101 protein-coding genes and 2 pseudogenes (1 of these 103 cut by a window edge) are annotated in these 112,543 nt (G+C 63.8%); 67 read left to right on the top strand and 36 right to left on the bottom strand.

Annotated elements, in window-relative coordinates; genetic code table 11:
- Window positions 1-67 precede the first annotated feature (67 nt).
- The gene (locus tag APH34_RS05215; RefSeq protein ID WP_054900122.1) at window positions 68-1,561 is read right to left on the bottom strand and encodes a CoA-acylating methylmalonate-semialdehyde dehydrogenase; all 1,494 of its coding nucleotides are present in this window, start codon (window positions 1,559-1,561) and stop codon (window positions 68-70) included.
- A gap of 73 nt (window positions 1,562-1,634) precedes the next feature.
- A complete protein-coding gene (locus tag APH34_RS05220; protein WP_054900123.1) occupies window positions 1,635-2,981 on the bottom strand; it encodes an aspartate aminotransferase family protein in 1,347 nt (448 codons plus the stop codon).
- Window positions 2,982-3,099: 118 nt separating this feature from the next.
- Between APH34_RS05220 and APH34_RS05225 the strand changes: the two genes are divergently transcribed.
- The 5 genes from APH34_RS05225 (at window position 3,100) to APH34_RS05245 (ending at window position 7,467) form a co-directional block, all read left to right on the top strand.
- The gene (locus tag APH34_RS05225) at window positions 3,100-4,017 is read left to right on the top strand and encodes a LysR family transcriptional regulator (protein ID WP_054900124.1); all 918 of its coding nucleotides are present in this window, start codon (window positions 3,100-3,102) and stop codon (window positions 4,015-4,017) included.
- A 90-nt stretch (window positions 4,018-4,107) separates the two neighbouring features.
- Entirely contained in the window at window positions 4,108-4,770 is a 663-nt protein-coding gene (locus tag APH34_RS05230; protein ID WP_054900125.1) for a TetR/AcrR family transcriptional regulator, read from the top strand.
- Window positions 4,771-4,779: 9 nt separating this feature from the next.
- Window positions 4,780-5,364 carry a YigZ family protein gene (locus APH34_RS05235; protein ID WP_054900126.1) on the top strand — a complete coding sequence of 195 codons (585 nt, stop codon included), beginning with the start codon at window positions 4,780-4,782 and terminating at the stop codon, window positions 5,362-5,364.
- 363 nt (window positions 5,365-5,727) lie between these two features.
- The gene (locus APH34_RS05240; RefSeq protein ID WP_054900127.1) at window positions 5,728-6,414 is read left to right on the top strand and encodes an SDR family oxidoreductase; all 687 of its coding nucleotides are present in this window, start codon (window positions 5,728-5,730) and stop codon (window positions 6,412-6,414) included.
- Window positions 6,415-6,519: 105 nt separating this feature from the next.
- Entirely contained in the window at window positions 6,520-7,467 is a 948-nt protein-coding gene (locus APH34_RS05245) for an adenosine deaminase (protein ID WP_054900128.1), read from the top strand.
- Between the two features lie 19 nt (window positions 7,468-7,486).
- Here the strand turns inward: APH34_RS05245 and APH34_RS05250 are convergent, their stop codons facing one another.
- On the bottom strand, window positions 7,487-8,194 hold the full coding sequence (locus APH34_RS05250) for a helix-turn-helix transcriptional regulator (protein WP_054900129.1): 708 nt from the start codon (window positions 8,192-8,194) through the stop codon (window positions 7,487-7,489).
- Between the two features lie 517 nt (window positions 8,195-8,711).
- Here APH34_RS05250 and APH34_RS29880 point away from each other — a divergent pair.
- A complete protein-coding gene (locus APH34_RS29880) occupies window positions 8,712-8,909 on the top strand; it encodes a hypothetical protein (protein WP_082422727.1) in 198 nt (65 codons plus the stop codon).
- Here the strand turns inward: APH34_RS29880 and APH34_RS05255 are convergent.
- Together APH34_RS05255 and APH34_RS05260 are read right to left on the bottom strand one after the other, a co-directional pair.
- On the bottom strand, window positions 8,860-10,041 hold the full coding sequence (locus tag APH34_RS05255) for a multidrug effflux MFS transporter (protein WP_054900130.1): 1,182 nt from the start codon (window positions 10,039-10,041) through the stop codon (window positions 8,860-8,862). The two genes, APH34_RS29880 and APH34_RS05255, sit on opposite strands and share 50 nt — an antisense overlap.
- Before the next feature lie 131 nt (window positions 10,042-10,172).
- Entirely contained in the window at window positions 10,173-10,370 is a 198-nt protein-coding gene (locus tag APH34_RS05260; protein ID WP_054900131.1) for a heavy-metal-associated domain-containing protein, read from the bottom strand.
- A gap of 146 nt (window positions 10,371-10,516) precedes the next feature.
- Here APH34_RS05260 and APH34_RS05265 point away from each other — a divergent pair, with 146 nt between their 5' ends.
- From APH34_RS05265 to APH34_RS30265, 5 genes and pseudogenes are all read left to right on the top strand, one after another.
- Window positions 10,517-10,903, top strand: a complete 387-nt coding sequence (locus APH34_RS05265; protein WP_054900132.1) for a hypothetical protein — start codon at window positions 10,517-10,519, stop codon at window positions 10,901-10,903.
- Window positions 10,904-10,955: 52 nt separating this feature from the next.
- On the top strand, window positions 10,956-13,355 hold the full coding sequence (locus APH34_RS05270) for a heavy metal translocating P-type ATPase (protein WP_054900133.1): 2,400 nt from the start codon (window positions 10,956-10,958) through the stop codon (window positions 13,353-13,355).
- Entirely contained in the window at window positions 13,352-13,756 is a 405-nt protein-coding gene (gene cueR, locus APH34_RS05275; protein WP_054900134.1) for a Cu(I)-responsive transcriptional regulator, read from the top strand. The genes APH34_RS05270 and cueR overlap by 4 nt, the downstream gene beginning before the upstream one ends.
- A gap of 335 nt (window positions 13,757-14,091) precedes the next feature.
- Window positions 14,092-15,024, top strand: a pseudogene (locus APH34_RS30260) (cache domain-containing protein); the annotation flags it as partial.
- A 261-nt stretch (window positions 15,025-15,285) separates the two neighbouring features.
- Window positions 15,286-15,882, top strand: a pseudogene (locus tag APH34_RS30265) (methyl-accepting chemotaxis protein); the annotation flags it as partial.
- Window positions 15,883-15,962: 80 nt separating this feature from the next.
- Here APH34_RS30265 and APH34_RS05285 read toward each other — a convergent pair.
- Window positions 15,963-16,742: a helix-turn-helix transcriptional regulator gene (locus tag APH34_RS05285; RefSeq protein ID WP_054900136.1), complete on the bottom strand. Its 780-nt coding sequence runs from the start codon at window positions 16,740-16,742 to the stop codon at window positions 15,963-15,965.
- 72 nt (window positions 16,743-16,814) lie between these two features.
- Window positions 16,815-18,092, bottom strand: coding sequence for an acetyl-CoA C-acetyltransferase (locus tag APH34_RS05290; RefSeq protein ID WP_054900137.1), 1,278 nt, complete (start codon window positions 18,090-18,092; stop codon window positions 16,815-16,817).
- A 118-nt stretch (window positions 18,093-18,210) separates the two neighbouring features.
- On the opposite strand from APH34_RS05290, the gene APH34_RS05295 reads away from it, so the two are divergent.
- The 8 genes from APH34_RS05295 (at window position 18,211) to APH34_RS05330 (ending at window position 24,315) form a co-directional block, all read left to right on the top strand.
- On the top strand, window positions 18,211-19,563 hold the full coding sequence (locus tag APH34_RS05295) for a 3-oxoacyl-ACP reductase (protein WP_054900138.1): 1,353 nt from the start codon (window positions 18,211-18,213) through the stop codon (window positions 19,561-19,563).
- A gap of 2 nt (window positions 19,564-19,565) precedes the next feature.
- Window positions 19,566-20,417, top strand: a complete 852-nt coding sequence (locus APH34_RS05300) for a MaoC/PaaZ C-terminal domain-containing protein (protein WP_054900139.1) — start codon at window positions 19,566-19,568, stop codon at window positions 20,415-20,417.
- An 84-nt stretch (window positions 20,418-20,501) separates the two neighbouring features.
- Entirely contained in the window at window positions 20,502-20,807 is a 306-nt protein-coding gene (locus APH34_RS05305; RefSeq protein ID WP_054900140.1) for a MazG-like family protein, read from the top strand.
- Window positions 20,804-21,553, top strand: a complete 750-nt coding sequence (locus tag APH34_RS05310; protein ID WP_054900141.1) for a methyltransferase — start codon at window positions 20,804-20,806, stop codon at window positions 21,551-21,553. The genes APH34_RS05305 and APH34_RS05310 overlap by 4 nt, the downstream gene beginning before the upstream one ends.
- A 21-nt stretch (window positions 21,554-21,574) precedes the next feature.
- A complete protein-coding gene (locus tag APH34_RS05315; protein ID WP_054900142.1) occupies window positions 21,575-22,207 on the top strand; it encodes a DUF4136 domain-containing protein in 633 nt (210 codons plus the stop codon).
- Window positions 22,208-22,226: 19 nt separating this feature from the next.
- Window positions 22,227-22,796 carry a DUF4136 domain-containing protein gene (locus APH34_RS05320; RefSeq protein WP_054900143.1) on the top strand — a complete coding sequence of 190 codons (570 nt, stop codon included), beginning with the start codon at window positions 22,227-22,229 and terminating at the stop codon, window positions 22,794-22,796.
- Between the two features lie 154 nt (window positions 22,797-22,950).
- Entirely contained in the window at window positions 22,951-23,421 is a 471-nt protein-coding gene (locus APH34_RS05325; RefSeq protein ID WP_054900144.1) for an A24 family peptidase, read from the top strand.
- A 111-nt stretch (window positions 23,422-23,532) separates the two neighbouring features.
- Window positions 23,533-24,315, top strand: a complete 783-nt coding sequence (locus APH34_RS05330) for a response regulator transcription factor (protein WP_232964040.1) — start codon at window positions 23,533-23,535, stop codon at window positions 24,313-24,315.
- Between the two features lie 47 nt (window positions 24,316-24,362).
- Here the strand turns inward: APH34_RS05330 and APH34_RS05335 are convergent, their stop codons facing one another.
- Together APH34_RS05335 and pbpC are read right to left on the bottom strand one after the other, a co-directional pair.
- Window positions 24,363-26,021 (bottom strand): ShlB/FhaC/HecB family hemolysin secretion/activation protein, encoded by a 1,659-nt coding sequence (locus tag APH34_RS05335; RefSeq protein WP_054900145.1) that lies wholly within the window; start codon window positions 26,019-26,021, stop codon window positions 24,363-24,365.
- A 92-nt stretch (window positions 26,022-26,113) separates the two neighbouring features.
- Entirely contained in the window at window positions 26,114-28,468 is a 2,355-nt protein-coding gene (gene pbpC / locus APH34_RS05340) for a peptidoglycan glycosyltransferase PbpC (protein WP_054900146.1), read from the bottom strand.
- A gap of 77 nt (window positions 28,469-28,545) precedes the next feature.
- On the opposite strand from pbpC, the gene APH34_RS05345 reads away from it, so the two are divergent.
- Window positions 28,546-28,839: a hypothetical protein gene (locus APH34_RS05345; RefSeq protein ID WP_009685776.1), complete on the top strand. Its 294-nt coding sequence runs from the start codon at window positions 28,546-28,548 to the stop codon at window positions 28,837-28,839.
- Window positions 28,840-28,929: 90 nt separating this feature from the next.
- Here the strand turns inward: APH34_RS05345 and APH34_RS05350 are convergent, their stop codons facing one another.
- A complete protein-coding gene (locus tag APH34_RS05350) occupies window positions 28,930-33,831 on the bottom strand; it encodes an alpha-2-macroglobulin (protein WP_054900147.1) in 4,902 nt (1,633 codons plus the stop codon).
- 154 nt (window positions 33,832-33,985) lie between these two features.
- On the opposite strand from APH34_RS05350, the gene APH34_RS05355 reads away from it, so the two are divergent.
- Window positions 33,986-35,323 carry an MATE family efflux transporter gene (locus tag APH34_RS05355; protein WP_054900148.1) on the top strand — a complete coding sequence of 446 codons (1,338 nt, stop codon included), beginning with the start codon at window positions 33,986-33,988 and terminating at the stop codon, window positions 35,321-35,323.
- Between the two features lie 101 nt (window positions 35,324-35,424).
- Here APH34_RS05355 and speA read toward each other — a convergent pair whose 3' ends face one another.
- Together speA and APH34_RS05365 are read right to left on the bottom strand one after the other, a co-directional pair.
- The gene (speA, locus tag APH34_RS05360) at window positions 35,425-37,338 is read right to left on the bottom strand and encodes an arginine decarboxylase (RefSeq protein WP_054900149.1); all 1,914 of its coding nucleotides are present in this window, start codon (window positions 37,336-37,338) and stop codon (window positions 35,425-35,427) included.
- Window positions 37,339-37,488: 150 nt separating this feature from the next.
- Window positions 37,489-37,860 carry a translation initiation factor Sui1 gene (locus tag APH34_RS05365; RefSeq protein WP_054900150.1) on the bottom strand — a complete coding sequence of 124 codons (372 nt, stop codon included), beginning with the start codon at window positions 37,858-37,860 and terminating at the stop codon, window positions 37,489-37,491.
- Window positions 37,861-38,105: 245 nt separating this feature from the next.
- On the opposite strand from APH34_RS05365, the gene APH34_RS05370 reads away from it, so the two are divergent.
- Entirely contained in the window at window positions 38,106-38,717 is a 612-nt protein-coding gene (locus APH34_RS05370) for a transferase (RefSeq protein ID WP_054900151.1), read from the top strand.
- Here the strand turns inward: APH34_RS05370 and APH34_RS05375 are convergent.
- Together APH34_RS05375 and APH34_RS05380 are read right to left on the bottom strand one after the other, a co-directional pair.
- On the bottom strand, window positions 38,711-39,244 hold the full coding sequence (locus tag APH34_RS05375; protein ID WP_054900152.1) for an NUDIX hydrolase: 534 nt from the start codon (window positions 39,242-39,244) through the stop codon (window positions 38,711-38,713). The genes APH34_RS05370 and APH34_RS05375 overlap by 7 nt on opposite strands.
- Window positions 39,245-39,246: 2 nt before the next feature.
- Complete coding sequence (locus APH34_RS05380; RefSeq protein WP_054900153.1) at window positions 39,247-40,314, bottom strand: DUF2333 family protein; 1,068 nt, start codon at window positions 40,312-40,314, stop codon at window positions 39,247-39,249.
- A 247-nt stretch (window positions 40,315-40,561) separates the two neighbouring features.
- On the opposite strand from APH34_RS05380, the gene APH34_RS05385 reads away from it, so the two are divergent.
- From APH34_RS05385 to accC, 6 genes are all read left to right on the top strand, one after another.
- Complete coding sequence (locus APH34_RS05385) at window positions 40,562-41,941, top strand: diguanylate cyclase (RefSeq protein WP_054900154.1); 1,380 nt, start codon at window positions 40,562-40,564, stop codon at window positions 41,939-41,941.
- Window positions 41,942-42,300: 359 nt separating this feature from the next.
- Complete coding sequence (locus APH34_RS05390; RefSeq protein WP_371263295.1) at window positions 42,301-44,046, top strand: methyl-accepting chemotaxis protein; 1,746 nt, start codon at window positions 42,301-42,303, stop codon at window positions 44,044-44,046.
- Between the two features lie 137 nt (window positions 44,047-44,183).
- A complete protein-coding gene (locus APH34_RS05395) occupies window positions 44,184-45,965 on the top strand; it encodes a protein-disulfide reductase DsbD (protein ID WP_054900156.1) in 1,782 nt (593 codons plus the stop codon).
- Window positions 45,966-46,144: 179 nt separating this feature from the next.
- Window positions 46,145-46,597, top strand: coding sequence for a type II 3-dehydroquinate dehydratase (aroQ, locus tag APH34_RS05400; protein WP_008093086.1), 453 nt, complete (start codon window positions 46,145-46,147; stop codon window positions 46,595-46,597).
- Window positions 46,598-46,700: 103 nt separating this feature from the next.
- Window positions 46,701-47,162: an acetyl-CoA carboxylase biotin carboxyl carrier protein gene (gene accB, locus APH34_RS05405; protein ID WP_054900157.1), complete on the top strand. Its 462-nt coding sequence runs from the start codon at window positions 46,701-46,703 to the stop codon at window positions 47,160-47,162.
- 17 nt (window positions 47,163-47,179) lie between these two features.
- Complete coding sequence (accC, locus tag APH34_RS05410) at window positions 47,180-48,535, top strand: acetyl-CoA carboxylase biotin carboxylase subunit (RefSeq protein WP_054900158.1); 1,356 nt, start codon at window positions 47,180-47,182, stop codon at window positions 48,533-48,535.
- Between the two features lie 79 nt (window positions 48,536-48,614).
- Here accC and APH34_RS05415 read toward each other — a convergent pair whose 3' ends face one another.
- Complete coding sequence (locus APH34_RS05415; protein WP_054900159.1) at window positions 48,615-50,468, bottom strand: sigma-54-dependent Fis family transcriptional regulator; 1,854 nt, start codon at window positions 50,466-50,468, stop codon at window positions 48,615-48,617.
- Between the two features lie 279 nt (window positions 50,469-50,747).
- Between APH34_RS05415 and APH34_RS05420 the strand changes: the two genes are divergently transcribed.
- From APH34_RS05420 to APH34_RS05475, 12 genes are all read left to right on the top strand, one after another.
- Window positions 50,748-51,836 (top strand): ATP-NAD kinase family protein, encoded by a 1,089-nt coding sequence (locus APH34_RS05420; protein ID WP_054900160.1) that lies wholly within the window; start codon window positions 50,748-50,750, stop codon window positions 51,834-51,836.
- The gene (locus APH34_RS05425; RefSeq protein WP_054900161.1) at window positions 51,826-52,803 is read left to right on the top strand and encodes a thiamine pyrophosphate-dependent dehydrogenase E1 component subunit alpha; all 978 of its coding nucleotides are present in this window, start codon (window positions 51,826-51,828) and stop codon (window positions 52,801-52,803) included. Before APH34_RS05420 ends, APH34_RS05425 begins: the two co-directional genes overlap by 11 nt.
- 32 nt (window positions 52,804-52,835) lie before the next feature.
- The gene (locus APH34_RS05430; RefSeq protein WP_054900162.1) at window positions 52,836-53,858 is read left to right on the top strand and encodes an alpha-ketoacid dehydrogenase subunit beta; all 1,023 of its coding nucleotides are present in this window, start codon (window positions 52,836-52,838) and stop codon (window positions 53,856-53,858) included.
- Complete coding sequence (locus tag APH34_RS05435) at window positions 53,855-54,961, top strand: acetoin dehydrogenase dihydrolipoyllysine-residue acetyltransferase subunit (protein WP_054900163.1); 1,107 nt, start codon at window positions 53,855-53,857, stop codon at window positions 54,959-54,961. The genes APH34_RS05430 and APH34_RS05435 overlap by 4 nt, the downstream gene beginning before the upstream one ends.
- Before the next feature lie 118 nt (window positions 54,962-55,079).
- Window positions 55,080-55,958 (top strand): 50S ribosomal protein L11 methyltransferase, encoded by an 879-nt coding sequence (gene prmA, locus APH34_RS05440; protein ID WP_054900164.1) that lies wholly within the window; start codon window positions 55,080-55,082, stop codon window positions 55,956-55,958.
- Between the two features lie 42 nt (window positions 55,959-56,000).
- Window positions 56,001-57,329 carry a DUF3426 domain-containing protein gene (locus tag APH34_RS05445; RefSeq protein WP_054900165.1) on the top strand — a complete coding sequence of 443 codons (1,329 nt, stop codon included), beginning with the start codon at window positions 56,001-56,003 and terminating at the stop codon, window positions 57,327-57,329.
- A gap of 206 nt (window positions 57,330-57,535) precedes the next feature.
- Window positions 57,536-58,549, top strand: coding sequence for a tRNA dihydrouridine synthase DusB (dusB, locus tag APH34_RS05450; protein ID WP_054900166.1), 1,014 nt, complete (start codon window positions 57,536-57,538; stop codon window positions 58,547-58,549).
- The gene (fis, locus tag APH34_RS05455) at window positions 58,546-58,866 is read left to right on the top strand and encodes a DNA-binding transcriptional regulator Fis (RefSeq protein ID WP_008093076.1); all 321 of its coding nucleotides are present in this window, start codon (window positions 58,546-58,548) and stop codon (window positions 58,864-58,866) included. The genes dusB and fis overlap by 4 nt, the downstream gene beginning before the upstream one ends.
- A gap of 81 nt (window positions 58,867-58,947) precedes the next feature.
- A complete protein-coding gene (gene purH / locus APH34_RS05460) occupies window positions 58,948-60,555 on the top strand; it encodes a bifunctional phosphoribosylaminoimidazolecarboxamide formyltransferase/IMP cyclohydrolase (protein ID WP_054900167.1) in 1,608 nt (535 codons plus the stop codon).
- A gap of 99 nt (window positions 60,556-60,654) precedes the next feature.
- Window positions 60,655-61,950 carry a phosphoribosylamine--glycine ligase gene (gene purD, locus APH34_RS05465; RefSeq protein WP_054900168.1) on the top strand — a complete coding sequence of 432 codons (1,296 nt, stop codon included), beginning with the start codon at window positions 60,655-60,657 and terminating at the stop codon, window positions 61,948-61,950.
- A gap of 135 nt (window positions 61,951-62,085) precedes the next feature.
- Window positions 62,086-64,857, top strand: a complete 2,772-nt coding sequence (locus tag APH34_RS05470) for a hybrid sensor histidine kinase/response regulator (RefSeq protein ID WP_054900169.1) — start codon at window positions 62,086-62,088, stop codon at window positions 64,855-64,857.
- A 29-nt stretch (window positions 64,858-64,886) separates the two neighbouring features.
- Window positions 64,887-65,483: a MarC family protein gene (locus APH34_RS05475; protein ID WP_054900170.1), complete on the top strand. Its 597-nt coding sequence runs from the start codon at window positions 64,887-64,889 to the stop codon at window positions 65,481-65,483.
- On the opposite strand, the gene APH34_RS05480 is transcribed toward APH34_RS05475, so the two are convergent.
- The 7 genes from APH34_RS05480 to cobG form a co-directional block, all read right to left on the bottom strand.
- A complete protein-coding gene (locus APH34_RS05480) occupies window positions 65,480-66,103 on the bottom strand; it encodes a hypothetical protein (protein ID WP_054900171.1) in 624 nt (207 codons plus the stop codon). The two genes, APH34_RS05475 and APH34_RS05480, sit on opposite strands and share 4 nt — an antisense overlap.
- A complete protein-coding gene (locus APH34_RS05485) occupies window positions 66,096-66,788 on the bottom strand; it encodes a hypothetical protein (protein WP_054900172.1) in 693 nt (230 codons plus the stop codon). The genes APH34_RS05480 and APH34_RS05485 overlap by 8 nt, the downstream gene beginning before the upstream one ends.
- A gap of 59 nt (window positions 66,789-66,847) precedes the next feature.
- Entirely contained in the window at window positions 66,848-67,528 is a 681-nt protein-coding gene (locus APH34_RS05490) for a hypothetical protein (protein ID WP_054900173.1), read from the bottom strand.
- A gap of 87 nt (window positions 67,529-67,615) precedes the next feature.
- Window positions 67,616-69,313, bottom strand: a complete 1,698-nt coding sequence (cobJ, locus tag APH34_RS05495; protein ID WP_054900174.1) for a precorrin-3B C(17)-methyltransferase — start codon at window positions 69,311-69,313, stop codon at window positions 67,616-67,618.
- Window positions 69,314-69,315: 2 nt separating this feature from the next.
- On the bottom strand, window positions 69,316-70,047 hold the full coding sequence (locus APH34_RS05500) for a precorrin-2 C(20)-methyltransferase (protein ID WP_054900175.1): 732 nt from the start codon (window positions 70,045-70,047) through the stop codon (window positions 69,316-69,318).
- The gene (locus APH34_RS05505) at window positions 70,044-70,670 is read right to left on the bottom strand and encodes a precorrin-8X methylmutase (protein WP_054900176.1); all 627 of its coding nucleotides are present in this window, start codon (window positions 70,668-70,670) and stop codon (window positions 70,044-70,046) included. Before APH34_RS05505 ends, APH34_RS05500 begins: the two co-directional genes overlap by 4 nt.
- Window positions 70,663-71,994, bottom strand: coding sequence for a precorrin-3B synthase (gene cobG / locus APH34_RS05510; protein ID WP_082422730.1), 1,332 nt, complete (start codon window positions 71,992-71,994; stop codon window positions 70,663-70,665). The genes APH34_RS05505 and cobG overlap by 8 nt, the downstream gene beginning before the upstream one ends.
- Window positions 71,995-72,166: 172 nt before the next feature.
- Between cobG and APH34_RS05515 the strand changes: the two genes are divergently transcribed.
- The 17 genes from APH34_RS05515 to APH34_RS05595 all read left to right on the top strand — a co-directional run bounded on the left by APH34_RS05515 (window position 72,167) and on the right by APH34_RS05595 (window position 89,673).
- Window positions 72,167-73,378 (top strand): bifunctional cobalt-precorrin-7 (C(5))-methyltransferase/cobalt-precorrin-6B (C(15))-methyltransferase, encoded by a 1,212-nt coding sequence (locus APH34_RS05515; protein ID WP_054900178.1) that lies wholly within the window; start codon window positions 72,167-72,169, stop codon window positions 73,376-73,378.
- Window positions 73,371-74,465 (top strand): cobalt-precorrin-5B (C(1))-methyltransferase, encoded by a 1,095-nt coding sequence (locus tag APH34_RS05520; protein ID WP_054900179.1) that lies wholly within the window; start codon window positions 73,371-73,373, stop codon window positions 74,463-74,465. Before APH34_RS05515 ends, APH34_RS05520 begins: the two co-directional genes overlap by 8 nt.
- Window positions 74,462-75,181: a cobalt-precorrin-6A reductase gene (locus tag APH34_RS05525; RefSeq protein ID WP_054900180.1), complete on the top strand. Its 720-nt coding sequence runs from the start codon at window positions 74,462-74,464 to the stop codon at window positions 75,179-75,181. Before APH34_RS05520 ends, APH34_RS05525 begins: the two co-directional genes overlap by 4 nt.
- A gap of 142 nt (window positions 75,182-75,323) precedes the next feature.
- Complete coding sequence (locus tag APH34_RS05530; protein ID WP_054900181.1) at window positions 75,324-75,761, top strand: NfeD family protein; 438 nt, start codon at window positions 75,324-75,326, stop codon at window positions 75,759-75,761.
- 27 nt (window positions 75,762-75,788) lie between these two features.
- Window positions 75,789-76,643, top strand: a complete 855-nt coding sequence (locus APH34_RS05535; RefSeq protein ID WP_054900182.1) for an SPFH domain-containing protein — start codon at window positions 75,789-75,791, stop codon at window positions 76,641-76,643.
- 192 nt (window positions 76,644-76,835) lie between these two features.
- Window positions 76,836-77,225, top strand: a complete 390-nt coding sequence (locus APH34_RS05540) for a DUF2946 domain-containing protein (RefSeq protein ID WP_054900183.1) — start codon at window positions 76,836-76,838, stop codon at window positions 77,223-77,225.
- Between the two features lie 48 nt (window positions 77,226-77,273).
- Entirely contained in the window at window positions 77,274-77,759 is a 486-nt protein-coding gene (locus APH34_RS05545) for a copper chaperone PCu(A)C (RefSeq protein ID WP_054900184.1), read from the top strand.
- 26 nt (window positions 77,760-77,785) lie between these two features.
- On the top strand, window positions 77,786-78,214 hold the full coding sequence (locus APH34_RS05550; RefSeq protein WP_054900185.1) for a DUF2946 domain-containing protein: 429 nt from the start codon (window positions 77,786-77,788) through the stop codon (window positions 78,212-78,214).
- A 66-nt stretch (window positions 78,215-78,280) separates the two neighbouring features.
- Window positions 78,281-80,347, top strand: a complete 2,067-nt coding sequence (locus APH34_RS05555) for a TonB-dependent copper receptor (protein ID WP_054900186.1) — start codon at window positions 78,281-78,283, stop codon at window positions 80,345-80,347.
- 57 nt (window positions 80,348-80,404) lie between these two features.
- A complete protein-coding gene (locus tag APH34_RS05560; RefSeq protein WP_054900187.1) occupies window positions 80,405-81,769 on the top strand; it encodes a PepSY domain-containing protein in 1,365 nt (454 codons plus the stop codon).
- A gap of 167 nt (window positions 81,770-81,936) precedes the next feature.
- Window positions 81,937-83,343 carry a D-serine/D-alanine/glycine transporter gene (gene cycA / locus APH34_RS05565; RefSeq protein ID WP_054900188.1) on the top strand — a complete coding sequence of 469 codons (1,407 nt, stop codon included), beginning with the start codon at window positions 81,937-81,939 and terminating at the stop codon, window positions 83,341-83,343.
- Between the two features lie 223 nt (window positions 83,344-83,566).
- Window positions 83,567-84,832: an urea ABC transporter substrate-binding protein gene (gene urtA, locus APH34_RS05570; protein ID WP_054900189.1), complete on the top strand. Its 1,266-nt coding sequence runs from the start codon at window positions 83,567-83,569 to the stop codon at window positions 84,830-84,832.
- Window positions 84,833-84,910: 78 nt separating this feature from the next.
- Window positions 84,911-86,431, top strand: a complete 1,521-nt coding sequence (gene urtB / locus APH34_RS05575; protein ID WP_371263296.1) for an urea ABC transporter permease subunit UrtB — start codon at window positions 84,911-84,913, stop codon at window positions 86,429-86,431.
- Entirely contained in the window at window positions 86,431-87,510 is a 1,080-nt protein-coding gene (gene urtC / locus APH34_RS05580; protein ID WP_054900191.1) for an urea ABC transporter permease subunit UrtC, read from the top strand. The genes urtB and urtC overlap by 1 nt, the downstream gene beginning before the upstream one ends.
- A complete protein-coding gene (urtD, locus tag APH34_RS05585) occupies window positions 87,507-88,364 on the top strand; it encodes an urea ABC transporter ATP-binding protein UrtD (RefSeq protein ID WP_156358064.1) in 858 nt (285 codons plus the stop codon). Before urtC ends, urtD begins: the two co-directional genes overlap by 4 nt.
- Before the next feature lie 63 nt (window positions 88,365-88,427).
- Window positions 88,428-89,126 (top strand): urea ABC transporter ATP-binding subunit UrtE, encoded by a 699-nt coding sequence (urtE, locus tag APH34_RS05590; protein WP_054900192.1) that lies wholly within the window; start codon window positions 88,428-88,430, stop codon window positions 89,124-89,126.
- A gap of 31 nt (window positions 89,127-89,157) precedes the next feature.
- Window positions 89,158-89,673 carry a GNAT family N-acetyltransferase gene (locus tag APH34_RS05595; RefSeq protein WP_054900193.1) on the top strand — a complete coding sequence of 172 codons (516 nt, stop codon included), beginning with the start codon at window positions 89,158-89,160 and terminating at the stop codon, window positions 89,671-89,673.
- 84 nt (window positions 89,674-89,757) lie between these two features.
- On the opposite strand, the gene APH34_RS05600 is transcribed toward APH34_RS05595, so the two are convergent.
- Together APH34_RS05600 and cbpA are read right to left on the bottom strand one after the other, a co-directional pair.
- Window positions 89,758-90,063 (bottom strand): chaperone modulator CbpM, encoded by a 306-nt coding sequence (locus tag APH34_RS05600; RefSeq protein WP_054900194.1) that lies wholly within the window; start codon window positions 90,061-90,063, stop codon window positions 89,758-89,760.
- 2 nt (window positions 90,064-90,065) lie between these two features.
- A complete protein-coding gene (cbpA, locus tag APH34_RS05605) occupies window positions 90,066-91,016 on the bottom strand; it encodes a curved DNA-binding protein (RefSeq protein ID WP_054900195.1) in 951 nt (316 codons plus the stop codon).
- A gap of 163 nt (window positions 91,017-91,179) precedes the next feature.
- On the opposite strand from cbpA, the gene APH34_RS05610 reads away from it, so the two are divergent.
- On the top strand, window positions 91,180-92,451 hold the full coding sequence (locus APH34_RS05610) for an Hsp70 family protein (RefSeq protein ID WP_054900196.1): 1,272 nt from the start codon (window positions 91,180-91,182) through the stop codon (window positions 92,449-92,451).
- A gap of 98 nt (window positions 92,452-92,549) precedes the next feature.
- Here the strand turns inward: APH34_RS05610 and APH34_RS05615 are convergent, their stop codons facing one another.
- From APH34_RS05615 to APH34_RS05625, 3 genes are all read right to left on the bottom strand, one after another.
- Window positions 92,550-93,557, bottom strand: a complete 1,008-nt coding sequence (locus APH34_RS05615) for an AI-2E family transporter (RefSeq protein WP_054900197.1) — start codon at window positions 93,555-93,557, stop codon at window positions 92,550-92,552.
- A gap of 70 nt (window positions 93,558-93,627) precedes the next feature.
- Window positions 93,628-93,912, bottom strand: coding sequence for a PsiF family protein (locus APH34_RS05620; protein ID WP_054900198.1), 285 nt, complete (start codon window positions 93,910-93,912; stop codon window positions 93,628-93,630).
- Between the two features lie 62 nt (window positions 93,913-93,974).
- Window positions 93,975-94,763, bottom strand: a complete 789-nt coding sequence (locus tag APH34_RS05625) for a helix-turn-helix transcriptional regulator (RefSeq protein ID WP_054900199.1) — start codon at window positions 94,761-94,763, stop codon at window positions 93,975-93,977.
- Window positions 94,764-94,889: 126 nt separating this feature from the next.
- Here APH34_RS05625 and APH34_RS05630 point away from each other — a divergent pair, with 126 nt between their 5' ends.
- Window positions 94,890-95,783 carry a DMT family transporter gene (locus APH34_RS05630; RefSeq protein WP_054900200.1) on the top strand — a complete coding sequence of 298 codons (894 nt, stop codon included), beginning with the start codon at window positions 94,890-94,892 and terminating at the stop codon, window positions 95,781-95,783.
- On the opposite strand, the gene APH34_RS05635 is transcribed toward APH34_RS05630, so the two are convergent.
- On the bottom strand, window positions 95,764-96,654 hold the full coding sequence (locus tag APH34_RS05635) for a triacylglycerol lipase (RefSeq protein ID WP_054900201.1): 891 nt from the start codon (window positions 96,652-96,654) through the stop codon (window positions 95,764-95,766). The two genes, APH34_RS05630 and APH34_RS05635, sit on opposite strands and share 20 nt — an antisense overlap.
- Window positions 96,655-96,778: 124 nt before the next feature.
- Here APH34_RS05635 and osmE point away from each other — a divergent pair, with 124 nt between their 5' ends.
- Window positions 96,779-97,120, top strand: a complete 342-nt coding sequence (osmE, locus tag APH34_RS05640) for an osmotically-inducible lipoprotein OsmE (RefSeq protein WP_054900202.1) — start codon at window positions 96,779-96,781, stop codon at window positions 97,118-97,120.
- Window positions 97,121-97,168: 48 nt separating this feature from the next.
- Window positions 97,169-97,699, top strand: coding sequence for a bacterioferritin (locus APH34_RS05645; RefSeq protein ID WP_054900203.1), 531 nt, complete (start codon window positions 97,169-97,171; stop codon window positions 97,697-97,699).
- Window positions 97,700-97,827: 128 nt separating this feature from the next.
- Here APH34_RS05645 and APH34_RS05650 read toward each other — a convergent pair whose 3' ends face one another.
- Complete coding sequence (locus APH34_RS05650; protein WP_054900204.1) at window positions 97,828-99,894, bottom strand: AsmA family protein; 2,067 nt, start codon at window positions 99,892-99,894, stop codon at window positions 97,828-97,830.
- A gap of 342 nt (window positions 99,895-100,236) precedes the next feature.
- Here APH34_RS05650 and APH34_RS05655 point away from each other — a divergent pair, with 342 nt between their 5' ends.
- The 3 genes from APH34_RS05655 to APH34_RS05665 all read left to right on the top strand — a co-directional run bounded on the left by APH34_RS05655 (window position 100,237) and on the right by APH34_RS05665 (window position 102,559).
- The gene (locus tag APH34_RS05655) at window positions 100,237-100,599 is read left to right on the top strand and encodes a hypothetical protein (protein ID WP_054900205.1); all 363 of its coding nucleotides are present in this window, start codon (window positions 100,237-100,239) and stop codon (window positions 100,597-100,599) included.
- A gap of 122 nt (window positions 100,600-100,721) precedes the next feature.
- Window positions 100,722-101,354 (top strand): TetR family transcriptional regulator, encoded by a 633-nt coding sequence (locus APH34_RS05660; protein WP_054900206.1) that lies wholly within the window; start codon window positions 100,722-100,724, stop codon window positions 101,352-101,354.
- 107 nt (window positions 101,355-101,461) lie between these two features.
- Window positions 101,462-102,559, top strand: a complete 1,098-nt coding sequence (locus APH34_RS05665; RefSeq protein WP_054900207.1) for an AGE family epimerase/isomerase — start codon at window positions 101,462-101,464, stop codon at window positions 102,557-102,559.
- 36 nt (window positions 102,560-102,595) lie between these two features.
- Here APH34_RS05665 and APH34_RS05670 read toward each other — a convergent pair whose 3' ends face one another.
- The 6 genes from APH34_RS05670 to APH34_RS05695 form a co-directional block, all read right to left on the bottom strand.
- Window positions 102,596-103,363, bottom strand: coding sequence for an SDR family oxidoreductase (locus tag APH34_RS05670; protein WP_054900208.1), 768 nt, complete (start codon window positions 103,361-103,363; stop codon window positions 102,596-102,598).
- A gap of 607 nt (window positions 103,364-103,970) precedes the next feature.
- Window positions 103,971-104,687 (bottom strand): ABC transporter ATP-binding protein, encoded by a 717-nt coding sequence (locus tag APH34_RS05675; RefSeq protein WP_054900209.1) that lies wholly within the window; start codon window positions 104,685-104,687, stop codon window positions 103,971-103,973.
- Window positions 104,684-105,559 carry an ATP-binding cassette domain-containing protein gene (locus APH34_RS05680; RefSeq protein WP_054900210.1) on the bottom strand — a complete coding sequence of 292 codons (876 nt, stop codon included), beginning with the start codon at window positions 105,557-105,559 and terminating at the stop codon, window positions 104,684-104,686. The genes APH34_RS05675 and APH34_RS05680 overlap by 4 nt, the downstream gene beginning before the upstream one ends.
- On the bottom strand, window positions 105,556-106,857 hold the full coding sequence (gene livM, locus APH34_RS05685; RefSeq protein WP_054900211.1) for a high-affinity branched-chain amino acid ABC transporter permease LivM: 1,302 nt from the start codon (window positions 106,855-106,857) through the stop codon (window positions 105,556-105,558). Before livM ends, APH34_RS05680 begins: the two co-directional genes overlap by 4 nt.
- Window positions 106,858-106,859: 2 nt before the next feature.
- The gene (locus APH34_RS05690; protein WP_054900212.1) at window positions 106,860-107,774 is read right to left on the bottom strand and encodes a branched-chain amino acid ABC transporter permease; all 915 of its coding nucleotides are present in this window, start codon (window positions 107,772-107,774) and stop codon (window positions 106,860-106,862) included.
- Window positions 107,775-107,929: 155 nt separating this feature from the next.
- Window positions 107,930-109,066 carry a branched-chain amino acid ABC transporter substrate-binding protein gene (locus APH34_RS05695; RefSeq protein WP_054900213.1) on the bottom strand — a complete coding sequence of 379 codons (1,137 nt, stop codon included), beginning with the start codon at window positions 109,064-109,066 and terminating at the stop codon, window positions 107,930-107,932.
- Window positions 109,067-109,534: 468 nt separating this feature from the next.
- Here APH34_RS05695 and pncB point away from each other — a divergent pair, with 468 nt between their 5' ends.
- Together pncB and nadE are read left to right on the top strand one after the other, a co-directional pair.
- On the top strand, window positions 109,535-110,740 hold the full coding sequence (pncB, locus tag APH34_RS05700; RefSeq protein WP_054900214.1) for a nicotinate phosphoribosyltransferase: 1,206 nt from the start codon (window positions 109,535-109,537) through the stop codon (window positions 110,738-110,740).
- 3 nt (window positions 110,741-110,743) lie between these two features.
- The gene (gene nadE, locus APH34_RS05705) at window positions 110,744-111,571 is read left to right on the top strand and encodes an ammonia-dependent NAD(+) synthetase (RefSeq protein ID WP_054900215.1); all 828 of its coding nucleotides are present in this window, start codon (window positions 110,744-110,746) and stop codon (window positions 111,569-111,571) included.
- A 122-nt stretch (window positions 111,572-111,693) separates the two neighbouring features.
- On the opposite strand, the gene azu is transcribed toward nadE, so the two are convergent.
- Window positions 111,694-112,143, bottom strand: a complete 450-nt coding sequence (gene azu / locus APH34_RS05710; RefSeq protein WP_054900216.1) for an azurin — start codon at window positions 112,141-112,143, stop codon at window positions 111,694-111,696.
- A 348-nt stretch (window positions 112,144-112,491) separates the two neighbouring features.
- On the opposite strand from azu, the gene APH34_RS05715 reads away from it, so the two are divergent.
- Window positions 112,492-112,543, top strand: the 5' portion of a protein-coding gene (locus tag APH34_RS05715; RefSeq protein ID WP_054900217.1) for a TIGR00730 family Rossman fold protein. It continues 536 nt past the right edge of the window; 52 of the gene's 588 nt are visible here — the first part of the coding sequence; it begins with the start codon at window positions 112,492-112,494; its stop codon lies off the right edge, out of view.

The following is a 112,543-nucleotide window of genomic DNA, read 5'->3' on the forward strand; positions in this document are numbered from 1 at the left end:
TAAACCTTAATATTGCTGCAAAACAAAGCGGGGAGGCCTACCGGCCTCCCCGCTTTCGCCTCACGCCTTAAAGGCTAGGGAATGCAAACTGCGATGCCTCATGGCTCGCACGCTGCGGCCAGCGCTGCGTGATCGCCTTGCGACGGGTATAGAACCGCACCCCATCCGGGCCATACGCATGCAGGTCACCAAACAGCGAGCGCTTCCAACCACCAAAGCTGTGGTACGCCACCGGTACCGGCAGCGGTACGTTGACGCCTACCATGCCCACTTCGATTTCGTCACAGAACAGGCGGGCGGCCTCGCCATCGCGGGTGAAGATACAAGTGCCGTTGCCATACTCGTGATCGTTGATCAGTTGCATGGCCTGCTCCAGGCTATTCACGCGCACAATGCACAGAACAGGGCCGAAGATTTCTTCTTTATAGATGCGCATCTCAGGGGTCACCTTGTCGAACAAGGTGCCGCCCACGAAGTAACCATCTTCATTACCCGCGACACGGAAGCCGCGCCCATCCACCACCAGCTTCGCGCCCGCAGCAACACCGTCGTCGATATAACCGACGACCTTGTCCCGCGCAGCGGCAGTGACCAGCGGCCCCATGTCCAGGCCACAAGAGGTCCCGGCACCAATTTTCAGCGCCTTGATCTGCGGCTCCAGCTTGGCGATCAGTGCATCGGCGACCTGGTCACCCACACACACCGCCACCGAAATGGCCATGCAACGCTCACCGCACGAACCGTAGGCCGCGCCCATCAGTGCACTCACGGCATTGTCCAGGTCGGCGTCAGGCATCAGCACCGCATGGTTCTTCGCGCCGCCCAGGGCCTGCACACGCTTGCCGCGCTTGGTGCCCTCGGCATAGATGTACTCGGCAATCGGCGTCGAGCCGACGAAGCTCAACGCCTTCACCTCCGGCGCCTCGATCAGCGCGTCCACGGCTTCCTTGTCGCCGTGCACCACATTGAGGATACCCTTCGGCAGGCCGGCTTCGAGCAACAGCTGGGCGATGAACAATGTCGAGCTAGGGTCGCGCTCGGACGGTTTCAGGATAAAGGCGTTACCACAGGCAATGGCCAGCGGGTACATCCACAGAGGGACCATGGCCGGGAAGTTGAACGGAGTGATACCGGCCACCACGCCCAGCGGCTGGAAATCGGACCAGGCATCGATGTTCGGGCCAACGTTGCGGCTGTACTCACCTTTGAGCACTTCAGGCGCGGCACACGCGAACTCGACGTTCTCGATGCCACGCTTCAGTTCACCCGCGGCGTCTTCCAGGGTCTTGCCATGCTCCTCGCTGATCATCTGCGAGATACGCGCTTCGTTCTGTTCCAGCAGCTGCTTGAAACGGAACATCACCTGGGCGCGCTTGGCCGGTGGGGTGTTGCGCCAGGCCGGGAATGCAGCCTTGGCGGAATCGATCGCTTCCTGCACGGTGGCGCGGCTGGCCAGCTCGACCTTGCGTACCGCCTGGCCAGTGGACGGGTTGAAGACATCGGCGGTGCGCTCGCCCTTGGTAACCAGCTCACCGTGAATCAGGTGCTGAACAATGCTCATGCAAAACTCCAGATAAAGAAGGTAGATGCAGACGCGCGATCAGGTCACGCGCCTTACGTCAAAATCGCAAAGATCAGTCGATCTTGTTCAGCGCCTCACCCACCGCGTCGAACAGTCGGTCCAGTTCTTGCGGCGTGGTATTGAACGTTGGGCCGAACTGCAGGGTGTCGCCACCGAAGCGCACATAGAAGCCGGCTTGCCACAACTTCATCGCCGCCTCATACGGGCGAACGATGGCATCACCATCACGGGCTGCGATCTGGATCGCGCCAGCCAGGCCGTAGTTGCGGATATCGACAATGTTCTTGGTGCCTTTCACACCGTGCAGCAACTTCTCGAAGTGCGGCGCCAGTTCGGCAGCCGACTGCACCAGGTTTTCTTTCTGCAGCAGGTCCAGGGCCGCGATACCGGCAGCGCAGGCGACCGGGTGAGCCGAATAGGTATAGCCATGTGGGAATTCCACGGCGTACTCAGGCGTCGGCTGGTTCATGAAGGTCTGGTAGATCTCGCTGCTGGCGATCACCGCGCCCATCGGGATGGCCCCGTTGGTTACCTGCTTGGCGATGCACATCAGGTCCGGGGTCACGCCGAAGGCCTCGGCACCGGTCATGGCGCCCATGCGGCCGAAACCGGTGATCACTTCATCGAAGATCAGCAGGATGTTGTGCTGGGTGCAAATCTCGCGCAGGCGCTTGAGGTAGCCCTTGGGCGGAGGCAGTACACCTGCCGAGCCCGCCAGCGGCTCGACGATTACCGCAGCGATGTTCGAGGCATCATGCAGCTCGATCAGCTTGAGCATTTCGTCGGCCAGGGCGATACCGCCCTCCTCCGGCATGCCCTTGGAGTAGGCGTTGACCGGCAGCACGGTGTGAGGCAGGTGGTCGACATCCAGCAACTGGCCAAACATCTTGCGGTTGCCGTTTACGCCCCCCAGGCTGGTACCGGCGATGTTCACCCCGTGGTAGCCACGGGCGCGGCCGATGATCTTGGTCTTGGTGGCCTGCCCTTTCAGGCGCCAGTAAGCGCGGACCATCTTCAGCGCGGTGTCGGCGCACTCGGAACCGGAGTTGGTATAGAAGACATGGTTCAGGTCGCCAGGGGTCAGCTCGGCAATTTTCTCGGCCAGCTGGAACGACAGTGGATGGCCGAACTGGAACGCCGGGGAGTAGTCCAGGGTACCGACCTGGCGGGCGACCGCCTCGGTGATTTCCTTGCGGGTATGCCCGGCGCCGCAGGTCCACAGGCCAGACAGGGCGTCGAAGATCTTGCGCCCCTTGTCATCCACCAGGTAGTTGCCTTGCGCCGCCACGATCAGGCGCGGGTCGCGGTGGAAGTTGCGGTTGGCGGTATAAGGCATCCAGTGGGCATCCAGCTTGAGCTGGCTGGCAATACCGGAGGGAGCGGTTTCGGGCATGTTCATCGGCGGTTCCTCGGAAGACGATTAGGCAACGATGGATGTTGTTGCAGCTAAATTCGCACGGGGATAAAGTCTGAAAAAGCCTACATTTCTAATCTTCAGTTAGCGCAAGACTAAACATATGAGCCGACGCCCCGACCCCCTCGCACAAGTCAGCGATTTCGACATTCGCCTGCTGAAAATTTACCGCAGCGTAGTCGAATGCGGTGGCTTCTCCGCCGCTGAGAACGTGCTGGGTATTGGCCGCTCGGCCATCAGCCAGCAAATGAACGACCTTGAGCAACGCCTCGGCCTGCGCCTGTGCCAGCGGGGCCGCGCAGGTTTCTCGCTCACAGAGGAAGGGCGCGAGGTCTACCATTCGGCGCTGCAGCTGCTCAGTGCATTGGAAACCTTCCGTACCGAAGTCAACGGCCTGCACCAGCACCTTCGTGGCGAGCTGAACATCGGCCTTACCGATAACCTGGTGACCCTGCCGCACATGCGCATCACCCATGCCCTGGCCGAGCTCAAGGACCGCGGGCCGGATGTGCGCATCCAGATCCGCATGATCGCGCCAAGCCAGGTTGAGCAGGGCGTGCTCGACGGTAGCCTGCATGTCGGCGTGGTGCCCCAGACCAGCCCGCTCTCCGGCCTTGAATACCAGCCGTTGTACAGTGAACGTTCGCTGCTGTACTGCGCCGTCGGCCACCCACTGTTCTACGCAGACGACCAGCAGATCGACGATGTGCGCCTCAACGGCCAGGAAGCGATCGCCCCGACCTTCCGCTTGCCTGCCGATATCCAGGCCCATTACCAGGCGCTGAACTGCACCGCCAGCGCCTCCGACCGTGAAGGCATGGCGTTCTTGATCCTCACCGGCCGCTACATCGGCTACCTGCCCGACCACTACGCAACCTTCTGGGTCCAGCAGGGCCGCCTGCGCGCGCTCAAACCTGCGCAGCGCTTCTATGACCTGAGCCTGAGCTGGGTAACACGTAAAGGACGGCGGCCGAACCTGGTGCTGGAAAGTTTTCTCGAAAGCCTGGCAGCGACACGCTGATGCCTGCTTCTGACGCTAATGCTTGTCACTTGTGCACAGGAAGGTAATCTTGTCCGACATCCGTTGCCACAGACCTGTTCGGAATCGTCCATGACCCTAGAAGTCCCTGCGCATCGCCTTTCCGCCTCGGGCAAGCCCGCCGGCCGCATCCGCCAGAAGAACGAACAGGCCATCATCCAGGCCGCCGAGGACGAATTCGCTCGCCATGGGTTCAAGGGCACCAGCATGAACACCATCGCGCTGAAGGCCGGCTTGCCCAAGGCCAACCTGCATTACTACTTCACCAACAAACTCGGCCTGTATATCGCTGTACTGAGCAACATCATCGAGCTGTGGGATAGCACCTTCAACGCCTTGAGCGTCGAGGACGACCCGGCGGCGGCGCTGAGCCAGTACATCCGCACCAAAATGGAGTTCTCCCGCCGCAACCCACAGGCTTCACGGATCTTCGCGATGGAGGTGATCAGCGGCGGCAATTGCCTGACCGAATACTTCAGTGCCGACTATCGCGAGTGGTTCCGCGGCCGGGCTGCGGTGTTCCAGGCCTGGATCGAGGCGGGGAAGATGGACCCGGTCGACCCGGTACACCTGATCTTCCTGCTGTGGGGCAGCACCCAGCACTATGCCGACTTCGCCACCCAGATCTGCCAGGTCACAGGCCGCAGCCGCCTGACCAAGCAAGACATGGAAGACGCCAGCAGCAACCTTATCCACATCATTCTCAAGGGCTGCGGCATCACGCCGAGCGCCTGACTTTTCTATATGCCATCTACCCTGCTCGACCTCTGCGAGTTTCGCGAGGAAATCCGCAAGAGCCGTTTCATCACCCTCGCGGGCCCGATTTCCAGCGCCGCCGAGGCGATGAGTTTCATCGAGCGCCACAGCGACCTGGCCGCCACCCACAACTGCTGGGCCTGGAAGCTCGGTGCACAGTACCGCAGCAGCGATGACGGCGAACCCGGAGGCACGGCCGGTCGGCCGATCCTGGCGGCCATCGAGGCCCAGGACTGCGACCAGGTCGTGGTACTGGTGATCCGCTGGTATGGTGGTATTCAGTTGGGCACCGGTGGCCTGGCCCGCGCCTATGGCGGCGGCGCCAACAAATGCCTGCAACAGGCGCCGAAAAGGCTGTTGGTACAACGCAGCCAATTCACCTGCAGTTGTACGTTCAGCGAGCTGGCCTTGGTGAAATTGCGCCTGGCCGAGGCCGATGGTCTGGTGCTGGACGAGCAGTTCACCGCCAACGGTGTCGACCTGCAACTCGCAGTAGGCGATGCGCAGGTGCCCATGCTGCAACAGCAGCTGGCAGACCTTAGCCGCGGGCGGATCTTCCTCGAAACACGCTGATCTTTGCTCACAACAACTGTGGGCCTGCCTGTGGATAAGCTTGGGGCACTCTGCTGCAGCCCATAGGCATCAAGGCCCGCAGACCATTGAACATATTTTGATCAGTGTTTGATGACAGCCGCGGGCAGCGAAGTCCCTGACAGTTATCCCCAACCACCGTGCGTTCCTGTCCTGTTTCAGCGCTGCTTGCGCACATTTACTGTGGAACAGCCTGTGGATAACCCGTTAGCCAACAGCCGAAGCGCCCGGCCGCACAAGGCCTTGAGCAGGTGATCATTTTTTAACCACCCTTAACACGGGCGTACAAAGCGACTCTGCAGTATGCTCACTTCCTCTTCCCTGTCGCGTTAAAGGAATGTGGCTATGGCTACTTCGAGAACTGCCCTCATCATCGGTGCCTCCCGCGGCTTGGGCCTGGGCTTGGTGGAGCGTCTGCACGAAGACGGCTGGAACGTCACCGCCACCGTACGCGACCCCAGCAAACCCGGGGCACTCCACGCTGTGCCCGGCGTACGCATCGAACAGCTGGAGATGAACGACACCGCCCAGCTCGATGGCTTGAAACAGCGCCTGCACGGCGAGGTATTCGACCTGGTGTTCATCAATGCCGGTGTCATGGGCCCCCTGCCGCAGGACCTGGAAAGCGTAAAGCCCAGCGAAGTGGCTGACCTGTTCATGACCAACGCCGTAGCGCCCATCCGCGTCGCTCGCCGCCTGGTCGGCCAAGTACGTGAGGGCAGCGGCGTGCTGGCATTCATGAGCTCGATCCTAGGCAGCGTAACCATTCCCGACGGTGGCGAAATCTGCCTGTACAAAGCCAGCAAAGCAGCCTTGAACTCGATGATCAACAGCTTCGTGGTCGACCTGCAACGCCCTGACCTGTGCGTACTGGCACTGCACCCTGGCTGGGTGAAGACCGACATGGGCGGTGAAAATGCAGAAATCGATGTAGCCACCAGCACCCATGGCATGCTCGAGCAGATCAAGGCACAGAGCGGCAAAGGCGGCCTGCGCTTCATCAACTACAAAGGCGACGCTCTGATCTGGTGAGTGAATCCGATCACTGGTGGGGGCAATGCAGGGCCAGGCCGGACGCAATGCCAGGTCATGCCCTGTAGAATGCCGCCAACCGTACCTGATTTGAGAACATCCCTTATGTATGAATGGTTGAACGCCCTGCCCAAGGCTGAACTGCACCTGCACCTCGAAGGCTCGCTTGAGCCCGAGCTGTTGTTCGCCCTGGCCGAGCGCAACAAGATCGCCCTGCCCTGGAACGACGTGGAAACCCTGCGCAGCGCCTATGCCTTCAACAACCTTCAAGAGTTCCTCGACCTCTATTACCAGGGCGCGGACGTGCTGCGCACCGAGCAGGACTTCTACGACCTGACCTGGGCCTATCTGCAACGCTGCAAGGCCCAGAATGTGATTCATACCGAACCGTTCTTCGATCCGCAGACCCACACCGATCGCGGCATCCCGTTCGAAGTGGTGCTCAACGGTATCGACCAGGCGCTCAAGGATGGTCGCGAGCAACTGGGTATCAGCAGCGGCCTGATCCTGAGCTTCCTGCGTCACCTGAGCGAAGACGAAGCGCATAAAACCCTCGACCAGGCCCTGCCTTTCCGTGAAGCGTTCATTGCCGTGGGCCTGGACAGCTCCGAGCAAGGCCACCCGCCGAGCAAGTTCCAGCGCGTCTTCGACCGCGCCCGCAGCGAAGGCTTCGTAGCGGTGGCCCATGCCGGTGAAGAAGGCCCGCCCGAGTACATCTGGGAAGCGCTCGACCTGTTGAAGATCAAGCGCATCGACCATGGGGTACGCGCCATCGAAGACGAACGCCTGATGCAGCGCATCATCGACGAGCAGATCCCCCTCACGGTCTGCCCGCTGTCGAACACCAAGCTGTGTGTGTTCGATCACATGAGCCAGCACAACATTCTCGAGATGCTCGAGCGCGGCGTGAAGGTGACGGTGAACTCGGACGACCCGGCCTACTTCGGCGGTTACGTCACAGAGAACTTCCATGCCTTGCACACCCACCTGGGCATGACCGAAGACCAGGCTCGCCGGCTGGCACAGAACAGCCTGGACGCACGCTTGGTCTGACCGTTACACAGCGTTGCAGTCACCCGACCTGCAACGCTTCGACGCGGGCGATGCGGTTGATCTGCTGAACGCCTTCGGCCGATATCTGCAGCGCTCGCGTCCCTTCCGACTCGCGTATCCACCCCGACTGCAGGAACAGTTTGAGCAATGCCTGCCCGAGGCTACCGCCAAGGTGCGGCCCTTGATCACTCCACTCGCTGCAATGGCAGATCACGCAGCCCCGCTGTTGCTGTGGTGCCAACGCATCGATGTAGACGCCTATGCTCGCCAACTGTCTACGGCCCTGTTCAGTGACCATCAACCGGCCCTCGTAGCCCTCGAGCCACCCCGCCGCCACCAGGCGATGATAAAGCTCACTGGCCAGCTCGCCGCCCAGGTGTTCGCCACAACGACGGGCCCTGCGCATGGACATCGGCATCTGTAATGGCGCCGGCCGCTGTATTGCATCACTGCCAAGCTGCACGCTGGCCAGGGCTTCGACGGCCGCACCGACTTGGGGGGTGGCCAACCTGAAGTAGCGCTTGCGCCCGCGTGCCTCGAGCCTGAGCAGGCCTGCCGAGGACAGCAGTGACAAGTGGGCGCAGGCAGAAGATGAGGTCAAGCCGGTTATCATCGCCAATTCATCGGTAGGCCGCGGCGTGCCATCGATCAGGGCCCACAACATCGCACTGCGCTTGGGGTCGGCCATCAGGCCGGCAATCTGACTGATACTGCTGACTGCATTCATGTCCCTCTAACTCCCTGCAAGATCACATCTGATTTCCAATAGCCAACCTTGGCAACACCGATCACCACCCAGCCGCTGCCGGCCCGCGACAAGCAACCGCCTTGGAACCGCTGACACCTGGGCCAGTATAAGCCGCGCACGCGCGCTGTTCGGTACCTCTGCTCACCGCATAAAAAGGCCAAGGGGCTGGGTAGGGTGACCCTTGCGCGAATTATTCGGGTCGGTAACGCGCACTCTGCCTGGCGGGATTTACACAAGGCCGCAGCCCAGAGGGGAAGCAACAGCGCAGGAGGAAAGATGGCCCAACAAGGCGAGAGACTCTGCTGACAGACACGTTCCCCAAATAGCGCAAACTAAAGCGAAGCTTCGACATGCGTGGCGTGTGCATCTGGAAACTTCCGACCGGTCGCACGGCGTTGTCCTGACCGCCAGTCAGGCGACTCATACGGACCATGGCGTTGGGTGGCTATAGCGCTACACTTGATCCGCTCTCACCCGTAATCGGAGGCATGCCGCGATGAAGATTGTCGTCAGTACGTCCGACCGCAACCCTAACTGCCCCTGGCAGGTAAGGCTCGATCAGCATGTGGTGAGTTTCCGCAGCGAGGCCGAAGCGCGTGCCTTCGTCGCCACCCTGGAAACTCGCCTGCAAGCCCCTCACCCGCTCATGCCGGACGCGTGGCCTGCAGACGCCGGGTCAGCAGTGCGACACTGACGACCAGTGTGCCGCACAGGCTGATCACCAGCGTCATGGGCACCGCGCTGCCATCGTGCAGCAAGCCGACCAAGGCTGCCGCACCGGCGGCGACGCTGAACTGCAGGCAGCCCATCAATGCCGATGCACTGCCCGCCCGTGCGCCCTGGCCACTCATGGCGCAGGCCGCAGCATTGGGGATGATGCAACCCAGGCTGGCGATGCAGACGAACAGCGGTACCAGCAGTGGCCACAACTGCGTCGGCCGTAGTGCCGCGACCCCCAGCAATACCAACCCCGCCGCCAGGTAGAGCCAGACCGCCCGCACCAGCAGGAACGCCGGGCCGCGCTTGGCCAGCAGCCGCGCATTGATCTGCGCCACCAGAATGAAGCCCGCCGCATTGGTACCGAACAGCCAGCCATAGTGTTCCGCAGGTACGCCATAGAGCTTGATAAACACGAAAGGCGAACCGGCGATGTAGGCAAACATCCCCGCGATAGCGATGCCGCCTGTCAGCGCATGGCCGACGAATACCCGATCGGCAAACAGCCGCAGGTATTGGCGCAGAGCCCCCGACAACGGTGGCCGTGGCATGTGCGCGGGCAGGCTCTCGGGCAACCCCAGGCCAACAGCCAGCAGGCACGCCGCACTGAACAGGCTCAGCGCGAGGAAAATCGACTGCCACCCGGCCAGGTTCACCAGCACACCGCCGAGCATTGGTGCAAGGATCGGCGCCAACCCCATCACCAGCATCAGTTGCGAGAACACTTTGGCCGACGCCACCGGGTCGCATTTATCGCTGACGATGGCCCGCGACAGCACCATGCCCGCACAGCCGCCCAATGCCTGAACAAAGCGCGCCAGGATCAGCGTGTCGAGGTTAGGCGCATAGGCGCATGCCAATGACGCCAGGGTGAACAGCGCCACCCCGAACAGCAGCGGTTTACGCCGGCCGAAGCGGTCCGCCATTGGCCCGTATGCCAACTGCCCCAGCGAGAGGCCCAGAAAGTAGGCGGCCAAGGTGGCCTGGACATGTTTTTCATCGGTGGCGAATGCCTGCGCCATGGCCGGGAAGGCGGGCAGGTAAAAGTCAATCGCCAGCGGCCCGAACGCACTCAATGCGCCCAGGATCAGCACCATTCGCAGGTTCATCAGGAATCCATAGCAGGCTAAGCAAGTGCGTAAGTCTACCTGCAGTGGACGCCATCAGCATGAAAACCTTTGCAACAAAACAGCCGCATCATGGCTGCGCGAGTGGGCCGCAAGGGCGGCCCGTGCCTGCGTCAGGCAACCTCGGCCTGGTAACCTTCCTCACGGAGGGCAGCCAGTACCTGCTCCACCGCCAGGCTGCTCTGTACGCGCACCTGCCTGGCAGCCAGGTCGACGTCCACCTGCGCCTGCGCATCCTGCTCATGCAACGCGCGGGTTACAGCCTTCACGCAATGGCCACAGGTCATGCCCTGTACGTTGAACACTTGCATCGCTATTGCCTCCTTTGGGGTTTTGCGCAGTTTCAAGCTTGCCATCGGGGCAAGGTCAAGTTCTGTCTGAAACGGCCGGGGTGGAAATCCGCGCGGACCTCGGCCAAGCTGCGCCTTTGACGATTTGTGCAAGCAGGAGATTCTTCATGTTCAGGGCAGCAGTGAGCGTTGTCGGGCTGTTGGGCACACTGGCCGCAGTGCCACCGGCCAGCGCCGAGGGCAACTCGGACTACAGCGTGCTGATCATTTCACGTGAACGCCTGGAAGTGGCCACCAGCTGTGAAATCGGCGTCTACCTCAACGACCAGCTTTCCGGGCGCGTGTTCCAGGAACAGTCGACCTCCTTCAACCTGCCACCCGGCCCGGTAGACGTTCGCCTGCGCTTGCTGCCGGGGCAGATGCCCGGCTGTGCCGCCGGCATCGAGGACCAACGCAGCACGCGCTTGACCTTGCAGGCGGGCCAGATCAACAAATACCGCATTGCCATGGGCCACAATGGGCTTGAGTTGAAGCGAGCCGGCCTGGGCTATTGACCTTGCCTTCGTGGCAAGGTTGATGCTGGAGGCCAGTCCAAGGAGGAGCGCCATGCCCGCATCTACCACTTTCGACCTGCCGATTTCCGGCATGACCTGCGCCAGCTGTGCTGGCCGGGTCGAGCGCGCCCTGCGCAAGGTCACCGGCGCTGAACAGGTCAGCGTCAACCTGGCCACCGAACAGGCCCGGGTCCAGGCCCCGGCCGACAGCCTGCCCGCGTTGGTCGACGCCGTGCGCGGCGCCGGGTATGGCGTGCCGACCCGCACCGTGGAACTGCAGATCGGTGGCATGACTTGCGCCAGCTGCGCAGGTCGCATCGAACGTGCCTTGGGTAAATTGCCCGGGGTCGAGCAGGTCAGCGTCAACCTGGCCAGCGAACGCGCCCACCTCGAGGTGCTCCTGGCCCTAGATGACAACGTGCTGATCGACGCAGTCGAGCGGGCCGGTTACAGCGCCAGCCTGCCGCAGTCGGCCAAGGACGATCAGCAGGCCGCCCAGCGCCGACTGCGCAACGAACGCCTGGCCGTCGGCGCCGCCCTGCTGCTGGCCTTGCCCCTGGTATTGCCGATGCTGGTGCAACCGTTCGGCGTGCACTGGATGCTGCCGGCCTGGGCACAGTTCCTGCTGGCCACGCCGGTGCAGTTCATCTTGGGCGCACGCTTCTACGTGGCGGCCTACAAAGCCGTGCGCGCCGGCACTGGCAACATGGACCTGCTGGTAGCGCTCGGCACCAGTGCCGGCTATGGCCTGAGCCTGTACCAGTGGGCGCAGGCGCCGGCGGGCATGGCGCCACACCTGTACTTCGAGGCCTCGGCAGTGGTCATCGCCCTGGTGCTGTTGGGCAAATACCTGGAAAGCCGGGCCAAGCGCCAAACCGCCAGCGCCATCCGCGCCCTTGAAGCACTGCGCCCTGAGCGTGCGGTGAGGGTGGTCGAGGGGCGCGAGGAAGAGGTTGCGATCGCCCAACTGCGCCTCGGTGATCGGGTACTGGTAAAGCCCGGCGAACGCTTCCCGGTCGACGGCGAAGTAGAAGAAGGCAGCAGCCACGCCGACGAAGCCCTGATCAGCGGCGAGAGCCTGCCCGTCCCCAAACAGCCCGGTGACAGTGTCACCGGTGGCGCCATCAACGGCGAAGGCCGACTGCTGGTACGCACCCAGGCACTGGGCACTGAAACCGTGCTGGCCCGTATCATCCGCCTTGTCGAAGACGCCCAGGCGGCCAAGGCCCCCATCCAGAAACTGGTCGACCGGGTCAGCCAGGTGTTCGTGCCTGCCGTGCTGGTGCTGGCCTTGCTCACCCTGGTGGGTTGGTGGCTGGCTGGGGCACCGCTGGAGACAGCGCTGATCAACGCCGTCGCCGTGCTGGTGATCGCCTGCCCCTGCGCCTTAGGCCTGGCCACGCCAGCAGCGATCATGGCCGGTACCGGCGTCGCTGCCCGCCATGGCATCCTGATCAAGGACGCCGAGGCCCTGGAACGAGCCCATGCGGTCAACCGCGTGGTGTTCGACAAGACCGGTACGCTCACCTCCGGGAGCCCTCGGGTGGTCCACAGCGACACCTTGGTGGGTGACACTGCCGAGCTGCATCGCCTGGCCGGCGCATTGCAACGGGGCAGTGAGCATCCCTTGGCCAAGGCGGTGCTGGATGCTTGCGCCGAGCAAGGCCTGGATGTCCCCACCGTGGTCGACAGCCAGTCCCTTACCGGCCGTGGCATCGCCGGGCGGGTAGAAGGCCGTGAGCTGGCACTGGGCAACCGCCGCCTGCTCGAAGAAAGCAATCTGCAACCGGGTGGTTTGGCCACCCAGGCACAGGCCTGGGAAGCCGAAGGCCGCACCCTGTCGTGGCTCATCGAGCGTGGCCCGCAGCCCCAGGTGCTTGGCCTGTTCGCTTTCGGCGACAGCCTCAAGCCCGGGGCTGAGCAGGCCATCACCGCCTTGCACGGGCAGCACATCAGCTGCCACCTGCTGACCGGCGACAACCGGGGCAGCGCCAACGTCGTTGCCACTGCCCTGGGCATCGACGATGTGCATGCCGAAGTGCTGCCGGCCGACAAGGCAGCCACCGTCGCGGCACTGAAGAAGAACGGCGTGGTGGCGATGGTCGGTGACGGCATCAACGATGCGCCAGCGCTGGCCGCCGCCGATATCGGCATCGCCATGGGCGGCGGTACGGATGTGGCCATGCAAGCGGCCGGCATCACGCTCATGCGTGGCGACCCGCGGCTCGTACCGGCCGCCCTGGAAATCAGCCGCAAGACCTATGCGAAGATCCGCCAGAACCTGTTCTGGGCCTTCATCTACAACCTGGTCGGCATCCCCCTTGCCGCGCTGGGCTACCTCAACCCCGTCCTGGCCGGCGCCGCCATGGCGTTGTCCAGCGTCAGCGTGGTGAGCAATGCCCTGTGGCTGAAAACCTGGAAACCCGGCAGCACCCCTGAGGAGGCCCAATGAACATCGGTCAGGCCGCCCGCCGCAGCGGGCTCAGCACCAAGATGATCCGCTATTACGAGTCCATCGGCCTGCTCAAGCCGGCCACCCGCAGCGACAGCGGCTACCGCCTGTACCAGCCGCAAGACCTGCACAGCCTGGCGTTCATCAAGCGCTCGCGCGACCTGGGCTTTTCCCTGGAAGAAGTGGGCAAGCTTTTGACCCTGTGGCAGGACCGGCAACGCGCCAGTGCCGACGTCAAGGCCCTGGCCACGCAACACATCGATGCGCTGAACCAGCGCATCGACGAGTTGGTCAGCCTGCGTGACACCTTAAGTGAGCTGGTTGCCCACTGCCAGGGCAATGACCGCCCGGACTGCCCCATTCTCAAGGACCTGGCAAATGGCGGGGACTGCTGCCATTGACGGAGTTGGCCAACCCGACAGCTAATTGGTATGCCATATTAGCCTAACGCCGACCGAATAGTCGCCCAATGCGCCTTCGCCCAATAAATACGGGCATTTGCGCTCAAAAAATCCCGGACGCTGCCGATGCAGTCACTGCCTGCCTCGCGTGTGTAAAAAAATAAATTCCGGGAGCGTCGATGAACATCAAACAGAAACTGACCTGGGCATTCGCGGTGATTGCCGCCTTGCCCATCGTCCTCGTGGCCACCCTGGTGGTCATCAACCTGCGCGGCGAAGCCCGCGACGAATTCCTCGACAGCAGCAGCCGGGAAATTCGCCAGGTCAGCAATGCCATGAACCTGTTCTTCCAGGGCATCACGCAGAACGTCGACTACCTGGCCAGCCTGCCGCAAGTCACCGGTGCTGACGACAAGATCAAGAAACACATCAGCGCCTATGCTGCGCAAATCGCTCCAGGCGACCAGGACAAGGCGCTGTTCGAACTGTTCACGCGGCTGGCCAACAGCCACCCCGATTACGCCTATGTGTCCTACGGCCTGAAGGACGGCGGCTACGCCTTCTGGCCAGGCGACCCGAACATGAGCAACTACGACCCACGTACCCGCCCCTGGTACCAGGCGGCCATGGCCAACCCTGGCAAGACCCTGCGCACCGCACCTTACTACTGGGCAGGCGACGATGCCGTGCTGGTCAGCACCGTACGCGCCGTGGCCAACCAGCTCGGCAACCCGGGTGGCGTGGTCAACATCGACGTGTCGCTCAAGGGCCTGACCGAAATCGTCCAACAGATAAAACTGGGCGAAAGCGGCTACCTGATCCTCATGGAAAACAACGGCAACGTGATGGTCGACCCACGTGACGCCAGCCACAACTTCAAACAGCTGGCCAGCTTCGGTGACGGTTACGCCGAGTTGGCCAAGGCAGGCAAAGGCCTGGTCGAGGTCGACCTGGGTGGCGTGCGCTACATGGCAAACATTTACCCTGACGAGAAGCTCGGCTGGACCTTCATCGGCCTGATTCAGCAAGGCGAAGTGATGCAGACCACCATGCGCCTGACCTGGTTGATCGGCACCATCGCACTGGCCCTCGCCGCCTTGTTCGCGGTTGTCGGCGCGACCTTCGCCAAGCTCATCGTTCGCCCGATCAACAGCGTGACCAACGGCCTGGAAGACATCGCCCAGGGCGAAGGTGACCTGACCCGCAACCTGGAGGTACGCGGCCACGACGAAACCGCGCAACTGGCCAGTTGGTTCAACCAGTTCCTCGGCGCTATCCGCAGCCTGATCCAGCACATCGGCTCGGCCGCCAGCAAGATCCTCAGCACCTCCAGCAGCTCGACGCGGGTGTCCAGTGACATGGCCGAGGCCGCCGGGCGCCAGCGCGAAGCAGTGGACATGGTCTCCACCGCATTCCATGAAATGGTCGCCACCGCCAACGAAGTTGCCCGCTCCTGCAGCCAAGCCGCGCAATCGGCTGACAGCGGCCAGCAGCAGGCCCGTGAAGGCCAGCAACAGATCGACGCAGCGGTGAACAGTGTCGACCGGCTGAGCCAGGAAATCGAACAATCGGCGCAGTCGATCCAGCAACTGGAGCGCGACAGCAACGCCATCCAGTCGATCCTTGGCACTATCCGTTCGATTGCCGAGCAGACCAACCTGCTGGCCTTGAACGCAGCGATCGAGGCTGCGCGGGCGGGCGAACAGGGCCGCGGTTTTGCCGTGGTCGCCGACGAAGTGCGGGCCTTGGCCAAACGTACCGCTGACTCTACCGCCGAAATCGACGGCCTGCTGGGCAACCTGGCCAGCCGTACTGCCGAAGTCGCCGAGCAGATGCATGCCAGCCTGGAAGTGTCGCAACAGTCGGTCAGCCGCATCGGCCTGGCGCGCGACAGCTTCGGCCAGATCCGCGAATCGGTGGACATCATCCGCGACATGAACACGCAGATCGCCACGGCGGCCGAAGAACAGCACCAGGTGGCCGAGGACATCAACCGCCATATCAGCCAGATTCACGGCGATGCGCAACTGGTGGCCGAACTGGCCCAGGCGGCGCGCCAGGACTCCGAGAGCCTGGCCGGGTTGTCCAATGAACTGGACTCGCTGGTGCGGCGTTTCCGCACCTGATCTACCACCGCTACCAGCCCTGCAGGAACAGCGCAAGCCACCGGCCTGTGATGTTCCTGTAAGGGCCCGTTCAGGCCAACCTACAACCTCAGCTCCCCGGGCGTGGACCCGAACAGCTGCTTGAAAGCGGCGATATAGGCCGATGTCGAGTCATAGCCGCACCCCAGTGCCGCCTCGGTCACACTCTCCCCCGCCTCCAGCAACGCCAGCGACGACAACAGCCGCATGCGCTGGCGCCAGTTGCGGAAACTCAACCCAGTTTCGCGCTGGAACAGCCGCATCAGGGTTTTCTCCGAACACCCCAGTTGCAGCGCCCACTGCTGCAGCGTCTGCACCTGGTCCGGCGCGGCGATCAGGCTATTGCACAGTGCCAGCAACCCAGGGTGGCGTGGCAGCGGCAGGGAAAACCCCACCTCAGGCAGTGTCCTCAGTTGGTCGAGCAGCACCGCGACCAGGCGCCCTTCGGCACTGTCGCCATCGGGATAATGCGCAGGTAACAGGCAGAACTGCTTGATCAGCTCGCGCGCCAGGGGCGTCACCTCCAGCACCCGGCATCGCGCCGAGGCCCAGGGGCAGGCATCGCGGCGAATGTACAGGCTGCGCATTTCCGCCTGCCCCGACGTGACCACCTCGTGTTCGGCATCGGCGGGAATCCAGACACCCCACTGGGGCGGCGCAAAGTAGCTGCCCTCCCGGGTATACACCCCCAGCACCCCCGAAATCGCATACGAGAACTGCACCCAGTCGTGGCTGTGGCACGTGGTCCAGGAGCCCGCACCCAAGGTTTCGGCGCGGGCATAAACGGGCCTGGGTAACTGGTCCAGGGCGGGGATGGCACGGGGATGTCCGATACTCGGCATGGTGGTTTCTTGTAGTTCTGACCAGACAAGCCTAACACCTGTAGCAAGCGCCAAGCGCACCCTTACAGGTAATCAGCGCTCGACGATCACCGTCACCCCTTGCCCACCCGCCGCGCAGATCGAGATCAGCCCACGCCCCTTCCCTGCCGTCGCCAACAGCTTGGCCAGGTTCGCCAGGATCCGTCCTCCGGTCGCTGCGAACGGGTGCCCTGCCGCCAACGAACTGCCTTTGACGTTGAGCTTGCTGCGGTCAATCGAGCCCAGCGGGGCCTCCAGCCCCAGCCGCTCACGGCAGTAGTCGGCGTCTTCCCAGGCCTTGAGGGTGCACAGCACCTGGGCGGCAAAGGCTTCGTGAATTTCGTAGTAGTCAAAATCCTGCAGGGTCAGGCCGTTGCGCGCCAGCAGCCGAGGCACGGCGTACACCGGAGCCATCAACAGCCCTTCCTGGCCTTTGACGAAGTCCACCGCAGCGGTTTCGCCATCGACCAGATAGGCCAACACCGGCAGCCCCTGTGCTTCGGCCCATTCCGGCGTACCAAGCAGCACCAGCGACGCGCCGTCGGTCAGCGGCGTGGAGTTGCCCGCGGTAAGTGTGCCCTGGCCGCTGCGGTCAAACGCCGGCTTGAGCGCGCTCAGTTGCGCCAGGGTCAGGTCTGGGCGCAGGTTGTTATCCCGGGTCAGGCCCAGGAACGGTGTAAGCAGGTCATCCTGCCAACCGTCGGCATAGGATGCCGCCAGTTGCTGATGGCTGAGCAGCGCCAAGGCGTCCTGCTCAGGGCGGCCAATGTGCCACGTCTGCGCCATGCGCTCGCAATGTTCGCCCATGGACAACCCGGTACGGGGCTCGCCATTGCGTGGCAGTTCGGGTTTCAGGTGCCCCGGGCGCAGCTGCAGGAAAGGCTGGAGCCGCTCGCCGAGGGTCTTGCCACGGTTGGCCTGTAACAAGATGCGCCGCAGGCCCTCATTGACCGCGATCGGCGCATCGGACGTGGTATCGACACCACCGGCGATGCCGCTGTCGATTTGCCCCAGGGCGATCTTGTTGGCCACCAGCAGCGCGGCCTCCAGCCCCGTGCCGCAGGCCTGCTGAATGTCGTAGGCCGGTGTTTGCGGTGACAAGCGCGAGCCAAGCACGCATTCGCGGGTCAGGCTCATGTCACGCGAGTGCTTGAGCACCGCACCGGCCACCACTTCACCCAGGCGCAGGCCGTGCAGACGATAACGTTCAATCAAGCCCTCCAGGGTGACAGTGAGCATCGCCTGGTTGCTGGCAGTGGCGTAGGCCCCATTGGAGCGGGCAAAAGGGATCCGGTTGCCACCCAGGATCGCGACCCGACGAAGTGAACGCATGCGTAGATTCCTCCTGACACAATTCGATCCGAACAGCCTAGGTGTTTTTGCCGCATTCGAACGACCTTGCCATAAAGTTGGTCCACACTTGCAAGCTTGCCTCAAGGGAGACCCGCACATGAGCGACCGCTATCTTGGCTTTGCCAACTCCAATCTCGGCAGCCGCCTCGTCGATGCCCTTGGCCTGCCCAAGCCGGCCCCTCTGGAGCGCTGGCAGGCTGGCCGCCTGCGCCCGGTAGAGGGCGCCCTGGTGGTCGGTGGCGGGCCATTGGCAAACGAGGTCGAAGCCATCGCCCCGCGCCTGACCGACGAGCTTTACAGCTTCAACGGCCAAGGCTTGCAGGCACCCGCCTGGGTGGCTGGCCTGGGGCCGAAGCTCAAGGCTGTGGTGTTCGATGCCAGCCATCTGTCCGACAGCGATGCGCTCAAGCAGTTGCGCGAATTCTTCCAGCCGCTGGTACGCAGCCTGGCCCCTTGCGCCCATGTGGTGATACTCGGACGCGCGCCGGAGGCAATCGAAGACCCGCTTGCCAGCGTCGCCCAACGGGCCCTGGAAGGCTTCAGCCGTTCGCTGGCCAAGGAGCTGCGCAACGGCGCCACGGCGCAACTGCTGTACGTGGCGGCAGGCGCCGAGGCGCAGCTCGAAGGGGCGCTGCGCTTTTTCCTGTCGCCCAAAAGTGCGTTCATATCCGGCCAGGTGCTGCGCCTGGAACCCTGCGCCAGCCAGGTCGCCGACTGGACCCGCCCCCTCGCTGGCCGCCGTGCCTTGGTCACCGGCGCGGCGCGGGGCATCGGTGCCGCCATCGCCGAGACCCTGGCCCGCGACGGTGCCGACGTGCTACTGCTGGATGTCCCACAAGCACAGCAAGACCTTGATGCCCTCGCCGCCCGATTGGGGGGCAAGGCGCTTGGCCTGGACATCTGCGCCGGCGACGCGGCCGCGCAATTGCTTGCAGCCCTGCCAGGGGGCATCGACATCGTCGTGCACAATGCTGGAATCACCCGTGACAAGACCTTGGCCAACATGACCCCGGAGTACTGGGACGCGGTACTGGCCGTAAACCTCAAGGCCCCGCAGGTATTGACCCAGGCACTCTACGACGGCGGCGCGCTTGGCGAGGATGCACGCATTACCTTGCTGGCGTCCGTCAGCGGTATTGCCGGCAACCGCGGCCAGGCCAACTATGCGGCGAGCAAGGCCGGGCTGATCGGCTTCGCCCAGGCCTGGGCGCCCAGGCTCGCCGCACGCGGTGCCAGCATCAACGCCGTGGCGCCCGGTTTCATCGAGACACACATGACCGCCGCCATGCCTATCGGGCTGCGCGAGGCCGGGCGGCGCTTGAGCTCACTGGGCCAGGGCGGGCGGCCGCAGGATGTCGCCGAAGCCATCGCCTGGCTCAGCCAGCCGGGTTCCGGCGCGGTCAATGGGCAGGTGCTGCGAGTCTGCGGCCAGGCACTGATGGGGGCGTGAACATGAACCGCCAATGGCACCAACTGACCCACCCCGCTTCGCGCGCCAGCCTTTACCTGCGCGCCGCCAGCAAGCGCAAGATCAGCGGCGATACGCTGCCGGCCGATGGCCTGCGCTGTGTCATCCGCGTGCAGCCTGGCAACCTGGAGGCCTACCGTCGGCTGTGCCACTTCACCGATGACGGCCGCCTGCCAGGCACCTACCCACACGTGATGGCCTTCACCTTGCAACTGCAACTGCTGACCGCACACGAATTCCCCTTCCCATTGCTCGGCCTGGTGCACCTGCATAACCGCATCGAGGTGCTGCGCCCCTTGGGTGGCATCGACGGGCTGCGGTTTTCGGTCTACGCCGACAACTTGCAGGCCCATCCCAAGGGCGGCACGTTCGACCTGATCACCGAAGCCGAGGATGGCCTGGGCCTGCTGTGGCGCGAAACCAGCCGCATGCTGGTGCGTGGTTTGAAGCTGCAGGGCCAGCCTGAACACAGCGAGGACAGCGAGCCGCAACCGTTGCCAGAAGCAACGCGCTGGTACGCCGACAGCGATATCGGCCGGCGCTACGCCAAGGTCTGCGGCGACTACAACCCGATTCACCTGAGCAGTGCCAGCGCACGGTTGTTCGGGTTCCCCAAAGCCATCGCCCATGGCATGTGGAGCAAGGCCATGGCACTGGCGGCGCTGCATACGCACCTGCCGAACAGTGGCTACAGCTTCGAGGTGGACTTCCGCAAGCCGGTGCGCTTGCCGTCGGAAGTGGTACTGAGCGCCAGTGCGCCAGGGCCAACAGGCGCACTGCGCCTGGATGGGCATGGCCAGTTGCTGCACATGGTCGGGCGCTGGGGTGCGCTCTAGAGGGCCGGGGCTGCAGGCACGGCGCCAAATCCACTTGCTTTGCATCGGGCCTCCATCGAAGCTATGCAGCACGAGGAGACCCCGATGAACCTGCAAGAACTTACCGAACGCCTGCACCGGATCCGCGACAACAACGACTGGCGCGGCTTCCACAGCCCGAAGAACCTGGCCATGGCCGCCAGCGTGGAAATGGCCGAGCTGGTGGAAATCTTCCAATGGCTGAGCGAAGACCAATCGCGCCAGCTTCCTGCAGATGAACTCGCCCATGCCGGCCAGGAAGTGGGGGATGTGGTGCTCTACCTGTTGCTGCTGTGCAGCGAACTGGGCCTGGACATGGAGCAGGTAGTTCGGGCCAAGCTGGCCGACAGCGAGAGGCGCTTCGCCCGATGAACGACCGTCACTTCGATGAGCTGGCCACCCGTTTTGCCGAGAAGATCTACGGAGGTGCCAAGGGCGCGATCCGCCTGGCCGTGCTCCAGGCCGACCTGGCCGAAGCCCTGCCGGACCGGCCGCTGCGGGTGCTGGACATCGGCGCCGGGCTTGGTCACATGGCCCTGTGGTTGGCCGAGCGCGGCCATCACCTGACCCTCGCCGAACCCGCCGCGCCGATGCTCGATGGCGCCCGGGAACGCTTTGCCGAGGCAGGCCAGCCGGCAACGTTCATTCAGGCGCCCTGGCAGGACCTGCTCGGCCAACTCACCGAACCCTATGACCTGGTGCTGTGCCATGCGGTGCTCGAATGGCTGGCCGAACCAGAAAGCATTCTGCCGGTGCTGCACCAGCTGACTGCCCCCGGTGGGTGGTTGTCGTTGGCATTCTACAACCGTGACGCGCTGGTCTATCGCAACCTGCTCAAAGGCCACTTCCGCAAGCTGCGCAGCAACCGCCTGGAAGGTGAAAAGCAGAGCCTTACCCCGCAGAAACCGCTTGATCCGCGTGAACTCAAGGCGCAACTTGAACCCATGTGGCACGTGGAAAGCGAGAGTGGTGTGAGGGTGTTTCACGACTATATGCCCAAGGAATTCCAGGCCAAGGCCGAGCTGCTCGACTTGCTGGAAATGGAACTGGCCCACCGCCGTCACCCAAGCTTCGCCGGGCTTGGCCGCTATCTGCACTGGATATGCCGCCCCCGTTGATCCGCCTGCCGGGAGGAATACATGCCGTACCGACTGTTGTGGCTGGCCTTGCTGCCCTTGGCCTTGACCGCCTGCCAAGGCAGCAACCCCTATGTGGCCAGCAGCCGCCCGCTGCCACCGGCCCCCGTGCAGGCGGCCGCCACCTTCGACGCCAGTGCCTACCCGGCACCTACGCGCGACTATGGGCGCTACCGTAGCTGGAGCTGGCGTGGCGGTCAGTTGCCAACCGGCAGCGCCGTCGCCAACCCCGGGCAACTGGCCGATGCCGTCAGCAGTGCGCTCGACCAGCAAGGCCTGCGCCCGGCCAGAGGCGCCACCGGCGACCTGCTGGTCAGCGCCGACATGCGCCTGGAGCGGCGCTTGCGCCAGGTGCGTGATTACGACTACGACCCCTATTACGGCCCGTACCCCTACAGCAGTGTCGGCTTCGGCGGCTACCGCAATGGCTATGGCGCTTATGGCAGCGTGCCGATCGTGCGCACCTACGAAGTGGAAGTGATGGTGGTGCGCATCGACCTGTTCGATGCCCGCAACGGCCAGCCCGTATGGAGCGCGAGCGCTGAAAGCGGCAGCGACAAAAGTTCGCCACGCGATCGCGAAACCGCCTTGCGCGAATCGGTACACAAGGCGCTCAGCGGCTATCCTCCCAGTTAACGTCTAACGGAGAACCATCATGTTGCGCCGCCTCGTTCTACTGTCACTTGCGCTGCTGCTCGCAGCCTGCTCCAGCAACAACGTCCAACAGGATTTCGATGCCAGCCGCGATTTCGCGGCCTACCGCAGCTGGGCCTGGCAGGAACCGGGCTTGCAATACCGCCCGGATGATCCACGCATCAAGAGCGACCTGACCGAGCAGCGCATCCGCCAGGCGGTTGCCGAGCAACTCGACCAACGCGGCCTGCGTCCGGTTCAGGGCAACGCCCGGGCGGATGTCAAAGTGCGGGCCTACCTGATTGTCGAGGAGCGCCAGCAGCAGATCACCACCAACTATGGTGGCGGCTGGGGTGGGTACTGGGGAGGCTACTGGGGCGGGCCGATGTACAACGAGACCCGCAGCGTCGACTACAAGGTGGCGACCATTCAGGTCGATATGTTCGATGGCCGGGATGGCAAGCTGGTCTGGCGCGGCAGTGCCGAGCAAATCATGAACAACTACCCGCCAAGCCCTGAGGAGCGCAACAGCGCCATCCAGAAAACCGTGGGCGAAGTGCTGGGCAACTACCCGCCCGGCCGAGCCAAATAACGCCACTGACCCGCCTTCGAAAGTGACAAAGTCGAAGGTGCGGGCAGCATTTCATGATTGTGCCATGCCCACTCGTCGGAACACGTCTACCCTCTATAGAAACCCTGAGGTGCCCGGGAAGACGTGTTCAACGAATAGGGATGGCGACCTGCCAATGCAAAGCATTGTTCTCCTGATGTGGCTTGCCTTGTGCACTGAACAAGATATCCGCGAACGCCAGATCGCCAACATACTGACCCTGGGGGTGGCGGCCTGCGCCCTTGCCTGGTTGTTCGTCACTGGTCATACCTGGATCGGCGCCGATGCCAGCGACGCAGGCTGGGCATTGGCCATCGTCATGCTGCTGACCTTGCCTGGCTACATGCTTGGCCGCTTCGGCGCCGACGACGTCAAATTGATGGGCGCCCTGGCCTTGGCGACCAGCCCGCAGTACGTGCTCGGCACTTTCATCGGTGCCGGTGTCAGCGTACTGCTGTGGTTGCTGACGCGCAGGCGCTTGTGGACCTTGCTTAACCCCAAGGTGAAAAAGCGCCTGCAGGCCCTGACCGAAGAGATGGGTGACAAGCAGGCCTTCGTGCCTTATGTGCTGGCCGGTTTTCTGCTGACAGCGGTATGGATCCAATGACCATCCCTGCGGTCCGATGCTGTACATGTCTTGTACAGAACCGCCGGCAGCGTCTACTTTTAAGCTGCCAGAGCGTCTGGCCCGGGAGCTGGGCCGTATACGAACAGGGAGTTGATCGTGAACAAGTCATTCAGTGAGGTGAAGGTCCTGGTGGTTGATGATCAGGCAACGATCGTCGAACAGCTATGTGAATTTCTCGAAAGCCAGGGCCATCACTGTGTAGCGGCACACTCCACAGACGAAGCCATTGAGCGTTACGTTGCCGACGAGGCCATCGGCCTGGTGTTGTGTGACCTGCACATGCCGGAACGCGATGGCATCGAGCTGGTCCGGGCGTTGAAGGACATTGCCGGGCGCCAGCGCATGTTCGAAGCGATCATGCTCACCGGCCGTGCCGACAAGCAGGACGTGATCCGGGCCCTGCGCGAGGGCTTCGCCGACTATTACCAGAAGCCCATGAACCTCGACGAACTGCTCGAAGGGGTACGCCGCCAGGAGCAGGTACTGCAGGAGCGCAAAGCGAACTTCCAGGACCTTGGCAGCCTCAACCAGCGGCTACAGGACCTGGCGGGCTCCATCGATGAGCTTTACCAGGACCTGGAGAAAGCCCGCGGCCAGGGTGTTCACCGTCGCTCCACCGACCCTGAGGAGCCCGAAGGCGAGCTGCCCGCAGCGTTCGAGAAGCTGTCCCCGCGCCAGCTAGAAGTGGCACGGCTGGTGAGCAAGGGCAAGACCAATTACCAGATCGCCTGCGAGTTGGGCATCACCGAGAACACCGTGAAGCTTTACGTCTCCCAGGTGCTGCGTTTGACTCATATGCACAACCGCACGCAGCTGGCGCTGGCGTTGACGCCAAGTTCATCGCCCGTGCATCAGCGCTTCATTACCCACTAGCAAGGCTGCGTCTGTAGGAGCGGCCGCGCGTCGCGCCTACAGCACGTTCATTCCAGTTGATAGCTGATGCTCAACATCAGTCGGACCGTGCGGCTGGCGCTATCCAGTGCCTCATCCGCCAGCGGTCTGGCCACTTCCAGCGCCACGTTGCCATGGTGCCCATCGCCCAGGCGCACACCAAGCGCCACTGAGCCCATGTGCGCATCCTCGTAAGGCCCGCCGTTGTACCAGGCCTGGGCAGCATCGAGCACTGCATAGGGCTGCACAACCTTCAGCCAGCCAGCGCCAGGCGTTAACCGGTAGTTCAGCTCATAAGCGACACCCCAGCCCTTGTCGCCGGCGGCCTGGTCACTGGGGTAACCCCGTCCGAAATGCTGCCCGCCAAATACCGCGCGCTCACTGTCGGGCAACCTGTCATCGCTCCAGTAGAGCGCAGCGGACACCACGCCCTGCCAGTTGTCGAACAACTGATCGCTCTGCAAACCCGAGACCTGAAAGCGTAGAAAGTCCATGTCGTAGTCGGCATCGCTGCGCGCCCCCAGGTAATCCAGGCCTTGGTAGACGCCGGCACTGACGATGCGCAGCCGGCGCTCATCGCCCTTGCGCCAGTCGCCTTCGAATGACAACCCGCGTACAGCAGTGTCGTATTCACGCTGACAGCAGATCCGTTGTTCGAGGTGCTCACTGCTTGAATAAAGCCGCCCGGACAGGTTGATCCATTCATTGCTTTCAACCATCAGCGCCTGGCCGAGGCCGATCGCATACTGTTCGACCTGCCGGCGCTGAGTGAGGTCGGTGCCGTCCTGCAGGCGCACCCGTGTGCCCGGTTCGCTGCGATAACGCTTGGCCGATAACAGCAACTGGCTGCCTTGCGCGTCCAGGTACTGGCTGTAGTCGAGCCGCTGGTAATGCGTTCGGTCATCGCCCGGGCGCAGCAGAAAGCTCGCCGTCAACTGCTCGGCGAAGCGTGTCTGGGCGTTACTGGAAACCTTGACCAGCGCCTGTGGGTTCTCGCGGCTGCCAGCGGCCAGCGTTACACCTGCAGCATACGGCTTGCGCCACACGTGAAGCCTGAGCCGTGCTGCATCGCCAGGGACCTGCGCCGCCGCAACTTCGGCGTACACGCTCAGGCCAGGCATGCGTTGCGCCAAGCCGGTGAACCGCTCGAGCGCCGCCTGGGTCAGGGGCCGCTCAGCCTGCAACCGCGCCATCATCTGCTCGAGGTAGGCTGCGGCCGGGCCGATATCACCTAACAGCTCATAGTCGTGGATATAGCCCTCCACCAGCACCACGTGCACGCGGCCCTCAGCAAGGTCCTGAGGTGGCAGGTAGGCATACGACAGCGGATAGCCGTCACGCTGGTAGCGTTGGGTCAGGCGTTCGGTGAACTGCTGCAGCTCGCCTACGGTGATCTCACGGCCGATCAGCGGCTGGTAGTGCTCGCGCAGCTCACTCAAGGGAAAGACCGTACCGCCCTCGAAGCGCACCTTGTGCAGGACCAGTTGCGTTGCGTTCGACAACGGGGCGGTCGTGCGGGGTGCCGACCACCGCACGTCCGTCACAACCGGACGATAGGCCTCTACTGGCAGGTTATCGGTGGGCAGGCGGCGCTCGTATTCATGGCTGTCGAGGTAACCTGGCAATGGCTCTGCATGAGCCAGGCTGGCCCAGAGCAATACGATCAGGGGCACGGCCAGAGGACGCATAGGGTGCTCCAGGATCCCTTGGGTACCGGGGCGTCAGCCGGTCACACCCGTCACTAGCAAGCGTAGGTGCTGCGCCGGCAAACGTCGAACGACTATTCGCTGACCTGGAACGTCACCCGCGCCGTTTCACCGCTCTCGTCCAGTGCGCTCAGTTCGCTCTGCCCTGCCCGCTCGAAACGCACCAGCAAAGTCGCCTGGCCAGTGGTTTCGCCCAAGGGCTGGCCGTTGAGGAACCACCAGCGGCGGCCGGCGCCCCCCAGGGCCGAGACATGCAGTTGCAACGGTTCGCTGCTGCCGACCGGGCGGCGCAGGTTATCGCCCGGGCGCACGCCGACAATGGACAGCGGTGGCGCGCTGGCGGGCACCTGCGGTGGGCAACTGCGGTCCACCGTAGGTAGACGCGCGGCACGCCGTTCGACACGGGGCAGCCAGGGTTCCAGCGGGGCTGGCCAGAGGGCAATTTCCTGCGCTTTGGCACCTGGGCAACTGCCATCGACACGCAGGCCCTGCGCGTTGACCCACACGCTTTCACGCAAGCCAAGCCCCAACGGTTGATCGGCGGCCTGCAACGTCGGTGGCGTGGTGCCGTCGAGCGTCCAGGCAAAGCGTTGGCGCCTGCAGTTGGGGTCCTGCCGGTTCATCGGCTGGCCCAACGGCCAGCAAATCGCAGCGACACCCACGCTGTCGGGGACCCGTTGCACCGGTACAGTAAGCCCCCGCTGGCTGTCGCGGTTGCTCAGCACGTCGTGAATCTGCAACATCAGCGGCGCCGCCGAGGCCAAGCCGAACTGCCCGGCCACCGGGGTACCGTCAGGCCGGCCGATCCACACCCCAATCAGGTAACGCGGCCCGACGCCAATCGACCAGGCATCGCGAAAGCCATAGCTGGTACCGGTCTTCCAGGCCAGTTGCGGGCGCTGCACCAGTTCGGCATGGGGGTCCCGGTCTGGCCGCGCCTGGCCGCTGAGGATGCGTCGAATGATCCAGGCCGCCCCCGGCGACAGCAAGCGCCGCTCCAACAACGGGTCCTGAGGTTGCAGGCGCACCTTTGCACTGTTGCCCGCCCGGGCCAACGCCGCATAGCCGCCGACCAGTTCCTCCAGGCGGCTGCCTGCCCCGCCCAGGATCAGCGACAGGTTGGGCTCGGCCAGGGGCGGTAGCACCAGCGGCATGCCGGCCATGCGCAGTTGCGCGGCGAAGCGCTTTGGCCCATAGGCCTCGAGCAACTGCACCGCCGGCAGGTTGAGCGACAACGCCAGCGCCGAACTGGCCGACACCGGGCCGCTGAAGCCCATCGAGAAGTTACCGGGGCGATAGTCGCCATAGCGGCGCGGCACATCCTGCAACAGCGATTCGGAGTGGATCAGCCCATCGTCCAAGGCCATGCCATACAGGAACGGCTTGAGGGTCGAGCCAGGTGAACGCAGGGAACGGACCATGTCGACATGGCCAAAGCGGCGGTCATCGCTGATGTCGATCGACCCCAAGTAAGCGCGCACTGCCATGCTCTGCGCGTCCACCACCAGCACCGCCGCCGAAGTGCGCTCGGGCAGGCGGGCACGCCAGCCCAGCAGCAGGTCTTCCAGGCGCCGCTGCAACGAAGCATCAAGGGTGGTGCGTATCAATGGTGGGCTATTGGGCGTGTTCAGGCGGCGGGCCAGCAAGGGCGCCAGGGCCGGTTCCTGGCGTGGCGCCAGCAGCAAAGGCTCTTCGGCCGCTTCCAGGATCTGCTGGGCGGGCCACACCTGATACTCGTCCAGGCGCTGCAGCACCTTGTCACGGGCACGCTGGGCACGTTCGGGGTGACGGTCCGGGCGCAAGCGGCTGGGGGCCTGGGGCAGTACCGCCAGCAGCGCCGCCTCGGCGGGCGTAAGGTGCTTCGGCGACTTGCCCAGATACGCCCAACTGGCGGCCGCCACGCCCTGCAAGGTGCCGCCGAAAGGCGCACGATTCAGGTACAGCTGCAGGATATCGCGCTTGGACAGGTGCCATTCCAGTTGCGCTGTACGCCACAGTTGGCGCATTTTGCCCGCCAGCGTGCGGTCGTGCGGGTCGAGCAACCGCGCCACCTGCATCGACAGTGTGCTGCCCCCGGAAACCACACGCCCGCCGCGCAGGTTCAGCCAGGCCGCGCGCGCCAGCGCCAGCGGGTTGACCCCGGGATGACGGTAGAACCAGCGGTCCTCGTAGGTCAGCAGTGCCTGCAGATACAAGGGCGACACCTCTTCGGGGCTGACGGGGTAGCGCCACACTCCATCGGCATCGGCAAAGCGCCACAGGGGCGTACCGTTCTCGGCCAGCACCACCCGCGCCAGGTCGTCAGCCGGCATGGGCAATGGCCACAGGCGATCAGCCAAGTACAGCAGCGCGACCATCGCCAGGGCGGCGATCACACTGGCCCGCAGGATCCTTCCCGCGCGCGTGCGCGGCCGGGCTAAGCTTGGCATCGGGAACCGACCTGGGCAGGTAATGGCCAAAGGCTTGGGAACGGCAAACTCGCCGATTCGTTCATCAGGAAGCAACTATGCATGTAGAAGGTTTTTTCGAGTGGCTTGGCCAGGCACTGGGTTCGTTGATCCGCTTCATCGTCGACGCCTTGAGCGGCCTGTTCAACCTGCTGGCCAATGCCGGGGGTAACTTCATCGACGGCCTGGCGCGCACCCTGGGCATGGACACTTCGCTGGTCAGCATTCTTGCCCTGATCATCGGCCTGATGCTGCTCTACTCGGCAATCCGCGCCTTCATGCGCGCCTCGATCATCCTCGGGATCATCTGGCTGGTGCTGGGGTTATGGGTGATGAGCTGGGTGATCCACTGACGTCGGGGCTGCAACGGTAACCCATCGCAGCCAAGCCGGCGCCCACGGGACCGGCTGGCCGACGATGCGGCTGGTAGAACCCCTACAGCACTAGCGGGCCTTTACCGTCATTTCACCCTGCCCATCACCCACCGCCTGCAGGTTCGGCCGGTACATCGACTCCACCTGTGGCGGCGGCACGCGGTACGTGCCGGGGGTCACCGCACGCGCCAGGTACAGCAGGTGGGTAGTGCCATAACCGTCCAGTTTCAGCGCTGCCACATAGCGGTCGTCGCGGTACTCCTGGTGCACCACACTGGCGTTCTGCATCGACTCGCGCCACTGCTTCACTGCGCTGCTAGCGTTATCCAGGCTGGCGGCGCTCTGCGCCAGGTTCTGGTTCTCCAGCTCCAGGCCCGCCGGCAGCAGGTCGACCACCAGCGCATCCGGCACGCGGTCGGTGGCCTTGAGTGCCAGGTGCACCAGCACCAGTTCACCGCTGCGCAGGTTTTGCAGGTCCAGCGCCTGGCCATTCATGCCTAGGTATTCACGACGGATTTCCATACCGTTCCCCCCGGCAGCTGGTGCCTGGCGCGGGTAGCCCGAGAGGGTCAGTTGCTGGTAGGCGGTTTCACTGCCTTGGTTCTGAACGGTCAGCGGCGCTGCCAGCAACGGGCCTTCGAGCTTCATCCCGGCGTCGGCATTGTTGAACTCACGCACTTCGCCCGCGCTGTCCAGGCGCGCCTTCCATGGCGCTTCAGGCTTGCCGAGTAGGCCACGGCCAGCCAGGTACAAGGCGTTACGCTCCTGCGTTGACAACCAGCGGTTGGCCGCCAGCTCATCGGACAATGCGAACAGGCGTTGATCGACCTGATTGCTGGCCAGGTTGCTCTCCTGCAACAGCGCCAGGATCAGTGCTTGATCCCGCAGGCTGCTGCCGTAGTCGGCCATCCAGCCTTTGCTGCGGCTAATCCCGAGGCCAGCTTGCAGGGCCTGTTGCGAGCGCGGTTTGTCGCCCATCTTGTCCAGCGCCACCGCCAGTTGTACCAACGGCAGGCCTGAACGCGCATCGGCGCGGCGTTCGAACAGACTACGCAATGCGCCCAGCGGGGCCTGCTGACTGCGTGACAGTACCAACGCGGCATAGGCCTGGACGGCAAAGCGGGTGTGCTCAGCGTTCTCGCTGTAGTCGACCTCGATCAGGTTGCGCTCCTGCAAATAACGCAGCAGGCGCTCATTGGCTTTTTTCAGCGCTTCGGCCGGCACGCCATACCCCTGGTCGCGGGCGCGCAGCAAGAAGTCGGTGACATAGGCGGTCAGCCAGTATTCCTCTTCACTGTCCGAGCTCCACAGGCCAAAGCTGCCGTTGTAGCGCTGCATGCCCAGCAAGTGCTCGATGCCCATCTCGATCTTGCGTTTGCGCACCTCGGCCGGCTCGCCTTTGATACCCAGGCGCTTGAGGCTCTCGGCATCGGCGTACAACGAGGGGTACAGGCCACTGGTGGTCTGCTCCAGGCAGCCGTAGGGGTAAGCTTCCAGGGCGCGGATCTGCTCGCCCAGGTTCAATGGCGGGCGGCTCGACAGCGCCAGGCTGGCCTCCAGGCCTGCAGGTTCGAAGGCGGCCAGGTCACTCTCTGGCAAGGCCCAGGGCTGCTCCTTGAGCGCCACGCGATAGTGCTTGAGCATCGCCGGATAGGCTGGGCGAATACCCAGCGACCATTCACGCTCGAAGGTGTTTACCGGTTCACCCGGCAACTGCAAACCAGTGACCCGCACGCGCACCTTGCCCTGGCCCAGGCCGCCCTGGGCCAGCACCGGAATCTTCAGCGTAGTGCGCTGGCCCTCGGCCAGAGCGATCGTCTGCTGGGCGCTGGCCGCCAAGCTCAACTGGCCCTCGGTGCTGATATCGACACTCAGTTGCTGGGCACGGCCGGACAGGTTGGCCAAGTCCAGCGCCAGGCTGGTGCGGTCGCCGCCAGCGAGGAAGCGCGGGGCAGACAGCTCGGCAATCAGCGGTGCGGCCACCACGGTCTTGCCTTCAGCCATGCCGAAGTGGTCCTCGGTCCAGGCCTGGGCCATCAGGCGCAGTTCTCCATTGAAGTCCGGGATGTCGACCGTCGCCTGACCCTCGCCCTGTTCGTTCAGGGTGACCGGAACGCTCTGCTGGGCGACGATGGTGACCGTGGTGTTGGGGCGCTTGCCGCCCTTGGCCATGGCCGCATCACCACCGAACGCCAGGCTGGCCAAACGGCCCTGCCCGGCTTCGATCAACTGGCCGTAGATGTCCAACTGATCGGCACCGTAGGCCTTGCGGCCAAACAGGCTGGCGAAGGGGTCAGGGGTTTTGAAATCGGTGATGTTGAGGATGCCCACATCCACCGCGGACAACAGCACATGCACCTGCTTGGGAATGCTGCCATCGGCATTGGCCGCCTTGAACCTGACCGTCAGCGGTTGCTTGGGGCGCATTTTTTCCGGCGCCTGCAGGCTCACTGCAAGCTTGCGCTCGGCGCGCCCCAACGGTAGGTGCAGAACACCCACGGCGCGTTTTGGCGTGGCATTGGCCTTGCGCTCACCTGGGCGAATGACCAAGGCGCTGATGTACAGGTCGTGGCGTGCCCATTGCTTGTCCAGTTGCACCTCGAAGGTCTTGCCTTCCACCGGCACATCGATCTCCTGCCACCACAGCGGGCCATCGCTGGACTCGATCATCAGGTAGCCTGTACCGGCTGCGGGCGGGGTCACGGTGACCTTGGCGGTAGCGCCATCGGCATAGGCTGGTTTGTCCAGGGCCAGCTTTACCTGGTCCGGGCGCACCGCGCCGCCTTCGGCGTTGTCCTGGGCACGGTAACCCGCCCAGAAGCGCTCGCTGGAAACCAGACCGGTCTGCGGGTCTTCCACCTCCACGCGGTACGGCCCCCACTCCACCTGGAAGGTAAGCTTGGCCGTGGAGCCAGCTTTGACGCTGACGGTTTCTTCGCTCTGGGTCAGGAATTTCTCGTTGTAGTTGTAGCTCCAACCGTCGCTCTGCGAGTAGTTCCAGTAGTAGTCCCGGCGCTCACGGATCAAGCGCACCTTGAGGTCGTTGGCGGCCAGCTTCCTTCCGTCGCGGTCGGCAACCAGGAACTCGAATTCCACCGGGCCATCGCTGTCGGTTTCTTCGCCATCGAACACGCCGCGCAAGCCCGGCAGGCGTTCTGCAGGCCAGATCGGCTGTTCCAGACGGCGAGTGATCGGTCGGCCGCCAGACTCCTGCAGGCTGGCCTGCACGGTCAGTTGCAGCGGCGAACGGGCCTCGGCCCAACGGCTTTCGATATCGACCACTGCCTTGCCGGCCTGGTCCAGGGTCACCTCGTCCAGCTCCAGGTCCTGGTTCAGTTCGGTCTCGGTTACCGAGCCGAACTGATAGCCCGGCAGCGCCGGCACGGCTTCACGCAATGGCCGCACGTAGGCCTGGCCGCTCAGGCGGTTGCCTGCCGCGGGCGCGCCGTACAGGTAACGACCATTGACCTGGATGCGCGCGTCCTCCTCAGGGGCGAGCGGTGTCTTGCTGCCCTTGAGCTCCAGCGCCAGGCGCTCAGGCAGGAAGTCCTCGACGAGGAACTCATAGACCTGCTTGCGCCCGCCGCCCAGGTCGAGCAGCAGTTGCCAGCGGCCAGTCGGGGCCTCGGTGGCGAGCTGCAGCTGGTATTGATAAAGGCCATCGGCGTCGGCCTCCCAGACGAACTTGCGGCTGACCTGTTCATCTGGGCGGCGCACTTCGACGCTGACCGGCTGGGCCTTGACCGGCTTGCCGTCCTGGTCACGCAGCAGGCCGTTGAGCAGCACCGTTTCACCGGGCCGGTAGAGGTCGCGCGGGCCGAAGATGAAGAACTGCAACGGGTTGGCCTGGGGGCCGGTGATGTCGAATTCGGCCAGGTCCAGCGCAGCGGTGTTCAGGCGCAACAGGGTGGTATGCACCCCCTGGGTGGCGATAAGGGTGTCGGCCTTGGCCGTGATCGGCAGTTGGGCATGGCCTTGGCCATCGGTCCTGGCCTGGGCCAGCAGCTTGCCCTTGTCGTCATGCAGCTCGAGGTTGACGTCCTTGAGTGCCTTGCCGCCCTCCAGGGCCTGGGCGAACACATCCAGGCGGTCGCGGTAGCGGTGGGCAGACACGCCAATGTCGCTCAGGGTGAACAGCGTCGCCGGTTGCGAGTAGTCGTAGGTGCCGGAGGCACGCATCACTGCCAGGTAGACGCCAGGCTCCTGCAACGGCTTGATGCCGGCGATCGGCAGCAGCACGGTCTCGCGGGTGTTGCGGGCTGGGTTGAGGTCGAAACGGCCGCTGTAGACCAGGTCGGCCAAGGCCAGGGTTTCTTGGGACTGGTAGTAATAAAGGCTGCTGTTGCGGCCCCAATTGACCAGGAAGGTCGAGAGCATTTCGGGTTTTACCCGGAAGAACTCCACATCGACCTTTTCCACATTCAGGGCGATCACCGGCAGGCCTTCGGCCAGGCGCGTGGGCAGCAACGAGCCACGGCTGGCGAAGCCCACGGTCGGCTGCATGTCACGGGTTTCCAGCCGGGTCACCGATTCGCTGTCCAGTGGCTTGCCGTTGACGGCCAGCAGGCCCTTGTCGACCGTCAGCACCAACTTGCGCTGAGGCTCCAGGTGACGCAGGCGCAGTTCCATCTGGTTGTCGGAGAGTTCCCAGGCACCGTCGACCTTGCCCTTGACGGTGTCGACCAGGTGCACTTTGCTGGCCCAGTCCTGATTGGCGTCCAGCGGCACCGAGAAGCTGATGGACAGGGTGCTGGCGCCATCGAGCTGCACTTCCGAAACATCCAGTACGCTGAGTTCGCGGCCCTCGTAGCGTTTGGCAAGGGCTGCAGGGTCCTCCCGCTTGGGTGCCGGTGCCTGGGCAGGGGTGCTGGCTGCCGGCTCCTGGGCGGGGGCGGGCTTGTCCGGCGTCGAGGAATCACAGGCACTGAGCAGGGCCAGCGCGCAGGCCAGCAACAATCCTTTGTTGAACATGGAATGGTAACTCTTGGCAGCGTATACGAGAGGGCAGCAACTATAGCGCAATGGCAAGGGTGGTACCTGCGCTGGAGCGTCAGTTGAGACCGTGTTCGCACCATTTGGTTGCCTGACCGTTACAATGCGCCCACTCGAGCCCTCTGGAACGCCAATGTCCCCACTTGCCATCGACTGGCGCCACCGCCTTACCCACCGCAAGGTCTGGGCCCTGGCCGCGCCGATGATCCTCTCCAACATCTCGGTGCCCCTGGTGGCCCTGGTCGACAGCACGGTGATCGGCCACCTGCCGCATGCCCACCAGCTGGGCGCGGTGGCCGTGGGCGCCACGCTGTTCACCTTCATGGTGGGCTTGATGGGCTTCCTGCGCATGGGTTCCACCGGCTTCGCCGCCCAGGCTGCGGGCCGGGCCGACGGCGCCGCGCTGCGCCAGGTGCTGGTGCAGGGCCTGTTGCTGGCACTGGGTTTCGCCCTGCTGATCGGCGTGCTTGCCGTGCCCTTCAGCCAGTTGGCGCTGCAGGCTATGCAGCCGAGCGAGGCGTTGCAGGACTCGACTGAGGCCTTCTTTTACACGCGGCTGCTGGGGTTGCCGGCAGCGCTGGCCAGCTATGCGCTGGTTGGCTGGTTCCTCGGCACCCAGAATGCACGTGCGCCCCTGGCTATCCTGCTGACCACCAACCTGCTGAACATCGCCCTGAACCTATGGTTCGTGCTGGGCCTGGAGTGGGGGGTACTGGGCTCGGCACGGGCGTCAGTGATTGCCGAGTGGAGCGCCGCCCTGTTGGGGCTGGCCCTGACCCGCCCTGCCCTGCGGGCCTATCCGGGGCATATTGCCTGGGCCGCGCTGAAGCGCTGGCAAGCCTGGCAGCCATTGCTGGCCGTCAACCGCGACATCTTCCTGCGCAGCCTGGCCCTGCAATTGGTGTTTCTGCTGATCACCGTGCAGGGGGCACGCCTGGGCGAAGCAACGGTGGCGGCCAACGCGCTGCTGCTCAACGGCCTGCTGCTCACCGCCTACGCCCTGGACGGCCTGGCCCACGCCGTGGAGGCGTTGTGCGGCCATGCCATCGGCGCCCGCGATCGCGACACCTTGCGCCGCTCACTGGTGGTAGCGTGTGGCTGGTCGCTGATCACCAGCCTGGCATTTGCCGGGCTGTTCCTATTGGGCGGGCATCTGTTCATCGACCTGCAGACCGATATCGACAGCGTACGAGCAGCGGCTTACCCCTACCTGCCTTACCTGGCGGTACTGCCATTGGTGGCGGTGTGGAGCTACCTGCTCGACGGGCTGTTCATCGGTGCGACCCGGGCACGGGAGATGCGCAATGCGATGCTGGTGTCGGTGCTGATCGCATTGCCGCTGGCGTGGGCCCTGCGAGGGTTTGGCAACCACGGGCTATGGCTGGCGTTTCTGGGGTTCATGGCGTTGCGGGCGGGGACCCTGGGGTGGGTGGGGTGGCGGTTGCAGCAGCAAGGTAAGTGGGTGGGATGACGGTGGCTGCCAAGGGCAACCACCGCCGGCCTGCCGGCCCCCACAGGGCTTGAGGTGGGCGTCGGCAGGCTGGCGAATGGGCCGCAACGCGGCCCCGGCGATTACGAAGACAGGTACGAAGACCGGGTCAGCCCCAGGCGCAACGCATCCAGGAACTGGGTGCGCTCGCGGGCGCTGATCTTGGCGCTGGCCACTTTGTCGCGGTAGTGGGTCATCAACTCCTCCGGCGACAGGTGCACGTAGCGCAGCATGTCCTCGATGGTGTCGTGGGTCTCAATACCGGCGTGGTACACGCTGCCGTCGGCGTTCTGGTAGATGTTCACCGAATCGGTGTCACCGAACAGGTTGTGCATGTCGCCGAGGATTTCCTGGTAGGCACCGACCAGGAACACGCCCAGCAGGTAGTCCTCGCCCTCGTTGACCGCATGCACCGGCATGCTGGTCTCGATGCTTTGCTCGTCGACGTACTGGTTGATTTTGCCGTCGGAGTCGCAGGTCAGGTCCTGCAGCACCGCGCGGCGCATCGGCTCTTCGTCCAGGCGGTGCAGCGGAATGATCGGCAGCACCTGGCCGATGGCCCAGGTATCCGGCAGGCTCTGGAACACCGAGAAGTTACAGATGTACTTGTCGGCAAGCTTGTCGTTCAGCTCGTCCAGCACTTGCCGGTGCGAACGCTGGCGGGCCTTCAGCGAGTTATGCAGGCGACGGCACACGGCGAAGTAGCATTGTTCTGCCAGGGCTTTCTCGGCCAGGCTGATCTTGCCATCGGCGTACTGCGCCGCCACGTCGCCCATGTAGTGGGTGGCGCGCCAGTAGGTCTCGGTCACCATCTCGATGTCGGTCGGGCCAAGCAGGTCGGCCAGCCACTGCACGGTCTCGGGCAGGGCCTCTTTGTTTTCGATGGTCGGCACGTCGTCGTTGTGTTTCTCGACGTCGGTCACCTGAATCACCAGCATGGCGTGGTGCGCGGTCAAGGAACGGCCACTTTCGGAGAAAATGTGCGGGTGTGGCAGGCCCTGGGCGTCGCAGAACTCCTTGAGCATGCCCACCACCACGCCGGCATAGTCGTCCATGTCGTAGTTGATCGAGCTGGCATTGCGCGAGTGGGTACCGTCGTAGTCCACACCCAGGCCACCGCCCACGTCGATATGGTCGACCGGCAGGCCCAGCGCACGCAGCTCACCGTAGTAGCGGATGGCTTCCTTGAAGCCATGTTGATAGTCGGCCAGGTTGGCGATCTGCGAGCCCATGTGGAAGTGCAGCAGGCGGATGCCCTGGTCCAGGCCGGCGTCACGGAAGCGCTGCACTACGGAAATCAACTGCGCCGCAGACAAACCGAACTTGGACTTCTCGCCACCGGTGTCAGCCCATTTGCTCGAAGCCAGCGACGACAGGCGCACGCGCAGGCCGACCTGCGGCTTGACCTTGAGCTCAGCCGCCTCATCGATCACCAAGGCGACCTCGGACTCTTTTTCGATGACGATGAACACGTTGTGGCCAAGCTTCTGGCCCATCAGCGCCAGGCGGATGAACTCGCGATCCTTGTAGCCGTTGCAGACGATGGTGCCGCCCTTGGGCGCCAGCGCCAGCACTGCCAGCAGCTCTGGCTTGGAGCCCGCTTCCAGACCGATGGACACGTTCTGCGTGGCGATGATGTTCTCCACCACCGCTTCCTGCTGGTTGACCTTGATCGGGTACAGGGCGGTGTACTGGCTCTGGTACTCAAGGCGCGCGATATTGGCATCGAAAGCGCCGGTCAGTTGGCGCACGCGGTCCTGCAGGATGTCAGGGAAGCGCACCAGCAGCGGCAGCGACAAGCCGCTCTGGCGTAGCTCGTCGACCTGTTCGAACAGGTCGATCGGTGCACTTTGCGGGCCGTTGGGGCGCACTTCGACGCGCCCGGCTTCATTGATGGCGAAATAACCAGCGCCCCAATGGCGGATGCCATAAACACTGCGGCTGTCGGCCACGGTCCATTGGCTACCATCGTCTTTGCGTGTGCGTCGTACGGACATTCAAGTCCCCTATAGGAAAGTCGAAGACACTGCCCCGCAAGGAGGCGGGCGCAGTGTAAAAGCTGAAAATGACGATTCGTCCGTGTCAGGGGTAGACCCTGCCCACGGCAACGAGTTTAGAAAGCGCTGGGCAAAATTCGCGTACCGGCATCAGCCGCCGGACTTCTTTGCCTTGAAACCTTGTTTAGTCAGCTCATCGATCAGCAGCTCGACATGGTCGCCCTGGATTTCAATGACCCCATCCTTCAGCGCGCCACCGGTACCACAACGGCGCTTGAGGTTGGTGGCCAGCGCCTTGAGCTGGTCGAGCGGCAGCGGCACGCCGGTGACGGTGGTCACGGTCTTGCCGCCACGGCCTTTGCTTTCACGGCGCACACGGGCAATGCCATCGCCTTCGGGGATGAGCAGTTGCTTGCATGTGCAGGCATCCACCGGCTGGCCACAGTCAGGGCAGTGCCGACCGGCATCGGTGGAGTAAACGAGACCGCCTAGGGCGGCGAAGGAAGAAGCTTTCTTGGCCACTTTTGTTCCTCGGTGCTGAGGACAAAAACTGGTCGGCGGGAGCCGACCGCGAAGCCCCACTCTGGCAGGGGCGGCGCTACTGCTGCAAGACTTGCGGCAGCCCGAAAAGGGCGCGCAGTTTAACGATAAATCACGCCGTTGCTAAGTACTGGAATGCGCCATTTAGCGAATGATTTGCGACTTGGCCGCCCCATCGCGACCCTCATGGTGCAAGCTGATGGGCCTTCCATTGAGGACAAGTGCCCATGGCGATCCCCGAAATCAGCGCGTTCATTGCCCGCTGGCCCGAACTGGGCGTATCTGAGCCCGCCGCCTGGCAGGTCACCCAGGCGTGTGAACAGCACGTCCTGGGCATGATGGCGCGGCTCGATGCCGGTTATCGGCGCCAAGGTGACTGCGCCATCCATGAAACCGCCATCGTCGAGCCCGGTGCGGTGTTGAAAGGGGCAATCATCATCGGCCCGGGGGCCTTCGTGGCGGCAGGCGCCTACCTGCGAGGCGGGGTCTACATTGGCGGCGGCTGCATTGTCGGGCCAAGCTGCGAGGTGAAAAGCAGTTTCATGCTCGGCTCGAGCAAGTTGGCACACTTCAACTTCGTCGGCGACTCGCTGATTGGTGAGCACGTCAATATCGAAGCGGGCGCGATCATCGCCAACTACCGCAATGAGCTCGATGGCGCCGTCATCAGGATTCGCCACGCTCAGGCGGTCATCGACACTGGGGTGTGCAAGTTCGGTGCATTGATAGGCGATGGCTGTAAGATCGGCGCGAACGCGGTGATCGCCCCAGGTGCGTTGCTCTGGCCGAATACTCGCGTCCCGCGCCTTGAACTGATCGACCAGTTCGCGTACTACTGAACTGCCTTGTAGCGCTCCAGCGCGGCCAGTGAATCTGGGCAGTAGGGGTGCAGAAGCCGATCATTTTCGACCTCCGCGAGGCTGACAAAACGCGCCTCGCTCACCTCCTCTGGCTGCAGCCGCAACGGCGCATCGGAAACCGCCGAATACACTGCGCACCACAAGCGGTTATCCGGCTGGTCGAAATAGAAGCGCTCGTGAAACCGCAGCGCGACACCTTCAATTCCCAACTCCTCGGCCAGCTCGCGGGCGGCGGAGTCGGCGTACGCTTCACCTGCCGCCACCATGCCGCCAGCGGCCACGTCCCAATAACCCGGATACAGCGCCTTGCTCAAGGTGCGCCGGTGCACGCACAACTCGCCGGCGCTGTTGAACAACAGAATGAACGTGCAACGACCGATCAGGCCGCGCTCACGGAGCTCGGCCCTGGGCAGTGCGCCAAGCACCTGGTCGGCGTCGTCCACCCAGGCGACCAGTTCGCGGTCGGAAGCCGCCCGGTGGGCGGCCTCGTTGGGGCTGATGGCCATGCTCAACCCTGCGACAGCAGCTGACGCAGGTCGATGACCGCGGCGTTGGCCCGGGAGATATAGTTGGCCATGACCAGCGAGTGGTTGGCCCACATGCCAAAGCCGCTACCATTGAGCACCATCGGGCTCCACAGCGGCTCTTGCGAGGCTTCCAGCTCACGGATGATCTGACGCACGCTGACTGTGGCGTTCTTCTTCGCCAGCACGTCGGCGAAGTCGACCTCGATGGCACGCAGCAGGTGCGACAGCGCCCAGGCCTGGCCACGGGCCTCGTAGAACACGTTGTCGATCTGCAGCCACGGCGTCTCTACCAACTCCTCGTCCACCTGCGGCGCCTGACCGGCCACGACCGACTCGGTCTTGAGGGTGGTGTTGAGCTTGACCCGGCCAACGCTGGCCGACAGGCGCTGGGACAGGGAGCCCAGGCGAGTGGCGACATCGCCCAGCCAGTTGTTCAGGTTATCGGCGCGGGTATAGAAGATGGCGCCCTTGTCACCCGCTGCCAGGCGAGTCTGGTAGCGCGACAGCGACTTGATGCCCTCTTCGAACTCCGATTCGCTGGACGGCAGAATCCAGCTTTTGTTGTCGAAGTTGAAGCGCGGCTCGGCTTTGGCCAAGTCAGCATCTTCGGTGGACTGCGACTGCGAGCGGGCGAAGTCCTTGCGCAGGGCGCGGGACAGGTCACGCACCTGGACCAGCACGCCGTATTCCCAGCTGGGCATGTTGTCCATCCACAGCCCTGGCGGGAAACGGTCGTTGGAGATGTAGCCACCTGGCTTGTTCAGCAGCGTACCGGCCACGGTCTTGAGGGTTTCGATGGTGGTATAGCCGACCACCATCTGCTGGCCATTGCGCTCGGCAGCGGCCTGGGCATTCTGCTGCACCGGGAACAACGCCGGCTCCTGGCTCCAGTACCAGCCCAAGCCGATACAGACCAGCAGGTACAGCCCGATCAATGTCCCCAGCGCGCGGCTCCAGAGGCCACCCAGGTAGCTACGGGCAGCAGCGCCTCGGCCGTCGACACGCTCGCGGGGCTCGGCTTTGGCCTCACGGTTTTTCCAATCCAGCATGGCTTTGTCCTTAATCAGTCACGACGGTTCAGGGCTTTGACCACAGGCCAGCGCCAGGGTGCCACGGCAAGCCCGCGTGCTTGCACTATAAAGCAGACGCCGCCATACGCATAAGCGACCAATGAGTCAGTAACTGAATAATCGTTTTAAACGCTTTGTTGACGCGGGGTGCTCGCACGCCTGAAAAGAGCTGCTAGCATAGAGCCATCATCGCACCTGCACCTCCCCACCTATAAGTAGTCAGGACATGACCCAAGCCGCTGAGCCGAGCCAAGAGCGCCTCAAGCAGGAACTCGATCACCTGCTGCAACGCCTGTCGCGCACCAGCCTGCGCAAGGGCGATCTACTCGATCAGCTGGCGCTGCCACCTGCCCGCAAGCCGGTGTACCTGCTGCTGCGGGATCATGAGCGTGCAGAGCGGCTAGCCCAGCAGCTGGAGTTTTTCGGCCTGAGCGCGCAGCCGCTGTTCGATGCCGCAACGGCTCTGGACGCCGTGGCCGAGCAGGCGCCGTCGGCCATCGTCATGGATGTCGACTTCAGCGGCCCGGGGCGCGGCATGCACCTGGCGGCGCAGGCGCAACTGGGCCTGGAACGGCCTATCCCGCTGCTGTTTTTCAGCCACCACGAAGCCGACACACCAACCCGCCTGGCTGCCGTGCGCGCCGGGGGGCAGGCCTTTCTCACCGGCACGCTGGAAGCCTCCAGCCTGCTGGAAAAGCTCGAGATCATGACCAGCACCACCGAGCACGAGCCCCTGCGGGTGCTGATCATCGACGACTCACGCACCCAGGCCTTGCATACCGAGCGCGTGCTGGGTAATGCCGGGATGATCACCCGCAGCCTTACCGACCCTATCCGCACCATGGCCGAGCTGGCGGACTTCCAGCCCGACCTGATCATCCTCGACCTGTACATGCCCGCCTGCTCAGGCCCGGAACTGGCCAAGGTGATACGCCACAACGACCGCTACGTCAGCGTGCCGATCATCTACCTGTCTGCCGAAGACGACCTGGACAAGCAGCTCGATGCGATGAGCGAAGGCGGTGATGACTTTCTCACCAAACCGATCCGCTCACGCCACCTGGTCACCACCGTGCGCAATCGCGCCGCCCGCGCCCGCCATCTCAAATCACGCATGGTGCGCGACAGCCTGACCGGGCTTTACAACCACACCCATATCCTGCAACTGCTCGAAGACTGCAGTTTCCGCGCCCGCCGCGAACGCCAGCCGCTGAGCTTTGCGATGCTCGACATCGACCATTTCAAGAAGATCAATGACCGCCACGGACACCCCATGGGCGACCGGGTCATCAAGAGCCTGGCATTGTTCCTCAAGCAGCGCCTGCGCAAGACCGACTTCATCGGCCGCTACGGCGGCGAAGAATTTGCCATCGTCATGCCCAACACCGCGCTGGAAGCCGCGCACAAGGTGCTGGACGAAATCCGCCGGCGCTTTGCCGAGATTCTTTATCCAGCGCAACCCTGCGACCTGCGCTGCACGTTCAGTGCCGGGGTGGTGCAGCTGGACGATGAGCTGGACGCCTTGACCATGGCCAGCACGGCTGACGAGGCGCTGTATCGGGCCAAGCACGCGGGACGTAATTGCGTGGTGCGGGTCGAGCCCTAGGCCCTCAGCGGCCCGTGAAACCTGTTAACTAGCGGCACAGTGCCACTTTTTTAGCGAACCCCCTGCTGTCGTCATCACCTCGTCACAAAACCGCAATAACTTCAGGCACCTACCTCTCCACTCCCCGCAGGAAGTTCGCGGCTATGCGCCTGAAGTGGCTGACCAATTTCAACACACTGTTGCTGGTGACCGTCTGTATCGCCTTGGCCACGACCCTGTGGTGGTCGCAACGCGCCCTGGAACGCCCCTATCAACTGATGGAGCGCTACCTGAGCCTGTCGCAGCAGTTCCAGAACCAGACAGCGCGCAATGTCCAGACCTACCTGGGCAGCGGCGACGCCTTGCGCCATGCCGCGGCCATGGAGGCCAACCAACAGTTGCAAGCGGCCTTGGCCGAGTTGCCCGCCGAGCTCGCCGATAACGTGCGCCCGAGCCTGGACACTTTGCAAACCTTCACCGCCAACGAACTGCTGGCAGCCGGCAAGCTGGCCGGCGACCCGCAAGCCCTGCTGTTGCAGGCCGAGCGCGAGCTGGGCGCCAATTTCGAACAGCTCGCCGCCTACGCCCGCGATAGCGGCAGCAGCGAGGCCAACCGTTACCTGCTGCCGGTGCTCGATGCCAGCGTCCACCTTGGGCGCCTGTCCCTGGCCCGCGACAAGCTGGTCAGCAGTGGCCGCGCCGAGCTGGCCGACGAAGTAGAGCGCGAACTGCATCTGATCCGCGCCCAGGCCCTGCTCATCGACGGCCTGCCACTGCTGGGCGTGACCCGCGCCGCCGAGTCCAACGCCGATGATTTCGCCGCCTTGATGGGCCTGGAAACCCAGGCCAGCGAGCAGCAGGAAGACGTTGCCATCAACCTCAAGCGCGACCTGCAAAGCCTGCTCAACCGCTACCCCGCCGAGCTGCAGCGCACCCGCGAACAGATCGAGCAACGCAGTGCCTTGGCGGCCAGCACCAATGAGCGCCTTGAGGCCGTGCAACAGGCCATTTCCGGCCTGGAGCCCGAGGTGCGTGCCCAGCACGGCAAAATCGCCAATGAAGTGCGCATCATGCAAGGGCTGATGATTGGCCTGATCTTGCTGATTGCCCTGCTGATCGACACCTTGCAGCGGCGCCTGGCGCGTACATTGACGGGGCTGGCCCCTGCCCTGTCGAGCTGGGCCGAGGGGGATTTCGCCAGGCCTATCGCCTTGGGCAAGACCAACCGTGAACTGCGTGATATCCAGGAATCGCTCAACCGCCTGCGCCAGTACCTGGTGGAACTGGTCGGCACCATCCGTCACAACGCCGAGCAGGTGGCCGGTAGCAGCCACGCCTTGGCGGGCATGAGCGCCGCGCTGCACGATGGCGCCGAGCGCCAGGCCGGTGACACTGGGCAGATTCGCGATGCCCTGGGCGAACTGGAAGCCACCATCCAGCAGGTGGCCGGCGATGCCAGCGCTGCTGCCGATGCCAGCCGTGATGCCGGGCGTGCCGTGGAACAGGGCCAGGCCGTGATCGGCCAGAGCTTGTCAGGGCTACGGGCACTGGTCGATGAGGTGCAGGGCAATGCCCGCATGATCGAACAGCTGGCCGAGGAGTCGGCGACCATTGGCGGGGTACTGACAGTGATCCGCTCGATTGCCGAGCAAACCAACCTGCTGGCCTTGAACGCCGCCATCGAAGCGGCCAGGGCCGGCGAGATGGGCCGTGGTTTTGCCGTGGTGGCCGACGAGGTGCGCTCGCTGGCGCAACGCACCACCGGGGCGACGGGCGAGATCCAGGCCCTGATCGACCGCCTGCAGCAGGCTGCGCGAGAATCGGTGGCGGGCATGCGCGCCCAGCTCGAACATGCCGAAGCCACTGCCAACCAGGCCCAGGCTGCTGATGGTGCGCTGGATGAAATTGTCAGCGCAATTCGCACCATTGCCGACACCGCGGTGCGCATCGCCGATGTCACGGCGCAACAGAGTGGCGCGGTGAGTGAGATCCGTGACCACAGCGAGCGGATTCACGCGTTGGGCGAGGACAACCTGCAGCGCATTGGCGAAGGGCGCGAGCAAGGCGAGCAGTTGCTGGGGTTGGGGGGTGAACTGAACCGCGCTGTGCGGGCCTTCAGGGTCTGACACTGAGCGCCCGCTTCCACAGGAAGAGGTGCCTGTGGGAGCCGGCAGCGGCCATGTGTCGCTCTGCTTCCCCGCACTCTCCCAACCCCCGCCAACTCCGTTATCATGCCCGCCACGTTCCACCTCGCGAGTCCGCCATGCGCCGCCTGTTTTTCCTGCTGTTCCTGCTGCTGGCCAGCCCGGCCTTCGCCACGGGCCTGCTCGACAACCGCCCCAGCGCCACCCTCGGCGCCGCCTCGCTGTCCAGCAACGCCGACTTCTTGCCGGTACACGAAGCGTTCAAGCTCAGCCTGATCGAGGCCAATGCCCAGAGCATCAAACTGCGCTTCGTCGCTACCGACGGCTATTACCTCTACCGCCATCGCTTCCAGTTCAGTACTGGGCCTGCCGGCATCGCCGTGGGCGCGCCGAACATTCCCAAGGGCGAGGCCAAGCACGATGAATTCTTCGGCGACGTCGAGGTGTACCACGGCGTGGTCGACATTGAACTGCCACGCACCGATGCCCGCGCTTTCACCTTGCTGGTGGGCTATCAGGGCTGCGCTGACAAGGGCCTGTGCTACCCGCCGCAAACCGAGCGCCTGAGCATCGATGGCGAAGGTGGCCCCGCTGCTGGCGCCCCTGCAGAGGGCGACGAACACGGCTGGCGCTGGAAGTCGTTGCTGCTGTTCTTCCTTGCCGGGGTCGGCCTGACCTTCACCCCGTGCGTGCTGCCGATGCTGCCGATCCTCTCTGGCGTGGTCCTGCGCGGCCAGGTCGGCGGGTTGCGCGGACTGGCGCTCTCATTGGCCTACGTAATGCCCATGGCCGCCAGCTTTGCCGTGCTGGGCGCACTGATGGGCCTGTTCGGCGCCGGCCTGAACCTGCAGGCCCGGCTGCAGTCGGCCTGGGTGCTGGTGCCGTTCGCGCTGTTCTTCGTGCTGTTTGCACTGGCCATGTTCGGCCTGTTCGAACTCAAACTGCCACAGGCCTTGAGCAACCGCCTGGACAAGCTGGCCAACCGTACCAAGGGCGGTTCGCTGCTGGGTGCGGCAGTGCTGGGCGTGCTGTCCAGCCTACTGGTTTCACCCTGCGTGTCGGCACCTCTGGCCGGCGCCTTGCTGTACATCAGCGCCAGCGGCGATGCCTTGGGCGGTGCGCTCAAGCTGTTCGCACTGGGCCTGGGCATGGGTGCGCCATTGCTGCTGGTGGCCACCGGTGGCGCGGCCTGGCTGCCCAAGAGCGGCCCGTGGCTGAACACTGTGAAGAACGCCATCGGGGTACTGCTGCTGGGCCTGGCGATCGGCTTGCTCAGCCGCGTACTGCCAGGGCCGGCGACCCTGGTGCTGGTGGGTTTTCTCAGCGCTGGCGTGGCGCTGTTCCTGGGTGCCCTTGAGTTCGTGGTCAAGTCGCCACGCCAACGCCTCGCGCAACTGCTGGGCCTGGCCCTGCTGGTGTATGCGCTGGCCTGCTGGTATGGCGCTCTGAATGGCCAAGGCGACCCCCTGCGCCCACTGCCTGCCCCCGCGCCTGCAGCACGCGTTGGCAGCCCCGCCGCCAGCGCGGATGCCTGGCACACAATCACTACACCGGCTGAGCTGGACGCGGCCCTGGCGCAGGCTAAAGCCGCCGGCCAACCGGTGTTGCTGGACTGGTACGCCGACTGGTGCATCAGTTGCAAAGTAATAGAGCACGAGGTGCTCAATGCCGCCGAGGTACAACCTCAGCTGAGTGCGTTCAGACTGCTGCGTTTCGACATCACCCAAAGCAGTGCCGAACAACGCACCCTGCTCGATCGCTACCAGTTGTTCGGCCCGCCGGCGCTGCTGTTCTTTGCCCCGAACGGCAGCGAAATGACCACCGATCGGGTGATTGGCGAGATAAACGCCGGCGAATTTGCGCAGATCCTTGCGCGCGTGCGCGGGCAACTGGGTCTATAACTTCCCGCTAGCCGGGAATTTTCGCCAATCGAGTGACCAGATTTAATTATCTGGTCACATACTTCGCGCGAACCTCGGACATCGTGCTGGCTATTGCCGGGAACTGGACACTTGCCGTCGCTTTACGGCACACTCGCCGCGCTGTGTCGAATTGCCCTACAAATCCAAGGAATCCGCAGATGGCAACGCTACTGGTGCTTCACGGCCCCAACCTGAACCTGCTCGGTACCCGGGAACCCGGTCACTACGGCGCCGTGACCCTGGCCCAGATCAACCAGGACCTGGAGCAGCGCGCCCGCGCCGCAGGCCACCATCTGCAGTACCTGCAGAGCAACGCCGAGTACGAGCTGATCGACCGTATTCATGCCGCACGCAACGAGGGTGTGGACTTCATCCTGATCAATCCGGCTGCTTTCACCCATACCAGCGTCGCATTACGTGACGCATTGCTTGCGGTGAGCATCCCATTCATCGAAGTGCACCTGTCCAACGTGCACAAACGCGAACCGTTCCGTCACCACTCCTACTTCTCCGATGTGGCCGTAGGAGTGATCTGCGGTCTGGGCGCCAGCGGTTATCGACTGGCCCTGGAGTCCGCGCTGGAACAACTGGCTGCCAACGCACAGCCCTGATGACAGAGACCCTGGCCTGAGTGGGCCGGGGTTCGAGAAAAACGTTTCAGATACGTTTTTTAACTTACGCCCCCTGACCGAAACCTTTGGGAGTTGATGATTAATGGATATCCGTAAAGTCAAGAAACTGATCGAGCTGCTGGAAGAGTCTGGCATCGACGAACTGGAGATCAAGGAAGGCGAAGAGTCGGTCCGTATCAGCCGTCACAGCAAGACCCCAGCTGCCCAGCAATACTTCGCCCCGGCGCCGGTCGCCGCGCCAGTTGCTGCCCCGGTTGCCGCTGCTGCCGCCCCCGTTGCCGAAGCTGCCGCTGCTGCCCCGGCCCTCAAAGGCACCGTGATCCGTTCGCCAATGGTCGGTACCTTCTACCGCAAGCCTTCGCCGACCTCGCCGAACTTCGCTGAAGTTGGCCAGAGCGTGAAAAAAGGCGACACCCTGTGCATCGTTGAAGCGATGAAGATGATGAACCACATCGAAGCCGATGTTGGCGGTGTCATCGACGCCATCCTGGTGGAAGACGGTCAGCCGGTTGAGTTCGACCAGCCGCTGTTCACCATCGTTTGATTCGCGGAGAGCCAACGATGTCTGGGAAGCTGGAAAAAGTCCTGATCGCCAACCGCGGGGAAATTGCCCTGCGGATCCTGCGTGCCTGCAAAGAGCTGGGCATCAAGACCGTCGCCGTGCACTCCACGGCCGACCGCGAACTGATGCACCTGGGCCTGGCAGACGAGTCGGTCTGCATTGGTCCTGCTTCGTCCAAAGATTCGTACCTGCACATCCCGGCGATCATCGCCGCGGCTGAAGTGACAGGCGCCACCGCCATTCACCCGGGCTACGGCTTCCTGGCGGAAAACGCCGACTTCGCCGAGCAGGTGGAGAAATCCGGTTTCGCCTTCATCGGCCCGAAAGCCGACACCATTCGCCTGATGGGCGACAAGGTTTCGGCCAAGGACGCGATGATCAAGACTGGCGTACCGACCGTACCGGGCTCCGACGGCCCACTGCCGGAAGACGAAGAGACCGCCCTGGCGATCGCCCGTGAAGTCGGCTACCCGGTGATCATCAAGGCCGCCGGTGGCGGTGGTGGTCGCGGCATGCGCGTGGTGCACAAGGAAGAGGACCTGATCGCCTCGGCCAAGCTCACCCGTACCGAAGCGGGCGCGGCCTTCGGCAACCCGATGGTCTACCTGGAGAAGTTCCTGACCAACCCACGCCACGTGGAAGTTCAGGTGCTCTCCGATGGCCAGGGTAACGCCATCCACCTGGGCGACCGTGACTGCTCGCTGCAGCGCCGTCACCAGAAGGTCCTGGAAGAAGCACCTGCACCGGGCATCGACGAGAAGGCCCGTCAGGAAGTCTTCAAGCGTTGTGTCGATGCATGCGTCGAAATCGGCTACCGCGGTGCGGGTACCTTCGAGTTCCTGTACGAGAACGGCCGTTTCTACTTCATCGAAATGAACACCCGTGTGCAGGTTGAGCACCCGGTGTCGGAGATGGTCACTGGTATCGACATCGTCAAGGAGATGCTCAGCATCGCCGCTGGCAACAAGCTGTCGATTCGCCAGGAAGACGTGGTCATCCGCGGCCACTCGCTGGAGTGCCGCATCAACGCCGAAGACCCGAAGAAGTTCATTCCGAGCCCAGGCAAGGTCAAGCACTTCCACGCCCCAGGTGGCAACGGCGTTCGCGTCGACTCGCACCTGTACAGCGGTTATTCGGTTCCGCCGAACTACGACTCGCTGATCGGCAAGCTGATCACCTACGGCAAGGACCGCGACGAAGCCATGGCACGCATGCGCAATGCCCTGGACGAGATCGTCGTCGACGGTATCAAGACCAACATCCCACTGCACCGCGACCTGGTGCGTGATGAAGGTTTCTGCAAAGGCGGCGTCAACATCCACTACCTCGAGCACAAACTGGCCAACCAGGAGTGATCGCGTTAGCGTGATGGATGAGAAACCCCGGCCAAGGTGCCGGGGTTTTTTATTGCCGGCCAGGCGCGGCCCGAAGCGATCACCCTTTCATCCGCGGCATCTCGATACGGTGCTCATGCACCCGCCGGTACAAGGTCGCCCGCGATATGCCCAAGGCCCGCGCCGCCTCCGCCGGCTTCCAGCGATGGCGAATCAAGGCATCGAGCAGCAACTGCCGCGCAGGGTTCGAGGCACCCGCATCCGCGCAAGGCACTGCATCGCCACGCACCTCTTGCGGCAGATCCTCCAGGCCAATTTGCCCACCCTCGCTGACCGCGCAGGCATAGCGCAGCACCTGACGCAGCTGTCGCAGATTGCCCGGCCAGCGATAGACCAACAGCGCCTGCAGCGCGTCGTCAGCCAGCACCACCTCAACCCCGCAGGCTTCGGCCTCCTCGGCCAGCAGGCGATGGATCAACCCCAGCCGATCCTCCCGATCGCGCAGCGGTGGTAACTCGAACCGGGCGTTGGCCAGTCGGAAGTACAGGTCTTCGCGAAAACGCCCCTCACTCACCATCGCCGCCAGGTCCCGGTGGGTGGCGCAAATCACCTGAATATCCACCCGCTCGCGCCGGGCCGCGCCCAGTGGGGCGACTTCGCCCTCCGCCAGTACCCGCAGCAAACGGGTCTGCAGGTTCAACGGCATGTCGCCAATCTCATCGAGAAACAACGTGCCGCCATCGGCCTGTTGCAACAGCCCCTGCATACCCTTGCTCGACGCGCCCGTGAACGCCCCGGCGACATAGCCGAACAGTTCGCTCTCGATCAGGCTCTCCGGAATGGCCGCGCAATTGAGGGTGACGAACGGGCCGGCGCGGCGTTGACTCTGCTGATGCAGCTGGCGGGCGAAAACCTCCTTGCCAGCCCCCGTCTCGCCCTGCACCAATACTGCCAAATTGCAGTCCTTGACCCGGGTAGCCAGGCGCAGGTGCTGTTCGATGCGGGCATCCTGAGCCTGCTGTATCGGCTGTACCCGGCCCCGCCGCTGCGGCGCACTGACCCGGCCGTACAGCCCGCCCCAGCCTGGCAGGCGTTGCGCCGCCGCCTCGCTGGCACGGCGCAGCTGGTCCAAGTCGAACAACTCGCCGATGTGCTCCGGCAACCGCCCATCCCGCGCCAGCAGGCGCTCGCGGGCCAGGCTGTTGATCGCCTGCAGGCGGCCATCGGCATCCCAGGCCAGCAAATAATCAGGCTGGCTTTCCACATAACCCGGCGTGCCATGCGCGCGCATCACCCAGTGGCCCTGGGCGCTGTGCATGAAAAAGGCGTTCTCGATCTCCCGCGCGGTCTGTTCCACCAACTGGCGGATCAGGTGCTGGCTGCGGCGGTCGTCGGGCGATTGCAGGGCCGAAACATCCACCACGCCCAGCAATTCGCCCAGCGGGTCGAACACCGGTGCCGCCGTGCAGGTCAGGCCGATGAACGCCGCGCGAAAGTGATCGCGCTTGTGTACCGTGGCGGGCGCCCGGCTGGTCAACACTGCCGCAACCCCACAGGTGCCCTCCTCACCTTCGGACCAGCAGGTGCCCAGGTAAAGGCCAGCCTTGCGGCACTCATTGCGGATGGCCGACTCGACCCGGTAATCGATGGTACGCCCAAGGGCATCGGTCAGCAGCACGCAGTAGTCGGCGCCGCGCACACGCTCATGCAGGCGCGCCACGGCATCGCTGGCGATGCGCAGAAACAGTTCGGCGCGTTCACGGCACTCGTTGAGCAGGCTCTGGGAAAGAATACGCGGCCCCTGTTGGGACCCTGGGTCAAGACGGTACAGCTCCATGGAACGGCGCCATGAATCGAGGATCAGCGGCGGCACCGGCGCCTGCGGCAGGCGCTCGGCATTCTTCAGCACACGACTGACGCAATCGACATGGGCTCGGGAGTTCGCGGCAAGCATGAGGCCTCCGGTTCCTGTTTGTTCTTGTCGTTGTGCGGCCATTAAGCGCCTGCCGGCAAGCCCCGACAAGCGCTGTGTGATTACCGGTTGGCTTGAGACGCAGCGTCTCAGGGTCTCGGCCAGGGCAACCCGCTGCTGGCACCCGGCGTCTCGCCCGCCACGCTACGCCGCCCCGCTGGCGCAGCCTGCAGCCGCTCTGCAACAGTGCCCTCAGGCGATTTATCGAAACCTGGCACCGCGCTTGCTGAACACCTGGCAAACAAGAAAACGAGGTGCGCCATGCCGCAACCTGCCCCGATCATCGGGATCATTGCCAACCCTGCCTCTGGGCGCGACCTGCGCCGCCTGACGGCCAACGCCGGGCTGTACTCGAGCACCGACAAAGCTTCGGTGATCCAGCGCCTGCTCGCCGCGTTCGGTGCCACGGGCGTTGCCAAGGTGCTGCTGCCCACCGACATGACCGGCATCGCCGCCGCCGTGCTCAAGGCCAGCCAGGGCCCCGTGGCCCGTGACCAGCACTGGCCAGCCTTGCAACTGCTGGACCTGCCCCTGACCCAGACCGCCAGCGACACCCGCCTGGCCGCGCGCCAGATGGTGGCACAGGGTGTTGCCATGATTGCCGTGCTCGGGGGTGATGGCACCCACAAGGCAGTGGCCGCAGAGGCCGGGGACGTGCCCCTGCTGACCCTCTCCACCGGTACCAACAACGCCTTCCCGGAGCTGCGCGAAGCCACCAGTGCCGGCCTTGCCGGCGGCCTTGTGGCCGGCGCCCAGGTACCGGCAAGCATCGGCCTGCGCCGCAACAAACGCCTGCTGGTGAACGTGCCGCAGCAGCAGTTGTGCGAATGGGCCCTGGTCGAAGTCGCCGTATCGCCGCAGCGCTTCATTGGCGCTCGCGCCCTGAGCCGCAGCGAGGACCTCAGCGAAGTCTTCGCCTGCTTTGCCGAACCCCATGCCATTGGCCTGTCCGCCTTGTGCGGGTTGTGGTGCCCCGTGGCCCGCCATGAGCCGCATGGCGCCTGGGTACGGTTAAACCCCGGCGCCGAGCAGGCCCTGCTGGCACCGCTGGCGCCGGGCCTGTTGCAGGGCTGCGGCATCACCGCCAGTGGCACGCTCACCCCGGGCGTGGCCCATCGCCTGAGCCTGGCCGCCGGCACCTTGGCCCTGGACGGCGAACGTGAGATCGAATTCGCCGAACACGACACCCCCACCGTCACCCTCGACCACCAAGGCCCACTGACCGTGGATGTCGAAGCGGTGCTGGCCCATGCCGCCCGCCACCACCTGCTGGCCGTCCCGCGCGGCCACCGGCTGCACCCTGCAACCCCGTCTCGAGACAACCCTGGAGAACAACAAGATGTCCACTGACCTCAGCTCAGCGCAATTGCTGCACGCCTATGAAGTGATGCGCACCATTCGCGCATTCGAAGAACGCCTGCACGTGGAGTTCGCCACCGGCGAGATCCCCGGCTTCGTCCACCTGTATGCCGGCGAAGAGGCCTCCGCCGCCGGCGTCATGGCGCACCTGCGCGACAGCGACTGCATTGCCTCGACCCACCGCGGCCATGGCCACTGCATCGCCAAAGGCGTCGACGTGTACGGCATGATGGCCGAGATCTACGGCAAGAAAACCGGTGTGTGCGGCGGCAAGGGCGGCTCGATGCACATCGCCGACCTGGAAAAAGGCATGCTCGGCGCCAATGGCATCGTCGGTGCCGGCGCGCCGCTGGTGGCCGGTGCCGCACTCGCGGCCAAGATCAAGGGTAGCGACGATGTGGCCGTGGCCTTCTTTGGTGACGGCGCCTCCAACGAAGGCGCGGTATTCGAGGCAATGAACCTGGCCTCGATCATGAACCTGCCCTGCATCTTCGTCGCCGAGAACAATGGCTACGCCGAAGCCACTGCCTCGACCTGGTCGGTCGCCTGCGACCATATCGCCGACCGCGCTGCCGGCTTCGGCATGCCCGGGGTGACCATCGACGGTTTCGACTTCTTTGCCGTGCACGAGGCCGCTGGCGCCGCAATCGAGCGCGCGCGCTCCGGGCAAGGGCCTTCGCTGATCGAGGTCAAGCTCAGCCGTTATTACGGCCACTTCGAAGGCGATGCCCAAACCTACCGGGCCCCGGATGAAGTGAAGAACCTGCGCGAAAGCCGCGACTGCCTCTTGCAGTTCCGCAACAAGACCACCCGCGCCGGCCTGCTGCAGGCCGCACAGCTCGATGCCATCGATGCCCGTGTCGAGGACATGATCGAAGACGCCGTGCGCCGGGCCAAGTCCGATCCCAAGCCTCAGCCCGCCGATCTGCTCACCGACGTTTATGTCAGCTACCCCTGAGCCCGGACAACAAGAACAACAGGAGAATGACCATGGCTAGAAAAATCAGTTACCAGCAAGCCATCAACGAAGCCCTGGCCCAGGAAATGCGCCGCGACAGCAGCGTGTTCATCATTGGCGAGGACGTGGCCGGTGGCGCGGGTGCGCCAGGTGAGGACGATGCCTGGGGCGGCGTGCTAGGGGTGACCAAGGGCCTGTACCACCAGTTCCCGGGCCGGGTGCTCGATGCGCCCTTGTCGGAAATCGGTTACGTCGGCGCCGCCGTGGGCGCCGCTACCCAAGGCCTGCGCCCGGTGTGCGAACTGATGTTCGTCGACTTCGCTGGCTGCTGCCTGGACCAGATCCTCAACCAGGCGGCCAAGTTTCGCTACATGTTCGGCGGCAAGGCCGTCACCCCGCTGGTGATGCGCACCATGTACGGTGCGGGCCTGCGCGCGGCGGCGCAGCACTCGCAGATGCTCACCTCGCTGTGGACGCACATCCCGGGCCTGAAGGTGGTCTGCCCATCGTCGCCCTACGACGCCAAGGGTCTGTTGATCCAGGCGATCCGCGACAACGACCCGGTGATCTTCTGCGAGCACAAGCTGCTTTACAGCATGCAGGGCGAAGTGCCGGAAGAGGTCTACACCGTGCCCTTTGGCGAAGCCAACTACCTGCGCGACGGCGACGACATCACCCTGGTGACTTACGGACGCATGGTGCACGTGGCCCTGGAGGCCGCCAACAACCTGGCCCGCCAGGGTATCGACTGCGAAGTGCTGGACCTGCGCACCACCAGCCCACTGGACGAGGACAGCATCCTTGAAAGCGTCGAGAAGACTGGCCGCCTGGTGGTAATCGACGAAGCCAACCCGCGCTGCTCGATGGCCACGGACATCAGCGCCCTGGTGGCGCAAAAGGCGTTCGGCGCACTCAAGGGGCCCATCGAAATGGTCACCGCGCCGCACACTCCGGTGCCGTTCTCCGACGCCCTGGAAGACCTGTACATCCCTGACGCGGCGAAGATCGAAGCCGCCGTGCGCAAGGTGATCGAAACCGCAAGGAGTGCCGCATGAGCCAGATCCATACCCTGACCATGCCCAAGTGGGGCCTGTCGATGACCGAGGGCCGGGTCGATACCTGGCTCAAGCAGGAAGGCGACGAGATCAACAAGGGCGATGAAGTGCTGGACGTCGAGACCGACAAGATCAGCAGCAGCGTCGAGGCGCCCTTCAGTGGCGTGCTGCGCCGGCAGGTGGCCAAGCCTGACGAAACCCTGCCCGTCGGTGCGCTGTTGGCCGTGGTGGTGGAAGGCCAGGCAGAGGAATCGGAGATCGACGCGGTGGTGCAACGCTTCCAGGCCGAGTTCGTGGCCGAAGGCGGCGCCGACCAGGCCCAGGGGCCGGCGCCGCAGAAGGGCGAAGTGGCAGGCCGGCTGCTGCGCTGGTTCGAGCTGGGTGAAGGTGGCACGCCCTTGGTACTGGTGCACGGTTTTGGCGGCGACCTGAACAACTGGCTGTTCAACCACCCCGCGCTGGCTGCCGAGCGCCGGGTCATCGCCCTTGATTTGCCAGGGCATGGCGAGTCGGCCAAAGCCTTACAGCGCGGTGACTTGGACGAGCTGAGCGAAACCGTGCTGGCGTTGCTCGACCACCTGGACATTCCCCGGGCGCACCTGGCCGGCCACTCCATGGGCGGCGCGGTGAGCCTCAACCTGGCGCGCCTGGCACCGCAGCGGGTGGCAAGCCTGACATTGGTGGCCAGTGCCGGCCTGGGTGATGCGATCAATGGCCAGTACCTGCAAGGTTTCGTTGCGGCCAGCAACCGCAATGCGCTCAAGCCGCAGATGGTGCAGTTGTTCGCCGACCCGGCGCTGGTCACCCGACAACTGCTTGAAGACATGCTCAAGTTCAAGCGCCTGGAGGGGGTAGATCTGGCCCTTCAGCAGCTCGGAGCAGCCATTGCCGAGGGTGATCGCCAGCGGCATGACCTGCGCAGCGTGCTCGGGCAACACCCGGCGCTGGTGATCTGGGGCGCCGAGGATGCCATCATTCCAGCTGCGCATGCCGAGGGCGTGGAGGCCGAAGTGCTGGTGGTGCCCGGTGTAGGGCACATGGTGCAGATGGAGGCTGCGGAACAGGTGAACCAGAAGGTGCTGGAGTTCCTACGTTTGCACTGAGGTCGGCGGGCCTGCTGAGCAGGCCCCTCTAGTCATGCATAAACCCCCGCACTCGCGTAAACTGCCAGCCTTCGCGCAGCCTCGGGCTGCCCCTGTCGATTTACCAAAGGTGCCCGCCATGCCTTGGCTGCAAGTACGCCTGGCCATCAGCCCGGAACAAGCCGAAACCTACGAAGACGCCCTGCTCGAAGTCGGTGCCGTCTCGGTCACGTTCATGGATGCCGAAGATCAGCCGATCTTCGAGCCTGACCTCAACACCACCCCGTTGTGGTCGCACACGCATCTGTTGGCGCTGTTCGAAGCCGACGCCGACCCAGAGCAGGTCTTCGCCCACCTGCGCCTGCTGACCGGCACCGAACTGCCCGAACACCAGGCCGAAGTGATCGAGGACCAGGACTGGGAGCGCAGCTGGATGGACAATTTCCAGCCAATGCGCTTCGGCCAGCGTCTGTGGATCGTGCCAAGTTGGCACGAGGCGCCGGAAAAGGACGCGGTCAACCTGCTGCTCGACCCGGGTCTGGCCTTCGGCACCGGCACCCACCCCACCACCGCGCTGTGCCTGGAATGGCTCGACGGCCAACAGCTCGACGGCACCCAGGTGCTGGACTTCGGCTGCGGCTCGGGCATCCTGGCCATCGCCGCGCTGTTGCTCGGCGCGCGTGAAGCCGTGGGTACCGATATCGATGTACAGGCACTGGAAGCCTCGCGGGACAATGCCCAGCGCAATGGCATCGCCGACGAGCTGCTGGCGCTGTACCTGCCCGAGCACATGCCGACCCTGCAAGCCGATGTGCTGGTCGCTAACATCCTCGCAGGCCCGTTGGTCGCGTTGGCACCCCAGTTGTCTGGCCTGGTTCGCCCCGGTGGCCTGCTGGCCCTGTCGGGCATCCTCGCCGAACAGGGCGAAGAAGTGGCCGCGGCGTATGCCGCCGACTTCGAGCTGGACCCAATCGTTGTGCGCGACGGCTGGGTGCGCATCAGTGGTCGCCGCCGCTAAGCAGGCCTAGAATACTTCTTTGCACAGCCCCCGGATCGCCGCATGACCGACAGTTTCGTCACCCAGTGCCCGCATTGCCAGACCAGCTTTCGCGTCACCCATCACCAGTTGAGCGTGGCGCGCGGCGTGGTGCGTTGCGGCCACTGCCTGCAGGTGTTCAATGCGGCGAAACAGCTGCTGGAGCAAAATCGCGCCGGCGCCACGCCGGTGGTGCCGCCCACCCCGGTGGTCGCGCCGGCCCCTGCACCCGAACCTGCGGTCAGCGTGCGTCCACCCGCCGCGCAGGACGACTGGGCAGCGACCGCACAGGCCCTGGATGAGCTCGACCTGGACCAGGAGCTGGCCCGCCTTGAGCGCCGCGGCAAGCCCGCCGAGGCACGCCCCGCTGCTGCGCCAGATGCACTGCAGGCCCGGCGCGACGAGCCGGCCGCTGACGTTCATGGCGACGAACTGTTTGGCACCGCCACCGACGATCACCTTGAACCTCAGGCCGTTCACGAGCCGGCCCCGGTGTTGCTGGCCCAGGAGCCGCTGGACCTTGAACCGGCGCCGGGCGACCGTACCGAGCCCACCCTGGGCGGCAATCTGGACCTTGACCTGGACGATCCGCTACCGGGGCATCGGGCTGACGCACACGCGGACCTCGACAGGCTGGATGAGCACCTGTCGGGCGACGATGAAATCATTCACGAACAAGGCCTGAGCGCCCGTGATGACGACGAAACGGATGTCCATCTGTCGGCCCACGACCACGCCCCCACACCCGCCCTGCCCGGCGAACGCCTGGAACCTGGGCTGTCCACCAGGGCCGAGCGCCCGTCACGCAAGGAGCCGCTGGTCGATGTGGTCGACGACCCGCTGCAACTGGGCTGGGAGAAGCCCCAACCCAACTGGGGCAAGCGCCTGTTGTGGGGTTTCCTGACCTTGTTGGCCGCTGGCCTGCTGGCGTTCCAGTACGTATGGTTCCATTTCGACGAAATGGCCCGTCATGACACCTATCGCCCGATCTTCCAGCAGCTGTGCCCGATGCTTGGCTGCGAAGTGCCCACCCGCGTGGACATCGGCCGGATCAAGAGCAGCAACCTGGTGGTGCGCAGCCACCCGGACTTCAAGGGTGCGCTGATCGTCGACGCGATCATCTACAACCGCGCCTCTTTCGCCCAGCCATTCCCGCTGCTGGAGCTGCGCTTCGCCGACCTCAACGGCCAACTCATCGCCAGCCGACGCTTCAAGCCGAGCGAGTACCTGTCCGGCGAGCTGGCCGGGCGCGGTGAAATGCCTAGCCAGACGCCGATTCACATCGCCCTGGACATCCTCGACCCGGGGCCCAAGGCCGTGAACTACAGCCTCAGCTTCCGTTCCCCGGAATAACCTGCCAGCTGCAAGCCACGAGACAAGCGAGCCGACAATCGGTCGGCTCCCTCTCGCCGCTGGAAGCTTGCTGCTTGAAGCGCAAAGGCATAAGCCCTCAACTGTTCAGATTTTATCCAAATCCATCTTTATCCGGTCACCGAGAGCGGGTATCATGCCAACCCTTTTTCGACTCCAATGATTCGGCCCCACAACAGGGAACACCTATGTCGGCGGTACGCATCGGCCCATATACACTACGCAACAACCTGATCCTCGCGCCCATGGCCGGGGTCACGGACCAGCCTTTCCGTACACTTTGCCAGCGCCTGGGCGCCGGCATGGTGGTGTCGGAGATGGTCAGCAGCGACATGAGCCTGTGGAACAGCCGCAAGTCGAGCCTGCGCCGCATCCACGAAGGTGATCCCGAACCCCGTTCGGTACAGATCGCCGGTGGCGATGCGCAGATGATGGCAGCAGCGGCCAGGGCCAACGTCGAGGCCGGCGCGCAGATCATCGATATCAACATGGGCTGCCCGGCAAAAAAAGTCTGCAACAAAGCTGCAGGCTCTGCTTTATTGAGAGATGAAGCGCTGGTCAGCGAGATCCTCCACGCCGTGGTTGGCGCGGTGGACGTCCCGGTGACCCTGAAGATCCGCACCGGTTGGGACCGGTCGAACAAGAACGGCCTGAACGTAGCGAAAATCGCCGAACAGGCTGGCATCCAGGCGCTGGCGGTGCACGGCCGCACACGCGCCGACCTGTACACCGGCGAAGCCGAATACGACACCATCGCTGCCATCAAGCAGGCGGTGTCAATCCCGGTTTTTGCCAACGGCGATATCACTTCGCCAGAAAAGGCCCGGGCGGTGCTGGATGCCACCGGGGTCGACGGCCTGCTGATTGGCCGGGCTGCCCAGGGGCGGCCGTGGATCTTTCGCGAGATCGAGCATTACCTGGGGACTGGCGCGCATTTGCCGGCCCCGCAGCTGGACGAAGTGGAACGTATCCTGCTGGAGCACCTGGCCGCGCTGCACGCCTTCTATGGCGATGTGATGGGCGTTCGTATCGCCCGCAAGCACGTTGGCTGGTACCTGGCAACACGACCCGGCGGCAAGGAGTTTCGCTCCCGGTTCAACGCTTTGGAAGACACACAAGCGCAGTGCGCCAACGTTCGTGCGTATTTCGACGAACGTCGACAGAGCCTTGAGACAGAGGACGAACAAGGGGTGGCCGCATGACGATGATGACCGAGACATTAGTGAGTGGAACAACGCCCGTGAGCGACAACGCCAACCTCAAACAGCATCTCAACACGCCGAGCGAAGAAGGCCAGACCCTTCGCGACAGCGTCGAGAAGGCGCTGCACAACTACTTCGCACACCTGGAAGGCGCTACCGTCACTGACGTGTACAACCTGGTGCTCTCCGAAGTCGAGGCGCCCCTGCTCGAGAGCGTGATGAATTACGTCAAGGGCAACCAGACCAAAGCCAGCGAGATGCTCGGGCTCAACCGAGGCACCCTGCGCAAGAAGCTCAAGCAGTACGACTTGCTGTAAGCCAGAATCCCAACCAGAAAAGGCGGCTCCCTGAACAGAGGCGCCTTTTTTGCTGACTCCACCGCGTTATTGGAATCCGAAATGACCGACCAGACTACCCGCCTGCCAGTCCGCCGCGCCCTGATCAGCGTCTCCGACAAGACCGGTATCCTCGAATTCGCTCGTGAGCTGCAGCAGCTCGGTGTCGAGATCCTGTCCACCGGGGGCACCTACAAGCTGCTCAAGGACAACGGTGTGAACGCGGTGGAAGTGGCCGATTACACAGGCTTCGCCGAAATGATGGACGGCCGGGTCAAGACCCTGCACCCGAAAATCCACGGTGGCATCCTTGGCCGTCGCGGCACCGACGACGCCATCATGAACGAGCATGGCATCAAGCCGATCGACCTGGTCGCCGTCAACCTGTACCCGTTCGAAGCCACCATCGCCAAGCCTGGCTGTGACTTGCCGACCGCCATCGAGAACATCGACATCGGCGGCCCGACCATGGTCCGTTCGGCCGCCAAGAACCACAAGGACGTCGCCATCGTGGTCAACGCCGGCGACTATGCCAGCGTCCTCGAAGGCCTCAAAGCCGGTGGCCTGACCTACGCCCAGCGCTTCGACCTGATGCTCAAGGCCTTCGAGCACACCGCCGCCTATGACGGCATGATCGCCAACTACATGGGCACCATCGACCAGGCCAAGGACACCCTGAGCACTGAAGACCGCAGCGCGTTCCCGCGCACCTTCAATAGCCAGTTCGTCAAGGCCCAGGAAATGCGCTATGGCGAGAATCCGCACCAGAGCGCCGCGTTCTACGTCGAGGCCAACAAAGGCGAAGCCAGCATCTCCACCGCTGTCCAGCTGCAAGGCAAAGAGCTGTCGTTCAACAACGTGGCCGACACCGATGCCGCACTGGAGTGCGTGAAGAGCTTCGTAAAACCGGCCTGCGTCATCGTCAAGCACGCCAACCCTTGCGGCGTTGCCGTGGTGCCTGAAGACGAAGGCGGCATCCGCAAGGCCTACGACCTGGCTTACGCCACCGACACCGAGTCGGCCTTCGGCGGCATCATCGCCTTCAACCGCGAGCTGGATGGCGAAACCGCCAAGGCCATCGTCGACCGCCAGTTCGTCGAAGTGATCATCGCCCCAAAAATCTCCCAGGCTGCCCGCGACGTGGTGGCGGCCAAGCAGAACGTGCGCCTGCTGGAATGCGGTGAGTGGCCTGCCGAGCGCGCTGCCGGCTGGGACTTCAAGCGGGTCAACGGCGGCCTGCTGGTGCAAAGCCGCGATATCGGCATGATCACCGCCGATGACCTGAAAATCGTCACCAAGCGTGCGCCGACCGAGCAGGAAATCCACGACCTGGTGTTTGCCTGGAAAGTGGCTAAGTTCGTCAAGTCCAACGCTATTGTCTATGCCAAGCAGCGCCAGACCATCGGTGTCGGCGCCGGCCAGATGAGCCGTGTCAACTCCGCACGCATTGCTGCCATCAAGGCCGAGCATGCTGGCCTGCAGGTGCAGGGTGCGGTCATGGCGTCGGACGCGTTCTTCCCGTTCCGTGATGGCATCGACAACGCGGCCAAAGTGGGTATCAGCGCGGTGATCCAGCCTGGTGGTTCGATGCGTGATGCTGAAGTCATCGCTGCCGCTGATGAAGCCGGTATCGCCATGGTCTTTACTGGCATGCGCCACTTCCGCCACTGATTTACGGCAATCGGCCGCACTGAAGCGGGCAGCTGCTTCAGTGCGACCTCGTACCGCGTGAGGCTTTGCCTTGCGTCCGAAAGAATTCGAGGTTTTGACATGAAAGTTTTGATCATCGGCAGCGGCGGCCGTGAACACGCCCTGGCCTGGAAAGTCGCGCAGGACCCACGCGTCGAAAAAGTCTTCGTCGCCCCGGGCAACGCCGGCACCGCCATTGAAGCCAAGTGCGAGAACGTCGCCATCGACGTGACCGCCCTGGAGCAACTGGCCGACTTCGCTGAACAGAACGTCGACCTGACCATCGTCGGCCCCGAGGCTCCGCTGGTCATCGGCGTGGTCGACCTGTTCCGCAGCCGTGGCCTGGACTGCTTCGGCCCGACCAAGGGCGCGGCCCAGCTGGAAGGCTCCAAGGCCTTCACCAAGGATTTTTTGGCGCGCCACAAGATCCCGACTGCCGACTACCAGAACTTCACCGAGATCGAGCCTGCCCTGGCGTACCTGCAGGAAAAAGGCGCGCCGATCGTGATCAAGGCCGACGGCCTGGCTGCGGGCAAGGGCGTGATCGTCGCCATGACCCTGGCAGAAGCCGAAGCCGCCGTGCGTGACATGCTTGCCGGCAATGCCTTCGGCGACGCCGGTTCGCGCGTGGTGATCGAAGAGTTCCTCGACGGCGAGGAAGCCAGCTTCATCGTCATGGTCGACGGCCACAACGTGCTGCCAATGGCCACCAGCCAGGACCACAAGCGTGTCGGCGACCAGGACACCGGCCCGAACACGGGCGGCATGGGTGCCTACTCGCCTGCGCCGGTGGTCACCGCCGACGTGCACCAGCGCGTGATGGACCAGGTGATCTGGCCGACCGTGCGCGGCATGGCCGAGGAAGGCAACGTCTACACCGGCTTCCTGTATGCCGGCCTGATGATCGACAAGGCGGGCAACCCCAAGGTCATCGAGTTCAACTGCCGCTTCGGCGACCCGGAAACCCAGCCAGTCATGCTGCGCCTGGAGTCGAGCCTGGTACTGTTGATCGAAGCGGCGTTCGCCAAGGCGCTGGACAAGGTAGAAGCACAGTGGGACCCGCGCCCGAGCCTGGGCGTGGTACTGGCTGCCGGTGGATACCCAGGCGACTACGCCAAGGGCGACGTGATCAGCGGCCTGGAAGCAGCGGCCACAATTGAGGGCAAGGTGTTCCATGCCGGTACCTCGCTCAAGGACGGCCAAGTGGTCACCAACGGTGGCCGTGTACTGTGCGCCACGGCCATGGGCAGCACAGTGGCCGATGCGCAGCAGCAGGCTTATCGCCTGGCCAGGGAGGTCACCTGGAACGGTAGCTTCTACCGCACCGACATCGGCTACCGGGCCATCGCCCGTGAGCGCGGTGAACACCAGCAGTAAGTTTTACCGGATTGCCGCAGCGCCTTGGGCCTGCGGTGATCGGCTCGTCGACAGGGCCCCTTCGGGGCCTTGCCTTCGACTTGGCGCGCCGCGCATAGTTAATGCCCGGCACCTCAGCTAGGAAGGGATCTCGTAGTGCGTCGGCTTCGGATTGCCACAGCTCTGATCGTCAGCTTGCTGACCCTGCTCTGCCTGCTCCCGGCTTCGGCCGAACAAGGCGGTGGCTGGTCCGTTTTGCTCGATGAACAGGCCAACCTGCAGTTGAGCGACGTGCGCTCCGATCGCTATCGCAGCCAGTTCAGCCCGACCACTCTCAGGGAGCTTGACGCCGCCCCTGCCGAACAAGCCCTGTGGCTGCACTATCGCCTGGAGCCGGGTGAGCAGGAGCAACTGCTGCGCGTCTTCGCCCCCGACCTTTCACGCCTGGACCTCTTCGCCCTTGACGGCGACAGGTTGCTGCGCCAGTTGCACCATGGGCGTCAGCCCGGCAATGGCAGCCCTACCCTGCGCGGTAGCGACCACGTTCTGCCCCTGCCCAACAGCCAGCAACCGCTGGACATCTACCTGCGGCTGGTGTCCGAGCATCAACTGCGCCCGGCCATCAGCCTGGAGCCTGCGGCTGAAGCCGCCTCCAACAACAATCAGCCGCTGCTGTTCGGCATGCTGTTCGGCGGCCTGGTGATGCTCATCCTGCACAACCTGATCCGCTTTCTGTACACCCGCTCCAGCACCACGCTGGTACTTGCCCTGTACCATGGCCTGATGCTGCTCAGCAGCCTGATCCTGCTCAACCTCAGCGGCCCGTGGTGGCACCTGTGGCACAGTGCGCAGACCCCTGCTGCCTACCTCACCCTGGTACTGGCGAGCATTGCGGGGCTGTATTTCACTCAGCATTTCTTCTCTGCGCGCAACTCGCCGCAGCTCAGCCGCCTGCTGCAGGGCGAAATGCTGGTGGCCGCGGTCAGCGGCCTGATACTCCTGTTCATCGATACCTTGCCCCTGAACCTGATGACCTATGCGCTGCTCGCCCTGGGCAGCATAAGCATGCTGCTGGTCAGCAGCTACCACTGGTACAAGGGCTATGGGCCAGCACGGCTGTTCTGCCTGGCCATGGTGGTCTTCAACCTCGGCGGCCTGGTACTGCTGCCCGCATTGCTCGGTTTGACGCGTACCTCGACACCGTGGCTGCTGTGCATTCTGCTTGGTTTGACGGTGGTCACCGGCCTGCTGCTGAACCTGGCGGTCAGCGAGCGCCTGCGGCGCTTGAACGAAGAGCACTTCAGCGCCAGCCGAGCACTGGCGGCCAGCGATGCTGAAATCAACGCCAAGGCCGAGTTCCTGGCCAAGATCAGCCACGAAATCCGCACCCCCATGAACGGCGTGCTCGGCATGACCGAATTGCTGCTCGGCACCCCCTTGTCGGTCAAGCAACGCGACTACGTTCAGACCATCCACAGCGCCGGCAATGAACTGCTGACGCTGATCAACGAAATTCTCGACATTTCCAAGCTTGAGTCGCGGCAGATCGAGCTGGACGACGTGCAGTTCGACCTCAACGCCCTGATCGAAGACTGCCTGAACATCTTCCGGGCGAAGGCCGAACAGCAGAACATCGAGCTGATCAGCTTTACCCAGCCGCAGGTCCCGCGTGTAATCAGCGGCGACCCGACACGCCTGCGCCAGGCGCTCTCCAGCCTGCTGGAAAACGCCTTGAAAAACACCGACCAAGGCGAAATTCTGCTGGTGGTTGCATTGGACCAACGCGGCGACGTACCCCGCCTGCGCATTGCCGTGCAGGACAGCGGCGAACCCCTGCCCGCTGCCGAGCGCGACGCCCTGCTGCAGGCAGAACTGCACAGCCACCACTTCCTGTCGAGCAACAAGCTGGGGGGCCACCTGGGCTTGATCATCGCCAAGCAGTTGATCGGCCTGATGCAGGGTGAGTTCGGGATCAAGAGCAGCACCAGCATGGGCAACACCCTGTGGCTGACCTTGCCGCTCGACCCATTGCGCCTGGAGCAACCTCCGACGGACCTCGACGGCCCACTGCGCGACGCCCGGGTGCTGGTAGTGGATGACAACGACACCTGCCGCAAGGTGCTGGTGCAACAGTGCAGTGCCTGGGGCATGAACGTCAGCGCGGTGCCATCGGGGAAGGAAGCCCTTGCCCTGCTGCGGACCAAGGCGCACCTGCGCGACTATTTCGATGCCGTCCTGCTCGACCAGAACATGCCGGGGATGACCGGTATGCAACTGGCGGCCAAGATCAAGGAAGATCCGAGCCTGAACCACGACATCCTGGTGGTCATGCTTACGGGTATCAGCAATGCCCCGAGCAAAGTTATCGCCCGCAATGCCGGAGTCAAACGCATTCTGGCCAAGCCAGTGGCCGGCTACACCCTCAAGACAACCCTGGCCGAAGAACTGGCCCAACGTGGCCGCGAACAGACCGTGCCGATGCCCCAACCAGGGGTGCCGCCGGTGCGCGAGCTGCCTGGCGATTTCCGCGTGCTGGTGGCCGAGGACAACAGCATTTCGACCAAGGTGATCCGCGGCATGCTGGGCAAGCTCAACCTGGAGCCAGACACCGCCTGCAACGGTGAGGAAGCGCTGCACGCCATGAAGGCCCGGCGCTATGACTTGGTATTGATGGACTGCGAGATGCCGGTGCTCGATGGTTTCTCCGCCACCGAGCAACTGCGCGCCTGGGAAATCGCCAATCAACGCCAGCGCACGCCGGTGGTGGCGTTGACGGCGCACATCCTTGCCGAGCATAAGGAGCGTGCGCGGCTGGCCGGCATGGATGGGCACATGGCCAAGCCGGTTGAGCTGTCGCAATTGCGCGAGTTGATCCAGTATTGGGCGAACCAGCGAGAAGCCAAGGCGGATCCGCTGCATACCTCGTAGCGGATATCGCTTCTACAAGGACCCACCTCATGCTCCATGAGTTGTTCAGTGTCTACCTGAAGATGCTCGTGCTCTATAGCCCATTCTTCGTGCTGTCGTGCTTCATTGGGCTGACCCGAGGCCATTCCATCAAGGAGCGCAAGCAACTTGCCTGGAAAGTCGCCTTCGCCGCACTGATTGCCAGTGTGCTGCTATACCTGTTCGGGCGGGTGATCTTCGGTATCTTCGGCATCACTGCAGACGCCTTCCGGATCGGCGCTGGCAGCGTTCTGTTCATCTCGGCGCTGGGCATGGCCCAGGGCAAACCGGCCGTGCAAGCCGACAACGTGCAGCAGGATGTGACCATCGTGCCGCTGACCATCCCGCTCACCGTAGGCCCAGGCACCATCGGTGCCCTGCTGGTGATGGGCGTGAGCCAGCCGCATTGGGACGACAAGGCGCTGGCCATCGTCAGCATTGCACTGGCCAGCTTCACCGTGGGCCTGGTGCTGTACCTGTCGCACGGCATCGAACGGATCCTCGGTGACCAGGGCCTGCAGATCGTCAGCCGTTTGATGGGGCTGTTCGTTTGCGCATTGGCGGCCCAGATCATTTTTACCGGGATCAAAGGTTATCTGGCGCCTTAGATGCCATAGTCATGAATACGCTCCAGGGATACCTTGACTACGCTTTCCTGGACGTTTGGCAAGACACTGTTCTCAAAGGCCAGGATGTTGAACCGCACCAGCTCCGCGCGCACATGCTTATGACCGCGCTTGCGGCTGATGAACCCCGCAGTGAAAACAGACTGCTTATCCGTTTCGTGATAAAGCACCATATCGACTCGATTATTACCGGCCGGCGCACAGGCCAACAATTGAAAGTGCTGCCGCTCGAACGCCTTTTTCTCAAGTTCTTTGAGCAGCGTCGGCTTGGACAGCAGCGTGCGCATGGACACGTTGATTGACGAGGCGAAACTGTCCCCCGCCGCTTTGGAGAAGGTCTGCAACACGTGATCCGTCTGTTCGGTTCGCGTTTTGTCCGGCCAGTGAATTTGCTCAGCCGTCACCGCATCCCACCCCAGGAACTTGAGCTGGTTGCGGTAGTAAGCAAACCAGTCTTTTATCAAACCTTCCTTATAAGCCGTAGCGGTCGCCCGCTCAGCCATGGCAAGTGCCAGTTTCACTTTATTTTTTTGCGCCGCGGCAAGGCCCGGCAGGAACGAAACAATACCTGCGCCAATAACGGCAGATGTGGCATTACTCATGCTCTTCTCCTGTGCGCTCGGCGTTCAGATAGAAACGATACGCACCGTGCTGATCTTTGCTTGCCATCAGCGATTTGAGTTCGTCACGCTGAGGGGCGAACCGCTCGCTATCCAAGGCCAGGGAAACGCCATTGAACACAGCCTCACCCTGCTTCAACTGCTCACTCATTAGCGTACTCAGCGCATAACCCGTGATGGGTTTAGTGGTGCGCAGTGCAATGCTGCATAAGTCCATGACAGGCCCGGGCTTGAGCAACCCAATCTCCACCACAACACTGGAGACACCGGCCTCATCGCGTGCACAAAACTTAAGTAAATGGCCAAAGGCTGCCCCTGAGCGGCTCAACTGCCCCGTCACCGCAGCCACCACTGCCTTGTGTTCGATAGCGCGTATCCGCATCCAGGCTTCCAGCGGCTGGATCGGCCCATTCGGCCTCGCCATGCCCAACTGCCGCTGGTCATGCGTCCCGGCGATTTTCAACCAGCCCAACTGACGATACGTGGCGGTATAAGCCGCGTACCACGCGTCGTAATCATCAAACCGCGAGCCGGCTTGCTTGTTGGCGACCAGTTGCGCATACAGCATTGAATCCCAAGCGGCCTGACGTTGCCTTTCGTCCTGTCCCGGCTCATTCAATAATGCCGTACCGCCTATCAGCGCCAATGCTTTGGCTGCTTCATCCATAACGACCTCTCATCACGAAGGTCCAGAAGCGCGGCAACATCGCTGCTGCCGCGTGCTTCTCAGATATCATATTGAAGGACGTTTTCGATGCTGCGCACGCCAAGCTTGTTTTCCACCGTTTCACGCACCTTGTCATAGACGAAGGTGTTCAGTGTCAGCACTGCAATACCGGAATAATACTTCGACCTGTCCAGCGTCCACTGGATCCCTAATACATCGTCATCCAACTTGGGCGCAGCGGCCTGCACACAACTGACCACCATGACGACATCGCCCTTGGCCGTCTCGGTACACGCCGCCAGGCCCACCATGCCCCTGGCCTTGTTCTTGCGTTTGTGTTCCAAAATGCGTGCATCGTTCTCGATGGTCGTCATCTTGTCGAACGCCATCTTGGCTAGATCGCCCAGCACCGTGCCACCAAGCATGGCGTTGCCCGCAGCGCCAATAGCACGGATCGCAACGGCACCGACGGTGACCGACAGTTCAGCGCACGTTTCAAGTTCAAAGCTACGTTTGGGGATGGTAAAGCCAAGGTCGCGCATGACATCGACAAACTTGTCATACCATTCGCGGCTCTGCGTTTCGGCATCGAATGCCTTGTCCGCGACCAGGGTGGCGAAGTGGAAAGCGTTTTTTACATCGTGGCGGCTTTGTGCAGACATGCCGGCGCCACACGCCAGCAAGTTGCCCTCCACCAAAATAGCGGCGTTATTCGTGGAGAGCTCTTTTGCATCGGACATGGGAAAAATCCTTCATGGTTGCCCCTTGAGTGGGGGGAGCACCATAGCCAGGTCGTCGCTACCTGGCAGGACTGAAGGGTTTCCCGACTACCGACCCTGTGGGGTGGGATACCAGCGAGGCGTATAGACCCACGCCCCACCTCCAGGGCGTTCAAAGACGCAGGTCGTCGAGGAGCCGACCAGCACCATCGTGCGCATGTCGACCATTTCCGGCAGCAGTTCGGCCAATGTAATGACCCTCAGTGTCTGCCCCGGCCTACCAATGTCACGGCCAAGGACTACAGGCGTGTTCCCCTCGCGGTGCCGACGCACAACCTCCAGCGCCACCCCAAGCTGGTGCGGTCTGGACTTGGAAATCGGGTTGTAGAACGCCAGCACCAGGTCCGCCTGGGCGGCGAGGTCCAGGCGTTTTTCAATGATCGACCACGGTTTGAGGTTGTCCGAGAGCGACATCACGCAGAAGTCATGGCCCAGCGGCGCCCCCGCCTGGGCAGCGGTTGCCAGCGAGGCTGAGACACCTGGCAGTATGTGCAGATCGACCCGGTGCCAGGCGGGGTCGCTGGAGGCATGCAGTGCTTCGAGCACGGCGGCTGCCATGGCGAACACTCCCGGGTCACCCGACGACACCACCACCACCGAACGCCCTTGGGCGGCCAGCTCGAAAGCATGGCGAGCGCGCTGCATTTCTTCGCGGTTGTCAGTGCAGTGCAGCACTTGGTCGGCACGGAACGGACCAGCCATGCGCACGTAGGTTTCATAGCCCAGCACATCCTCAGCGCGCGCAAGCTCGGCCTTGACCGCGGGTACCATCAGCTCGGCAGCGCCAGGGCCCAGGCCGATCACTGCCAGGCGCCCCCGCTTGCGTCCTACCCGGTCGGCCTCGATGGGCGCCGATGCGACCGCGATGACCAGGCCCGGCTGTTCGATCAGCCGGGCACCCGGCAAGGCGTCGCCGGCCATGGTGGCGAGGGTGCTGGCGGTGGATGCGAATCGCACCGCAACCCCCAACGCCTGAGCCGCATCCTGCAACGCGGGTTCAGCCATTGCCTGTTCGGCAGCCAGCAGGCAAGCCAACGACTGCTCAGCGATACCCGCCTCGTGCAGGGCGCCCCGCACGCGCTCGGCCAGCCCGGGCCCAACCGCCTCCACTGCCACCAGCACCGAGCGGGGGTGGATCAACAGCTCGTCACGGCTGGCGGGACGGGCGCTGCTGCCTACATGGATGGTGCGCTGGGCAGCCTCGCTGGCAGGCAGCTGAGCCTGGGCCAGCCAAGGCGCATGCCCCTCGATACGCACCGCCTCCCCGGCCAGCAGGTCGGACACGAAGCGTTTGCCCTGTTCGATATCCGCCAGGGCGTACCCCTCAGGCGGGTTGAGCAGGCAAGTGCCAAACCGCAGCTCGCCACTGGTGGTGATCGCTGCCGCCACACCCAGCGTTTCAGCGAGCTCGCGGGCCATGACATTGACGCCGCTGAGCCCACCGAGCAGCGGCACCACCGCGCTGCCGTCCTCAGCCACCGCCAGCACCGGCGGCTCGGCGCCTTTTTCGTTGAGCAGGCTGGCAAGGCTACGGATCACGATGCCCGCCGCGCACAGTGCGATGATTGGCGTGTCTTGCTGGTACAACGCCCGCAGCGTGTCGCCAAACGCCTCGTAGTACTGGTCCGCGCCGTCCACCCGGCCTGCCAGGCCATGGATCGTCGCCTGTGGGTAGCGCTGCTGGATGCGCCGCGCTGTGGTCAGGCTGCCGGTGCCAAGCACGATAATTGCCGCTGCCTTGTCCATGCTCACCCCTGCCATTTTTCACCCGGCACGATAATCAGCGAGAAATACGGAGACGACTGTGGGTCGACCGCGTCCAGTGCGACGATTTTCTGGTTGGCCATGGTGGCCCGTTCGACGTACAGCGCACGCGTATCCAGGCCAAGTTCGCCAAGCACCTGGCGCACCTTGGGGAAATTGCGGCCAAGCTTCATGATCACCGCTGCATCGGCATCGGCCAGGCGGCGCTTGAGCTCCTCGGCTGGCAGCACGCCGGACAGCACCGACAGGCTCTGGTTGCGATACACCAGCGGGGCGCCCAGTACCGAAGCACCGCCGAGCATCGAGCAGACGCCGGGTATCACCTGCGCCTCATAGCGCTGCGCCAGGCGGTCATGCAGGTACATGTAGGAGCCATAGAAGAAGGGGTCGCCCTCGCAGATCACCGCCACATCGCGACCGGCATCCAGGTGTTGGGCCACCTGCTCGCCCGCTTCATCGTAGAAGTCGCTGATCACCTGTTCGTACGACAACGGTGCCGGCAGCACCTCGGTGGTCACCGGATAGACCAGCGGCAACAGCGTTTGCGCAGGTTGCAGGTGTGCCTCGATGATGCCGAAGGCATTGCCACGCTTGCCCTTGGCCACGAAGTAGGCAACCACCGGGGCCTCGCGCAACAGGCGCAGAGCCTTGACGGTGATCAGCTCGGGGTCACCAGGGCCCACACCCAGGCCAAGCAGACGTCCACGCGCCATCATTCCACCTCCGTGGCCAGGGCATTGACTGCGGCCGCAGCCATCGCACTGCCGCCCAGGCGACCTTGCATGATCACGAACGGCACGCCACGGCTGTCGGCGGCGAGCATCGCCTTGGACTCAGCCGCGCCCACGAAACCGACCGGGAAGCCGAGGATGAGCGCAGGCTTGGGCGCCCCCGCGTCGAGCATTTCCAGCAGGTAGAACAGGGCGGTCGGGGCATTGCCGATCACCACCACGCTGCCTTCCAGATGCGGCCGCCACAGCTCCAGCGCGACGGCGGAGCGGGTGTTGCCGGCGTCCTTGGCCAAGCCGGGAACGCTTGGGTCACGCAGGGTGCAGATCACCTTGTTGTCCGCAGGCAGGCGGGCGCGGGTAATACCTTCGGCGACCATGTGCGCATCGCACAGGATCGGTGCGCCATTGGCCAAGGCTTCACGCCCGGCGCGCCCGGCACCTTCGGAGAACTGCAGGCCGTCGATGGCCTCGACCATGCCGCAGGCATGGATCACACGCACGGCGAGTTTTTCCAGGTCTGCGGGAATCCGCTCGAGTCGGGCTTCCTCTCGGATGATCCGGAAAGAATTGCGATAGATCTCCTGACCATCGCGGATGTAGTCAATCATCAAGGTGCTCCGTCGGCAGGGCGAGCATGGCGCCTGCTTCGTTCAAGGTGAGGTCGGTGGCGCGCAGGGCACCGAAGCCCGGCAACTGCGCGTCACGCAAATAGAGGTCATAGCGGCCCGGCGAGCGGGCCAGCAGGGTGGCCGGGGCGACATGGGCCACGGCGCACGAACGCGAGCAGCCGGACAGGTGCACGCTGGCAGGCGCGCCAGTGGGCAACAGGGCTGCCAGGGTCACGGCATCGGTCTTGGTCTCACCGTGCGCCTTGGCACAGCCGCTGGCACCCGTACAGGCGACCACGCGGGCCAAGGGTTCATGGTCGTGGCAAAGCAGGCCCAAGGCTGACAGCGTACGTTGCGCCTGGGCGATACGGGTCGCAGCGATGCCCGTCAGCATCAGGCTCTGCCAGGGGCTCAGGCGAAGGCTGCCATCCCCGCACTCACGGGCAACGCGGGCAGCGCCGCGCAGCATGTCGGCCGTCAGCCTGCCAAGCGGCGGCGCGACGCCCAGTGCCATGCCGTGCCGCTGCGCCAACGCACCCAGCCATGGGCTGTTGCCTGCTTCGCGGCGCCAACCGAGCACCGCCGCATCGCGGCGCAGATCGAGCCCAAGGCCTGCGATGAACCGCGCCACCGGGTAGCCGGCAAGCAACTGGCGCATGCGCGCCTGATCCGGGTTGGCCAGGTCAAGGAACCGCTCGAGCACCGCGCGTACCAACGCCAGGCCCTGCTCCACCGGCACCGCGCCCAGCACCTGGCCATCGCCAGGGCAACCCGCCAGGCCAAACGCCAGCCAGGTGCGCTGGTCAAGGCGCATTGCCGACAACCACAGGTCATGAGGGTGCTCGAGCATGGCCAGGCCTTCGCCGCCGTCCAGTTGCACGGCGAACTTGGCCGACAGTTGGTGAAAGCGTGGCGTGCCTTGCAGCAGGCTGAGGATCTGCTCACCCAGTGGCCGGACATCCAGCACCATTGCCGGGTCATGCCCGGCCAGCGGGCTCAGCATCAGGTTGCGCACATCGTCACTGGCGGCGTCGCGCGGGCCCAGCCCGGCCGCCAGCAGGCTGTCGATCAGGCCGCTGTGGTCAGCGCCTATGCCGCGAATCTGCAGGTTGCCGCGGTTGGTCGCCTCGATCACGCCCGCGGCGAACCGCTCGGCGGCGCCCGCCACCGCATCCGCCTGGTCGGCCAGCAGCAGGCCACCAGGCAGCTTGATCCGGCAGATACCGCCGTCGCGGGCACTGACGATGCGCCACAACCCCGGGCAAGCCGAGGGACGGGGCGATACGGTGGGGGCATGAAGCTGGTTCAAAGGGGTGTCCGGCAATCGCTGAATGTGCGCTTGAGTGTAGAAGGCGCGGTATTATGCCTGCTTTGGCCGGCGGCATGAAAAACCGGTGGTCGAGCACCGTTGGCGATTGAGCAAAAAATCATCACCGCGTCGCCCCTTTTGCGGGCAAGACCGCGACGCGGCCCCCAAAATGGCGGAACAGAAATACATGACACCCTGGCTGACAGTAGTAGGCATCGGCGAAGACGGCTTCAACGGCCTGGGCAAGCAGGCCCGGCGCGCCCTGCTCGGCGCTTCGCGGATCGTCGGCAGCCCACGCCAGCTGGCCTTGCTGCCACGCTGCATCAGCGCTGCCCGCCAGGATTGGCCCAGCCCATTCTCGCTGGCCCCGGTGCTGGCCCTGCGCGGCGAGCCCGTATGCGTGCTGGCCAGCGCAGACCCGATGTTCTACGGCGTCGGCGCCAGCCTGGCGCGGCAGGTACCGGCCGAAGAAATGCATGTGCTGCCGATGCCTTCCTCGTGTGCCCTGGCCGCCGCACGCCTAGGCTGGCCGCTGCAAGACACTCAGGTGGTGTCGCTGGTGGCACGCCCCCTGTCGGTCCTCAACGCCCACCTGTACAGCGGCGTACGCCTGCTGGTGCTTAGCAACGACGGCCACAGCCCTGCGGCCATTGCAGCGCTGCTGTGCGCACGAGGCTTCGGGCCAAGCCGCCTGCAGGTGCTCGAGCACCTCGGCGGTGCGGCTGAGCGGCGGCTTGTGGGCACCGCCGATGACTGGGCAGCGCCCCAGGTCGCCGCCCTTAACCTGGTCGCCATCGAGTGCCGGACCAACCCGGATACCCCGCGCCTCTCGCCGCTTGCAGGCTTGCCAGACAGCGCCTTCCGCCATGACGGCCAGCTGACCAAACGTGACGTACGCGCCATCACCCTCGCCCGGCTGGCGCCCCAGCCAGGGGAGCTACTGTGGGATGTCGGCGCTGGCTGCGGTTCGATCGGTATCGAATGGATGCGCGCCCACCCCGCCTGCCGAGCCCTGGCGATCGAGGCCGACGAAGGCCGGCAGGGTTTCATCGAGCACAACCGCGATGCCCTCGGTGTGCCCGGCCTGCAAGTGGTGCGCGGCAAAGCGCCAGAGGCTCTGGCGGAACTGGAGCGCCCGGATGCCATCTTCATCGGCGGCGGCGTCACCCGCGAAGGCGTGCTGGCGCTGTGCTGGGAGCGCCTGCGCCCAGGCGGCCGGCTGGTGGCCAACGCGGTGACCTTGCAGAGCGAGCTGGCTTTGGCCCATTGGCGCGAACAGCATGGCGGCGAACTGACCCGCATCCATGTCGCCCAGGCCCAGCCGCTGGGCGCCTTCGACACCTGGCGCCAGGCATTGCCGATTACCTTGCTCGACGTGGTCAAGCCTCGCGATGCGTGAAGAAACCCGTGAACAACCCGCCCCCCTGCGCAGCGGCCTGACCACCGGCAGCTGTGCCACCGCCACCAGCCTGGCGGCCGCACGCCTGCTGCTCACTGGTCTATGTGACGATGCAGTGAGCATCACCCTGCCCAAGGGCAAGGTGGTGCAGATGCGCCTGGAGTTCTGCCGCCGCGACGGCGAACGGGCAGAAGCCGGCACCCTCAAGGATGCCGGCGACGACCCGGATGTCACCCATGGCGCACTGCTTTACAGCCAGGTGCGCCTGCTGGACGAGCCCGGCATATGCTTTGTCGCGGGCCAGGGTGTTGGAACGGTCACCCGCCCCGGTCTGGTGCTGGCCGTGGGTGAACCGGCGATCAACCCGGTGCCGCGGCGCATGATCAGCGAGCACCTGCAGCAGTTGGCCGACAGCTGCAATTACAGCGGCGGCTTCGAGGTCACGGTGAATGTGCAAGGCGGCGAGGCTTTGGCACTGAAAACCATGAACCCGCGCCTGGGCATCCTCGGTGGCTTGTCGATTCTCGGCACCAGCGGCATCGTCCGGCCGTTCTCCTGCGCGGCCTACATCGCCTCCATCCACCAGGGCATCGACGTGGCCCACACCAATGGCTACACGCATATCGCCGCCTGCACCGGCAATGCCAGCGAAGACACCATGCGCCGCGTCTACGGCCTGCCGGAGATCGCCCTGATCGAGATGGGCGACTTTGTCGGCGCGGTGCTCAAGCACCTGCGCAAGGTGCCAGTGCCCCGTCTGTCACTGTGTGGTGGCTTCGGCAAGATCAGCAAATTGGCCGCCGGGCACATGGACCTGCACAGCCGCCACTCGAGCATCGACCTGCCACAGTTGGCTGGCTGGGCGGCAGACCTTGGCGCCGATGCCGACCTGCAGGCAGCGATCATTGCCGCCAACACCAGTCAGCAAGCCCTGGCACTGGCGCATGCAGCCGCAGTCCCGCTGGGCGATGCGGTGTGCGCCCATGCCCTGGCGTTTGCCCGCAGCGTGGTGCCGGCACAGGTAGCGGTGGAAGTGTTCGCCATCGATCGCCAGGGTGGCATTGTCGGTAAGGCAGGCGTGCAATGAGCCGGCGTATCCTGTTGCTAGGCGGTGTCACCGAAGCCTTGGCCATCGCTCGCCAGCTCGGGCCGGAGCATGTCTACAGCCTGGCGGGTATCGGCCGCGTGCCACAGGACCTGGCATGCCAGGTACGGGTGGGGGGCTACGGCGGTGCCGACGGTTTGGCCACCTACCTGCGTGAAGCGGGTATCACGCTGCTGATCGACGCGACCCACCCCTACGCTGCACAGATCAGCCGCAATGCCGCTGCGGCCGCCTATGCCGTCGGCATTCCCTGCTGGGCCTTGCGCCGTCCGGCCTGGCAGGCGCAGCCGGGTGATGACTGGCGCGAAGTGGATGACTGGGCAGGGCTGATCGAGGCGCTCAGGCCATTTCGGCGGCCGTTGTTCACCCTCGGGCGTGAACCGCTGCTACACCTTGACGACATTCCGCCGGAGCAGTTCTGGACCCTGCGGGCGCTGGAAGCCTGCCCCGGCAACGAGCGCTGCGAAGTGATCGGCGCGCGCGGGCCGTTTCATCTGGAAGATGAACGGGCGCTGTTCGCACGGCGCAATATTGATGTGCTAGTCAGCAAGAACAGCGGCAGCGTGGCGACCGAACCCAAGCTTGAAGTGGCGCGTGAGCGCGGTGTGCCGGTGCTTGTGCTGAAACGGCCGACACTGCCCGAGGCTGACTGCGTCTTCAGCCAACCCCGTCTGCTGCTTTCCGCCCTCGGATTCTGATCGTTCCTGATTGGCGGGTTCCATTCGTATGTCCTACAGCAACAATTGAGCATTCCCACCGTGAAGTTAGATACCTTCATGTGGCCATTGGACTGTCGACACCCTTAAAATCATCGCCCCTCCCCCGGAAGGCTTCACTCATATGGAAATGCAATGGTGGATCTGGCTGGTCTTCGGTATCGCGCTGATGCTGCTCGAGCTGGTCCTGCCCACGTTCTTCATTCTCTGGTTCGGCATCGGCGCCGTGCTGGTCTCGCTCGTTTCGCTCGCCGCCCCCAGCCTGCAACTGGATATGCAGGGTCTGCTGTGGGTGCTGTTCTCTTCGCTCACCACGGCCCTGTGGTTCAAGGTGTTCCGGCGCAAGCAGCCGGATGTGCGCTGGACTGCCGACAGCGTGATCGGTGAAGTCGGGCTGTTGACCAGCAGCGTTTCACAATTCCAGAAAGGCCGCGTGCGCTTCCAGAAGCCGATCCTCGGCAACGAGCAGTGGATCTGCGTCGCCGACAGTGACATCCCCTCCGGCGAGCGCGTGCGCCTCGTCGCCATCGAAGGCAATACTGCCCGGGTCATTCGGGCCTGACTCTTTACTGAAAAGGACGTTCGCAGCATGACCAGCCTCATCGTCGTCGGCACCCTTGCCGCATTTGTATTGGTTACCGTCTTCAAGGGGGTGCGCATCGTGCCCCAGGGCGAAGAGTGGATCGTCGAGCGCCTGGGCCGCTACCACAGCACCCTCAAGCCCGGCCTGAACATTGTCATTCCGTACATGGACGTGGTCGCCTACCGGCTGCCGACCAAGGACATCATCCTCGACGTCCAGGAGCAGGAAATCATCACCCGCGACAACGCCGTGATCGTTGCCAATGCCCTGTGCTTTGCCAAGGTGGTCGACCCTCAGAAGGCGTCCTATGGCGTGCAGAACTTCTCGTTTGCCGTCACCAGTCTGACCATGACGTCGCTGCGTGCCATCGTGGGCGCCATGGACCTGGACGAGGCGCTGTCGAGCCGCGAGCAGATCAAGGCACGCTTGCGTGAAGCGATGTCGGAGCAGACCGAGGACTGGGGGGTGACCGTGCGTTCGGTGGAGATTCAGGACATCAAGCCGTCCCAGAACATGCAACTGGCCATGGAGCGCCAGGCGGCCGCCGAGCGTGAACGAAAAGCCGATGTGACCCGCGCCGAAGGTGCCAAGCAGGCGGCAATTCTGGAAGCCGAGGCACGGCTGCAATCGGCCAAGCTCGATGCCGAGGCTCAGATCAACCTGGCACAAGCGTCGGCAAGGGCAATTTCGCTGGTCAAGGAAGCGGTGGGCAATGAAACGGTGCCGGCCATGTACCTGCTGGGGGAGCGGTATGTGGGTGCCATGGAAAGCCTGGCCAGCAGCAGCAATGCCAAGGTGGTGGTGTTGCCGGCGGACCTGCAGGAGACCGTCCGCGGCCTGATGGGCCGCAGCAAGGGTTGATAGCCCTTGAGCAAGGCAGTGGCGCCCCGAGTACGGCAAGCGCCGCTGATTTCTGCGGGGCCGGCTTGCTGGCGGTCCGGTCGCGAAGCAGCCCCGATAGCATCGCCCACCTGCGTCACTTCACCGCACCCCACCTTTTTTACCTATACTCCGCCGTACAATAGCCACCACGATTCCTGACCGGATCTCTCCATGCCCCCACGTCGGCACATTGCCTGGATAGCCTGCCTTGCAGTGCTGTTCAACCTGCTGGCCATGCCGCTGTCCTCTGCCGCGCCCAAAGGCCCGGCCGAGCAGCTGCTATGGGGGGCGTTCTGTTCCAGCATGGCAGGCAAGGCCAAGGTCGATGTGCAGGCGTTGGCCAAGATCGACCTTGGCACGCAAAGCGACGAGCACTCCAACATGCAGCACTGCTGGTGCTGCTCTGGCGGCGCACCACTGCTGGCCTTGCCGGGCTACCCGCCCCAATTGCACAACCCGCCCACGCTATTGGCGGGGCATACGCCACCGCTCACCCGCTACCAGCCGACGCCGCGCCAGCTATGGCCCGCGCTAACCCCCCGTGCCTCTCCCCTGGCCTGAGTTCATCACGCTGTCTGCCTGAATCTGAACAGAACGGAGAGTTACACCATGCTCAAGCAAGCTCTTGTAATGGCCGCCTTGCTGCTGCCCGGCGCCTTCGCCAATGCCCATGAATACACCGTGGGCGATCTGCACATCGCCCACCCCTGGTCGCTTGAACTGCCACCGAATGCGCCGAACGTTGCCGCGTATTTTGTCGTGCACAACAACGGCAAGGCCGATGACCGCCTGCTCAGCGTCGACAGCCCGATCAGCGCGGACGCGCAACTGCACGAGCATGTGCTGACCACCAGCGGTACCATGAAGATGCAGCAGGTGCAGAGCGTGGCCGTACCGGCTGGCAAGGACCTGGTCTTTGCCCCCAGCGCCTACCACGTGATGCTCATGCAGCCCAGGGACCGCAGCCTGCTCAGCGACGGCAAGCGCTTCCCGCTGACCCTGCACTTTGAGAAAGCCGGCGACATCACCGTCGACGTGGCCGTGCAGAAGCAGCCACCGGCAGACCAAGCTCAAGGCCACGAACACGCGCACTGAGTTCTGGCTGACAGGCGCTTGCCACCATGAGCCTGCCGTGTAACAGCACCAGCCGTATCACCCGCCCTGAGCGTAGGCGCGTGGGTGGCGGCTGGCTGAGTCTGTTCGCCATGTGGATGATTTTCATCGGCCCGCTGATTTCCCAGGCGATGCCGATGGATCATCACGCCGGCATGAACATGCCGATGGGCATGGCCATGGAGGCCGGGCACACGCACGGCGATGCACATCACGGCCACAGTGACGATGGCCAGTTGCACGTGATGTGGGAAAAGTGCGGCTACTGCAGCCTGTTGTTCAATTGCCCCGCATTACCGCAGACCCTCAGCCCGCTCAGCGCCAGCGTCATTGTTCCCAGCAACCGCATCTTCGCGCCAACGCACCAGGGCCATGCCCGGCAGGCTGTGTTCCCCGGTGCCCGCAGCCGTGCACCACCCCATCCGATCAGCCTCTGAAAACACCTTTGCCGCACGGAGCCAGGAGGCTTCGCGCCACCCCATGACTGATCGACTGGAATCACTATGTCCGGCTGCATCCCTGTTTTTGCCCCTTACCTGCGAGGAACGCTTGCCGCGGTCTGCGGCTCGCTGCTCGCACCCATGGCCCTGGCCGGCGACCCAGGCCATGAAGGCCACGCCCTCGACGCGCCCGAGCTAAGCCCCACGGTCATCACCGCCGTCGCGCCCAGTTCACCCCTGACCGTGGTCACCAACCCGAAGGACCCGCGCCAGCCGGTGCCGGCCAGCGATGGCGCCGACTACCTCAAGACCATCCCCGGTTTCTCGGCCATCCGTGCCGGCGGCACCAACGGCGACCCGGTGCTGCGCGGCATGTTCGGCTCCCGCCTGAACATCCTCACCAACGGGGGAGTGATGCTCGGTGCCTGCCCCAACCGCATGGACGCCCCCACCTCCTACATCGCACCTGAAACCTACGACCGCCTCACCGTGATCAAGGGCCCGCAAAGCGTGATCTGGGGCCCGGGAGGCTCGGCAGGCACCATCCTCTTCGAACGTGAGCCGGAGCAGTTCGGCACCCTCGGTAGCCGGGTCAACGCCAGCTTGTTGGCCGGTTCCAACGGCCGCTTCGACAAGGTGCTCGACGCCGCCGCCGGCAACAGCCAGGCCTATGCACGCTTCGTGGGCAATCAGTCGCGTTCGGACGACTACAAGGACGGCGGCGGCGATACCGTGCCCTCGCGCTGGGACAAATGGAACGGCGATGTCACCCTGGGCTGGACACCCGACCAGGACACCCTGCTGGAACTCACGGCCGGCAAGGGCGACGGCGAGGCCCGCTATGCCGGGCGCGGCATGGACGGCTCGCAGTTCAAGCGCGAAAGCCTGGGCCTGCGCTTTGAAAAATCAAACCTGGGCGAGGTGCTCGACAAGGTCGAGGCGCAGGTCTACTACAACTACGCCGACCATGTGATGGACAACTACAGCCTGCGCACACCGTCGGGCAGCGGCATGATGGGCATGCCCATGGTCAGCAACGTCGACCGACGCACCTTGGGGGCGCGGCTCAAGGCCACCTGGCGGTGGGCCGACGTACAACTGATCAGCGGCATCGACGCCCAGACCAACGAACACCGCCAACGTGGCGGCATGGGCGTCGATGCCCACAAGGGCCAGCCCTGGACCAAGGACGCCGACTTCCACAACTATGGTGCCTTCGGCGAACTGACCTGGTACGCCACCGGTGAAGACCGGCTGATCACCGGTGCCCGCCTGGACCGCGCGTCGGCGCGCGACTTCCGGGCTGGCAGCGCAACCGAAGGCGATACCCGCGCCGATACCCTGCCCAGCGGCTTCGTGCGCTACGAGCACGACCTGGCCGGCCTCCCTGCCACTACCTACATCGGCCTGGGCCACGCCCAACGCTTCCCCGACTACTGGGAACTGTTTTCGCCCAAGCTGGCGCCGCCTGGTGCTGCCAACGCCTTCGACGGCATCAAGCCAGAGAAGACCACCCAGCTCGACGTCGGCATCCAGTACCGCAACGAACGCCTGGAGGCCTGGGCCTCGGGTTATGTCGGGCAGATCCGCGACTACATCCTGTTCGACTACCGCACCGGCATGATGGGCATGGGCACCTCCCAGGCGCAGAACATCGACGCGCGCATCATGGGCGGCGAACTGGGCGCCGCCTACAAGCTGACGGACAGCTGGAAGGCCGACGCCACCCTGGCCTACGCCTGGGGCAAGAACAGCAGCGACGGCAAGGCGCTGCCGCAAATGCCTCCTCTGGAAAGCCGCCTGGGCCTGACCTACAGCCGTGATACCTGGAGCGTGGGGGCGTTGTGGCGGCTGGTCGCGGCGCAGAACCGCATCGCAGAAAACCAGGGCAACGTGGTCGGCAAGGACTACGACAAGAGCGCCGGGTTCGGCGTGTTCTCGTTCAATGGTGCCTACAAGGTAAACCAGAATCTCAAGCTCAGCGTGGGGGTCGACAACCTGTTCGACAAAACCTACGCCGAGCACTTGAACCTGGCCGGGAACGCCGGGTTCGGTTACCCGGCCACCGATCCACAGCCGGTGAACGAGCCCGGCAGGACCTTCTGGACCAAGGTCGACTTGAGCTTCTGACAATAACCATGGGCGCCACCTCCGGTTGCGCCCCTTACTGGTCAACAGGAGGTTCCCATGAGTGGACCACGTGTTTCCTTTTACAACCTCGCCTGGCGCTGGCACTTCTACGCCGGGCTGTTCGTCGCCCCGTTCATGATCCTGCTGGCGATCACCGGGATAATCTACCTGTTCAAGCCCCAGCTGGACCCGCTGCTGTACCGTGACCTGATGGTGGTCGAGGCGGGGCATCATCGCCAGGGCGCCGACCTGATGCTGGCCGAAGTGCGCCAGGCCTACCCCAAGGGCCACGTAGGTCAGTACCTGCCGCCGATCAACGCCGAGCGCAGCGCGCAATTCGTGGTGCATGACAGTGGCCGCGAGCTGAACGTGTTCGTCGACCCGTACAGCGGCAAGATTCTTGGCGAACAGGACGGCAAACAGAACCTGCAGGCCATCGCCCGGGCCCTGCACGGTGAGCTGATGGTCGGCACGGTCGGCGACCGGCTGGTGGAGCTGGCCGCCGGTTGGGGCATCGTGCTGGTGGTGTCTGGCCTTTACCTGTGGTGGCCACGCGGGCGCAAGGGTGCCGGCGTGCTGTGGCCCCGGCTATCGGCCCGTGGCCGAGTGCTCTGGCGTGACCTGCATGCCGTGAGCGGGTTCTGGGGGTCAGCCCTGTTGTTGCTGATGCTGCTCAGCGGCATGACCTGGACAGGCCTGTGGGGCAAGCAGTATGCCGACCTGTGGAACCGTTTTCCGGTGGCCATGTGGAACGACGTGCCGAAGTCCGATCAACAGGCCAGGGAACTGAACAGCGCCCATCGCCAGACAGTACCGTGGGCCATGGAAAACACGCCGATGCCGCAGTCCGGCGCCCATGCCGAACATGCGGGGCATCATGGCATGTCAGCGCTGCCGGCCGCGCCCCAGGTGACCCTGCAGCAGGTAGAAGACATCGCCACTTCACGCCAGGTCGAACCGGGCTACAGCATCACCGTGCCCTCCACTGCAGACGGTGTGTACACCGTCGCGGTGTTCGCTGACGATCCGCGCAACGACGCAACGTTGCATGTCGACCAGTACACCGGCCGGGTGCTCGCCGATGTGCGCTGGCAGGACTACAGCCCTGTCGCGCGCGCCACCGAGCTGGGCGTGATGCTGCATGAGGGCAAGATGTTCGGCGCGCTGAACCAGGCCATCATTCTGTTGGTATGCCTGATGATTCTGCTAGGCTCGGTCAGCGGGCTGGTGATGTGGTGGAAGCGTCGGCCTGCCGGGGGGCTCGGCGTGCCGCCGCTGCGCCATGGCCTGCCGCGCTGGAAGGCAGCCGTCGGGGTGATGGTGCTGCTGGGCGTGGTGTTCCCGCTGGTGGGCGTGTCGATGCTGGCGCTGTGGGTGGTGGACAGCCTGGTGGTGCGGCGCCGCGTGCTGGCGCAGGCGTGAGGCTCTGCGGGCTGCTCAGGCTTCATCGCTGGCGTGCCGGCGATCAGGCCTGAGCAGCCCCCGTTGTGCCGCTAAAGTCGTGTCGATCTGTCGCGCCCCGAATTGGGACGCTCGTGTTAGCCTACTCGGCTTTCACAAAAAGACTGACCCTCAATGGAATGCAGCCAATGACCCGGACCTCTTCCCCTCCTGCTGAAGAACAGCACCTGCAGCGCAACCTGACCAACCGCCATATCCAGCTCATCGCCATCGGTGGCGCTATCGGTACCGGCCTGTTCATGGGCTCGGGCAAGACCATCAGCCTGGCAGGGCCGTCGATCATCTTCGTCTATATGATCATCGGCTTCATGCTGTTCTTCGTCATGCGCGCCATGGGCGAGCTGCTGCTGTCGAACCTCAATTACAAGTCGTTCATCGACTTCTCCGCCGACCTGCTCGGCCCCTGGGCTGGCTACTTCACCGGCTGGACCTACTGGTTCTGCTGGGTGGTCACCGGTATCGCCGACGTGGTCGCGATCGCCGCCTATACGCAGTTCTGGTTCCCCGACCTGCCGCAATGGATACCCGCGCTGACCTGTGTGGGCGTGCTGCTGGCGCTGAACCTGGTGACCGTGAAGATGTTCGGCGAGCTCGAGTTCTGGTTCGCCCTGATCAAGATCGTCGCCATCCTTGGCCTGGTCGCCACCGGCCTGTACATGGTCATCACCGGCTTCGAGTCGCCGAGCGGGCGAACCGCGCAGTTGGCCAACCTGTGGAACGATGGCGGCATGTTCCCCAACGGCCTGATGGGCTTTTTCGCCGGCTTCCAGATCGCCGTGTTCGCCTTTGTCGGTATCGAACTGGTCGGCACCACCGCCGCCGAAGCGAAGAACCCCGAACGTACCCTGCCACGGGCGATCAACTCGATCCCGATCCGCATCATCGTGTTCTACGTGCTGGCGCTGATCGCGATCATGGCCGTCACCCCATGGCGCGACGTGGTCCCGGGCAAAAGCCCGTTCGTCGAGCTGTTCGTGCTGGCCGGCCTGCCGGCGGCGGCAAGCATCATCAACTTCGTGGTGCTGACGTCGGCCGCGTCCTCAGCCAACAGCGGGGTGTTCTCCACCAGCCGCATGCTGTATGGCCTGGCCCAGGAAGGCGATGCACCCCAGGCGTTCGAAAAGCTCTCGCGGCGTGCCGTGCCGGCCAACGGGCTGTACTTCTCCTGCACCTGCCTGCTGCTTGGCGCCGTACTGATCTACCTGGTACCGAATGTGGTCGAGGCGTTCACCCTGGTCACCACCGTGTCGGCGGTGCTGTTCATGTTCGTCTGGACCTTGATCCTGCTGTCGTACCTGAGCTACCGCAAACGCCGCGCAGCGCTGCACCAGGCGTCGATCTACAAGATGCCTGGCGGGCGGTTCATGTGCTACGTGTGCCTGGCCTTCTTCGCCTTCATCCTGGTGCTGCTGAGCCTGGAAGACGATACCCGCTCTGCATTGCTGGTCACGCCGATCTGGTTCGTGGTGCTGGCCATCACCTACCAGTGGGTGCGCAGCAAGCGCCATCCGCGCAGTGTTGTGCGCGACAGTTGATCAACCTCAGGGCTGCCGTGCAGCCCATCGTCGGCTTGCCGGCGATGGGCCGTCTGGCGGCCCCAATGCTGTGCACGCAAACCCTTCAGGCACCATCCTGGGCCTCCCTTGCGCCCTAATACCTCGCACACCCCGTCTAAACCGCAGCTTCTGCCACTCGGCACACCCCTTGCAACGCCCCTCCCGCCAGGCCAACACCATAAAAACTCAGCGGAGAGAGCACATGAAGCGTCGCAGTCTGATCAAGGCCTTTACCCTCAGCGCATCGATTGCGGCGATGGGTCTTAGCTGGAGCATCCAGGCCGCCGAGACCATCAAGGTCGGTATCCTGCATTCGCTGTCCGGGACCATGGCGATTTCCGAAACGTCGCTCAAGGACATGGCGCTGATGACCATCGATGAGATCAACGCCAAAGGCGGGGTCAACGGCAAGATGCTCGAGCCGGTGGTGGTCGACCCTGCCTCCAACTGGCCGCTGTTCGCCGAAAAAAGCCGCCAGCTGCTGACCCAGGACAAAGTCGCGGTGGTATTCGGCTGCTGGACCTCGGTGTCGCGCAAGTCGGTGCTGCCGGTGTTCGAAGAGCTCAACGGCCTGCTGTTCTACCCGGTGCAGTACGAGGGTGAAGAGATGTCGCCGAACGTGTTCTATACCGGCGCCGCGCCCAACCAGCAGGCGATCCCGGCCGTGGAGTACCTGATGAGCGAAGACGGCGGCAACGCCAAGCGCTTTTTCCTGCTCGGCACCGACTACGTCTACCCTCGCACCACCAACAAGATCCTGCGCGCCTTCCTGCACAGCAAAGGCGTGGCCGACAAAGACATCGAAGAGGTGTACACACCGTTCGGCCACGCCGATTACCAGACCATCGTTGCCAACATCAAGAAGTTCTCCGCCGGCGGCAAGACCGCGGTCATCTCCACGGTCAACGGCGACTCCAACGTGCCGTTCTACAAGGAACTGGCCAACCAGGGCCTGAAAGCCACCGACGTACCGGTGGTGGCGTTCTCGGTGGGCGAAGAAGAACTGCGCGGCATCGATACCAAACCGCTGGTGGGTCACCTGGCCGCGTGGAACTACTTCGAGTCGGTGGATAACCCGGTAAACCAGAAGTTCGTCGCCGACTGGAAGGCCTACGCCAAGGCCAAGGGCCTGCCAGGCGCTGACAAGGCGGTGACCAACGACCCGATGGAGGCCACCTACGTGGGCATCCACATGTGGGCCCAGGCCGTCGAGAAGGCCAAGTCCACCGATGTCGACAAAGTGCGCGAGGCGCTGGCCGGGCAGAGCTTCAAGGCACCGTCGGGCTTCACCCTGACCATGGACAAGACCAACCACCACCTGCACAAGCCGGTGATGATCGGCGAGATCCAGGATGACGGGCAGTTCAGCGTGGTCTGGCAAACCGAGCAGCCGCTGCGGGCCCAGCCCTGGAGCCCGTTCATTCCGGGCAATGACAAGCGCCCGGACTATGCAGTGAAAGGTAACTGAGTGCACTGGGGCCGCCATGCGGCCCAATCGCGAGCAAGCTCGCGCCTACAAATCCCTGTAGGCGCGAGCTTGCTCGCGATGAATCCACCGCCGATCTCCAGGATTGCTCGCATGCTCAGACTCCTGCTCACCCTCCTGCTCCTGCTGCCCCTGGCAAGCCAGGCGAGCGAGGGCGAATTCTTCCTCACCGCCAAGCCCGCCGAACAAGCCAGCCTGCTTGAGGGCTGGGCCGCGCAACCCGATGCCGCACGCCTGCCGCTGCTGGAAAACCTGCGCCAGGGCCGCATCGCCGAAGGCGATACGCGCAAGGTGCGCCTGAACAACCGCCTGCGCGGCCTGATCGACAACGCCCTGGCCAGTCATCAGTTGCTCAGCGACAACAGCGACACCCGTCTGGCCGCCGCCCAGCAACTGCAGAAAAGCGCGCAACCGGCGCAGGTGGCCTTCCTCGACCGGCGCTTCGCCAGCGAGCCAGATGCGGCCGTGCACGCGGCCCTCGGCCTGGCCCTGGCCAACCTGCAACTGGGCGCCAGCGAGCCGGCCGTGCGCCTGTCTGCCGTGCGCCTGCTCGGCGAAACCGGCGACCCGCTGGCCCGCACCCGCCTTGAGACCTTGCTGCAACCGGACGCCGAAACCGACGCCGGCGTGCGCACCGCGGCGCAAACCAGCCTGGCCCAGGTCAAACGCAAACTGCTGTTCGGCGAACTGCTCGGCCAGGCCTTCAGCGGCCTGTCGCTGGGCTCGATCCTGCTGCTGGCGGCCCTGGGCCTGGCGATCACTTTCGGCCTGCTGGGGGTGATCAACATGGCCCATGGCGAGATGCTCATGCTCGGCGCCTACAGCACCTACATGGTCCAGGTGCTGCTGCAGCGCTACGCCCCTGGCGCCATCGAGTTCTACCCGCTGATCGCCCTGCCCGTGGCCTTCGCGGTCAGCGCCACGGTCGGCATGGCGCTGGAGCGCACGGTGATCCGCCACCTCTACGGCCGCCCGCTGGAAACCCTGCTGGCCACCTGGGGTATCAGCCTGATTCTGATCCAGGCCATCCGCCTGCTGTTCGGCGCGCAGAACGTCGAGGTCAGCAACCCGGCGTGGCTGTCGGGCGGTATCCAGCTGCTGCCCAACCTGGTGCTGCCGTACAACCGCCTGGTCATCATCGGCTTCGCCCTGGCCGTGGTGCTGCTCACCTGGCTGCTGCTCAACCGCACGCGGCTGGGGCTGAACGTGCGCGCGGTCACCCAGAACCGCAACATGGCCGCCTGCTGCGGTGTGCCCACCGGGCGCATCGACATGCTCGCCTTCGGCCTTGGCTCAGGCATCGCCGGGCTCGGCGGCGTGGCCCTGAGCCAGGTTGGCAACGTCGGCCCCGACCTGGGCCAAAGCTACATCATCGACTCGTTCCTGGTGGTGGTGCTCGGCGGTGTCGGGCAACTGGCCGGCAGCCTCTGGGCCGCCTTTGGCCTGGGTATAGCCAACAAGCTGCTGGAGCCGCAGATCGGCGCGGTGCTTGGCAAGATCCTCATCCTTGCGTTGATCATTCTGTTCATCCAGAAGCGTCCGCAAGGCCTGTTCGCCCTCAAGGGACGGGTAATCGACTGATGAACCAGCCACTGCTTGTCACCGCTTCGCAAAAGGCCGGGCCGCGCCTGTCGCTGGCCATCGGTGCTGTTGTCGTCCTGCTGTTGCTGGCCCTGGCGCTGCTGTCGTTGCTGCCGGCGGGCCATGCATTGCAGGTTTCGGCCTACACCCTGACCCTGGTCGGCAAGATCCTGTGCTACGCCATCGTCGCACTGGCCCTGGACCTGGTCTGGGGCTACGCCGGGCTGCTGTCGCTCGGTCATGGCCTGTTCTTTGCCCTCGGCGGCTATGCCATGGGCATGTACCTGATGCGGCAGGCGGCGGGCGACGGCCTGCCGGGCTTCATGACCTTCCTGTCGTGGAGTGAACTGCCCTGGTACTGGGCTGGCACCCAGCACTTCGCCTGGGCGCTGTGCCTGGTGGTGCTGGCGCCCGGCCTGCTGGCACTGGTATTCGGCTGGTTCGCTTTCCGCTCACGGATCAAGGGCGTGTACTTCTCGATCATGACCCAGGCCCTGACCTTCGCGGGCATGCTGCTGTTCTTTCGCAACGAGACGGGGTTCGGCGGCAACAACGGCTTTACCAGCTTCCGCACCATTCTCGGTTTCGACATTGCCGCCCAAGGCACCCGCGCCGTGCTGTTCCTGCTCACCGTCGGCCTGCTGCTGGCCAGCCTGTACTTGTGCTGGCGCCTGACCCACAGCAAGTTCGGCCGCCTGCTGACCGCGGTGCGCGATGCCGAGAACCGCCTGATGTTCTGCGGCTATGACCCACGCGGGTTCAAGCTGCTGGTATGGGTGCTCAGCGCTGTGCTGTGCGGCTTGGCCGGGGCGCTGTACGTGCCGCAGGTGGGCATCATCAACCCCAGTGAAATGTCGCCGACCAACTCCATCGAAGCTGCCGTCTGGGTCGCCCTTGGCGGGCGTGGCACACTGATCGGTCCGCTGCTCGGTGCCGGCCTGGTCAACGGCATGAAGAGCTGGTTCACCGTGGCCTTCCCGGAGTTCTGGCTGTTCTTCCTCGGGGCGTTGTTCATCCTCGTCACTCTCTACCTGCCCAAGGGTGTGGTCGGCCTGCTGAAGAAAAGGAGCCAGCCATGAGAGGCGTGCCCCCCGTGCATCCGGAATTCATGCTCGAGCCCGTATTCGACCACCTCGGTGCCGGGCGTGAAGCCATCGGCCTGGGTACACGCCGCCAGGCAGGCCTGGACACGCGCCACGGCACGGTACTGAGCCTGGAAGACATCAGCGTCAGCTTCGATGGGTTCAAGGCCCTCAACGCGCTCAACCTGTACATCGGCGTGGGCGAGTTGCGCTGCATCATCGGCCCCAACGGCGCCGGCAAGACCACGATGATGGACGTGATCACCGGCAAGACCCGCCCCGACACGGGCAGCGCGTACTTCGGCGACACCCTCGACCTGACCCGCATGAGCGAGTACCAGATCGCCCAGGCCGGCATTGGCCGCAAATTCCAGAAGCCCACGGTGTTCGAGGCGCTGACGGTGTTCGAGAACCTCGAACTGGCGCTCAAGACCGACAAATCGGTGTGGGCTAGCCTGGCGGCACGCCTGAATGGCGAGCAACAGCAGCGCATCGAAGACGTGTTGAACACATTGCGCCTGCTGCCCCTGGCCCAGCGCCAGGCCGGCTTGCTGTCGCATGGGCAGAAGCAGTTCCTGGAAATCGGCATGTTGCTGGTGCAGGAGCCGCAGTTACTGCTGCTCGACGAACCGGTGGCGGGCATGACCGATGCCGAGACCGAGTTCACCGCCGAGCTGTTCAAGGGCCTGGCTGGCAAGCATTCGCTGATGGTGGTGGAGCATGACATGGGCTTCGTCGGCAGCATTGCCGACCATGTGACCGTGCTGCACCAGGGCAGCGTGCTGGCAGAAGGGTCACTGGAGCAGGTGCAGGCGGATGAGCGGGTGGTCGAGGTGTATCTGGGCCGCTAGACATTGAAGCCTGCCCCGCGAAGAGGCCAGGACTGGCACCGCAACCCATTCAGGAACTCTCACATGCTCAAGATCGACACCCTGCACCAGTATTACGGCGGCAGTCACATCCTGCGTGGCCTGTCCTTCGAAGCCAAGGTCGGCGAAGTCACCTGCCTGCTCGGGCGCAATGGCGTGGGCAAGACCACCCTGCTGCGCTGCCTGATGGGCCTGGTACCGGCCCGCGAAGGCAGCGTCGAATGGGAGGGCAAACCCATCACCACACTCAAGCCGCAGCAACGGGTGCAGGCCGGCATCGCCTACGTGCCGCAAGGCCGCGAAATCTTCCCGCGCCTGAGCGTCGAGGAAAACCTGCTGATGGGCCTGTCGCGTTTCCACGCCCGTGAAGCACGGGAAGTACCGCCGTTCATCTACGAACTGTTCCCGGTGCTGGAGCAGATGAAACAACGGCGCGGCGGCGACCTGTCCGGGGGCCAGCAGCAACAGCTGGCCATCGGCCGTGCCCTGGCCAGCCGCCCACGGCTGTTGATTCTCGACGAACCCACCGAAGGTATCCAACCCTCGGTCATCAAGGAGATCGGTGCCGTCATCCGGCGCCTGGCTGAGCGCGGCGACATGGCTATCCTGCTGGTCGAGCAGTTCTACGACTTCGCCGAGGCGCTGGCCGACCAGTACCTGGTCATGGCCCGCGGCGAGATCATCCAGCGCGGCCGAGGGGAAAACATGCAGGCCGAAGGTGTGCGCGGGTTGGTAACCATTTAATCTGCTGCCATCGACCTTGTGAGACGCTGCAATGAGCCATGAAATCCGCGATGCCCTGCCCACCGATGTAGCGGGTATCCTCGACATCTACAACGACGCGGTGCGCAACACCACGGCGATCTGGAACGAAACCCCGGTCGACCTGGGCAACCGCCAGGCCTGGTTCGAAGCCCGTGCACAACAGGGCTACCCGATTCTGGTGGCGGTGGATGACACGGGCGTGCTCGGCTATGCCTCGTTTGGCGACTGGCGGCCGTTCGAGGGCTTTCGCCATACCGTCGAGCATTCGGTGTACATCCGTGGCGACCAGCGCGGCAAGGGTCTGGGGCCGCAGTTGATGGCGGTGCTGATCGAGCGGGCGCGTGCGTGCGGCAAGCATGTGATGGTCGCCGCCATCGAGAGTGGCAATACAGCCTCAGTGCGCCTGCACGAGCGGCTGGGGTTCGCGGTGACCGGGCAGATGCCACAGGTGGGGGTGAAGTTCGGTCGCTGGCTGGACCTGACCTTCATGCAACGGGTGCTGACCCCAGGGGCTGAGCCGAGCTGAGTACAACGAGCCCCCTCTCGCGGCAAGCCGGCTCCCACGCCGACCATAAGCGCAGTGGGAGCCTTGGGGCCAATGCAGGCCACATCACATCTGGGTAAACCGCCCCAGCCGCTGCTTGAGCATACTGTTCTCACTGCGCAGCTGTTGCACTTCCTGCAGCAACTCCAGCGCCAGCGCCACCCCTTCCCACTCCAGCTCCAGATCGTTGTGCAGCTTCACCGCACGCCTGGCCAGCAGCGGCGCCTGATCATCGAACAACCAGTCCTCCGGCGTTCGCCCCGAAGGTTCAACGATGCCGTGTTCAACGATCTCGATCACGTAATCCTTGGTGATGTCGGCCTCCTGGCAGAGGGTACGCATGTCCAGTTGAACGATCAGGGTGCTGCTCATGATCACTTACTCCATTGTGTCCTCGGATTGAACGCAGCCTTCTCGGAAAGCTGGGCCCACAGTTCGCGGGTAGACGCGTCGGATGTCGGCGGCATGACCACCTTGAGCTGGGCATACAGGTTGCCGCGCTCGCCGTGCTTGTTCGCCAGGCCCTTGCCCGGCACGCGCAGGCGTTGGCCGCTCTGGCTGTCGGGGCGGATGGTCAGGTTGATCTTGCCGTCCAGGGTCGGCACCGCCACTTTGGTCCCCAGCGCGGCCTCCCACGGTGCCAGCGGCACGGTGATGATCAGGTCATGGCCTTCGACATCGAACAGCGGGTGCGGCGCCATGCGGATGGTCAGGAACAGATCGCCATTGGCCCCACCGCCGCTGCCCGGCGCGCCCTGGCCTTTGAGACGGATACGTTCACCGTCAGCCACCCCAGCCGGGATCTTCACGTTCAGGGTCTTGGTAGTGAACCCGGTGCGCTGGCCCGCAGCATTGGTCTGCGGCACCTGGAAGCTGATCTGCTTGGATTCCTTGCTCAAGGTTTCTTCGAGGAAGATCGCCAGTTCCAGTTCCACATCCTGCCCTCGCCTGCCGGCGCTACGTTGTTGGCGGGCGCCACCAAAAGGATTGCCGCCCCGTGCGCCGAAGATCGAGCTGAAGAAGTCGGAGAAGTCACCGCCCTCGAAACCGCCTCCACCACCACGGCTTTCCCAGCCTGGCGGCGCCTGGAACGGCCGACCATGCTGGCCGCCGTACTTGCGAATCTCGTCGAACTCAGCGCGTTTCTGGGCATCGCCGAGCACCTCGTAGGCCTCGTTGGCCTCCTTGAATTTCTCCTCGGCGTCGCGCTCCTTGCTGACATCAGGGTGATACTTGCGCGCCAGCTTGCGGTAAGCGGCCTTGATCGCCTTCTCGTCCGCCGTGGGCTCTACGCCGAGTATCTTGTAATAGTCTTTGAAGTCCATCTACGGATCACCAATGTGAATTTTCGTGTTGCATCTGAAGATAAGGGTCAAGCATAGCCTTTCAAGGTTCGCTTGGTGTTGCTGCAAGGCAGACGACCGGTCTTGATTCTGTAGCCAACTGGCATAAACTGCGCGGCCGTTTTGCCTCCGGAAGCCCTTTCCCATGTCCGACGTATCCCCGGCCCGCGCCCTTGGCATCGACTTTGGTACCTCCAACTCCACGGTCGGCTGGCACCGCCCTGGCGTCGAATCGCTGATCGCCCTGGAAGACGGCAAGATCACCCTGCCCTCGGTGGTCTTCTTCAACATCGAAGAGCGTCGTCCGGTATATGGCCGCCTGGCGCTGCACGAGTACCTGGAAGGCTACGAAGGCCGCCTGATGCGCTCGCTCAAGAGCCTGCTCGGCTCCAAGCTGATCAAGCACGATACCAGCGTGCTAGGCAGCGCCCTGCCGTTCAAGGACCTGCTGGGCATGTTCATCGGCGAACTGAAAAAGCGTGCCGAAGCCTCCGCCGACCGCAGCTTCGACCAGGTGGTACTGGGCCGCCCGGTGTTCTTCGTCGACGAAGACCCGGCCGCCGACCAGGAAGCCGAAGACACCCTGGCCGACGTGGCGCGCAAGATCGGCTTCAAGGACGTGTCGTTCCAGTACGAACCGATTGCGGCGGCGTTCGACTACGAGTCGGGCATCAGCCGAGAAGAGTTGGTGCTCATCGTCGATATCGGCGGCGGTACCTCGGACTTTACCCTGATTCGCCTGTCACCCGAGCGCCACCAGGTGGCCGAGCGCCAAAGCGACATCCTCGCCACCGGTGGCGTACACATCGGCGGTACCGACTTCGACAAGCAGTTGAGCCTGCAAGGCGTGATGCCGTTGTTCGGCTACGGCAGCCGAATGAAGAGTGGCGCGCTGATGCCCACCAGCTACCACCTCAACCTGGCCACCTGGCACACCATCAACGCCCTGTACTCGCAGAAGTCGCAGCTGGCCCTGGGCAGCATGCGCTATGACATCGAAGACACGCTGGGTATCGACCGCCTGTTCAAGCTGATCGAGCAGCGTGCCGGGCACTGGCTGGCGATGGAAGTGGAAGCCAGCAAGATCGAACTCACCGACCAGCCAAGCCGCCGTATCGACCTTGGCCGTGTCGAGCAAGCCCTGGGCGTGGACTTGACCCGTGCGGTATTCGAGGCCGCTATCGAAGGCCTGCTCGAGCGGGTACGCGGTAGTGTGAGCGAGCTACTGGCCAAGGCAGGTGTAGGCGAAGGCCAGGTGGACACCGTGTTCTTCACCGGGGGGTCCAGCGGCATTCCGGCCCTGCGCAACAGCGTGGCGGCCATGCTGCCCAACGCCCGGCATGTGGAAGGCAACATTTTCGGCAGCATTGGTAGCGGGCTGGCGATCGAGGCACGCAAGCGCTACGGCTCAATCTGATATCGGCGTCAGCGTTATCGCCGCCAAACCGGCTCCCACAGGAATGACACCGCCCGCAAGGCTGTGCTATCCCTGTGGCGTCGAAGAGGCCGCTTGTTTCAAACCAGCTCTGCCCGCCGCAGCTCACTCTTCAGGTAGGCATAGTAGACGGGGCCTGCCACCACCCCCGGCAAGCCGAATGCCGCCTCGAACACCAGCATCGCCAGCAACAGCTCCCAGGCTCTGGCGCTGATCTGCCCACCCACGATACGCGCGTTGAGGAAGTACTCGACCTTGTGGATGACGATCAGGTAGCCCAACGCCGCCGCCGCCACCCAGATCGACAACGACATGCCGACGATGGTGATCAAGGTGTTGGACATCAGGTTGCCAATCACTGGCAACAGCCCAAGCAGGAACGTCAGCACGATCAGGGTCTTGGTCAGCGGCAGGTGTACGCCGAACAGCGGCAGCACCACCGCGAGGAAAATGCCGGTGAATGCCGTATTGAGCAGCGAAATCTTGATCTGCGCGAAGACAATGTTGCGAAACGCCTGAACCAGCAGGCTCAAGCGCTCGAACAGCGCGGCAGCCAATGGTTTGCGCCGGGAGATGTCGGGGATGCGCTGCAGGGCAATGATCGCCCCCAGAATCATGCCGATCAGCAGCGTCACGAACATGTGCGCCATACCCTTCCCCACCAGCTGCAGGTCGCTCAGGTGGCTCTTGATCCAGTCACCGATGGCCACCTTGAACTCGGCCGCGCTGGCCGGCAGGTAACCTTCGATGAACGGCGGCAGCTGGCCGCGGGCACGCTCGACCAGGCCCATGAACTTGTCCAGCGAGGCGCCGGGGTTCTCGGCCTCATGCAACAGAAAACTGAAGGCACCGGCGATCAGGAGCGCCAGGCTGATGACCACCAGCGTGCCTAGCAACGCTACCGCCAGCCAGCGTGCACGTTGGCCTGCGATCAGCGGTTGCAGCCGTGGGGTGAGCATGTTGACCAGCTCGAATACCAACAGGCCGGCCAGCAGGCTGGGCAGCAACTTCAGGGGCAGGGCCAGCAGCAGACCGGCCATGACGATGATCAGGCTGGCAAGGGTGATCTGGCGGGGGGTGAAGGTCATACAGCCTCGGCGGCAGACAGCGGAAAGACCCGCAGTCTGCCAGCCTTGAAGCCACAGGCATAGGCGCAGGTCATTTCTTCTTCAGGCAGTCGCTCATGTAGGCCTTGCGCTCGTCACCCTTGAGCGCCTTGGTGGTGGCGTCGGCGTTGCAGGTCTTCATCTTTTCCTGCTGGGTGGCGGGTGTGCTCTTCTTCAGGCAGGTGCTCATGAACGCCTTGCGTTCATCCCCCTTGAGGGCCTTGGCGGTGGCATCGGCATTGCACGAGGTCATTTTTTGCTGTTGCGCGGTGGCAGCGAATCCTTGCGCACTGAACAACACAGCCAACACCAGCAACGGCATTTGCAGCATTTTCATGGAGTGGTCTCCTGTCTCCGCGCCCGATGCACGGTGGTGCAGATCAGTGTAGACAAGAATTTTTACATCTTCGCCCGCGACTGCCGCCGGTACTGTTCAGGCGTGCAGTGGGCCTGGCGCTGGAACATGGCGATGAAGGCCGAGGCACTGCTGTAGCCAAGGTCGAAGGCGATGGCCTGGATGGGCTGGCCCGCTTCCAGCGCTTCGATGGCCCGCAGAAAGCGCAGCCGCAGCCGCCACTCGCCGAAGCTGATGCCCAGCTCGCGCAGAAACTGCCGGGCCAGGGTACGCTCGCTGACATGGACCAGGGCAGCCCAGTGGGCAAGCGGGCGATTGTCCCCGGGCTCGGCACCGAGGGCCTCAAGCACCTGGCGCAGGCCCTCGCTACGGGCGAAGGGCAGGTAGCAGGTCTGGGTCGGCGCCAGCAGCAACTGGTCGAGCAGCACCTGCACCAGGCGCTGGTCGCGCTCGTCCTGTGCGACCTTGAGGTCACGGCGGGCGAAGTCGCCGAGGATGGCCTTGAGGATATCGCTGATGACCAGGCTGCACGGTTGTTGCGGCAGGTTGGCGCACAGCTGACGGTCCAGATAGACCGAACGGTAGACGATGGCCTGGGGGTTGTAGCAACCGTGTTCGGTACCTGGCGGCACCCACACCGCGTAATGCGGGGGCGAGAGGAAGCGCTGGCCGTCGACGTCCAGGTGCATCACGCCGTTGGCGGTGTAGTTGAGTTGGCCCCAGGCATGGCGATGCGGGGCACTGTGGGTGTCGGCGCCAAATTCGTCGTAGCGAAAGTAAACGGGTGCCGGCAGCGCGTCGAACCGGGGGATATCGAGATATTTACGGGGCATGCTGTCTGCTTCAAAGGGCAGGTTGTCTGGATAGGAGTATAGGCTTATGGACAGACAAAGGATAAAGAGCGCCTATCGGGGGCCGTCCTGCTGCCCTTTCGCGACACCTCAGAGAATCACAGTTACATGAACTATCTTTTCCCCCTTACCGCCATCCTCATCTGGGCCGGCAATACCGTAGTCACCAAGATGTCCGCCGGGGCCATCCACCCCGCCGAGATCGGTTTCCACCGCTGGTTGCTGGCCGGCCTGCTGTTCACCCCGTTCCTGCTGCCTGCCGTGTGGCGCAATCGCGGGGCGATCCGCCCGCACCTGGGCAAAATCTTCGTCCTCGGCGTGCTGGGCATGGCCATGTACCAAAGCCTGGCCTACTTCGCGGCAGGCATCACCAGCGCCACCAACATGGGCATCATCCTGTCGTTGATGCCGCTGATGTCATTGGCGCTGTCCATCGCCTGGCTGGGCCAGCGCTTGAGCTACGGCGCCTTGCTGGGCGCGCTGGTGTCGTTCGTCGGCGTACTCGAGGTGGTGTCGGCCGGGCACCCCGCAGCCCTGCTCGAGCAGGGCCTGAACAGCGGTGATCTGCTGATGCTCGTGGCCACCCTGGCGTACGCGCTGTACAGCTTCCTGCTGAAGAAGTGGCAACTGCGCCTGCCGCCCTTGCAGTTGCTGTACCTGCAAGTGCTGGTGGCGATTATTGTGTTGTTGCCGCTGTTCCTGCTTTCGGACAAGACCGGGCTGAACAGGCACAACGTCGGCCTGGTGCTGTACGCCTGTGTGCTGGCCTCGATGATTGCACCGTTGGTGTGGATGCAGGCCGTGCACCGCCTGGGGCCAAGCCGCACCACGCTGTTCTTCAACCTGCTGCCGGTGATCACCGCGCTGATCGCTGCCGTGGTGCTGAACGAACAATTGGCCAGCTACCACCTGGTGGGCGGCCTGCTGACCCTGGCCGGGGTCATCCTTGCCGAACGCTGGACCGCGCCCGTGCGCCGCAGCGCTACAACCCAGCGGCTTTGAGGCGGGCAGCATGCTCGGTGAACAGGCGCACGGGCTCGGCGCCCTTGCCCACTGCGCCGAGCGACTGGTTGACGATATCCAGGTGGTCGAGCGGATAGTCATCACCGATCACCTGCCCCAGGTGCGAGCTGAAGCGCCCGACCATACCGTCGCAGTGGCCCTTTTCCTTGACGAAGCTGCGCGCGAACAGGCGGCAGAAGCGGTTGCTGCCATCAAAACGGTTGCGGCCCTGGTCAGTCAACCCAGGCTGCAGCGTGCCTGACCAGGAGTAGTAGCGCACGCCGTTGACCTCGCCCGGCCCTTCTCCACCCCAGGTGCTGGGCAGGCCCTGTGGATAAGCCTGGTTGAACAGCGCCACGCCGGCACTGGTCAGCGACTGGTGCGATGCGTGCACATCGATCGGCAACGGGTCACGGCGCCAGCCGGTTTCCAGCCACACCAGCAGTACCGCCAGCCCATGCAGCACGGCCTTGAGCACCCGCCCCTGGGGTGAGTCACCGGGCGCAGTGCGCTCCAGGTGGTCGGCCAGTTCGGAACCCTGGTTGGGGCCGGCCACCGACGTGACCGACGCCACCCGATCAGGCCGCCGGGCAGCGGCATAGCGCGCACTCAGCGCACCTTGGCTGTGGCCGATGAGGTTGACCTTGTCGGCGCCCGTGCGCTGGCAGATGTCCTCGATGATCGCCAGCAACTGCTCCCCACGCACCTCGCTGGAGTGCAGCGGCGAAACCTGCACTGCAAAGACCTTTGCCCCGCCTTTACGCAAGGCTTTCGGGATGCCGAACCAGTACGGGTAAAGCAGCACCCGCACGAAGCCAAGCATGCCCGGCACCAGCACCAATGGGTATCGCGTGGCCAATTCCCGTTGCATGGACCTGCCCCTTTCCGTGGACGACCGGCCAACACTACAGCGCCCTTGATGACCATCGCAATCGAACTCCTGGCGCGCCGCGCGGTTCCAAACCAGAACAGACCCTTGAGCAAGGAGCGGGACCATGTACAAGCAGACCCTGGCAATCCTTCTGGCAAGCGCAACCCTCGCCGCCTGTGGCAGCCGCCCGGAAAACCCGGTCGATTACGTCACCTTCCGCGAAGAGCCGCTGGTCAAGCAGGTGGAAAACGGCATGACCATGCAAAAGGTCATCGCCATCGGCGGCAGCCCCTCCACTGTCATCGACCTGCCACATGGGGGCACCTGCAACGACTACATCCTCAACCGTGATGGCCACCAGCAACCGTACTACGTGCGCTTCGACGCCACCGGCCATGTCGATGCCAAGGGTTTCAAGACTTGCAAGCAACGAGAAGAGGACAGCAAAGCCGTACCCGGCGCGTGAGCCTACCCTTCACCTTGACCAACCGTCCTGATCTGTTTGGAGAGAACCATGAGCAACGTTGAACTGACCGATGTGCAAACCCTGCGCCAGCGAGCCCGCCAGCACGTCGAGCAAGGTGCGGTGACCGAGGGTTACCATGCCGACCGCCAAGAAATCCTGCGCCTGCTCAACGAGTCGCTGGCCACCGAACTGGTCTGCGTGCTGCGCTACAAGCGCCACTACTTCATGGCCAGCGGCATCAAGGCCAGCGTCGCGGCCGAGGAGTTTCTCGAGCATGCCAACCAGGAAGCCGAACATGCCGACAAGCTGGCCGAGCGTATCGTGCAGCTGGGCGGTGAGCCGGACTTCAACCCCGACAACCTGACCAAGAATTCCCATGCCCAGTACGTGGCGGGCAATTCGCTGAAGGAAATGGTGCTGGAAGACCTGGTGGCCGAGCGTATCGCGATCGACAGCTACCGCGAAATCATCCAGTACATCGGTGACAAGGACCCGACCACTCGGCGCATCTTCGAGGACATTCTGGCCCAGGAAGAAGAGCACGCGGACGATATGTCCGACTTGCTGCAGGGCTTGTAAGGCTGAGGGCGCGCTGCGCCTTCGCGGCACAAGGCCGCTCCCACATGAACGCCGCACAGCTCAGGTTGTGCGGCGTTCATGTGGGAGCGGCCTTGTGCCGCGAAGGGGCCGCAAAGCCGCCCCTGCATTCACTTCTTGCCCCTCACCGCAGCCGGCGCCTTGCCGGCTTTCATCTGCTGCAGCAGCGGCGTGCACTGGTTAGGCTCATCACCACTGCTCGGCGCCACGAGCGCCAGCAACCCTGCCGCAGGCCCCGCCACTACACCCAATGCGACCATGCCGGCACCGCGCAACGCCAGCGGTACCGCCTGTACGCCGGCGCTGGGCTTGGCAAACGCACCACGCACATACAGCGGCGAGCGCAGCGAGAACAGCCGCAAGCCTTTCGACTCCGGGGTGATCTTCAGATCAAGCTGTTCGCTGGCAAAGTTGGCAGTGCCATTGATGTAGATGATCGCGTTTTCAGTATCGAAGATGAACAACCGGGTAGTAGCGAGGCCATCCTTGATACCGACGTCGGCGGCGGCGCAGTTGATCTGTACATCTTCGTCGCCGAACAGCTTGCCAATCACGTAGTTGCCCACGTTCAACCCGGCGATCTCCATCAGGCTTCGGCTGACGGCACCATCGTTGATCAACATGCGCAGGTCGCCATTGGCGGTGCCCAGCAACGCCGCCACCGAGTTGCCACGGCCGCTAATGTCAGCATCGCCGTTGAGCTCGCCAAAGCTGGTCTGCATGGGCGCAAAGGTGGGGAACAGCTGCTTGAGCTTGAAGCCGCGCGCGGTCAGTTGAGCGCGCCCCTGCAGAGGTACGCTGCGGCCATCCAGACGGATCTTGGAAGCGAGGTTGCCACCGGCAACGCCAAAGCGCAGCGGCTCCAGACGCAGCAGGCCATCGTCGAGGATCACATGCGCCGCAAGGTCGTTGAACGGCAACTGCTCACTGTGGACGATGCGCTTGCCGGCGAACTCGACGTCGGCGTCCATGGCGCGCCAGCGTTCGGTACGGAACTCTTCCACCGGCAGCACCTTGTCCGTCGGCTGCTTGCTGGCACCGCCGCGGGCCTTCTGTTCAGCGTTGGAGTCGGCACCGATCAGCGGCGCCAGGTCCTTGAACAACAGCTGGTTGGAGACCAGCTTGCCGGAGAGCTTGGGCCGCGGCTGGCTGGCGACAAACGCCAGGTCGCCATGGATGTCGCTGTCACCGATCTTGCCGTTGAAGCCCTGGTAATTGAAGGTTGCGCCCTGCGCTGCATGCAGGTTGGCAGTCAGGTGGCCGTCGGTTTCGTAGGCAGGTGTATCCGGCAGCGTCACTCCCGTCAGCGGATAGAGGTTGCCCAGGCTGGCCCCGGACAGGCGCAGGCGCAGGTCAAGGGCGCCGAGGTTGCGTGGGTCAGTGAGGGTGCCGGCAAGCACCACGTGGGTATCGGCGATGCGCACGTCGGCCTGCAGCGGGAAGGGCTGGCTGGCGTCCTGCAATGCCAGCAAGCCGCCGATCTTGCCGGTGCCGGCTACCGGCTGGTCTTTGTAACGGCCCTGGGCCTTGAGCCCGAATGCATAGTCCTGCGCGCCGCCAGCCTTTTCCGCACGCGCCTTGCCCACGATATCGCTGAACGGGATAGGCTTGCCCAGTGGGTCGATCTGCACCTTCATGGTGGTTTTCAGGGTCTGGTCGTCGAAGCTGACGTTGCCTTGGTCAAACCCGATGGCGCCGATGTCCAACTGCCATTTGGAAGGGGGCTCGTTCTCATCCTTAGGACCCAGGTCGAAGTTCCAGTTGGCGCGGCCATCGGCCAGGCGCGTCAGGCTGGCTGTCGGTTTGACCAGGTCGATGCGCGGGATGACGACCTGCTGGAACACCAGCGGCAACAGTGCCAGGCGAAACTCCACGCGTTCAAGCCCGACCATCTTCGGCTCTTTGAGCCAGTCAGGGTTGCCCAGGGTGAGGTCTTCAGCCGTGAAGTGCGGCCACGGCACCCAAGCGCGCCAGCCACCCTCCTGCGGCTCGGTGCGCCAGTGCACCGCGAGGTTGCCATTGATTGCGAAGGGCCGGTGCAGCGCTGCGGAAACCTTCTCGTTCAACAGCGGCTTGACGCGGTTCCAGTCGAAGGTGGCGATCACAACCACCAATATCGCCAGTAGGGTCAGCAGGGTGGTAAGGGTCCAGACGAGGATTCTGGTGGGACGCGTCATTGCGTGATTCTCCTGACGACATGGCGCAAAACGGGCGCAACGATGGCACTTAATAGCTCGGACTGATGAAAACCGCCTGGGTTTTATCGAAGTCCTTCATCATAGCGAAGTTTTTCCTGGCTTCTTGCTCAGCTTTTGGTCGCCCACCACGAGGCGAGCCATGCGGAACACCTACTGGCCAAAGGCCGCATATCGCCTTGAAACAGGCGTGCCAGAGGGGTCTTCAAGCCCTATCAATACCGTCGATTGTTACCATTATCCGTATGAACTTCTTTCTGGCGTTACCGGGCGTAGCATTGGCTTCGTACCCACTTTCCAGCCCCCTAGAGGAGCACCGAAACCATGAAACGCCACCTGCTGACCCTGACCCTGTCGATTCTTGCTGCCAACGCCTTTGCCCTGCCCGCTGCCGACCAGCACCTGACCGCCGAATCGCGCTCCAGCGCCACTGAAGTTGCCCAGCCGTTGAAAACCGTAGCCGAAGGGGGTTCGGATCGGTTGATCGAGCGCTCCGGCCGTGTGGCCGAAGGTGGCTCGGACCGCCTGATCGAGCGCTCCGGCCGTGTTGCCGAGGGCGGCTCGGACCGCCTGATCGAACGCTCCGGCCGTGTGGCCGAAGGGGGCTCGGACCGCCTGATCGAACGCTCCGGCCGTGTGGCCGAAGGGGGCGCGGATCGCCTGGTCGAAATCAGCCATGTGAGCTGACTGACATGGCCGAAAAGAACAATCCACAGCACAGTGCCTGCTCCCCTCCAAGCCCGGTCCATTGACCGGGCTTCGTTTTTTTATCTAGAGTGCCCAGCCTCACCTTCACAGAAGCCTGCACCATGCTGCCGCGCGCCGAACAGAAGCTACTGACTCGCCAGGCCTTGCTCGATGCGGCCTGCCAGCTTATGGAGAGCGGCCGTGGCTTCGGCAGCATCAGCTTGCGCGAGGTGGCCAAGGCCGCCGGCATCGTGCCCACCGGTTTCTACCGCCACTTCCCGGACATGGACGCCTTGGGCCTGGCGCTGGTCGCCGAGGTCGATGCCACCTTCCGCCAGACCATTCGCCTGGTGCGGCAGAACGAGTTCGAGCTCGGCGGCATCACCGACGCCTCGGTGCGCATCTTCCTCGACGTGGTAGCCGCGCACCGCGCCCAATTCCTGTTTCTGGCCCGCGAGCAGTACGGTGGCGCACAGGCGGTACGCCAGGCCATTGCTGGCCTTCGCCAAGGCATCAGCAACGACCTGGCCACGGACCTTGCGCGCATGAAACGCTGGCAGCACCTGGACGGCGCGGCGCTGGCCGTGATGGCTGACCTGGTGGTGAAGACCGTGTTCGCCACCCTACCAGAGCTCATCGACAACCCGCAGCCAGGTTATCCACAGGCATTGACTGCGCAGGAAAAGATCACCCAGCAGTTGCGCTTCATTTTCGTCGGTGCGCGGCATTGGCAGGGGCTGGGTAGCCCAGGCTGATCGGCTGGCGGCGCGGGCCACTTCGCGGGTAAACCTGGCCTGCCCAGACAACCCGAAACCCCACTTCTGCTACCATGGCGCACTGCCCGATTGTGACGAGCGCATTCATGTCCGACCCCCGCCCCACCCTGCCCGAACTGGCCCGCTTCACCCAGCACATTGCCGAACGTATCGTGCCGCTGTGGCAAGGCCCAGGCTGGAACGCCGAGATGGCACTGCCCTACGAAGCCCTGGATGCCCAGCACCACCCGTTGCCTGCCCAGCGCTACCGGGCAATGGCCTGTGCTCGCCAGCTGTACCTGTTCAGCAGCCGTATCGAGCAACCGGGCGCGGCGGAGCGGGCCGCAGCGCTGTTCCGTTCGTTGCAGCGGCATTTCCACGACGCCGAGCACGGCGGCTGGTTCTACAGCATCGATGCCCAGGGTAAGCCACTGGATCGGCGCAAGGACCTCTACACCCATGCCTTCATCGTCTTCGCCTGCGCTCATTATTGGGGCCAAGTGCGCGAACCCCTGGTGGAATCTGCGCTCGATGCCGCCCTGGAAATCGTCGCCGGGCAGTTCGCGCGTGACGACGGGCTGTACGAAGCCAGCCTCGGCGAGGACTGGTCCGACTTGGGCAGCGGCCCGCTGCAGAACCCGCTGATGCACTTGGCCGAAGCCTTCCTGCAAGTGCTTGCCGTGCGAGAAGATGAAGGCGTGCAGCACGCGTTGCTGCAGCTGTGCGACGCCCTGCAGGCGCACTTCATCGAACCACAGCACGGATTGATGCTGGAAAAACCCCATGGCGCTGTGGATAACTGGTTCGAGCCGGGGCATCAGTTCGAGTGGTTCTATCTGCTGGCGACTTCACCGCTGCTGCGCGGCACGCCCTTGCATGGCTCGATCGCCCGGGCTTTCGACTATGCAGAACAGTACGGGGTAAAAGATGCCGCTGTACTGGCGATGCTGAATGTGGACGGCGAGGTACTCGATGCGACCCAGCGGATCTGGGCGCAGGCGGAGTATCTACGGGCGCTGGTATTGCGCTCGGGGAGTGAGGTGAAGCTGCTTGCGCAATTGAAAGCGATGGAACAGCGGTTTTTGCATGACGGCGGCTGGTACGAGTGCCGGGATGGCGAAGGGGCTGTCAGCCGGCACGACATGCCCTCGACAACGCCCTATCACCTGGCGACCTGCCTGGAAGGCTTGCAGCGCCTGAGCTGACCTCTTCGCGAGTACGCTCGCGAAGAGGTCTCGGGTTCAGCCCTTGGCCGAACGGTCGATCGAGAACCCTGCCCAGTCCTGGCTCACCGGCATCAGTTCCAGGCTGTTGATGTTGATGTGCGCCGGCTGGTTGAGGATCCAGAAGATGGTCTCGGCGATGTCCTGCGGCTGGATCGGTTCGGCGCCTGCGTACGTGGCGTCGTACTTGGCCTGGTCACCACCGAAACGCACCAGCGAGAATTCGCTCTCGCACAGCCCCGGCTCGATGTTGCTGACACGCACGCCAGTGCCGCGCAGGTCACAACGCAGGCTCAGCGAGAACTGGCCGACGAATGCCTTGGTGCCGCCATACACGTTGCTGCCTGGGTACGGATAATTGCCCGCCACCGACCCCACGTTGAGAATCGACGCGCCCCGGCCGTGTGCGATCAGGCGTGGCAGCAGCAAGCGGGTGGTGTAGATCAACCCCTTGATGTTGGTGTCGACCATGGTTTCCCAGTCGTCCAGGCTGCAGTTCTGTGCCGCATCGACACCCAGCGCCAGGCCGGCATTGTTGACCAGCCCACGCAGCTTGTCGAAGCCGGACGGCAGGTTGGCGATGGCGTGCTCCATGGCCTTGCGGTCACGCACATCCAGCACCAGGCCGTGCACTTCGGTCTTGGCCGACAGTTCGGCGCACAGGGCATCCAGGCGCTCCTTGCGACGGCCGGTCAGGACCAGTTTCCAGCCCGCGTCGGCGAAACGGCGTGCGGTGGCCTCGCCAAAACCGGAAGTTGCGCCAGTGATGAATACGGTGGAGGTCATGCTCTGTTCCTCGTAGATGGGTTGTCGTCGGCAGGGTTTGCAGCATGCCCTTGCCGCGCGCTGTCAGCAAGCCATTCAAACACCTGGTCATTTTTTGAACACTTGCTGCAAAGGCCCGTGCCAGAGCGCTCGGCGCCAGCTATGCGCATGTTATCCACAGGGCTTTCCCCACGGATTGGGGGCAAGTCAGTTATCGCGCAGAACCCTTTCAGCGCATTACCGCTGCGGACAGCGCTCCGATGATGGCGCAACGCTTTCAACCATGCCGCTTGCAGCGGTCTGTCCAAGGGTTTTTCACAGAGTTACCCACAGCCTTTGGCTGCGCTGCCAGGTAGCAACCCTGTGCACAAAAATGCCTGAAAAATCATCCACAAAGGGCATGTGATCAAAATATGACCAGCGCCCTGCAGGCCTTGAAGCCAAAGGGTTTCAGCGAGATGCCACCATGTTTTCCACAGGCGGTTCCACATTATCCGTGGAAAACAAACAGCCTGTGGAAACAAGGGCTTGCGAGGGGATCATAGGAGGGTTCTGGAACGCGATGCGACAAGTTGTCCACATCCGCTTCAGCGCAGGCTGGGGCCGCTGTGCGACCCCAGCTTACAATTCAGTGCCCGCCTAGATAGGCATTGCGCACCTCTTCATTCACCAGCAACTCCTGCCCCGTCCCGGTCATGCGAATCTGCCCGTTGACCATCACATAGGCCCGGTCCGACAGCTTCAGCGCATGGTTGGCGTTTTGCTCCACCAGAAAGATGGTCATCCCGGTCTTGGCCAGCTCGCGCAGGGTGGCGAAGATCTGCTTGACCACAATCGGCGCCAGCCCCAGCGAAGGCTCGTCCAGCAGCAGCAGTTTCGGCCGGCTCATCAGCGCCCGGGCGATGGCCAGCATCTGCTGCTCACCGCCAGACATGGTCATGGCGCGCTGGTTACGGCGCTCCTTGAGCCGGGGGAACAACTCGAACATGCGCTGCATGTCCTCGCTGGCATATTTGTCACCGATGGGGATGGTGCCCATCATCAGGTTCTCCTCGACGGTCATGTCGGGGAACACCCGCCGCCCTTCCGGCGATTGGGCAATGCCATTGGAGGCGATGTAGTGCGACGACTTGCGGGTGATGTCGGTGCCGCGGTACACGATGTGCCCGGCCGCCGCACGGGGTTGGCCGAAGATCGACATCAGCAGGGTCGACTTGCCGGCACCGTTGGCGCCGATCAGGCTGACCGTCTCGCCTTCGTTGATGTGCATCGAGACCTTCTTCAGTGCCTGGATCGGCCCATAGAACACGTCCAGGTCTTTGAGCTCGAGAATGGGTGCACTCATACCAGTTCCTCTTCGTCGGCACCCAGGTAGGCGGCAATCACCGTCGGGTTGTGGCGGATATCCTGCGGCGCGCCTTCGGCAATCACGTTGCCGTGGTCAAGCACGACAATATGGTCGGAAATGCTCATGACCATGCCCATGTCGTGTTCGATCAGCACCACGGTGATGTCGTGCTCGTCGCGCAGCACACGGATCATGCGGCTCAGCGCCTCGGTCTCCTGCGGGTTGAGGCCGGCGGCCGGTTCGTCCAGGCAGATGATCTTTGGTCGCGTGCACATGGCCCGGGCGATCTCCAGCCGGCGCTGCTGGCCATACGACAACTCGCCGGCCAGGCGGTTGGCGCAATCGACCAGGTCGACCACCTCCAGCCAATAGAAGGCGTGGTCCAGGGCATCGCTCTCGGCCTTGCGGTAAGCCTTGGTATTGAGCACGCCGGCCAGCAGGTTGCGGTTCACCCACATGTGCTGGGCCACCAGCAGGTTTTCCACCACGGACATTTCCTTGAACAGGCGAATGTTCTGGAACGTGCGCGCCAGGCCTGCGCGGTTGACCAGGTGGGTGCCGCCGAACATCTTGTAGTACAGGCGGTTGGCAAAGCGCGCCGGCGAGACGAAGTCCGCCGCCTGGAAGCGTTCACCCAGCAGCTGGATGACGTTGGTGTGGCTGCCCCGCACGTTCAGCTCGATACGCCCGCCACTGGCCTTGTAGAACCCGGTCAGGCAGTTGAACACGGTGGTCTTGCCGGCGCCGTTGGGGCCGATCAGGGCGAAGATCTGGTTGCGCTTGACCTTGAGGCTGACATCGCTGAGCGCTTTGATGCCACCGAACTGCATCATCAGGTTGTCGACCGAAAGAATGATTTCGTCGCTCATGGCGCCACTCCTTTACGCGGAACCACACCCGTGCGGCTGATGCGGATCAGCCCTCGCGGTCGCCAGATCATCATCAGCACCATCAGCACGCCGAACAGCAGCACCCGGTATTCGGAGAAGCTGCGCAGCAGCTCCGGTGCCACGGTGAGCACGAAGGCCGCAATCACCACGCCAACGGTCGACCCCATGCCGCCGAGCACGACAATGGCGAGGATCAGCGCCGACTCGAAGAAGGTAAACGAGGACGGGTTGACGAAGCCCTGGTAGGTGGCGAAGAAGACCCCTGCCAGGCCTGCAGTGGAGGCACCCAGGGTAAAGGCCGAGAGCTTTACCAGCACGTGGTTCAGGCCCATCGAGCGGCAGGCGATCTCGTCTTCACGCAGCGCTTCCCAGGCGCGGCCGACCGGCATGCGGGTCAACCGGTGCTTGATGTACAGCACCGCCAGCACGACCAGGAACAGCACAGCGTAGATGAAGACGAACTTCAGGTTGGCGTTGTAGTCGATGCCGAGGAACTCGTGAATCGGCACCCCTCCGTCCTTGGCCCTGCGGCCGAACTCCAGGCCGAAGAAGGTGGGGGACGGCGCCGGCATGCCGTTCGGGCCGCCAGTGAACGACAGCCAGTTGTTCAGCACCAGGCGGATGATTTCACCAAAGCCCAGGGTCACGATCGCCAGGTAGTCACCGTGCATGCGCAACACTGGGAATCCGAGAATACACCCCGCCAACGCCGCAGCGATGGCCGCCAAGGGCAGCACGCTCCAGAAACCCAGGCCCAGGTACTGGTAGCCCAGCGCCAAGCCGTAGGCGCCGATGGCGTAGAACGCCACGTAACCCAGGTCGAGCAGGCCCGCCAGGCCGACCACGATGTTAAGGCCCAGGCCCAGCAAGACGTAGATCAGACCGAGGATCACCACCGTCAACAGGTACTTGTTGGCGAAGATCGGGAAGATGATGGCGATCACCACCAGCGCCGGGATGATGTAGCGCAGCCGCGACTTGTAGTCGGGGGCGTTTACGTGCACCCCCGAGCCTCCGCTGTCGAAGCCCTGGAGCATGCGCTGCCCCGTGGCAGTCTGCAGGTAGAGGCTGAGCAGGAAGCGCCCGACCATCACCCCACCCACCAGCCACGCCACACGGCGGGGTTCTGCATTGAAGCTGTAGCCGTCAAGCACCACGCCGACGACCGGGCCAAAGACAATGAGCGCCAGCAGGCCGGCGACAAGGGTCTCCAGCAGGCTGCGTTTGAGATCGAAACCCTTGGTTTCGGAAACAGGGGCAGTTTTGGCAGTGGACATGTTCACACCTTAGCCACGAGCGGGCGACCCAGCAGGCCTTGTGGGCGGAAGATAAGGATCATCACCAGCAGCGAGAAACTGAACACGTCCTTGTAGTCGGAGTTGATCAGGCCGGAGAACAGCGATTCGGAAATACCGAGAATGATCCCACCAAGCATGGCGCCGGGTAGCGAGCCGATGCCGCCGAGCACTGCAGCGGTGAACGCCTTGATGCCGATGATGAAGCCTGCATAGAAGTCGAAGGTGCCGTAGTTCATGGTGATCAGCACGCCCGCCAGCGCAGCCATCACCGCACCGATGACGAACACGTAGGAAATCACCCGGTCGGTGTTGATCCCCAGGATCGAAGCCATCTTGCGGTCTTGCTGGGTGGCACGGCACATGCGGCCGAGCTTGGTGTACTTGATGACGTAGGTCAGCAGCCCCATGCCCACGAAGGCGGCCACCAGGATGAAGATCTTGGTGTAGGTCAGTTGCACGAAGCCGGTGCCCACTTCGACACGCCAGGCCCCTTCAAGCAGGGTGGGAACCCCTTGCTGACGGGCGCCCTGGCTGATCTGCGCGTAGTTCTGCAGGATCAGCGAGATGCCGATGGCACTGATCAGTGGTGCCAGGCGGGTGGAGTTGCGTAGCGGTTTGTAAGCGATGCGTTCGATGGTGAAGCCATAGACGCCTGTCACGACGACGGTGAACAACAAGGTGCCCAACATCAGCAGGGGGAACGACTCGATACCGAAATAAGCCAGCAATGCCAGGCTGATCGCCGCCAGGTAAGCGGAGATCATGTACACCTCGCCGTGCGCGAAGTTGATCATGCCGATAATGCCATAGACCATTGTGTAGCCGATGGCGATCAGGCCATAGACCGACCCTAGGGTCAGGCCGTTGACCAGTTGCTGCAGGAAAATACCATCCATAACGCAATCTCACCTGATTGAGATTGCACGAGCGCCGACCACGGCGGGCTGGGTGCAGCGGCCCTCGCAGCGCAGAACTGTGCAGATCTACGGATAAAGACAGGTACCGCGGGGCTGCGGCCCGGGGCTTTGCGCGCCCGGGCCGTTAGCCGTTGTTATTTTTGTTTTTCCAGCTGGTGGTACTTGCCTTGGGCATCCCACTGGTAGACCACGTAGTCGGAGACGGTCAGGTCACCCTTGCTGTCCCACTTCTTCTCGCCCATGACAGTCTGCACCGGGTTGGCCTTGAGCCACTTGGCAGCGTCCTCGCCCTTGTTCGATTTGGCGCCATTGAAGGCCGCAGCCAGGGCTTGCAGCGAGGCATAGGCGTACAGGGTGTAGCCTTCCGGCTCGGTGCCGGCCTTGCGGAACTCTTCCACTACCGCCTTGCTGTCTGGCAGCAGCCGTGGGTCGGCGCCGAAGGTCATGTACACGCCGTCGACGTACTGCGCGCCGCCGGCGGTAGCGACCAGCTCGTCGGTGACGATGCCATCATCGGACATGAACTTGACGTCCTTCAGGCCCTGCTCGCGCAGCTGGCGAACCAGTGGGCCGGCTTCCGGGTGCAGGCCGCCGAAATAGACCACGTCGGCGCCGGTGGAGCGGATTTTGGTGACCACGGCGCTGAAGTCTTTCTCACCGCGGGTCAGGCCTTCGTAAAGTACCGGCTTGACGCCGCGTTTCTCGAGCTGCGCCTTGGTCGCATCGGCCAGGCCCTGGCCGTAGGTGTCCTTGTCGTGCAGTACCGCCACCTTCTTGCCCTTGAGCACGTCGACGATGTAGTCACCGGCAACGATGCCCTGCTGGTCATCACGGCCGCACATGCGGAACATGGCGCCGAGCCCGCGCTCGGTCACTTGAGGGTTGGTGGAGCCTGGGGTGATGGCGATGATGCCCGCTTCGTCGTACACCTCGGACGCCGGGATGGTGTTGGATGAGCAGAAGTGGCCCACCACCCCGATCACCTTGTCCTGATCGGCCAGGCGGTTTGCCACGGCCACGGCCTGCTTCGGTTCGCAGGCATCGTCACCGGCGACCAGCACGATCTTTTCACCGTTGATACCCCCGGCCGCGTTGATCTTGTCGGCAGCCGCCTTGGCACCCTTCATGTACTGCTCGCCAAACGCTGCGTTGGCACCCGTCATGGGGCCCGCGACGCCGATCTTGACGTCGGCCTGAACATACGAAGAAACACCCAGTGCCGTAGCCACGGCCAGTGCCAGGAAACCTTTCTTGTAAAACGTCTGCGACATGAGGTGGTGCTCCTAGAGTTTTTTTTGGTTGGCACTACAACTTCTCAGCCCTGTGCTCTGAGCAAGGGCCGTGCCATTGGTTTTGTCTTCCGGGAAAACACACTGGGCGGGCGGCAGGCAGGCGACCGGCGGCCTTTTCTTTATTGAGCGTGCAACCGTCTGCCATGCGGCAGGCGCCACCACTCGTACAGACAAGGAGCAACCGTTCGGTGCCATCATTGCAACCCTGGCAAGTGTTTACGTGCAACCAGCCTGTAACCGCACACCGTCACCGAATTGCACACCGCTGGTGCGCGACTGCTACAGGCGGCACTGTTTCAAGGCTAGCTGGTGCACGAAAAAACACCTGTTTTGCCCGTTATGCCCCTGTCGCCGGCCAGCTGGCTTGCCGGGGATGAGGCCGGTACTGACACAACAACGATGAAAAGGCTGGCACAATGTCCGCCATTCGCCGCTTTGGAGCCCCTGATGAGCGAGAGCGCTTTCGCCGAGCACATCGTGCACAACCTGCTCGACACCGACTTTTACAAGCTCACCATGATGCAGGGGGTACTGCACAACTACCCGGACGCCGACGTGGAATGGGAGTTCCGTTGCCGCAATGGCGAAGACCTGCGCCCCTACCTGGGCGAGATTCGCAACCAGCTCGAGCGGCTCAGCGACCTTACCCTGGATGATGGCCAGCTGGCCTTCCTCGAACGCATCAGCTTCCTCAAGCCAGACTTTCTGCGCTTTTTGCGCCTGTTCCGCTTCAACTTGCGTTATGTGCGCCTGGGCATCGAAAACGATCAGTTGGCCCTGCGCCTGCGTGGCCCCTGGTTGCATGTGATCCTCTTCGAAGTCCCGCTGCTGGCGATCATCAGCGAAGTGCGCAACCGCCACCTGCACCCCCACATGCGCCTGGCCGAAGCCCGCGACCAGCTGTACCGCAAATTCGACTGGTTGCGCGCCCATGCCAGCGACGACGAGCTGGCCGAGTTGCAGGTGGCCGACTTCGGCACCCGCCGGCGCTTTTCCGGCCGGGTGCAGGAAGAAGTCGTGCGCGTACTGCGCGACGACTTTCCGGCCCGTTTCGTGGGTACCAGCAACGTCGACCTGGCATGGAAACTGGATATCAGGCCACTGGGCACCATGGCCCACGAATGGATCATGGCCCACCAGCAGCTCGGCCCGCGGTTGATCGACAGCCAGATCGCCGCCCTCGACTGCTGGGTACGCGAGTACCGCGGCCTGCTCGGTATCGCCCTGACCGACTGCATCACCATGGACGCTTTCCTGAGCGATTTCGACCTGTACTTCGCCAAGCTGTTCGACGGCCTGCGCCATGACTCGGGCGAACCGGTGGCCTGGGCGGAGAAGGCCATCGCCCATTACCAGAAGCTGGGTATCGACCCCATGACCAAGACCCTGGTGTTTTCCGACGGCCTGAACCTTACCCGCTCACTGGAGATCTTCCGTGCGCTGCGCGGCCGCATCAACGTGAGTTTCGGTATCGGCACTAACCTGACCTGCGACATTCCGGGTGTGGCGCCGATGAACATCGTGCTTAAAATGACCGACTGCAACGGCTCGCCAGTGGCAAAAATCTCTGACGAAGCCGCCAAGACCCAGTGCCGCGACGACAATTTCGTCGCCTACATGCGTCACGTATTCAAAGTCCCCAGCAAGGAGTAACCCATGCAAGCGGTTCAGCAAGAGATTGCCCAGGCGCTGAAGGTACAGCCGCCGTTCGCGGACGCTGCAGCGCTTGAGGCCGAAGTCGCCCGGCGTGTGGCGTTCATCAAGGACTGCCTGGCCAACGCCCGGCTCAAGACGCTGGTGCTAGGCATCAGCGGTGGTGTCGATTCGCTGACCGCCGCCTTGCTCGCCCAACGCGCCATCAACGAGCTGCGCGCCGAAACAAGCGACCCGGCCTACCGTTTTATCGCCGTGCGCCTGCCGTACCAGGTGCAGCATGACGAGCACGACGCCCAGGCGTGCCTGGAAGTGATCAAGCCCGACGAAGTACACACTGTGGATATCGCCCCGGCAGTCCGGGCATTGGCGGCGGAAGTGGAGGCGTTGAAGAACGGCTCGCCGACGTTGGTGGACTTCGTGGTTGGCAACGTCAAGGCACGTACCCGGATGGTCGCCCAGTACACCATCGCTGGCGCCCGTGCCGGCCTGGTGATCGGTACTGACCACGCCGCCGAGGCAGTGATGGGCTTCTTTACTAAGTTTGGTGATGGTGCCTGCGACCTGGCGCCGCTGAGTGGCTTGGTGAAGCACCAGGTGCGGGCGATTGCGCGCAGCTTTGGCGCACCGCAGGCGCTGGTGGAGAAAGTGCCGACTGCGGACCTCGAAGACCTGGAACCGGGCAAGCCGGACGAGGCCTCGCATGGCGTGACCTACCAGCAGATCGACGCCTTCCTGCAGGGGCAGCCGGTGGATCAGGCAGCGTTCGACATCATCGTGGCTACCTACCGCAAGACCCAGCACAAGCGCGAATTACCATTCGCCCCATAAAAGCTTCGCGGGCAAGCCCGCCCCCACAGTACCCCTACTTAAAGCGCGTTTAGTGGGGTGCCTGTGGCAGCGGGCTTGCCCGCGAAAGGAGGGCGAAGCCCTCCCCTGGTTTCAAACAGTCATCACTTTACGACGACCTTGCCCTTCATCATCGAGATGTGGCCCGGGAAGGTGCAGAAGAAGCTGTAATCGCCACCGGCTTCCAGCTTGGAAGTGTCGAACTTCACTTCGGTTTCTTTCTCTGGCGCGCCGATCATCGCAGTGTGGGCGATGATGTTGGCGTTGTCTTCCTTCAAGTAGCCCTTGTCGATGCCCTGGGTCATGCCTTCACTGGCAATGGCCTGCATGTCGGCAGTCTTGCTGATCACCAGGTTGTGGCCCATGACGTTCTTCGGCAGGTTGCCGGAGTGGGTGAGTTTGACGGTGAATTCCTTGCAGCTCTTGTCGACGGTGAACTCCTTGGTGGTATAGGACATCTGGTCCGTCGATTCGACAGTTACCGAGCACTCGGCTGCGAAGACAGAGGCGCTGGCGAGGGTCAGCAGGGATACCGCTACAGCTTTCGCAAACATCATGAATCTCCTTGGCAGGGTTTTATCAATTGCGAGACTGCCTGAAGCCAACGCTCCCCTTGCTGATATGCGTCAAGAGGGTGTCAAGTGGCCAGCCAGTAGAATTGTTCAATGGATTGTATACAACCAATCTAAGAGCACATCATGCCCTTTTAATAGACGATGGGACAACCTCTCATTTAGGAGCAATTGCAATGTCCCTCTCAAGTTTCATGAACAGTCTGCTTGCTGCCTACGCTCACGGCGCCAGCGGCGCTATGTGCGAATTCTCCCGCCCAGAGTGAAAGCAGCCTTGGAACGGGCAGGCATCGGCCGTACCCTGTGCACGCATGTGACTGGAGATGAGCAATGCCTGTACGTTCCGTTTGTGTATTCTGCGGCGCCAGCATCGGTGCCAACC

It is taken from the genome of Pseudomonas sp. NBRC 111131, assembly GCF_001320525.1.
Lineage (GTDB): Bacteria > Pseudomonadota > Gammaproteobacteria > Pseudomonadales > Pseudomonadaceae > Aquipseudomonas > Aquipseudomonas ceruminis.

What these genes read in the sequence shown, in the direction of transcription:
- APH34_RS05215 (WP_054900122.1), bottom strand. Translation starts at nt 1,561, where the DNA reads ATGAGCATTGTTCAGCACCTGATTCACGGTGAGCTGGTTACCAAGGGC.
- APH34_RS05220 (WP_054900123.1), bottom strand. Translation starts at nt 2,981, where the DNA reads ATGAACATGCCCGAAACCGCTCCCTCCGGTATTGCCAGCCAGCTCAAG.
- APH34_RS05225 (WP_054900124.1), top strand. Translation starts at nt 3,100, where the DNA reads ATGAGCCGACGCCCCGACCCCCTCGCACAAGTCAGCGATTTCGACATT.
- APH34_RS05230 (WP_054900125.1), top strand. Translation starts at nt 4,108, where the DNA reads ATGACCCTAGAAGTCCCTGCGCATCGCCTTTCCGCCTCGGGCAAGCCC.
- APH34_RS05235 (WP_054900126.1), top strand. Translation starts at nt 4,780, where the DNA reads ATGCCATCTACCCTGCTCGACCTCTGCGAGTTTCGCGAGGAAATCCGC.
- APH34_RS05240 (WP_054900127.1), top strand. Translation starts at nt 5,728, where the DNA reads ATGGCTACTTCGAGAACTGCCCTCATCATCGGTGCCTCCCGCGGCTTG.
- APH34_RS05245 (WP_054900128.1), top strand. Translation starts at nt 6,520, where the DNA reads ATGTATGAATGGTTGAACGCCCTGCCCAAGGCTGAACTGCACCTGCAC.
- APH34_RS05250 (WP_054900129.1), bottom strand. Translation starts at nt 8,194, where the DNA reads ATGAATGCAGTCAGCAGTATCAGTCAGATTGCCGGCCTGATGGCCGAC.
- APH34_RS29880 (WP_082422727.1), top strand. Translation starts at nt 8,712, where the DNA reads ATGAAGATTGTCGTCAGTACGTCCGACCGCAACCCTAACTGCCCCTGG.
- APH34_RS05255 (WP_054900130.1), bottom strand. Translation starts at nt 10,041, where the DNA reads ATGAACCTGCGAATGGTGCTGATCCTGGGCGCATTGAGTGCGTTCGGG.
- APH34_RS05260 (WP_054900131.1), bottom strand. Translation starts at nt 10,370, where the DNA reads ATGCAAGTGTTCAACGTACAGGGCATGACCTGTGGCCATTGCGTGAAG.
- APH34_RS05265 (WP_054900132.1), top strand. Translation starts at nt 10,517, where the DNA reads ATGTTCAGGGCAGCAGTGAGCGTTGTCGGGCTGTTGGGCACACTGGCC.
- APH34_RS05270 (WP_054900133.1), top strand. Translation starts at nt 10,956, where the DNA reads ATGCCCGCATCTACCACTTTCGACCTGCCGATTTCCGGCATGACCTGC.
- cueR (WP_054900134.1), top strand. Translation starts at nt 13,352, where the DNA reads ATGAACATCGGTCAGGCCGCCCGCCGCAGCGGGCTCAGCACCAAGATG.
- APH34_RS05285 (WP_054900136.1), bottom strand. Translation starts at nt 16,742, where the DNA reads ATGCCGAGTATCGGACATCCCCGTGCCATCCCCGCCCTGGACCAGTTA.
- APH34_RS05290 (WP_054900137.1), bottom strand. Translation starts at nt 18,092, where the DNA reads ATGCGTTCACTTCGTCGGGTCGCGATCCTGGGTGGCAACCGGATCCCT.
- APH34_RS05295 (WP_054900138.1), top strand. Translation starts at nt 18,211, where the DNA reads ATGAGCGACCGCTATCTTGGCTTTGCCAACTCCAATCTCGGCAGCCGC.
- APH34_RS05300 (WP_054900139.1), top strand. Translation starts at nt 19,566, where the DNA reads ATGAACCGCCAATGGCACCAACTGACCCACCCCGCTTCGCGCGCCAGC.
- APH34_RS05305 (WP_054900140.1), top strand. Translation starts at nt 20,502, where the DNA reads ATGAACCTGCAAGAACTTACCGAACGCCTGCACCGGATCCGCGACAAC.
- APH34_RS05310 (WP_054900141.1), top strand. Translation starts at nt 20,804, where the DNA reads ATGAACGACCGTCACTTCGATGAGCTGGCCACCCGTTTTGCCGAGAAG.
- APH34_RS05315 (WP_054900142.1), top strand. Translation starts at nt 21,575, where the DNA reads ATGCCGTACCGACTGTTGTGGCTGGCCTTGCTGCCCTTGGCCTTGACC.
- APH34_RS05320 (WP_054900143.1), top strand. Translation starts at nt 22,227, where the DNA reads ATGTTGCGCCGCCTCGTTCTACTGTCACTTGCGCTGCTGCTCGCAGCC.
- APH34_RS05325 (WP_054900144.1), top strand. Translation starts at nt 22,951, where the DNA reads ATGCAAAGCATTGTTCTCCTGATGTGGCTTGCCTTGTGCACTGAACAA.
- APH34_RS05335 (WP_054900145.1), bottom strand. Translation starts at nt 26,021, where the DNA reads ATGCGTCCTCTGGCCGTGCCCCTGATCGTATTGCTCTGGGCCAGCCTG.
- pbpC (WP_054900146.1), bottom strand. Translation starts at nt 28,468, where the DNA reads ATGCCAAGCTTAGCCCGGCCGCGCACGCGCGCGGGAAGGATCCTGCGG.
- APH34_RS05345 (WP_009685776.1), top strand. Translation starts at nt 28,546, where the DNA reads ATGCATGTAGAAGGTTTTTTCGAGTGGCTTGGCCAGGCACTGGGTTCG.
- APH34_RS05350 (WP_054900147.1), bottom strand. Translation starts at nt 33,831, where the DNA reads ATGTTCAACAAAGGATTGTTGCTGGCCTGCGCGCTGGCCCTGCTCAGT.
- APH34_RS05355 (WP_054900148.1), top strand. Translation starts at nt 33,986, where the DNA reads ATGTCCCCACTTGCCATCGACTGGCGCCACCGCCTTACCCACCGCAAG.
- speA (WP_054900149.1), bottom strand. Translation starts at nt 37,338, where the DNA reads ATGTCCGTACGACGCACACGCAAAGACGATGGTAGCCAATGGACCGTG.
- APH34_RS05370 (WP_054900151.1), top strand. Translation starts at nt 38,106, where the DNA reads ATGGCGATCCCCGAAATCAGCGCGTTCATTGCCCGCTGGCCCGAACTG.
- APH34_RS05375 (WP_054900152.1), bottom strand. Translation starts at nt 39,244, where the DNA reads ATGGCCATCAGCCCCAACGAGGCCGCCCACCGGGCGGCTTCCGACCGC.
- APH34_RS05380 (WP_054900153.1), bottom strand. Translation starts at nt 40,314, where the DNA reads ATGCTGGATTGGAAAAACCGTGAGGCCAAAGCCGAGCCCCGCGAGCGT.
- APH34_RS05385 (WP_054900154.1), top strand. Translation starts at nt 40,562, where the DNA reads ATGACCCAAGCCGCTGAGCCGAGCCAAGAGCGCCTCAAGCAGGAACTC.
- APH34_RS05390 (WP_371263295.1), top strand. Translation starts at nt 42,301, where the DNA reads ATGGAGGCCAACCAACAGTTGCAAGCGGCCTTGGCCGAGTTGCCCGCC.
- APH34_RS05395 (WP_054900156.1), top strand. Translation starts at nt 44,184, where the DNA reads ATGCGCCGCCTGTTTTTCCTGCTGTTCCTGCTGCTGGCCAGCCCGGCC.
- aroQ (WP_008093086.1), top strand. Translation starts at nt 46,145, where the DNA reads ATGGCAACGCTACTGGTGCTTCACGGCCCCAACCTGAACCTGCTCGGT.
- accB (WP_054900157.1), top strand. Translation starts at nt 46,701, where the DNA reads ATGGATATCCGTAAAGTCAAGAAACTGATCGAGCTGCTGGAAGAGTCT.
- accC (WP_054900158.1), top strand. Translation starts at nt 47,180, where the DNA reads ATGTCTGGGAAGCTGGAAAAAGTCCTGATCGCCAACCGCGGGGAAATT.
- APH34_RS05415 (WP_054900159.1), bottom strand. Translation starts at nt 50,468, where the DNA reads ATGCTTGCCGCGAACTCCCGAGCCCATGTCGATTGCGTCAGTCGTGTG.
- APH34_RS05420 (WP_054900160.1), top strand. Translation starts at nt 50,748, where the DNA reads ATGCCGCAACCTGCCCCGATCATCGGGATCATTGCCAACCCTGCCTCT.
- APH34_RS05425 (WP_054900161.1), top strand. Translation starts at nt 51,826, where the DNA reads ATGTCCACTGACCTCAGCTCAGCGCAATTGCTGCACGCCTATGAAGTG.
- APH34_RS05430 (WP_054900162.1), top strand. Translation starts at nt 52,836, where the DNA reads ATGGCTAGAAAAATCAGTTACCAGCAAGCCATCAACGAAGCCCTGGCC.
- APH34_RS05435 (WP_054900163.1), top strand. Translation starts at nt 53,855, where the DNA reads ATGAGCCAGATCCATACCCTGACCATGCCCAAGTGGGGCCTGTCGATG.
- prmA (WP_054900164.1), top strand. Translation starts at nt 55,080, where the DNA reads ATGCCTTGGCTGCAAGTACGCCTGGCCATCAGCCCGGAACAAGCCGAA.
- APH34_RS05445 (WP_054900165.1), top strand. Translation starts at nt 56,001, where the DNA reads ATGACCGACAGTTTCGTCACCCAGTGCCCGCATTGCCAGACCAGCTTT.
- dusB (WP_054900166.1), top strand. Translation starts at nt 57,536, where the DNA reads ATGTCGGCGGTACGCATCGGCCCATATACACTACGCAACAACCTGATC.
- fis (WP_008093076.1), top strand. Translation starts at nt 58,546, where the DNA reads ATGACGATGATGACCGAGACATTAGTGAGTGGAACAACGCCCGTGAGC.
- purH (WP_054900167.1), top strand. Translation starts at nt 58,948, where the DNA reads ATGACCGACCAGACTACCCGCCTGCCAGTCCGCCGCGCCCTGATCAGC.
- purD (WP_054900168.1), top strand. Translation starts at nt 60,655, where the DNA reads ATGAAAGTTTTGATCATCGGCAGCGGCGGCCGTGAACACGCCCTGGCC.
- APH34_RS05475 (WP_054900170.1), top strand. Translation starts at nt 64,887, where the DNA reads ATGCTCCATGAGTTGTTCAGTGTCTACCTGAAGATGCTCGTGCTCTAT.
- APH34_RS05480 (WP_054900171.1), bottom strand. Translation starts at nt 66,103, where the DNA reads ATGAGTAATGCCACATCTGCCGTTATTGGCGCAGGTATTGTTTCGTTC.
- APH34_RS05485 (WP_054900172.1), bottom strand. Translation starts at nt 66,788, where the DNA reads ATGGATGAAGCAGCCAAAGCATTGGCGCTGATAGGCGGTACGGCATTA.
- APH34_RS05490 (WP_054900173.1), bottom strand. Translation starts at nt 67,528, where the DNA reads ATGTCCGATGCAAAAGAGCTCTCCACGAATAACGCCGCTATTTTGGTG.
- cobJ (WP_054900174.1), bottom strand. Translation starts at nt 69,313, where the DNA reads ATGGACAAGGCAGCGGCAATTATCGTGCTTGGCACCGGCAGCCTGACC.
- APH34_RS05500 (WP_054900175.1), bottom strand. Translation starts at nt 70,047, where the DNA reads ATGATGGCGCGTGGACGTCTGCTTGGCCTGGGTGTGGGCCCTGGTGAC.
- APH34_RS05505 (WP_054900176.1), bottom strand. Translation starts at nt 70,670, where the DNA reads ATGATTGACTACATCCGCGATGGTCAGGAGATCTATCGCAATTCTTTC.
- APH34_RS05515 (WP_054900178.1), top strand. Translation starts at nt 72,167, where the DNA reads ATGACACCCTGGCTGACAGTAGTAGGCATCGGCGAAGACGGCTTCAAC.
- APH34_RS05520 (WP_054900179.1), top strand. Translation starts at nt 73,371, where the DNA reads ATGCGTGAAGAAACCCGTGAACAACCCGCCCCCCTGCGCAGCGGCCTG.
- APH34_RS05525 (WP_054900180.1), top strand. Translation starts at nt 74,462, where the DNA reads ATGAGCCGGCGTATCCTGTTGCTAGGCGGTGTCACCGAAGCCTTGGCC.
- APH34_RS05530 (WP_054900181.1), top strand. Translation starts at nt 75,324, where the DNA reads ATGGAAATGCAATGGTGGATCTGGCTGGTCTTCGGTATCGCGCTGATG.
- APH34_RS05535 (WP_054900182.1), top strand. Translation starts at nt 75,789, where the DNA reads ATGACCAGCCTCATCGTCGTCGGCACCCTTGCCGCATTTGTATTGGTT.
- APH34_RS05540 (WP_054900183.1), top strand. Translation starts at nt 76,836, where the DNA reads ATGCCCCCACGTCGGCACATTGCCTGGATAGCCTGCCTTGCAGTGCTG.
- APH34_RS05545 (WP_054900184.1), top strand. Translation starts at nt 77,274, where the DNA reads ATGCTCAAGCAAGCTCTTGTAATGGCCGCCTTGCTGCTGCCCGGCGCC.
- APH34_RS05550 (WP_054900185.1), top strand. Translation starts at nt 77,786, where the DNA reads ATGAGCCTGCCGTGTAACAGCACCAGCCGTATCACCCGCCCTGAGCGT.
- APH34_RS05555 (WP_054900186.1), top strand. Translation starts at nt 78,281, where the DNA reads ATGTCCGGCTGCATCCCTGTTTTTGCCCCTTACCTGCGAGGAACGCTT.
- APH34_RS05560 (WP_054900187.1), top strand. Translation starts at nt 80,405, where the DNA reads ATGAGTGGACCACGTGTTTCCTTTTACAACCTCGCCTGGCGCTGGCAC.
- cycA (WP_054900188.1), top strand. Translation starts at nt 81,937, where the DNA reads ATGACCCGGACCTCTTCCCCTCCTGCTGAAGAACAGCACCTGCAGCGC.
- urtA (WP_054900189.1), top strand. Translation starts at nt 83,567, where the DNA reads ATGAAGCGTCGCAGTCTGATCAAGGCCTTTACCCTCAGCGCATCGATT.
- urtB (WP_371263296.1), top strand. Translation starts at nt 84,911, where the DNA reads ATGAATCCACCGCCGATCTCCAGGATTGCTCGCATGCTCAGACTCCTG.
- urtC (WP_054900191.1), top strand. Translation starts at nt 86,431, where the DNA reads ATGAACCAGCCACTGCTTGTCACCGCTTCGCAAAAGGCCGGGCCGCGC.
- urtD (WP_156358064.1), top strand. Translation starts at nt 87,507, where the DNA reads ATGAGAGGCGTGCCCCCCGTGCATCCGGAATTCATGCTCGAGCCCGTA.
- urtE (WP_054900192.1), top strand. Translation starts at nt 88,428, where the DNA reads ATGCTCAAGATCGACACCCTGCACCAGTATTACGGCGGCAGTCACATC.
- APH34_RS05595 (WP_054900193.1), top strand. Translation starts at nt 89,158, where the DNA reads ATGAGCCATGAAATCCGCGATGCCCTGCCCACCGATGTAGCGGGTATC.
- APH34_RS05600 (WP_054900194.1), bottom strand. Translation starts at nt 90,063, where the DNA reads ATGAGCAGCACCCTGATCGTTCAACTGGACATGCGTACCCTCTGCCAG.
- cbpA (WP_054900195.1), bottom strand. Translation starts at nt 91,016, where the DNA reads ATGGACTTCAAAGACTATTACAAGATACTCGGCGTAGAGCCCACGGCG.
- APH34_RS05610 (WP_054900196.1), top strand. Translation starts at nt 91,180, where the DNA reads ATGTCCGACGTATCCCCGGCCCGCGCCCTTGGCATCGACTTTGGTACC.
- APH34_RS05615 (WP_054900197.1), bottom strand. Translation starts at nt 93,557, where the DNA reads ATGACCTTCACCCCCCGCCAGATCACCCTTGCCAGCCTGATCATCGTC.
- APH34_RS05620 (WP_054900198.1), bottom strand. Translation starts at nt 93,912, where the DNA reads ATGAAAATGCTGCAAATGCCGTTGCTGGTGTTGGCTGTGTTGTTCAGT.
- APH34_RS05625 (WP_054900199.1), bottom strand. Translation starts at nt 94,763, where the DNA reads ATGCCCCGTAAATATCTCGATATCCCCCGGTTCGACGCGCTGCCGGCA.
- APH34_RS05630 (WP_054900200.1), top strand. Translation starts at nt 94,890, where the DNA reads ATGAACTATCTTTTCCCCCTTACCGCCATCCTCATCTGGGCCGGCAAT.
- APH34_RS05635 (WP_054900201.1), bottom strand. Translation starts at nt 96,654, where the DNA reads ATGCAACGGGAATTGGCCACGCGATACCCATTGGTGCTGGTGCCGGGC.
- osmE (WP_054900202.1), top strand. Translation starts at nt 96,779, where the DNA reads ATGTACAAGCAGACCCTGGCAATCCTTCTGGCAAGCGCAACCCTCGCC.
- APH34_RS05645 (WP_054900203.1), top strand. Translation starts at nt 97,169, where the DNA reads ATGAGCAACGTTGAACTGACCGATGTGCAAACCCTGCGCCAGCGAGCC.
- APH34_RS05650 (WP_054900204.1), bottom strand. Translation starts at nt 99,894, where the DNA reads ATGACGCGTCCCACCAGAATCCTCGTCTGGACCCTTACCACCCTGCTG.
- APH34_RS05655 (WP_054900205.1), top strand. Translation starts at nt 100,237, where the DNA reads ATGAAACGCCACCTGCTGACCCTGACCCTGTCGATTCTTGCTGCCAAC.
- APH34_RS05660 (WP_054900206.1), top strand. Translation starts at nt 100,722, where the DNA reads ATGCTGCCGCGCGCCGAACAGAAGCTACTGACTCGCCAGGCCTTGCTC.
- APH34_RS05665 (WP_054900207.1), top strand. Translation starts at nt 101,462, where the DNA reads ATGTCCGACCCCCGCCCCACCCTGCCCGAACTGGCCCGCTTCACCCAG.
- APH34_RS05670 (WP_054900208.1), bottom strand. Translation starts at nt 103,363, where the DNA reads ATGACCTCCACCGTATTCATCACTGGCGCAACTTCCGGTTTTGGCGAG.
- APH34_RS05675 (WP_054900209.1), bottom strand. Translation starts at nt 104,687, where the DNA reads ATGAGTGCACCCATTCTCGAGCTCAAAGACCTGGACGTGTTCTATGGG.
- APH34_RS05680 (WP_054900210.1), bottom strand. Translation starts at nt 105,559, where the DNA reads ATGAGCGACGAAATCATTCTTTCGGTCGACAACCTGATGATGCAGTTC.
- livM (WP_054900211.1), bottom strand. Translation starts at nt 106,857, where the DNA reads ATGTCCACTGCCAAAACTGCCCCTGTTTCCGAAACCAAGGGTTTCGAT.
- APH34_RS05690 (WP_054900212.1), bottom strand. Translation starts at nt 107,774, where the DNA reads ATGGATGGTATTTTCCTGCAGCAACTGGTCAACGGCCTGACCCTAGGG.
- APH34_RS05695 (WP_054900213.1), bottom strand. Translation starts at nt 109,066, where the DNA reads ATGTCGCAGACGTTTTACAAGAAAGGTTTCCTGGCACTGGCCGTGGCT.
- pncB (WP_054900214.1), top strand. Translation starts at nt 109,535, where the DNA reads ATGAGCGAGAGCGCTTTCGCCGAGCACATCGTGCACAACCTGCTCGAC.
- nadE (WP_054900215.1), top strand. Translation starts at nt 110,744, where the DNA reads ATGCAAGCGGTTCAGCAAGAGATTGCCCAGGCGCTGAAGGTACAGCCG.
- azu (WP_054900216.1), bottom strand. Translation starts at nt 112,143, where the DNA reads ATGTTTGCGAAAGCTGTAGCGGTATCCCTGCTGACCCTCGCCAGCGCC.